General features: G+C 67.6%; 104 protein-coding genes and 1 pseudogene (1 of these 105 cut by a window edge). 57 read left to right on the top strand and 48 right to left on the bottom strand.

The window, feature by feature from the left end:
* Positions 1-523, bottom strand: partial view of an ABC transporter ATP-binding protein gene (locus tag ACTIEW_RS11290; RefSeq protein WP_439478000.1) — the 5' end (the start) only. 560 nt of this gene lie to the left of the window's left edge; only the first 523 of its 1,083 coding nucleotides appear in the window; its start codon is at positions 521-523; its stop codon lies off the left edge, out of view.
* Positions 524-652: 129 nt separating this feature from the next.
* On the bottom strand, positions 653-2,860 hold the full coding sequence (locus ACTIEW_RS11285) for a DEAD/DEAH box helicase (RefSeq protein WP_439477999.1): 2,208 nt from the start codon (positions 2,858-2,860) through the stop codon (positions 653-655).
* 195 nt (positions 2,861-3,055) lie between these two features.
* Here ACTIEW_RS11285 and ACTIEW_RS11280 point away from each other — a divergent pair, with 195 nt between their 5' ends.
* The 3 genes from ACTIEW_RS11280 to ACTIEW_RS11270 all read left to right on the top strand — a co-directional run bounded on the left by ACTIEW_RS11280 (position 3,056) and on the right by ACTIEW_RS11270 (position 5,810).
* Positions 3,056-3,418: a hypothetical protein gene (locus ACTIEW_RS11280; protein ID WP_439477998.1), complete on the top strand. Its 363-nt coding sequence runs from the start codon at positions 3,056-3,058 to the stop codon at positions 3,416-3,418.
* Positions 3,419-3,565: 147 nt separating this feature from the next.
* Positions 3,566-3,982 (top strand): hypothetical protein, encoded by a 417-nt coding sequence (locus ACTIEW_RS11275; RefSeq protein WP_439477997.1) that lies wholly within the window; start codon positions 3,566-3,568, stop codon positions 3,980-3,982.
* Between the two features lie 304 nt (positions 3,983-4,286).
* Entirely contained in the window at positions 4,287-5,810 is a 1,524-nt protein-coding gene (locus tag ACTIEW_RS11270) for a tyrosine-type recombinase/integrase (RefSeq protein ID WP_439477996.1), read from the top strand.
* Positions 5,811-5,867: 57 nt separating this feature from the next.
* Here the strand turns inward: ACTIEW_RS11270 and ACTIEW_RS11265 are convergent, their stop codons facing one another.
* The gene (locus ACTIEW_RS11265) at positions 5,868-6,989 is read right to left on the bottom strand and encodes an MFS transporter (protein ID WP_439478031.1); all 1,122 of its coding nucleotides are present in this window, start codon (positions 6,987-6,989) and stop codon (positions 5,868-5,870) included.
* A 147-nt stretch (positions 6,990-7,136) separates the two neighbouring features.
* Between ACTIEW_RS11265 and ACTIEW_RS11260 the strand changes: the two genes are divergently transcribed.
* Positions 7,137-7,550 carry a PilZ domain-containing protein gene (locus ACTIEW_RS11260; RefSeq protein ID WP_439477995.1) on the top strand — a complete coding sequence of 138 codons (414 nt, stop codon included), beginning with the start codon at positions 7,137-7,139 and terminating at the stop codon, positions 7,548-7,550.
* Between the two features lie 241 nt (positions 7,551-7,791).
* On the opposite strand, the gene ACTIEW_RS11255 is transcribed toward ACTIEW_RS11260, so the two are convergent.
* Positions 7,792-9,747, bottom strand: coding sequence for an FTR1 family protein (locus ACTIEW_RS11255; protein ID WP_439477994.1), 1,956 nt, complete (start codon positions 9,745-9,747; stop codon positions 7,792-7,794).
* Positions 9,748-9,978: 231 nt separating this feature from the next.
* On the opposite strand from ACTIEW_RS11255, the gene ACTIEW_RS11250 reads away from it, so the two are divergent.
* Together ACTIEW_RS11250 and ACTIEW_RS11245 are read left to right on the top strand one after the other, a co-directional pair.
* The gene (locus ACTIEW_RS11250) at positions 9,979-10,191 is read left to right on the top strand and encodes a hypothetical protein (protein ID WP_439477993.1); all 213 of its coding nucleotides are present in this window, start codon (positions 9,979-9,981) and stop codon (positions 10,189-10,191) included.
* Positions 10,192-10,260: 69 nt separating this feature from the next.
* Positions 10,261-10,455 carry a hypothetical protein gene (locus ACTIEW_RS11245; protein ID WP_439477992.1) on the top strand — a complete coding sequence of 65 codons (195 nt, stop codon included), beginning with the start codon at positions 10,261-10,263 and terminating at the stop codon, positions 10,453-10,455.
* Positions 10,456-10,844: 389 nt separating this feature from the next.
* Here the strand turns inward: ACTIEW_RS11245 and ACTIEW_RS11240 are convergent, their stop codons facing one another.
* Positions 10,845-11,891, bottom strand: a complete 1,047-nt coding sequence (locus ACTIEW_RS11240) for a PepSY-associated TM helix domain-containing protein (protein WP_439477991.1) — start codon at positions 11,889-11,891, stop codon at positions 10,845-10,847.
* Between the two features lie 4 nt (positions 11,892-11,895).
* Positions 11,896-14,028: a TonB-dependent receptor gene (locus ACTIEW_RS11235; protein WP_439477990.1), complete on the bottom strand. Its 2,133-nt coding sequence runs from the start codon at positions 14,026-14,028 to the stop codon at positions 11,896-11,898.
* A 201-nt stretch (positions 14,029-14,229) separates the two neighbouring features.
* Between ACTIEW_RS11235 and ACTIEW_RS11230 the strand changes: the two genes are divergently transcribed.
* The 7 genes from ACTIEW_RS11230 to ACTIEW_RS11200 all read left to right on the top strand — a co-directional run bounded on the left by ACTIEW_RS11230 (position 14,230) and on the right by ACTIEW_RS11200 (position 19,561).
* Positions 14,230-15,270: a hypothetical protein gene (locus tag ACTIEW_RS11230; RefSeq protein WP_439477989.1), complete on the top strand. Its 1,041-nt coding sequence runs from the start codon at positions 14,230-14,232 to the stop codon at positions 15,268-15,270.
* 24 nt (positions 15,271-15,294) lie between these two features.
* Positions 15,295-15,885, top strand: a complete 591-nt coding sequence (locus tag ACTIEW_RS11225) for a TetR/AcrR family transcriptional regulator (RefSeq protein ID WP_439477988.1) — start codon at positions 15,295-15,297, stop codon at positions 15,883-15,885.
* Positions 15,886-15,948: 63 nt separating this feature from the next.
* Positions 15,949-16,527 (top strand): carboxymuconolactone decarboxylase family protein, encoded by a 579-nt coding sequence (locus tag ACTIEW_RS11220; RefSeq protein ID WP_439477987.1) that lies wholly within the window; start codon positions 15,949-15,951, stop codon positions 16,525-16,527.
* Between the two features lie 94 nt (positions 16,528-16,621).
* A complete protein-coding gene (locus ACTIEW_RS11215) occupies positions 16,622-17,290 on the top strand; it encodes a haloacid dehalogenase type II (RefSeq protein ID WP_439477986.1) in 669 nt (222 codons plus the stop codon).
* Positions 17,291-17,424: 134 nt separating this feature from the next.
* The gene (locus tag ACTIEW_RS11210) at positions 17,425-17,895 is read left to right on the top strand and encodes a hypothetical protein (RefSeq protein WP_439477985.1); all 471 of its coding nucleotides are present in this window, start codon (positions 17,425-17,427) and stop codon (positions 17,893-17,895) included.
* A 33-nt stretch (positions 17,896-17,928) separates the two neighbouring features.
* Positions 17,929-18,804: an S-methyl-5'-thioadenosine phosphorylase gene (gene mtnP / locus ACTIEW_RS11205; RefSeq protein ID WP_439477984.1), complete on the top strand. Its 876-nt coding sequence runs from the start codon at positions 17,929-17,931 to the stop codon at positions 18,802-18,804.
* Between the two features lie 124 nt (positions 18,805-18,928).
* Positions 18,929-19,561, top strand: coding sequence for a response regulator (locus ACTIEW_RS11200; RefSeq protein ID WP_439477983.1), 633 nt, complete (start codon positions 18,929-18,931; stop codon positions 19,559-19,561).
* Between the two features lie 91 nt (positions 19,562-19,652).
* Here the strand turns inward: ACTIEW_RS11200 and ACTIEW_RS11195 are convergent, their stop codons facing one another.
* Both ACTIEW_RS11195 and ACTIEW_RS11190 read right to left on the bottom strand, forming a co-directional pair.
* Positions 19,653-20,246: a TIGR04282 family arsenosugar biosynthesis glycosyltransferase gene (locus ACTIEW_RS11195; protein WP_439477982.1), complete on the bottom strand. Its 594-nt coding sequence runs from the start codon at positions 20,244-20,246 to the stop codon at positions 19,653-19,655.
* Complete coding sequence (locus ACTIEW_RS11190; protein ID WP_439477981.1) at positions 20,236-21,006, bottom strand: TIGR04283 family arsenosugar biosynthesis glycosyltransferase; 771 nt, start codon at positions 21,004-21,006, stop codon at positions 20,236-20,238. Before ACTIEW_RS11190 ends, ACTIEW_RS11195 begins: the two co-directional genes overlap by 11 nt.
* 250 nt (positions 21,007-21,256) lie before the next feature.
* On the opposite strand from ACTIEW_RS11190, the gene ACTIEW_RS11185 reads away from it, so the two are divergent.
* From ACTIEW_RS11185 to ACTIEW_RS11125, 13 genes are all read left to right on the top strand, one after another.
* Positions 21,257-22,489 (top strand): ABC transporter substrate-binding protein, encoded by a 1,233-nt coding sequence (locus ACTIEW_RS11185; protein WP_439477980.1) that lies wholly within the window; start codon positions 21,257-21,259, stop codon positions 22,487-22,489.
* On the top strand, positions 22,486-24,171 hold the full coding sequence (locus tag ACTIEW_RS11180) for an ABC transporter permease (protein ID WP_439477979.1): 1,686 nt from the start codon (positions 22,486-22,488) through the stop codon (positions 24,169-24,171). Before ACTIEW_RS11185 ends, ACTIEW_RS11180 begins: the two co-directional genes overlap by 4 nt.
* Entirely contained in the window at positions 24,168-24,827 is a 660-nt protein-coding gene (locus ACTIEW_RS11175; RefSeq protein ID WP_439477978.1) for an ATP-binding cassette domain-containing protein, read from the top strand. Before ACTIEW_RS11180 ends, ACTIEW_RS11175 begins: the two co-directional genes overlap by 4 nt.
* Before the next feature lie 83 nt (positions 24,828-24,910).
* Positions 24,911-25,342: a hypothetical protein gene (locus ACTIEW_RS11170; protein WP_439477977.1), complete on the top strand. Its 432-nt coding sequence runs from the start codon at positions 24,911-24,913 to the stop codon at positions 25,340-25,342.
* Between the two features lie 76 nt (positions 25,343-25,418).
* Complete coding sequence (locus ACTIEW_RS11165; RefSeq protein ID WP_439477976.1) at positions 25,419-26,549, top strand: NAD(P)/FAD-dependent oxidoreductase; 1,131 nt, start codon at positions 25,419-25,421, stop codon at positions 26,547-26,549.
* A complete protein-coding gene (locus tag ACTIEW_RS11160) occupies positions 26,536-27,240 on the top strand; it encodes a flavodoxin family protein (RefSeq protein ID WP_439477975.1) in 705 nt (234 codons plus the stop codon). Before ACTIEW_RS11165 ends, ACTIEW_RS11160 begins: the two co-directional genes overlap by 14 nt.
* A gap of 2 nt (positions 27,241-27,242) precedes the next feature.
* Positions 27,243-28,523, top strand: a complete 1,281-nt coding sequence (locus ACTIEW_RS11155) for a bifunctional alpha/beta hydrolase/OsmC family protein (RefSeq protein ID WP_439477974.1) — start codon at positions 27,243-27,245, stop codon at positions 28,521-28,523.
* Positions 28,523-29,071, top strand: coding sequence for a carboxymuconolactone decarboxylase family protein (locus tag ACTIEW_RS11150; RefSeq protein ID WP_439477973.1), 549 nt, complete (start codon positions 28,523-28,525; stop codon positions 29,069-29,071). Before ACTIEW_RS11155 ends, ACTIEW_RS11150 begins: the two co-directional genes overlap by 1 nt.
* A 198-nt stretch (positions 29,072-29,269) precedes the next feature.
* Positions 29,270-29,536: a thioredoxin family protein gene (locus ACTIEW_RS11145; RefSeq protein WP_439477972.1), complete on the top strand. Its 267-nt coding sequence runs from the start codon at positions 29,270-29,272 to the stop codon at positions 29,534-29,536.
* A gap of 15 nt (positions 29,537-29,551) precedes the next feature.
* Positions 29,552-29,875 (top strand): four-helix bundle copper-binding protein, encoded by a 324-nt coding sequence (locus ACTIEW_RS11140; RefSeq protein WP_439477971.1) that lies wholly within the window; start codon positions 29,552-29,554, stop codon positions 29,873-29,875.
* Positions 29,876-29,941: 66 nt separating this feature from the next.
* A complete protein-coding gene (locus ACTIEW_RS11135; RefSeq protein WP_439477970.1) occupies positions 29,942-30,370 on the top strand; it encodes a heavy metal-responsive transcriptional regulator in 429 nt (142 codons plus the stop codon).
* On the top strand, positions 30,367-30,627 hold the full coding sequence (locus tag ACTIEW_RS11130; protein WP_439477969.1) for a glutaredoxin family protein: 261 nt from the start codon (positions 30,367-30,369) through the stop codon (positions 30,625-30,627). Before ACTIEW_RS11135 ends, ACTIEW_RS11130 begins: the two co-directional genes overlap by 4 nt.
* Positions 30,628-30,679: 52 nt before the next feature.
* Positions 30,680-31,357 (top strand): hypothetical protein, encoded by a 678-nt coding sequence (locus ACTIEW_RS11125; RefSeq protein ID WP_439477968.1) that lies wholly within the window; start codon positions 30,680-30,682, stop codon positions 31,355-31,357.
* A gap of 182 nt (positions 31,358-31,539) precedes the next feature.
* On the opposite strand, the gene ACTIEW_RS11120 is transcribed toward ACTIEW_RS11125, so the two are convergent.
* Positions 31,540-31,926 carry a MerR family transcriptional regulator gene (locus tag ACTIEW_RS11120; RefSeq protein ID WP_439477967.1) on the bottom strand — a complete coding sequence of 129 codons (387 nt, stop codon included), beginning with the start codon at positions 31,924-31,926 and terminating at the stop codon, positions 31,540-31,542.
* Positions 31,927-32,026: 100 nt separating this feature from the next.
* On the opposite strand from ACTIEW_RS11120, the gene ACTIEW_RS11115 reads away from it, so the two are divergent.
* The 5 genes from ACTIEW_RS11115 (at position 32,027) to ACTIEW_RS11095 (ending at position 35,952) form a co-directional block, all read left to right on the top strand.
* The gene (locus ACTIEW_RS11115) at positions 32,027-32,425 is read left to right on the top strand and encodes a mercuric transporter MerT family protein (RefSeq protein WP_439477966.1); all 399 of its coding nucleotides are present in this window, start codon (positions 32,027-32,029) and stop codon (positions 32,423-32,425) included.
* A gap of 9 nt (positions 32,426-32,434) precedes the next feature.
* Entirely contained in the window at positions 32,435-32,782 is a 348-nt protein-coding gene (locus ACTIEW_RS11110; RefSeq protein ID WP_439477965.1) for a heavy-metal-associated domain-containing protein, read from the top strand.
* Positions 32,779-33,015, top strand: a complete 237-nt coding sequence (merF, locus tag ACTIEW_RS11105) for a mercury resistance system transport protein MerF (RefSeq protein ID WP_439477964.1) — start codon at positions 32,779-32,781, stop codon at positions 33,013-33,015. The genes ACTIEW_RS11110 and merF overlap by 4 nt, the downstream gene beginning before the upstream one ends.
* A 3-nt stretch (positions 33,016-33,018) precedes the next feature.
* Positions 33,019-34,443: a mercury(II) reductase gene (gene merA, locus ACTIEW_RS11100; protein ID WP_439477963.1), complete on the top strand. Its 1,425-nt coding sequence runs from the start codon at positions 33,019-33,021 to the stop codon at positions 34,441-34,443.
* Between the two features lie 156 nt (positions 34,444-34,599).
* Entirely contained in the window at positions 34,600-35,952 is a 1,353-nt protein-coding gene (locus ACTIEW_RS11095; RefSeq protein WP_439477962.1) for a dihydrolipoyl dehydrogenase family protein, read from the top strand.
* Positions 35,953-35,999: 47 nt separating this feature from the next.
* Here ACTIEW_RS11095 and ACTIEW_RS11090 read toward each other — a convergent pair whose 3' ends face one another.
* The 8 genes from ACTIEW_RS11090 to ACTIEW_RS11055 form a co-directional block, all read right to left on the bottom strand.
* Entirely contained in the window at positions 36,000-37,883 is a 1,884-nt protein-coding gene (locus ACTIEW_RS11090; RefSeq protein ID WP_439477961.1) for a glycoside hydrolase family 15 protein, read from the bottom strand.
* The gene (locus ACTIEW_RS11085) at positions 37,880-38,881 is read right to left on the bottom strand and encodes an SDR family oxidoreductase (protein WP_439477960.1); all 1,002 of its coding nucleotides are present in this window, start codon (positions 38,879-38,881) and stop codon (positions 37,880-37,882) included. The genes ACTIEW_RS11090 and ACTIEW_RS11085 overlap by 4 nt, the downstream gene beginning before the upstream one ends.
* Positions 38,878-41,001: an amylo-alpha-1,6-glucosidase gene (locus tag ACTIEW_RS11080; RefSeq protein WP_439477959.1), complete on the bottom strand. Its 2,124-nt coding sequence runs from the start codon at positions 40,999-41,001 to the stop codon at positions 38,878-38,880. Before ACTIEW_RS11080 ends, ACTIEW_RS11085 begins: the two co-directional genes overlap by 4 nt.
* 375 nt (positions 41,002-41,376) lie before the next feature.
* A complete protein-coding gene (locus ACTIEW_RS11075; RefSeq protein WP_439477958.1) occupies positions 41,377-41,799 on the bottom strand; it encodes a DUF6640 family protein in 423 nt (140 codons plus the stop codon).
* A gap of 9 nt (positions 41,800-41,808) precedes the next feature.
* Positions 41,809-43,230, bottom strand: a complete 1,422-nt coding sequence (locus ACTIEW_RS11070) for a dihydrolipoyl dehydrogenase family protein (protein ID WP_439477957.1) — start codon at positions 43,228-43,230, stop codon at positions 41,809-41,811.
* Positions 43,227-43,943, bottom strand: coding sequence for a TVP38/TMEM64 family protein (locus ACTIEW_RS11065; protein ID WP_439477956.1), 717 nt, complete (start codon positions 43,941-43,943; stop codon positions 43,227-43,229). Before ACTIEW_RS11065 ends, ACTIEW_RS11070 begins: the two co-directional genes overlap by 4 nt.
* A gap of 4 nt (positions 43,944-43,947) precedes the next feature.
* Positions 43,948-44,766 (bottom strand): DUF547 domain-containing protein, encoded by an 819-nt coding sequence (locus ACTIEW_RS11060; protein ID WP_439477955.1) that lies wholly within the window; start codon positions 44,764-44,766, stop codon positions 43,948-43,950.
* Positions 44,766-47,159, bottom strand: coding sequence for a TonB-dependent receptor plug domain-containing protein (locus ACTIEW_RS11055; protein ID WP_439477954.1), 2,394 nt, complete (start codon positions 47,157-47,159; stop codon positions 44,766-44,768). The genes ACTIEW_RS11060 and ACTIEW_RS11055 overlap by 1 nt, the downstream gene beginning before the upstream one ends.
* A 142-nt stretch (positions 47,160-47,301) precedes the next feature.
* Between ACTIEW_RS11055 and ACTIEW_RS11050 the strand changes: the two genes are divergently transcribed.
* The 6 genes from ACTIEW_RS11050 to ACTIEW_RS11025 all read left to right on the top strand — a co-directional run bounded on the left by ACTIEW_RS11050 (position 47,302) and on the right by ACTIEW_RS11025 (position 53,372).
* On the top strand, positions 47,302-47,841 hold the full coding sequence (locus ACTIEW_RS11050) for a sigma-70 family RNA polymerase sigma factor (RefSeq protein WP_439477953.1): 540 nt from the start codon (positions 47,302-47,304) through the stop codon (positions 47,839-47,841).
* Complete coding sequence (locus tag ACTIEW_RS11045) at positions 47,831-48,472, top strand: NrsF family protein (protein ID WP_439477952.1); 642 nt, start codon at positions 47,831-47,833, stop codon at positions 48,470-48,472. Before ACTIEW_RS11050 ends, ACTIEW_RS11045 begins: the two co-directional genes overlap by 11 nt.
* Positions 48,473-48,533: 61 nt before the next feature.
* Positions 48,534-48,860, top strand: a complete 327-nt coding sequence (locus ACTIEW_RS11040; RefSeq protein WP_439477951.1) for a hypothetical protein — start codon at positions 48,534-48,536, stop codon at positions 48,858-48,860.
* On the top strand, positions 48,857-49,162 hold the full coding sequence (gene nrtS / locus ACTIEW_RS11035; protein WP_439477950.1) for a nitrate/nitrite transporter NrtS: 306 nt from the start codon (positions 48,857-48,859) through the stop codon (positions 49,160-49,162). The genes ACTIEW_RS11040 and nrtS overlap by 4 nt, the downstream gene beginning before the upstream one ends.
* Before the next feature lie 678 nt (positions 49,163-49,840).
* Positions 49,841-50,818 (top strand): MBL fold metallo-hydrolase, encoded by a 978-nt coding sequence (locus ACTIEW_RS11030; RefSeq protein WP_439477949.1) that lies wholly within the window; start codon positions 49,841-49,843, stop codon positions 50,816-50,818.
* 559 nt (positions 50,819-51,377) lie between these two features.
* Positions 51,378-53,372 carry an ATP-binding protein gene (locus tag ACTIEW_RS11025; protein WP_439477948.1) on the top strand — a complete coding sequence of 665 codons (1,995 nt, stop codon included), beginning with the start codon at positions 51,378-51,380 and terminating at the stop codon, positions 53,370-53,372.
* A gap of 43 nt (positions 53,373-53,415) precedes the next feature.
* Here the strand turns inward: ACTIEW_RS11025 and ACTIEW_RS11020 are convergent, their stop codons facing one another.
* Positions 53,416-54,543 carry an acyltransferase family protein gene (locus ACTIEW_RS11020; RefSeq protein WP_439477947.1) on the bottom strand — a complete coding sequence of 376 codons (1,128 nt, stop codon included), beginning with the start codon at positions 54,541-54,543 and terminating at the stop codon, positions 53,416-53,418.
* A gap of 80 nt (positions 54,544-54,623) precedes the next feature.
* On the bottom strand, positions 54,624-56,138 hold the full coding sequence (locus ACTIEW_RS11015; protein ID WP_439477946.1) for a lipase/acyltransferase domain-containing protein: 1,515 nt from the start codon (positions 56,136-56,138) through the stop codon (positions 54,624-54,626).
* A 175-nt stretch (positions 56,139-56,313) separates the two neighbouring features.
* On the opposite strand from ACTIEW_RS11015, the gene bufA2 reads away from it, so the two are divergent.
* The 3 genes from bufA2 to ACTIEW_RS11000 all read left to right on the top strand — a co-directional run bounded on the left by bufA2 (position 56,314) and on the right by ACTIEW_RS11000 (position 58,362).
* The gene (bufA2, locus tag ACTIEW_RS11010; protein ID WP_439477945.1) at positions 56,314-56,622 is read left to right on the top strand and encodes a BufA2 family periplasmic bufferin-type metallophore; all 309 of its coding nucleotides are present in this window, start codon (positions 56,314-56,316) and stop codon (positions 56,620-56,622) included.
* Between the two features lie 100 nt (positions 56,623-56,722).
* A complete protein-coding gene (gene bufB / locus ACTIEW_RS11005) occupies positions 56,723-57,598 on the top strand; it encodes an MNIO family bufferin maturase (RefSeq protein ID WP_439477944.1) in 876 nt (291 codons plus the stop codon).
* Positions 57,595-58,362 (top strand): HvfC/BufC family peptide modification chaperone, encoded by a 768-nt coding sequence (locus ACTIEW_RS11000; RefSeq protein ID WP_439477943.1) that lies wholly within the window; start codon positions 57,595-57,597, stop codon positions 58,360-58,362. Before bufB (ACTIEW_RS11005) ends, ACTIEW_RS11000 begins: the two co-directional genes overlap by 4 nt.
* 43 nt (positions 58,363-58,405) lie before the next feature.
* On the opposite strand, the gene ACTIEW_RS10995 is transcribed toward ACTIEW_RS11000, so the two are convergent.
* The 4 genes from ACTIEW_RS10995 to ACTIEW_RS10980 all read right to left on the bottom strand — a co-directional run bounded on the left by ACTIEW_RS10995 (position 58,406) and on the right by ACTIEW_RS10980 (position 60,862).
* Positions 58,406-58,804, bottom strand: a complete 399-nt coding sequence (locus ACTIEW_RS10995; protein ID WP_439478030.1) for a DoxX family protein — start codon at positions 58,802-58,804, stop codon at positions 58,406-58,408.
* Between the two features lie 79 nt (positions 58,805-58,883).
* Positions 58,884-59,672, bottom strand: a complete 789-nt coding sequence (locus tag ACTIEW_RS10990) for an HvfC/BufC N-terminal domain-containing protein (RefSeq protein WP_439477942.1) — start codon at positions 59,670-59,672, stop codon at positions 58,884-58,886.
* Positions 59,665-60,558, bottom strand: coding sequence for an MNIO family bufferin maturase (gene bufB / locus ACTIEW_RS10985; RefSeq protein WP_439477941.1), 894 nt, complete (start codon positions 60,556-60,558; stop codon positions 59,665-59,667). Before bufB (ACTIEW_RS10985) ends, ACTIEW_RS10990 begins: the two co-directional genes overlap by 8 nt.
* A 13-nt stretch (positions 60,559-60,571) precedes the next feature.
* A complete protein-coding gene (locus ACTIEW_RS10980) occupies positions 60,572-60,862 on the bottom strand; it encodes a BufA1 family periplasmic bufferin-type metallophore (RefSeq protein WP_439477940.1) in 291 nt (96 codons plus the stop codon).
* 220 nt (positions 60,863-61,082) lie between these two features.
* Here ACTIEW_RS10980 and ACTIEW_RS10975 point away from each other — a divergent pair, with 220 nt between their 5' ends.
* From ACTIEW_RS10975 to ACTIEW_RS10965, 3 genes are all read left to right on the top strand, one after another.
* Positions 61,083-61,691, top strand: coding sequence for a DUF1109 domain-containing protein (locus ACTIEW_RS10975; protein WP_439477939.1), 609 nt, complete (start codon positions 61,083-61,085; stop codon positions 61,689-61,691).
* A gap of 131 nt (positions 61,692-61,822) precedes the next feature.
* Entirely contained in the window at positions 61,823-62,590 is a 768-nt protein-coding gene (locus tag ACTIEW_RS10970; RefSeq protein WP_439477938.1) for a TlpA family protein disulfide reductase, read from the top strand.
* A gap of 54 nt (positions 62,591-62,644) precedes the next feature.
* Positions 62,645-63,166 (top strand): hypothetical protein, encoded by a 522-nt coding sequence (locus ACTIEW_RS10965; RefSeq protein ID WP_439477937.1) that lies wholly within the window; start codon positions 62,645-62,647, stop codon positions 63,164-63,166.
* 22 nt (positions 63,167-63,188) lie between these two features.
* Here the strand turns inward: ACTIEW_RS10965 and ACTIEW_RS10960 are convergent, their stop codons facing one another.
* Together ACTIEW_RS10960 and ACTIEW_RS10955 are read right to left on the bottom strand one after the other, a co-directional pair.
* Entirely contained in the window at positions 63,189-63,617 is a 429-nt protein-coding gene (locus ACTIEW_RS10960; RefSeq protein ID WP_439477936.1) for a MerR family transcriptional regulator, read from the bottom strand.
* 73 nt (positions 63,618-63,690) lie between these two features.
* Positions 63,691-64,098 carry a nuclease gene (locus ACTIEW_RS10955; protein WP_439477935.1) on the bottom strand — a complete coding sequence of 136 codons (408 nt, stop codon included), beginning with the start codon at positions 64,096-64,098 and terminating at the stop codon, positions 63,691-63,693.
* A gap of 102 nt (positions 64,099-64,200) precedes the next feature.
* Here ACTIEW_RS10955 and ACTIEW_RS10950 point away from each other — a divergent pair, with 102 nt between their 5' ends.
* From ACTIEW_RS10950 to ACTIEW_RS10935, 4 genes are read left to right on the top strand one after another with little or no spacing between them, the layout of a single operon-like run.
* Positions 64,201-64,776 (top strand): JAB domain-containing protein, encoded by a 576-nt coding sequence (locus ACTIEW_RS10950; RefSeq protein WP_439477934.1) that lies wholly within the window; start codon positions 64,201-64,203, stop codon positions 64,774-64,776.
* The gene (locus tag ACTIEW_RS10945) at positions 64,773-65,054 is read left to right on the top strand and encodes a hypothetical protein (RefSeq protein ID WP_439477933.1); all 282 of its coding nucleotides are present in this window, start codon (positions 64,773-64,775) and stop codon (positions 65,052-65,054) included. Before ACTIEW_RS10950 ends, ACTIEW_RS10945 begins: the two co-directional genes overlap by 4 nt.
* Positions 65,047-65,250: a hypothetical protein gene (locus ACTIEW_RS10940; RefSeq protein ID WP_439477932.1), complete on the top strand. Its 204-nt coding sequence runs from the start codon at positions 65,047-65,049 to the stop codon at positions 65,248-65,250. The genes ACTIEW_RS10945 and ACTIEW_RS10940 overlap by 8 nt, the downstream gene beginning before the upstream one ends.
* Positions 65,247-65,672, top strand: coding sequence for a helix-turn-helix transcriptional regulator (locus ACTIEW_RS10935; RefSeq protein WP_439477931.1), 426 nt, complete (start codon positions 65,247-65,249; stop codon positions 65,670-65,672). The genes ACTIEW_RS10940 and ACTIEW_RS10935 overlap by 4 nt, the downstream gene beginning before the upstream one ends.
* Positions 65,673-65,719: 47 nt before the next feature.
* Here the strand turns inward: ACTIEW_RS10935 and ACTIEW_RS10930 are convergent, their stop codons facing one another.
* Positions 65,720-67,213, bottom strand: a complete 1,494-nt coding sequence (locus tag ACTIEW_RS10930; RefSeq protein ID WP_439477930.1) for a Fic family protein — start codon at positions 67,211-67,213, stop codon at positions 65,720-65,722.
* A 511-nt stretch (positions 67,214-67,724) separates the two neighbouring features.
* Between ACTIEW_RS10930 and ACTIEW_RS10925 the strand changes: the two genes are divergently transcribed.
* Positions 67,725-68,687: an endonuclease/exonuclease/phosphatase family protein gene (locus ACTIEW_RS10925; protein ID WP_439477929.1), complete on the top strand. Its 963-nt coding sequence runs from the start codon at positions 67,725-67,727 to the stop codon at positions 68,685-68,687.
* A gap of 10 nt (positions 68,688-68,697) precedes the next feature.
* Here the strand turns inward: ACTIEW_RS10925 and ACTIEW_RS10920 are convergent, their stop codons facing one another.
* A complete protein-coding gene (locus ACTIEW_RS10920) occupies positions 68,698-69,930 on the bottom strand; it encodes an MFS transporter (RefSeq protein WP_439477928.1) in 1,233 nt (410 codons plus the stop codon).
* Positions 69,931-70,030: 100 nt separating this feature from the next.
* On the opposite strand from ACTIEW_RS10920, the gene ACTIEW_RS10915 reads away from it, so the two are divergent.
* From ACTIEW_RS10915 to ACTIEW_RS10885, 7 genes are all read left to right on the top strand, one after another.
* Positions 70,031-71,092 carry a LacI family DNA-binding transcriptional regulator gene (locus ACTIEW_RS10915; protein ID WP_439477927.1) on the top strand — a complete coding sequence of 354 codons (1,062 nt, stop codon included), beginning with the start codon at positions 70,031-70,033 and terminating at the stop codon, positions 71,090-71,092.
* A 334-nt stretch (positions 71,093-71,426) separates the two neighbouring features.
* On the top strand, positions 71,427-72,692 hold the full coding sequence (locus ACTIEW_RS10910; protein WP_439477926.1) for a glycoside hydrolase family 30 protein: 1,266 nt from the start codon (positions 71,427-71,429) through the stop codon (positions 72,690-72,692).
* 88 nt (positions 72,693-72,780) lie between these two features.
* A complete protein-coding gene (locus ACTIEW_RS10905) occupies positions 72,781-74,751 on the top strand; it encodes a glycoside hydrolase family 2 protein (protein ID WP_439477925.1) in 1,971 nt (656 codons plus the stop codon).
* The gene (locus ACTIEW_RS10900) at positions 74,741-76,294 is read left to right on the top strand and encodes an MFS transporter (RefSeq protein WP_439477924.1); all 1,554 of its coding nucleotides are present in this window, start codon (positions 74,741-74,743) and stop codon (positions 76,292-76,294) included. Before ACTIEW_RS10905 ends, ACTIEW_RS10900 begins: the two co-directional genes overlap by 11 nt.
* A gap of 176 nt (positions 76,295-76,470) precedes the next feature.
* Complete coding sequence (locus ACTIEW_RS10895; protein WP_439477923.1) at positions 76,471-79,338, top strand: TonB-dependent receptor; 2,868 nt, start codon at positions 76,471-76,473, stop codon at positions 79,336-79,338.
* Between the two features lie 126 nt (positions 79,339-79,464).
* Positions 79,465-81,453: a glycoside hydrolase family 3 protein gene (locus ACTIEW_RS10890; protein WP_439477922.1), complete on the top strand. Its 1,989-nt coding sequence runs from the start codon at positions 79,465-79,467 to the stop codon at positions 81,451-81,453.
* A gap of 6 nt (positions 81,454-81,459) precedes the next feature.
* Positions 81,460-82,962 (top strand): tryptophan halogenase family protein, encoded by a 1,503-nt coding sequence (locus tag ACTIEW_RS10885; RefSeq protein ID WP_439477921.1) that lies wholly within the window; start codon positions 81,460-81,462, stop codon positions 82,960-82,962.
* An 8-nt stretch (positions 82,963-82,970) separates the two neighbouring features.
* Here ACTIEW_RS10885 and ACTIEW_RS10880 read toward each other — a convergent pair whose 3' ends face one another.
* A complete protein-coding gene (locus tag ACTIEW_RS10880) occupies positions 82,971-83,987 on the bottom strand; it encodes a cupin-like domain-containing protein (protein ID WP_439477920.1) in 1,017 nt (338 codons plus the stop codon).
* A gap of 119 nt (positions 83,988-84,106) precedes the next feature.
* Between ACTIEW_RS10880 and ACTIEW_RS10875 the strand changes: the two genes are divergently transcribed.
* Positions 84,107-84,793 carry a DUF6445 family protein gene (locus ACTIEW_RS10875; RefSeq protein WP_439477919.1) on the top strand — a complete coding sequence of 229 codons (687 nt, stop codon included), beginning with the start codon at positions 84,107-84,109 and terminating at the stop codon, positions 84,791-84,793.
* Positions 84,794-85,078: 285 nt separating this feature from the next.
* On the opposite strand, the gene ACTIEW_RS10870 is transcribed toward ACTIEW_RS10875, so the two are convergent.
* Positions 85,079-86,341, bottom strand: coding sequence for a glutamate-5-semialdehyde dehydrogenase (locus ACTIEW_RS10870; RefSeq protein WP_439477918.1), 1,263 nt, complete (start codon positions 86,339-86,341; stop codon positions 85,079-85,081).
* Positions 86,338-87,501, bottom strand: coding sequence for a glutamate 5-kinase (proB, locus tag ACTIEW_RS10865; protein ID WP_439477917.1), 1,164 nt, complete (start codon positions 87,499-87,501; stop codon positions 86,338-86,340). The genes ACTIEW_RS10870 and proB overlap by 4 nt, the downstream gene beginning before the upstream one ends.
* A gap of 167 nt (positions 87,502-87,668) precedes the next feature.
* On the opposite strand from proB, the gene thrC reads away from it, so the two are divergent.
* Positions 87,669-89,054, top strand: a complete 1,386-nt coding sequence (gene thrC, locus ACTIEW_RS10860) for a threonine synthase (RefSeq protein ID WP_439477916.1) — start codon at positions 87,669-87,671, stop codon at positions 89,052-89,054.
* Between the two features lie 2 nt (positions 89,055-89,056).
* Here the strand turns inward: thrC and ACTIEW_RS10855 are convergent, their stop codons facing one another.
* The 18 genes and pseudogenes from ACTIEW_RS10855 to ACTIEW_RS10770 form a co-directional block, all read right to left on the bottom strand.
* Positions 89,057-90,004 (bottom strand): homoserine kinase, encoded by a 948-nt coding sequence (locus ACTIEW_RS10855; RefSeq protein WP_439477915.1) that lies wholly within the window; start codon positions 90,002-90,004, stop codon positions 89,057-89,059.
* Between the two features lies 1 nt (position 90,005).
* Positions 90,006-91,676 (bottom strand): amino acid kinase family protein, encoded by a 1,671-nt coding sequence (locus ACTIEW_RS10850; protein WP_439478029.1) that lies wholly within the window; start codon positions 91,674-91,676, stop codon positions 90,006-90,008.
* 185 nt (positions 91,677-91,861) lie between these two features.
* A complete protein-coding gene (locus ACTIEW_RS10845; RefSeq protein WP_439477914.1) occupies positions 91,862-91,993 on the bottom strand; it encodes a hypothetical protein in 132 nt (43 codons plus the stop codon).
* Positions 91,994-92,157: 164 nt separating this feature from the next.
* Positions 92,158-93,258, bottom strand: coding sequence for a 3-isopropylmalate dehydrogenase (gene leuB, locus ACTIEW_RS10840; protein WP_439477913.1), 1,101 nt, complete (start codon positions 93,256-93,258; stop codon positions 92,158-92,160).
* A complete protein-coding gene (gene leuD, locus ACTIEW_RS10835) occupies positions 93,258-93,848 on the bottom strand; it encodes a 3-isopropylmalate dehydratase small subunit (RefSeq protein ID WP_439477912.1) in 591 nt (196 codons plus the stop codon). Before leuD ends, leuB begins: the two co-directional genes overlap by 1 nt.
* On the bottom strand, positions 93,841-95,253 hold the full coding sequence (gene leuC, locus ACTIEW_RS10830; protein WP_439477911.1) for a 3-isopropylmalate dehydratase large subunit: 1,413 nt from the start codon (positions 95,251-95,253) through the stop codon (positions 93,841-93,843). The genes leuD and leuC overlap by 8 nt, the downstream gene beginning before the upstream one ends.
* Positions 95,246-96,214 (bottom strand): branched-chain amino acid transaminase, encoded by a 969-nt coding sequence (locus tag ACTIEW_RS10825; protein WP_439477910.1) that lies wholly within the window; start codon positions 96,212-96,214, stop codon positions 95,246-95,248. Before ACTIEW_RS10825 ends, leuC begins: the two co-directional genes overlap by 8 nt.
* Positions 96,198-97,427, bottom strand: a complete 1,230-nt coding sequence (locus ACTIEW_RS10820) for a 2-isopropylmalate synthase (protein ID WP_439477909.1) — start codon at positions 97,425-97,427, stop codon at positions 96,198-96,200. The genes ACTIEW_RS10825 and ACTIEW_RS10820 overlap by 17 nt, the downstream gene beginning before the upstream one ends.
* Positions 97,424-97,672 (bottom strand): ACT domain-containing protein, encoded by a 249-nt coding sequence (locus tag ACTIEW_RS10815; protein WP_439477908.1) that lies wholly within the window; start codon positions 97,670-97,672, stop codon positions 97,424-97,426. The genes ACTIEW_RS10820 and ACTIEW_RS10815 overlap by 4 nt, the downstream gene beginning before the upstream one ends.
* Before the next feature lies 1 nt (position 97,673).
* Complete coding sequence (gene ilvG, locus ACTIEW_RS10810) at positions 97,674-99,377, bottom strand: acetolactate synthase 2 catalytic subunit (RefSeq protein WP_439477907.1); 1,704 nt, start codon at positions 99,375-99,377, stop codon at positions 97,674-97,676.
* Positions 99,378-99,380: 3 nt separating this feature from the next.
* Positions 99,381-100,400: a ketol-acid reductoisomerase gene (ilvC, locus tag ACTIEW_RS10805; protein WP_439478028.1), complete on the bottom strand. Its 1,020-nt coding sequence runs from the start codon at positions 100,398-100,400 to the stop codon at positions 99,381-99,383.
* A gap of 7 nt (positions 100,401-100,407) precedes the next feature.
* A complete protein-coding gene (locus ACTIEW_RS10800) occupies positions 100,408-102,141 on the bottom strand; it encodes a dihydroxy-acid dehydratase (RefSeq protein ID WP_439477906.1) in 1,734 nt (577 codons plus the stop codon).
* Positions 102,142-102,240: 99 nt separating this feature from the next.
* The gene (locus tag ACTIEW_RS10795; RefSeq protein ID WP_439477905.1) at positions 102,241-102,456 is read right to left on the bottom strand and encodes a hypothetical protein; all 216 of its coding nucleotides are present in this window, start codon (positions 102,454-102,456) and stop codon (positions 102,241-102,243) included.
* 652 nt (positions 102,457-103,108) lie between these two features.
* On the bottom strand, positions 103,109-107,584 hold the full coding sequence (gltB, locus tag ACTIEW_RS10790; protein ID WP_439477904.1) for a glutamate synthase large subunit: 4,476 nt from the start codon (positions 107,582-107,584) through the stop codon (positions 103,109-103,111).
* Complete coding sequence (locus tag ACTIEW_RS10785; protein ID WP_439477903.1) at positions 107,581-109,026, bottom strand: NAD(P)-dependent oxidoreductase; 1,446 nt, start codon at positions 109,024-109,026, stop codon at positions 107,581-107,583. Before ACTIEW_RS10785 ends, gltB begins: the two co-directional genes overlap by 4 nt.
* 158 nt (positions 109,027-109,184) lie before the next feature.
* Positions 109,185-109,862 (bottom strand): TorF family putative porin, encoded by a 678-nt coding sequence (locus ACTIEW_RS10780; protein ID WP_439477902.1) that lies wholly within the window; start codon positions 109,860-109,862, stop codon positions 109,185-109,187.
* A 92-nt stretch (positions 109,863-109,954) separates the two neighbouring features.
* Positions 109,955-111,310 carry an ammonium transporter gene (locus ACTIEW_RS10775; RefSeq protein ID WP_439477901.1) on the bottom strand — a complete coding sequence of 452 codons (1,356 nt, stop codon included), beginning with the start codon at positions 111,308-111,310 and terminating at the stop codon, positions 109,955-109,957.
* Positions 111,311-111,841: 531 nt separating this feature from the next.
* Positions 111,842-112,027: pseudogene (locus ACTIEW_RS10770) on the bottom strand (IS110 family transposase); the annotation flags it as partial.
* Positions 112,028-112,243 lie beyond the last annotated feature (216 nt).

The following is a 112,243-nucleotide window of genomic DNA, read 5'->3' as shown; positions in this document are numbered from 1 at the left end:
CGTAGCGCATCCGCACCCGCAGGGCGGCGTCGAGGTTGGACAGGGGCTCGTCGAACAGGAAGACCTGCGGCTCCCGGACGATGGCCCGGCCAATGGCGACGCGTTGCCGCTGACCGCCGGACAGGGCCTTGGGCTTGCGGTCGAGAAGGTCGGTGATGTTCAGCGTCCCGGCCGCGCCGCGCACCCGCCGGTCGATCTCGGCCTTGTCGGCCCTGGCCAGCTTCAGGCCGAAGGCCATGTTCTCGTAGACGCTCATGTGCGGATAGAGGGCGTAGGACTGGAACACCATGGCGATGCCCCGGTCGGACGGGCCCAGGTCGTTGACGACCTTGCCGCCGATGGCGATGTCGCCGCCGGTCGCCTCTTCCAGACCCGCGATGGTGCGCAGCAGGGTGGACTTGCCGCAGCCCGACGGGCCGACGAAGACCACGAACTCGCCGTCGGCGATCTCCAGGTCGATGCCCTTCAGCACCTCGGTCGTCCCGAAGCTCTTGGTCACGCCGGTCAGCCGGACGTCCGCCATATGTTTCCTGCCCGCAGCTTCTTTGTTGGCCTACTGCGCGTCGCGCTGCTCGAGGCCGGGTTTTGCGGTCACCGTAAACGGTTACAGGAGCGGATCAATCCTCAGCGTGGAGAGCCGCGGGGGCAGGGCTCAACGGGGCGTCTTGCCCTTGTATGGCGCCCGGGGCGCCGCGGGCTTGCCGCGGGCGTCCTTCGCCGCCCACGGACGATCGCCGCCTTGCGGCTTCCCGTGGGGCTTGCCTTTCCACGCCTTGTCGCCGCCGGCGGCGGGCGCAGACTCGGCGTCGGAGCGCGGCGTCCACGGCGTCTTACCTTCGGCGGTGGGCTTCTTGACCCAGGGCTTCTTGCCCTCCGGCGTCGGATCGTTCGGCGTGCGCTTGACCCAGGGCTTCTTGCCCTCGGCGACGGGCGTGGCGGCGGCGTCGTCGCGTTTCACCCAGGGCTTCTTCTCGCCCTGCGGACGATCCTCGCGGGCCTTCCAGGCGGGCTTGTCGCCGGACTCCTCGCGCTTGACCCACGGTTTCTTGCCTTCAGCGGCAGGCGCGGCGTCGTCGCGCTTGACCCAGGGCTTCTTCGCGCCTTCGGGTCGGTCCTCGCGCGGTTTCCAGACCGGCTTGTCGCCGCCTTCCTCGCGGGCCTTCCACGGCTTCTTGTCGGGACGATCGCCCCCCGCGGGCTTCTTGTCCCAACGGCTGACCGGCTTCTCGGACGGGCCCGGCTTGATGGCCGGGTCGATCTTGACGCCATCCTCGAGGCCCAGAGCGATGGCGGCCTCGAACTTGGCCCGCATCTCCTGGGTGATCTCGAACTTGGTCTCGCGCTCGAAGATCTTGATCGAGCCGATGTCGCGCTTGGTCACATGGCCGAGGCGGCAGATCGTCGGCATCAGCCATTTCGGATCGGCGTTCTTGTCGCGGCCGATATTGATCCGGTACCAGGTCATGTCCCCACCGCGGGCGAAGTCCGTGTACGGAACGTCGGCCTGCCCTTTGTCGTTCTTGCCGGTCTCCTGCTGACGTTTCATCCGGTCGTCGTCATAGACGTCTTCCGGCGCGGGCAGCTTCTGCTGGTACAGACGGATCAGCGCGGCCGCGACCTGTTCCGGCGTGCTCTTCTCAAGCAACTGGCGGCCGAGGGCCAGCATGTCCTCGTCCTCGACGGCGGCGGTCAGGACCGGGTCGGCCAGCATGCGCTTGCGGTCGTTCTCCAGGATCATCTCCGCCGAGGGCGGGCCCGACCATTCAGCCTTGATCGAGGCCGACTGCAGCATAAGCTCGACCTTGCGGCGGCGCGTATAGCTGACCAGCAGGACCGAGACGCCCTTCTTGCCGGCGCGGCCCGTCCGACCCGAGCGGTGCAGCAGGCCGGCCTTGTTGACCGGGATCTCGGCGTGGATGACCAGACCGAGATCAGGCAGGTCCAGACCGCGCGCCGCAACGTCGGTGGCGACGCAGACGCGGGCGTGGCCGTCGCGCAGGGCCTGCAGGGCCTCCGAACGCTGGCTCTGCGTCAGTTCGCCGGACAGGCCGACGACCGAGAAGCCGCGCTCGCGCAGGCTCGAAGTCAGGTGTTTCACCCGCTCCCGCGTATTGGCGAAGACCAGTGCGCCCGGGGCCTCGAAGTATCGGAGGACATTGACCACCGCGAGCTCGACCTCGTTGGGTGCGACCCGGATGGCCTTGTATTCGATGTCGGCGTGCGAGGCGTTGCCGGCGACGGTGTCGATCCGCAGGGCGTCGCGTTGATAGGTCTTGGCCAGTTGCACGATGTCGCGCGCAAGCGTGGCCGAGAACATCAGGGTGCGGCGTTCGGCCGGGGCGGTCTCGAGGATGAAGGTCAGGTCCTCGTGGAAGCCCATGTCCAGCATCTCGTCGGCTTCATCCAGCACCACGGCCTTGAGCGTCGTCAGGTCCAGCGACCCGCGTTCGAGGTGGTCGCGCAGGCGGCCGGGCGTGCCGACGACCATGTGACAGCCGCGATTCAGCGCCTGGCGCTCGACCTTGGGGTCCATGCCGCCAACGCAGGAGACGATGCGCGCCCCGGTCTGGGCGTAGAGCCACTGCAATTCGTTGGAGACCTGCAGGGCCAATTCGCGGGTCGGGGCGATGACCAGGGCCACCGGCGCGCCGAACTCGGCGAATTTCTCCGCCTCGCCCAGCAGGGTGGGGGCGAGCGCCAGGCCGAAGGCGACGGTCTTGCCCGAACCGGTCTGGGCCGAGACCAGCAGATCGCGCCCCTGTTCGGCCTCCAGCACGGCGGATTGCACCGGCGTGGGCTCGGCATAGCCGCGTTCGGAAAGGGCGCGGTCAAGCGCGGGATGACTGGCGGGGAAGGGCATGGGGCGGTCCAATAGCACGAATCAGCGCGCGAACGGTCGGCGCGGAAGGCGGCGGACGGCGGCGTATGAGGGGAAATAACGGCGGAATGGTGAAAGGCGCTAAATTGAGGCCAGGCCCTTCACAGGACGATCGTCAGCTTTACCAATTGGAGAGCTGCGGGGCGGATACTGGACGGGTTCACACAGGCATTCCCCATGTTCGTGCTTCGCGCCGCCGGCTCAACCCTTCTGATCTACGCCCTGTTCAACGCCGCCTTCGGCCTGAACCGGCAGGAGCTGCCGTGGGTGATTTCGGCGGTCCTGCTGACGATTGGCGGGATTGCCCTGCTTGTGGCGCAACCATGGTCACGGATCGTGGTGCTGGCGTCCGCCGCCGCCGCAGCAGCGGTCGGCGCCATCAGCCAGTTCAGGACGGCCCAGGACGTCAACATCAGCCTGGAGTCCGCCACCGTGGCCTGGACCCTGTGGTCCGCCCTGTGGCTGGCGACCGCCTATATTGGTTCGAAATACCTGTCCGACAAAGGCGTGGTCGTGCAGGAACTGCAGGCCGAACCCTGATCGCCGACACGGTCGATTAAGGCTCTTGCTGTAAGACTTGGGGCTCATTCAATGCACCTGCGGGCCGTGTCCGGCCCCACTGGAAAATGTTGTGAGCTGCTTCTCCATCATTCCGAACCGGGCCATCTCCGCCCCGACGGTCACGCCATGACGGGGATCGAACGGTTCCTGCGCGCGTCGAGTTGGTCGATCGCGCTGAAATTTGCGTTCCTGGGCCCGGCGGTCTTCCTGCTGGCCGTGGGTGGAATAGACCTTATGGCGGTCAATCGCTCGCAGGACCGGCTGCAGACCATCGCCGACGGCGCCGCCGTGGCGGGCGCAGAGGCGCTGGATCCGGCTTCGGACGCAGCCGCCGCCCGAATGCGCGCAGCCGCCTTCGTCACCGCCGAGATGCTCCAGTGGCCGGACGCCCCGGCCTATGAGGCGAAATACGAGATTGTTGATCGGGCTGGACGGCGGGCGCTTCGGGTCGTGCTGCGCGGACACCGCCCGTCCTTCCTCGCCAATATGCTGCCGCCCGGCGGCTGGCATCTGGTCGGCGACGCCAACGCGACATCGGCCTGAGGGCTCACGTCGTTGCGCGGAGGGTGAGGCGGCCCCTGAACCGTCGGCGTCTGGCCTCCGACAGAAATGGTGGATGCGACAGGGATTGAACCTGTGACCCCCTCGGTGTGAAGGGCCTCAAAGCCATTTCAGGGCATTTCAGGACTGTGCATAAGTCGACAAATATTTGAAATGACGCATTTTAATTTTTCAGTGCTTTTCTTGCTTTTTCACAGAATTCTGCATCTGGCGCCCCACTAGCGCCCCAGGAAATGCTAGTTTGGGCGGCGTTTGATTTGCAGCGCAGGCGCGAGGAGAGCGCGTTGTGGCCCGCCTTCAGCTTAACACGGATCGTCAGGTCGCGGGCTTGAAGTCCGCTGACAAGGTCTACGAGATCGGCGTCGGCGGGAGCCGAGGACTGGGGGTTCGCGTCTTCCCTACCGGGCTGAGGCAGTTTGAATTCCGCTATGTCGCGGCGAACGGGACGAGGCGGCGTCTTTGCCTGGGCGCCTATCCCGATCTGTCTCTCGCCGAAGCCCGGTCGAAGGTCGCCGGATTACGGATCGCGGTCGTGGACGGCGGGGATCCCGTCGCGGAAAAGACCGCCGCCCGTGAACGGGCGCGAACCGGAGAAACCCTCGACGAACTCGCCGAGGCTTATTGGCAGGCGGCGACGGTGGGGCTCCACGGGGGACGCCGCCGGCCGAAGCGAGAGGTCACCCTCAGCAATGAACGTCAGATGTGGCGGAACCACATCCAGGCGCGTCTCGGGACGCGGCCGTTCACGGAAATCCGGCGTGCCGACATCAAGGTCTTCATGCGGACGCTGGTGACCGACGGCGGGTTGGCGGCCGCCAGCGTGGCGTCGATCGGCGCGGTGCTGCACGCCGTCCTGGGGTTCGCCGTGCTTGAAGAGCGGATTGAGGCCAATCCCGCGCTCGGGCTGGCCAGGCCGCTGGCGCTCACCTCGCGCGAGCGCATGTTCGACGACGCGGGCCTGGGGACGCTCTGGGACGCCGCGTCCCTAGCCTCCGTGCCTCGGGCGCCGGGTGAGAAGACAGCCGGAATTCATGCGCGCCTCGAGCCCGCCATGGGGCTGGCGATCCAGCTGTTGATGCTGACGCTGACCCGCCGCAACGAGGTCGCCGGCGCCCGGAAGACGGAGTTCGACCGGGCGGCGAAGATCTGGACCATTCCGTCGGAGCGGGCGAAGGCCAAACATCAGCACGTCGTGCCCCTGGGCGCCGACGCGCTTGAGGTGCTGGAGGTCGCCTGGGCCCTCGATCCCGGCAGCCCCTATCTCTTTCCATCCGCCCGATCGCCGGGTCAGCATCTGGACCCGCACGCCATCACCCGCGCGTTCGCCCGGACCTGCACGCGCCGGAAGCTGGCGGTCGGCTCACCCCATGATGTCAGGCGGTCCGGCGCGACCACGCTCACGGGGCGCTACGGCGTCAGCCGTTTCGTGGTCGGGTTGGTGCTCGGGCATACGCCAAACGAAGGCGCGGCAGTCACCAGCGTCTATGACCGGCACACCTATGTCCCGGAGAAGCGGGCGGCGCTGGAACTGTGGGCGAACCATCTCATCCGACCCGGCCTCGAAATCGCGGAGCCAAGGGCGCTTCCGGACCCTGCGGCCGGTACGCATGTGGATGAGGCCAAGGCCCGCGCGTTTGCCCTGTGCCAGAAGGGAGAGTTGCACGAGGCGGTACTCTCGATCTGCATGGACCTCTCCCGTCATCCGGCCACCGTCAGCTCGCATCTGGCCATCCTGGGCAAGGTCGGCCTTGAACGCGCGGCGGCGGGATCACGCGATCAGGTGGCGGACTGGATTGGCGGGTTCCGATAGGTCTTCGGAGGCATGCCGATTAAGCCGAGGGCGGGCGACTAACGGCCAAGAAGCCGCTCAGAGGGCCTCCCTCTCGCCGCCTGGACGGCGCGATGCCATGAGCACAAGCCCCGCCGTCGCCAGCAGGGCGAACACGGCGCCGGCGAGGAACGTCGCCTCCGGTCCCATCCGGGACCACAGCAAGCCGGCGACGACGCTGGCCGCCAGCAAGGTCACGCCGCTGGCGAGATTGAACAGACCAAAGGCAGTTCCACGCATATTCGGCGGGGCCGTATCCACGACCAAAGCCGCCAACAATCCCTGGGTCAGGCCCATGTGCAGGCCCCACAGGGCGACCCCGATCAGAACGCCCGGAATAGTCGCCACAAAGGCGAGGACCACGTCGGCGGCGATCAGAACCGCGAGGCCCAGGATGAGTAGCCAGCGTCGACCAATCCGGTCCGACAGGCTCCCGGCGGGCGCGGCCACGACCGAATAGACGACATTCATCACCACCATCACCACGGGCACTAGAGCGATGGCGAGCCCGACATCCTGCGCCCTCAACACCAGGAAGGCTTCGCTGAACCTCGCCATGGTGAACACCACGCCCAGGGCGACGACGGACCAGAACGCTCCGCCCATCGCCAGCACATCGATCCATCGGATCGGCGGTCGCGGATGACGCACGCCGTCGACGGGACGGGGCTCCTTGACCGCGAAGATGAGCACCGCGACCGCAAGCGCGGCTGGAACCACGGCCCAGGCGAACACCGCGCGGATGTTCCCCGCGAGAATGAACATGAGGGCCATCGCGATGAGCGGTCCGGCGAAGGCACCGATGGTGTCGAGCGATTGACGTAGACCGAAGGCCGCGCCGCGGATCTCGGGCGGCGCGATGTCGGCGACCAGGGCATCGCGGGGCGCGCCGCGAATGCCCTTGCCGACGCGGTCCGCGAACCGCGCCCCGAACACCTCGAACGGGGTCACCGCGATCGGAAAGATCGGCTTGGTCAGCGCGCCCAAGCCATAGCCCGCCACCGCCAGCCACTTGCGGTGGCCGAGTCGGTCGCTGAGCCAGCCGGAGAAGACCCTGGTGATCGACGCCGTGGCTTCGGCGATGCCTTCGAGCAGTCCAACGAGCGCAATGCTCGCACCCAGGCCGGTCACCAGAAAGACGGGCAGGAGGCTGTGAATCATCTCTGACGAGACATCCATGAACATGGAGACGAAGCCGATCGCCCAGATGCTTCGGGGCACCGCTCTCAGGCCGGTTTTGACGGACGCGGTCATGCCGTGGGTCATAGCCCGGATCGAGACGTCACGACGAGTAGCCGATCGGCGCTCATGGTTTCGAAAGCTCGCCTGGGCAAGTTGAGGCCCATGAGTACAGGATCGAAATCCGCGCAACCCGACGCCGACCGTCGTTCCATTCAACGAGAGCGGTGCGTTTTGCGCTGCCGGATTACTTACGGTCTGTGGAACGAAGTCGTGGACGCGATCATTCGCGACCTGCACGAGGACGGCGCGCGGATTCGCCTGAATTCCCGCGTCGTCGTGACGGGCCGGCTGCGCCTGGAAATCCAGCCGAGCGCCGCCGTGCATTTGGCGGATGTCGCCTGGCAGCACCGCGATGAAATCGGGGTCCGGTTGGTTGCCACGCTTGATGAGACGGTCGAGCGGCAGATCGAGGCCCTGCGGCGCGCCGGCGCACGGATGCGTCAATCAAGGTCTCCGGCGCCGAACGACGGCAGCTACTAGCCGCGACTATGGGCGTCGCGGAGTGGGTTCAGCCCAGATTTCAGGACCGGCCCGGTGAGATGACCGCTTGACGGCCAGTTCAAATGTCCCGGTCCGGTATGGGGATCAGGCCCGGTCGATGCGGTCGGCGGCAAGCCTTGGACGGTCATCAGCGGCACCACTCCGCCGCCGACCGCATCGTCCTGGCGCAGCTGGCCTGCCTTGTCCTGAACAACCACATGGACCCGCGCGCCCTTGTCGATCAGCGTCGTTGCCCGGACGAGCGCGGAGCCTGAGCCCGACCCTTCCGATTGGCCCCCCAGAAGCCAACGATTACGACCGTCAGCGCCAGCAGCTGGGCCACGAGACCCTCCCAGGTCGGGAAGAGGCCGAGGATTTCCACGCGGGGCAGGGCGGCCAGGGGATGGACGTCCATGACGCCCGCCTCCTGAAGCCCGGCCACGCCCTTGCCCGCCAGGATCACCGCCAGGGCCGCGATCAGCAGCGCGCTGTAGGCGAAGAACTGCGAGATCGGCAGGCGCTTGCTGAAGACGAGCAGGCCCCAGGCGACCAGGGCCAGGCAGACGATCGCCAGCGCGGCGCCGCCGAGCAGGGCGCCCTGGGTCCCCTGGCTCCACAGGGCGGCATAGAAGAGGATGGTCTCGAACACCTCGCGATAGACGACGATGAAGGCCAGCAGGAACAGGAACCAGGCCGACCGCTTCGACAGGGCCGCCGACAGCTTGTCGCGGATATAGGCCTGCCAAGCGCCGGCCTGGGCCTTGCCGTGCATCCACACCCCCACGGACAGGAGGACGGCGGCGGAGACGAGCGAACCGATGCCTTCGGTCAGTTCGCGGCTGGCCCCGCTGATGGCGATCAGCCAGGTCGCCGCCGCCCAGGTGGCGGCCCCCGCGACGAGGGCGGCGACCCAGCCGCCATGCACATAGGGAAGCACGTCCTGGCGCTCGGCCTTGCGCAGGAAGGCGATCATCGCGATCACGATCAGCAGCGCCTCCAGCCCCTCGCGCAGCAGGATGGTGAAGGCCCCGAGGAAGGTCGACAGGGCCGAGGCCTCGGAGGGCGCGAGCGCCCGGCCGGCCTCGTCGAACAGCCCGCTCAGGGCCGTGACCTGCCCCGCCACCTCGTCGGCCGGAGCCCGGCGACCCAGGCTGGCGCGAAGCTCGCCCATCGCGGCCTCGATCCGGGCCATCAGTTTGCCGTCGCGGGCCCGCAGCAGCGGCTCCACGGGTTCGAAGCCGTCGAGATAGGCCGAAAGCGCCAGTTCCTCGGCCTTGCCCGCGTCCCCCGCGCGATAGGCCGCCAGGCTCTCGGCGAGCCTGCGGCGGGCCAGGTCCAGGCCGTCCGTCCCCTGGGCCGCGAGAACCTCGGGATGCCGGCGCAGATAGGCGACCACCTCGCTCGCCCGAGGCTCGCCCAGTCGGGCCGCGAGCCCCGCAGGCGTGAGCTGGGTCAGGGCTTCGAGATCCGGCACGGCGGCGCGCAGCTCGGGATCGTCGCGCCAGGCGCGCTCGCCCGCGCCACCCGTTTCCTCGGGATAGGCGAAGCCCCCGACATAGAAGGCGAGCGCCCATCGATCTTCGGCCGACAGGTGGGCGAAGCTCGCCATGGCGGTGCCGTCCAGGCCCTGTCCGACCACCTGATAGAGACCGAACAGGCTGCGCTCGCGGGCGCGGTCCCGATCGGTGAAGGCGATCGCCGGCGGCTCAAGCCCGGCGGCGCCGGGGCCGTCGCCGCGGCCGGTGGCGCCGTGGCAGACGGCGCACTGTTCGGCATAGAGCGCCGCGCCGCGCGGCAGGTCCGGGATCGCCTGCGGCGCGAGCGGCGTCGGATAGGCGGCGAGAAGCTCATCGGCGAGGCGCCGCGCCTGTCGCGCGACCGTATCCGGCGTTTCACGCGCCTCGATCGCGGAGATCAGGGCGGACGACGCGGCGAGGAGCCGGGGCCGGGTCTCATGGGCCGGCAGGGCGACGATCCGGGTGCGCACCGAGGCCGAGAACTCCCGCATCTCGGCGTATTCCGCCTCGCTGATCACCCGGCCGTCGGAGACGGCGCCGGGGTAATCGACGGCGATGTAGTCCAGCAGCCGCCAGGCGGTCTCCGCCCCGGGCGTCGCCTCCTGGGCCGCGGCCCGCTGGGGTATCGCGACGCCCAGCAAAAGGACGAAGATGAGGAGAAGACGAAGCGCCGCTGGCATCGGGCATCCTGTTCGTGAGATTGGGTCTCAGTAGCAGCATGCATGCTCAAGCCGCTAGAGGATCAAGGGGCGCGAGGAAATATTGGAGGTCGGTCGGCCCCGCCTCCCGCCCGGGCCGGCCGGGCGGGCCAAAACGAACCGCCAAGTCTCAGGCTGGCCGGGGTGACAGCCTGCGATATACTCCCGGTCATCAGCGACGCCAGCAACGGGGCGTGCATCCGGGAGACAATGGTGACGGGCGAAATCGTCGAGCTGTTTGTGTTGAGGAGCGGAGATCGGTGGACCGTCATGTCCGAGGGAGTCGCGCGCGGAAATTTCGACTACCAGGTGGATGCCGAGGAGGCCGCCATCCGGCTTGCCCAAGGTGTGCGGGCCAAAGGACGTGCCAGTGATGTCATGTCCCCGGACCGTGGAAGCCAGATGCGCAAGGTCTGGCCGATCTAGGTCAGTCACGGCCAAGGGTTGCCCTGGCATCTGAAGGGGGAGCGTTCTCCCCCCGCCGACGATCATGCGATGGACGCCTATCACGGTGACGACCTGCAGTGCGTCACGGTGGGTTTCGATCAGTGGGACCAGTTTTGCCGCGAGGTCGGGCTGACACCGGCGCCCGACTATCCCGGCTCCTCCGATGTCGAGGTCAGCTATCGCGGCATGAGCATTCGGCCGGGAATGTCCCCGGATGAGATCGTCCTCGTCACCGACGAATAGCGCTCCGCGCCTCGCCAACGATAGATCCTGGTCGGTTAAAGGGTCCGCGCGCCTCTAGGGGGCGGGGGCGCTTGGGGATTCGGGCGGCGAACGGTTTGGACTTTCGGCTCCTGGATGAGCGCGACGAGATCGTACAGTCCGGCCCGTCGACGATGCCGTTTCGCTGCCCCCTCACTCGTCCTGCGTTCGGCGTCTGACGGAAAGCCCCGCCGTGACGTCTCACGGCGGGGCCCAGCAGAAACGGCTCGCAGTTGCTCGCGGACCGCACGAGGAACGCCGTGGGAGGCCCGCCGTTCCTTGACGTTTTAGATGTGCGCGGTCGTTCAGGGGCGGTCAGTGCGGGGGGGCCTGCGAGCGGCGAGGCGGCAGCGGCATGGGCCGCGTGCTGGTCAGCGGGTCGATGCTGACCGCCGCGACCGGCTCCGCGGCTTGGCGAGGAAGGCCCAGGCTCCGACTACGCCCAGCGCGGCCATGGCCAGGCCGCTGAGCGCCGTCACCCAGTCGTAGAGCCAGCCGCCGACCGAACTGGCGTGCAGCGGATAGAAGGCGTGGTAGGCGCGAATGCCGGTCGGCAGGGCGTGGGCGTCCGAGGTTGCGACCACCTGGCTGGTGGCCGGGTCTATGGTCGCCGTGGTGCGGCCGTTGGGATGCCACTCGCCCGGCTGCCTCAGCCGGATCGTGGCCGGCTTGCCCGGCGCGGCGGGACGGCTGGCCATACGCAGGGTCGCTTCGGGGAAACGGGCCTGCGCCGCCGTCAGGGCGCGGACCCAGTCGACATCGCCTGTCCCGACGACCGGCGTCAGCGGTTTGGGCGCGCCGCCCAAGAGGGCCTGGGTCGTGCCGTGAAAGACGATGGCCGCGCCGGTCAGGCTAAAGACGATCAGTGGAAGCGCGAAGATCAGGCCGAGGTTGCGGTGACTGCCGATCAGCTCGCGCCGGGCTCCGGAGCGAGGCCAGACCCGCCAGCCCGAGGCGCGCCAGGTGGGGATCCAGACGATCAGGCCGGTCAGGATCATCAGCACCAGGGCGAGGCCGGCGCCGCCGGCGACCAGCTTGCCGGTGTGGCCGGCCAGCAGTTCGTGGTGCAGGTCGAAGACCCAGGTCTCGGCCCGCGCCGCGCCCCGCCAGCGGTCGACCACGGCGCCGTCGGCGTCGGCGTAGCCGAAGCCCTCGTCGGCCAGATAGAGCCGGTGGGCCCCGACCGCCCCGCCCGGCAGGACCACCGAGGTCAGTCCGGGTTCGGCCGTCTCCAGCCGGTTCAGCGCCGCGCCCAGGCGGGAGGGATCGAGATCGACCTCCGCGCGGGCGGCGGGGACGGTGGCGCGGATCCAGTCGTCCTCGAACACCAGCAACGATCCGGTCAGGCCGAACACCACGGCCAGGACCGCGAGCGCGGTCCCGGCCCAGGCGTGCAGCGTGCGGAGCGCGCCCATCATGCGGTCAGAAGCTGCGCGTCAGCGTCAGGGTCGCTGTCCGCCCGCGCCCGGCGAAATAGCGCAGATTGTCGGTCGGTCCTTGGGTGTCCGAGAAGTAGGAGATGTACTGCTCGTCCAGCAGGTTCTGCACCCCCAGCCACACCGTGCCGGAACCGGCCTCGTAGCGGGCCACCACGTCCAGCACCGCATAGCCGTCGAAGCCGTTGGCGGTGGGTTCCCCGGCGAAATCGCGCTCGATAAAGGTCTGGGCCTGGAGGCGCAGGGCGAGGGGACCGGTCTCGTATTCGCCCCACAGCAGCAGGCGGTCGGGCGAGATGTTGGCCCCGTTCAGGTCGCGGTCCAGTTCGCCGTCGCCGTTGCTGTCGCTCCGGCCGTCCAGGGCGGCGTAGCTGCCGCCCACGGTGAAGGCGTCGGTGGCGCGCCACTGGCCCTTCAGCTCCAGGCCGTCGATCCGCGTGGCCTGACGCTGCACCTCGAAGATGCCCGAGGGCAGGCGGTTCAGCAGCGAGCCGCGCTCGGCCTCGGAGCGGAACACGGCGGCGGACAGTTCGAACCGGGCGCCCCTGTACTCGATCCCGACCTCGGTGTTGTCCGACACCACCGGCTCGACGTTCAGGAAGGTATCGACGTCCTGGTTGGGACGGTTGATGCCGCGCAGCACCCGGCCGACGTCGGGCATGGTGAAGCCCTGGGCGAACGAGGCGTAGGCCAGCAGGCCGGGCGCGACCTCGAAGGCGGCGCCGACATTGAACAGGGTCTCCTCGAAGCCGGGCTCGCCCCCCGTCACGGTCTGGGGTCCGTAGGCGTAGAGGGTCTGGAAGCCATCGACCTTCAGCCGGGCGGATTCATGCCGCACCCCGGCGGACAGGCTCAGGCGGTCGGCCAGCAGCGACTGGTTCAACTGCAGGAAGGGCGACAGGCTCTCGTAGGCGGTCTCCGGCACCCAGTTCCGTCCGGTCAGGATCAGTTCCTGATAGGTCTGGTCGCGCAGGCCGTCGAGGCCGAACAAAGCCTTCAGCCCCGTCACTCCGGGAACCTCGTCCTGCCAGTCGATCTTGAAGCCCAGCTTTTCGGAGTTGTTCGCCGACTGGTCGAACAGCGTCCCGACCGGGGCGATGCGGGGGTCCTGGAAGTCGGCGAAATTGCCGCCGCCGAAGACGCCCTGATAGTCGTGGGCGAAGACCTGGGCTCGGAACACGCCGCCGAACAGGTCGCGGTCGGTATAGCTGATCGCGGCTGAGGTCACCGCGTTCGACGGCTGATAGCCCAGCGCCGCGCCGCGCACGGCCGTCGTCGGCACGCCGAGCGCCCGGTTGCCCGCCACGGTGACATAGTCGCCGTCGCCCTCGAGATCGAAACGGTTGATCCAGCCTTCCAGCCGGCGCGCGCCGCCCAGGTCCCAGCCGGCCCGCGCGAACAGCGACAGGGCCTGCGAGTCCTGGATCTCCCCCTGGGCGCCGTCGAAGCCGATGCGGCGGCCGTCGGCGTCGTAATAGGCCCCGCGGGTCTCGAAGGCCGCGCCCAGGCTCAGGTCGAAAGCGCCGAAGTCGCGCCCGGCGATCGCGGCGATCTTGGCCCCGACGCCGTCGCCCTGCAGTTCGTCGTCGATGGTGACCTGGGCCATCATCCGCCCGGTCAGTCCTTCGCCCTCGGAGGGCTTGCGGGCGGTGACGTAGTTGACCACCCCGCCGGTGGCGCCGACGCCCTGGATGGCGTTGGAGCCGAAGATCACCTCGACCCGGTCGATGAAGAAGGGATCGATGGTGTAGCCGTCGCGGCTGTCGTCGCGCAGCGGCGTGGACTGCGGCACCCCGTCCACCAGATACAGCGGCGAGCGCCCGCGCAGGGTCTCGCCGAAGCCCGACAGCTTCTGCCGCGTCGGCGAGAACGACGGCACCAGGGCCGCCACCGTGTCGATGGCCGAGGCGGCCAGGGCCGTCTGCTGGACGATGGCCTCGGCGTTGATGATCTCCACCGTGGCGGCGATGGCGGAGCGCGGGGTCTCGATCCGCGAAGCGGTGACGACGACCTCGTCGAGGGTCGTGGCGTCCCGGGTCGCGGCTTCCTGCGCCTTGGCGGGAACAGCGGCCAGCAGCAGCGGCAGGAGCGCGACGGTGGTGAGGAGGCGAGGGGACATGGAGCACTTCAAAAGCGGGCGAATGTGAACGGCGGTCTGACCACAGGCCTTCTTGCGAGTCAATCTCATTATCATCTCAGATCGATCGTGGAGGGGGCGGCCTGCGGGTCGCTTCGCGCGGCCAGCGAGGCGCTCGCCGGTCGGGATCGACGGATGCCAAAACCGTAGGAATCGGCGCCTCCGCGGCGCGGCGTCACGCCGGTGCGGCGGGCTCGGCTCGCCAGCTTTCGAACCGGCGCCGAATCCAAGGGCGACGATGACCCGGCCGTTCCGGCCCCGAACCGCGACGCAATCGAGCCGGCGGCGGCCGACCACGCGGATCAGGCGCTCGCGGTCGGCCCGGCCGATGGAACTGTGCAGTTCGGCGGCATCGAAATCCGAAAGCCGCACTTCGATCCAGGCGGCGGGGTCGGTGGTGTTTCCCAGGCACAGGCTGTCGCCGTCGCCGACATAGCGCACGAGCCCCGCGAAGGGCTCACCGGCGCGTCCGGGCAGCCGTCCCTCGCACGGATCGGCCCTGCGGCGGCCGGGGCCAGCAAGAGCGCGGCGCTGATCAGAAGCCATTTCATCGGCCCAGGGTGGCTCGGCGCCTGGACGGGGACAAGCCCGGCGTGGAGGGAAAGGAAGGCCGGACGGCGGGCGCTCCGTGGTGGAGCGGAGAAGGAGACCGCCATGAGGCCGACCCCGACCCCGACCCTGATCCGGGCGCCGGCCCCCGAACCGCGCGGGCGCCGCCCCGCGTCGCCGACCCTCGTCCATGCGGCGCTGGACGATCAGACTTTGCTGGCCCTGATATTGGAGCGATTGGACCCGGAGACGGATCCTGCGCGGCTCGCCGCCGCCTTGCTCGAACGGTTCGGGAGCCTCGGCGGCGTCGCCGGCGCGGCTCCCGGCGAACTGGCCCAAGCGTCCAGCACCGGGCCCGCCCTCCGGGCCGAGCTGACGCTTCTGCGCGAGTTTGCGGTCCGTCTTGCGCGCGCCGAAGCCTGCCGCCGCCCGGTCATCACGTCCTGGACCGCGCTCGTGGCCTATGTTCGGGCGGCGCTCGCTCACGAGCCGCGCGAGCAGTTTCGGACTCTCTTCCTGGATCGGCGGAATATCCTGCTTCGGGCGCTCGATCCCTTAGGTGGGGCTATCGGCGAGTTCAGCCTTCTTTGTCATGCGCCTGGTGAGGTGCGCCGCGGTCGGCTTAAGGCATCGATACTCCCCGATCTTGAACGAGCGTTCCAAGAAGCTATATGACAACCACACAAAGACCGCTCAATCATGCCCTGGCAAAAATCTTTCGATCAGTCCGAGGTACTGGACCGTGCGATGCAGGCCTTCTGGGCGCATGGCTTTGAAGCCACCTCCATGCAGGACCTGGTGGATTGCACCGGCGTCCACAGGGGGAGCCTCTACGCCACCTTCGGCGACAAGCGGACCCTCTTCATCAGCGCGCTTCGGACCTATGACGCTCAGTTCCGCGGCGGCCTGCTGGTGGAGCTTGAAAGAGAGGCGGCCCCGCTTGAGGCGATCGAGCGCTTGTTGAGGGTGTTCGTCGATCGGCTCGGACAGCCCGGACTGGTCCCGGGATGTTTCTTGACCAACACCGCGCTCGAATTGGCGATGCATGACATCGAGATCGGGCGCATCGTGGCTCACGCCCAGGAACAGGTTCAGGCCTTTTTCGCCCGGATGATCGCCCGCGGCCAGGCCCGTGGCGAGATTTCCCAAAGCGTGAATTCCGCGCGGGCCGCCGCCGCACTTCTCGCCTCGCTCATCGGGTTGGCCGTCCTCGCCCGAAGCCGCCCGGATCCGGATCTGCTGAACGGCGTGATCGATCAGGCGATGGCGTCCGTACGAATCGAGTCCTGACTTCATTTACCCGGGTTTTGAACGATCGTTCCGATCAATCGGCCCCATCACCGAGGAGACGACATGACCGACACCTACAAGATGAAGACCCCGCTGGTAACGCTCGAGACCGCCGGCGACCAGGCCCGCGCGGCCCTGGAGGCAGCCAGGGCCCAGGTAGGCTTCGTCCCCAACATGTACGGAGCGATGGCCAATTCGCCCGGTCTGCTAGAGACCTATCTGTTCGGCTATGACCGGCTGCGCAAGGGGTCCGCGCTGACGCCGCCGGAACAGGAGGTGGTCTTCCTCACCATCAGCCGGGCCAACGGGTGTGACTACTGCATGGCCGCCCACAGCATGATCGGCGAGAAGATGTCCAAGGTGCCGGCCGATGTGCTCAAGGCAGTCAGGGTGGACGCGCCGATCGACGATGCAAGGCTGGCGGCGCTGAGCGTCTTCACCGAGGCGATGTTCGTCAGCCGCGGTCGTCCGTCCGACGCGGTGGTGGAGGCGTTCAAGACGGCGGGCTATGATGAGCGACACATGCTCGACGTCGTGCTGGCCCTGGCGGTCAAGACCCTGAGCAACTACGCCAACCACCTGTTCCACACGCCGGTGGACCCGGCCTTCGACGCCTGGCGCTGGACCGCTCCCGCCGCCTAGCCCCATGCTACGCACCCGGGGGCCCGGCCCGTCCGTGGCCCCCGAACAGCTCCGCCGGCGATCGCCGGTCATGTAATCCCACTCCGGATCGTCCATGCCCAGACCGCGCGCCGTCGCGCTCGACATCATCGAAACCACCTTTTCCCTGTCGTCCCTGGACGTTCGGTTTCTGGCCGTGGGAATGTCGCCCCGGGATCGGGATCTCTGGTTCGCCGAGACGCTGCGCGATACTTTCGCGCTGGCCGCGACCGGGGCCTATGCGCCGTTCAGCCAGGTCGCCGGTCAGGCGCTCAGGGCCCTTGGCGCGCGCCGGGGTCGGGCGTTGACGCCGAACGATATCGAGCATGTGCTCATGGGTTTCGCGATCCTGGAGCCGCATCCGGACGCGGCGACGGCGCTGCATCGGCTTGCCGATGAAGGGGTGCGCATCGTGGCGCTCACCAACGGCGCCGCGGCGGTCACCCGGACCCTTCTGCGGACAAGCGGCCTTGAACCTCTGATCGCGCGCGTCCTCTCGACCGACGAGGTCGGAGCGTTCAAACCCTGCGCCGAGGTTTACCGTCGAGCCGCCGACGCGCTCGACGTCCAGCCAGCCGCCATGGTTCTGATCGCGACCCATGGCTGGGACGTCCACGGCGCCAGGTCCGCAGGTCTGGCCTCCGGGTTCGTTCGGCGAGGCCAGCCCTATTCCAGCGCGTTTCTGGCTCCGGACGTGGAGGGCGAGAGTCTCGAGGCCGTCGTGGACGCGGTTCTGGGACTGTAGCGACCCCGTCGCGTCGCGCGCGCCCGGGCCTGTCCGTCCGGAACGCGAGGCGCGCGAGGCGTCTGTAACGACTTTGTCCGGGGCGCGAATAGCGTTCGTTCGGCGACAGGCCGAACGGTCTCTGGGAGGATGACATGAGCACGCACACACACGCCGAGGCGCCGCGCGGAGCCAATCTGAAAGCCGGGGCGCTGGCCGGTCTGATCGCCGGCGCCGCCTTTATGATGATGGAAATGGGCCTGGTGGCCATGACCGGTCAGAGCCCCTGGGGGCCGCCCCGGATGATCGCGGCCATCGTCATGGGTCCGGGGGTGTTGCCGCCGCCGGCGACCTTCGACCTGATGATCGTCATGGCCGCCATGGGCGTGCATTTCATGCTGTCGATCGTGATCGGCGGCGTCTTCGCCCTCGTTGCGCGACGGTTTGGTCTGCTGACGGCCCTGATGGCGGGCGCCGGGGTGGGCCTGGGCCTGTATGTGGTCAATTTCTACGGTTTCTCGGCGATCTTTCCGTGGTTCGCCATGGCGCGCAACGCGATCTCGATCATATCGCATATCGCCTTCGGCATGGTCCTGGGGCTGTCCTATCGCGTCCTGGCCAAGTAGGCCGATCGCGGACGGATGACCGGGAGAGGCGGCATGACGGATTGGGTGCTTGGCGTGATCGGCGGGTCAGGCCTTTATGAGATCGAAGGCCTGAACCACCGGAGAACGATCAGGGCGACATCGCCCTGGGGCCCACCGTCGGACGACCTTGTTACGGGAGAGTTGCACGGGGTTCGCCTCGTCTTTCTTCCCCGTCACGGGGTCGGACACCGGATTCCACCCGGCGCGGTCAACGCCCGCGCCAATATCGACGCCCTCAAGCGCGCCGGTTGCACCGACCTTCTTTCGGTCTCGGCCGTGGGGTCCCTGCGGGAAGACCTGGCGCCCGGCGCCTTTGTCGTGGCGGACCAGTTCATCGATCGCACCGTTTCACGACCGGCGACTTTCTTTGACGACGGCTTGGTCGCCCATGTCTCGATGGCGGACCCCGTGTGCTCGCGCCTGTCGTCGCTCGCGGCGACGGCGGCGAGGGCGGCCGGCGCCCCGACCGTGGAAGGCGGCGTCTATGTCGCGATCGAAGGACCGCAGTTCTCCACCCGCGCCGAAAGCGAACTCTATCGGTCCTGGGGGGCGTCGGTGATCGGCATGACCGCCATGCCCGAGGCGCGGCTCGCGCGCGAGGCCGAACTGCCGTACGCCAGCGTCTGTATGGTCACCGACTACGATTGCTGGCGGGCCCAGACGGCCCATGTCGAGGTCGCCGGCGTGCTGGCGATCCTCAAGAGCAACGCCGAGACCGCCCGAAGCCTGATCGGTCGGCTCGCGGCGGCATTGCCCAGGGACAGGCCCGCTTCGCCGATCGACACCGGTCTGGACCAGGCGGTCGTTACGGACCCGACGCTCTGGCCACCGGAGCAGGTTCGAAAACTCGCGGCGATCTGCCCCAGAAGGTTTGCCTCTCCGGCCTGATGACTTCAACACAGCCTTGGAGCGATCGCCGCACCGCCGTGAAGGGGACCAAAGCGGTGTCCTGGACCCCGGACGCGTCCCGCGCCGCCAGGACCACGGGGCCGATACGAGCAGGAGTAGAGTGGTGATCGACCTGACCGAGGAGGCGGACCCTGCGCCCTTCAAACCCTATGACACCAAAGATATCGCGCGCCTGTGCCATGCCTTCGATCCGCTGCTGATGGATCCCGATCTGCCGCTCGACGACGCCCGCCGTTCGGAGTTGGCTGCTTTCGCCCGGATTTTCGATCTGTCGTCCGATCGGCCGGCTGATCAGGTCTGGCGCGAGGTTCGCACCGTCCTGTGCGAGGATCTCTCGGCCGGGCCGGCGGCGCGTTCGCGTTCAACGGCCGGTCGCGGCCTGACGATCCTGCTGGTGGAGGACGATCACGATGTGGCCCGGGACCTGATGGACATCCTGGCGCAGGCCGGGCATCGCCTGATCGGACCCTTTCATGGCGCGGAGGCCGCCGAGGTGTCGGCGGCGCTGCACCAGCTCGACGTCGCCGTGGTCGACATCAACCTGTCCGGCCCCGCGTCCGGCGTCGATCTCGCCCGGGTCCTTGACGCGCGCTGGGGCGTACCCGTCATCTTCATGACCGGTGACGAAGCCGCCGCGCGGGTCCATGCCGAGCTCGCCCGGGCTGTGGTGATCAAGCCGTTCCAGGCGGCGGACCTGCTCGCCGCGCTCGACAGACTGGCGCGGTCCTCGCTCTAGCGGCGTGTCACCTCGTGCGCCCCGTCCATGGCCTGGCCGGCCCGGCTCGCCGCTATCCGCCCCTTGCGTTCTTGCACCGCGCCGACGCGGTTCAGCGGGACGCGAGATACCGTCGTAGGGACGGACCGTCATCGACATCCTCGCGCATCCGCAGAAGCGCCGTCGGCCGCCCGTTCATCGCTTGCAGGGTGTCGGCGAGGGTGTGCCCGGTCGACCATCGCACATCGGTGAACGGGAGATGCGCGCGGGTCCGGCGACGCAACCCGATCAGCCAGTAGCCGCCGTCCTGGGCCGGACCGAACACCGCGTCGTTCGAACCCAGGGCGGCGAAGGCCGCCGAAATATCCTCCCGGGTGACATCGGGGGTGTCCGCGCCCAGGATGACGACCGGGCCGGGGGGGAGGGCGCGCACGACCCGGGAGAGCTTCTCGCCGAGGTCTCCGGGACCTTGCGCGACGGCGCGCCAGGGACGGGTCCATTCCGTCGGTCGATCGGGCGAGGTGGCGATCCACAGGGTCCAGCGCGGATCGCGCCCGAGCGTCCGGAGCAACCGGGCGAGAGAAGACCGGGCGAAGCGCAACGCCTCCAGATCGCCTACGTCGCGCGCCAGTCGTCGCTTACCGACACCGAGAGCCGGCCGCCGGGCGAAGATCACCAGGTATTTGCCGGTGCGGTCAGCGGTCATAAAGGCGCGCGATCCTGTCCGCCGGCGTCCCGACCAGGAAGAGCGCCAGGCATCGAAGATTTAGCAGGCTCTGGCGAAGCCATCCCCGACGGCGCCAGCGCTCCGCCGACGTGACCGCGGACCCCGCCAGCAGGCAAAGGCGGCGTCGTCCCAGTCTGCGGACCAGATCGACGTCTTCCATCAAGGGCAGCGGGAAAAAACCACCGGCCGCGGCATAGAGGGAGCGATGGATCAGCAGGCCCTGATCGCCATAGGGCAGGGCGAGGGCCGCGACCCTCAGTTTCACCCCGAATTCCAGAAGCCGGGCCTGCCAAGCGGGGTCATCGAGGCGGAGGCGGAACACCGCCGCCCGGGCGGCCGCATCAGGGCGCGCCACATAGGCGGTCAGCGCCGACCAGGCCTGGGCGTCCAGACAGGTGTCAGCGTGAAGGAACAGGAGCCAGGGCGCCGTCGAGCGTCGGGCGCCGAGGGCGAGTTGGCGGCCGCGGCCGGGGGCGCTCTCGATCACGGTCGCCCCCGCACGGGCGGCGACGCCCACCGACCCGTCGGTGGAGCCGCCATCGGTCACGATCACCTCGGCGGCGTATCGCAGCCCCGCCAGCGTCGCCGGGAGCGTGCGCGCAGCGTTGAGGGTGGGGATGACAATGGCGATCCGATCCAGACCGTCGCCGGGACGCCGGGGATCATCCGCCGTCCCCCCCGCCAGAGCGTCAGGTCGCGCTGAGCCGGCGAAGGCGACGGGTCGTTCGATCAGGGTCATCCAGCCTCTGGTGTCATGGTCGCCCGCCTGCGTCGCCGGCCTCGACCGGGTAGGGGTTCGCGTCTATTCGCATCAGGTGCCTGAAGGTTTCATCAAGCAAGGCAGGCGGCGCGCCGGCGGATTGGCTTTCGCAGCGCAGATCGCGTCAGCGGCGCGCGGGAACTGTAACATCGATCGCGCGAGACCGAATATCGCCGACCGAACGACGCGATCCGGGGCCGGGGCTTCGATCGGGAAAGGAATGAGATCGTTGACGACTGGACTGACCCGGCGACAAGCCGCCCTTCTTCTGGCGGCCTCATCCCTCGCGGGCTGCGGGCGGCCGTCGCCGAACGATGCGCCGTCCGTCAGCGATTGGCCGGGTATCCTCGATCAGGCCCGCGGCCAGACCATGCACTGGTACGCTTGGGGCGGCGACGCCCGCATCAACGCCTATATCGCCTGGGTGGCGGAGCAGGTGGCGGAACGACACGACATCCGCCTGGTGCACGTCAAGGCCGCCGACACGGCCGGTCTGCTGAACCAGCTGGTCGCCGACAAGACCTCGGGGCGATCGCGGGACGGACGCACCGACCTGGTCTGGATCAATGGCGAGAATTTCGCCGCCGCGCGCAGGGCGGGCCTGCTGTTCGGGCCGTTCGCGGACGCCCTGCCGAACTGGACGCTTGTCGATACGGTCGGCAAGCCCGCCACGGTGCGCGACTTCATGCTCGACACCGAGGGATTCGAGGCCCCCTGGGGTCTGGCGCAACTGACCTTCTTCCATGACGCCGCACGCCTTCCCGCCCCGCCGCGAACCCTGACGGAGCTGTTGGCCTGGACACGGGCGAATCCGGGACGGTTCACCTACCCGGCTCCGCCCGATTTCGTCGGCTCGACGTTCCTCAAACAGGCCCTGCACGACCTGATGGCGGATGCCGCGCTCCTGGCGCGTCCGCTGGAACAAGCATCCTTCGACGCCGTGACCGCGCCGCTCTGGCGCTATCTCGACGCCCTGCATCCCTGGGCGTGGCGTCGCGGAAGGAGTTACCCGCAGGACGCGCCGACTTTCATGCGGCTGATGGAGGACCAGGAGATCGACCTCGCCTTCGGTTTCAATCCGGCCGAGGCGGCCAGCGCCGTCATCGCCGGGCGATTGCCGGCCAGCGCGCGGGCCTACACCCTTCGCGGCGGCACGATCCAGAACAGCCATTTTGTCGCCATCCCCTTCAATGCGCCCTCGCGGGCGGCGGCCCTGGTGACCGCGGATTTCCTCCTCTCGCCCGGGGCCCAGGCCCGCAAGGCCGACCCGTCCGTGTGGGGGGACGCCACGGTTCTGGCCGTCGATCGGTTGGAGCCGCACGCGCGCGCCGCCTTTACAGGAAACCGACGTCATCATCCGTCGCTTCCCTCGGCTGAGGACCTGGCGCGCAACCTGGCGGAGCCCCACGGATCCTGGCAAAGGCCGCTCGAAGACGGCTGGAGACGACGGTACGGGGCATGAGGCGAAGCGCCTTCGACCTGGCCTGGCCGACGACCCTGACGGTTCTACTGGCGCCGATCGCGCTCGGGCTCATCGGCGCCCTGGCGCCGTCGTTGGGCTTTCACCCGGTGTTCGGGCTTCATCGCCTCTCGCTGGATCCCTGGCGACGGCTGTTCGAGGATCCCGCGACGCTGGGCGCGATCCGCCTCTCGCTGACGACGGGGCTGGGCGCGACGGCGGCGGCGGCGGCCATCGCCTTCGGGCTCTCCGCCGGCCTTCATCACCATCCGGCGGCTCGCCGCCTGCGCCTTGTCCTGGCCCCGGCCCTGGCCCTGCCGCATGCGAGTTTCGCGATCGGCCTGGCCTTTCTGGCCGCCCCCAGCGGCTGGTTGGCGCGGCTCCTGTCGCCCGGACTGACCGGTTGGATCCAGCCGCCCGACCTGCTGATCATCAACGATCCCTACGGCCTGGCCCTGGCGATCGCCCTGACCCTGAAGGAAACGCTGTTCCTGCTCCTGATGATCGTCGCGGCCATCGGCCAGACCGGGGCCGGGTCGGCCCTGCGAACGGCGCGGTCCCTGGGGTACGGTCCCGTTCGAGCCTGGCTTCTGGTGGTTCTGCCGCGCGTCTATCCCCAGGTCCGCCTGCCGATCTACGCCGTGCTGGCGACCGCCCTGTCGGTCGTGGACATGGCCCTGATTCTCGGGCCTTCCACGCCGCCGCCGCTGGCGCCGCTGATCCTGTCGTGGGCGACCTCGTTCGAGATCGACGATCAGCTCAAGGCGGCGGCGGGCGCGGTGCTGCAGCTAGCCCTTGTGCTGGCCGCTATCGGGCTGTGGCGTCTGGGTGAAAGGATTGTCTCGATCCTGAGCCGGGACTGGCGGGTCTGTGGTCGACGCGCCGGCCTCGCTGAGGGGGTGGCGGCGACTGTCGGCGGTGTCGGCGGCGTCCTCGCCCTTGCGGTGTCGATGTTCGGCGCGCTGGGACTTCTGATCTGGTCGTTCAGCGCCCGCTGGGTCTGGCCGGACGCCTTGCCGCAGGCCTGGAGCCTTGAACCCTGGCGGACGGTGCTGGAGCCCCTGACGGCTCTCGTTGGACGGACACTGGTGATCGCCGTCGTCGCGACCCTGGCTGCGGTGGGGCTGGCGATAGCCTGTCTTGAGGCCGAGGATGGTCGCCAGCGGCGTGCCGGCGCGGCCGGATTCATCTATTTGCCGCTGCTCCTGCCGCAGATCGGCTTCCTGTTCGGGGTTCAGGTCCTGTGGAGCGCGATGCGCATCGACGGCGGCCTTTTCGCCGTGACCTGGACCCACCTGCTGTTCGTCCTGCCCTATGTCTATCTGGCGCTCGCCGATCCGTTCCGGGCGCTCGATCCCAGATTGACGCGAACGGCGCGAACCCTCGGCCATTCCCGGCTTGCAACGCTGATCCGCGTCAAGACGCCGCTTCTGGTCGGGCCTTTGCTGATCGCCGCCGCGATCGGCTTCGCGGTCAGCGTCGGCCAGTATCTGCCGACGATTCTGGCGGGCGCCGGGCGGGTCGAGACCGTGACCACCGAGGCGGTGGCGCTGGCGTCGGGCGGCGACCGGCGCCAGACCGGCGTCATGGCCTTCACCCAGGCGCTCCTTCCGTTCGTCGCCCTGGCCCTCGCCCTGGGCGGTGCGGCCCTGGCCGGGCGTAACCGAAAGGGGCTGCGCACATGACAGAATCGACCGGGACCGGCCTGGTGGTGACCGCCACCCTGTCCCTGGGACAGCGCACCCTGATCAAGGTCGGGCCTCTCAGCATTGGCCCTGGCGAGATCGTGACGATCACGGGGCCCAGCGGCGTCGGAAAATCGAGCCTGATCGCCTACATCGCCGGGACGCTCGACGCGGCGTTCACGGCTGTGGGGGCGGTGACGCTCAACGGTCGACGGCTGGAAGGGCTGCCGATCGAGCGGCGGCGGATCGGCGTGCTCTATCAGGATGATCTTCTGTTCGCCCACATGTCGGTGGCCGAGAACCTGGCGTTCGCGATCCCGGCCGGAGGATCACGCGCCACGCGCAGGCGCCGGGTCGAGGCGGCCCTCGAGGAGGCCGATCTGGCCGGTTATGGACCGCGGGATCCTGCGACCCTGTCCGGCGGCCAGGGCGCCCGGATCGCCCTGATGCGGGCGCTGCTCGCCGAGCCCGAAGCCCTGCTGCTGGACGAACCCTTTTCCCGGCTGGACCCGACACTGCGCGGCCGCATCCGCGCCTTCACCTTCGAGACCCTGCGTCGTCGCGGGCTGCCGGCCCTGCTGGTGACCCACGACGCCGAGGATGCGACCAAACGCGTGGTTCACCTGGACCTCCCCTGCGAGCTTCCCACCGACTGAACCGCCGGGTTTCAGATGTAACCTTCCGGCGAAGAAACCGAATAGGTGGCCTGCGCGAGGTCGCGCCGTCACAGGAAGAACGCATGGTCGCTCCGGTTCGACACCTCGCTCTGGCCCTCCTCTTGCTCAGGCTCGGCGTCGGCCTGGTCATGGCGATGTGGACGATCGACAAGATCGTCAATCCCGATCACGCGAGCGCGGTCTTCTCCAACTTCTACGGGTTTGACGCCCAGGGCCCGGCCATCCTTATGGCGGTCGGCCTCGCTCAGGGGGTGGTTGTCATCGCCTTTCTGGTCGGCGCGATGCGCACCCTGTCCTACGGCGCGATCCTGGCCATGCACGCCATCTCCACACTGGCCTCGTGGCGGCAGTATCTGGACGCCTTCGAAAACCTGCTGTTCTTCGCCGCCTGGCCCATGTTGGCGGCCTGCGTCGCCCTGTTCCTGCTTCGCCGTCACGACACGCTGCTGACACTCGATGCCTGGCTCGGTCGATCGCCCCCCGGCGGATCGTGAGGCGAGGCGCCGCCTGGCTCCGGCGACCGCAGCTCGACGGCCCGGTGCGGCGATGACGCGCGCCCCGGAACGCCGCGTGGCGGTCCTCGTCGGCGCGGGACACGCTCACCTGCATGTGGTGCGTCAGTCGGCTCAACTGCGGGACGCCGGTGTCGATCCGGTGCTGATCGCACCCCGGTGGTTCCACTACTCCGGCCTGGCCACCGGCGTCCTCTCTGGCGCGCTGCAGCCAGAGGCGGCGAAGATCGATGTCGAGGTCCTCGCGCGGGAGTGTGGCGTCGCCTACAGGCCCGGCCGGGTGGTCGGAATCGATCGATCGGACCGTCGTCTGGTTCTGGACACCGGCGAACGTCTGACGTTCGACGCCGTCTCCTTCAACATCGGCAGCGAAGTCGCGGGCTCCGGGAATGCGCAGCCGGCCGTAATGCTCTGGCCCGTGAAACCGCTGACGGAATTGTTCGAGCTGCGTCGGGCGCTGGAAGCGGCGGCGCGAACGACCGACGCGGCGCCGACCGTGGTCGTCGCGGGCGGCGGTCAGTCGGGCTTCGAGGTCGCGGCGGCGGTGACGGGCCTGATGGAGCGACTTCGCCTGCGTCCCCGCGTGTTTCTGGTGGTCGCGGGTGCGCCGGCCTGGGGGCCGTCCAGAGCGCGCGACAGATTGCTCCAGGTTCTGACCGGGCGCGGCGTGACGATCGTCGGCGGCGCCGTGATCGACCATGACCCGGGGCATTGCTGTCTGGCCGACGGCCAACGTCTGCCGTGCGATCATCTGGTCTGGGCCGCCGGCCTGCGTCCGCCCGCCTTGATCGGAGCCCTTGGACTGCCTGTCGCGGACGATGGTCGATTGCGCCTTCATCCCACGCTCGCGTCGATTGCGGACGACGCCATTTTCGGCGCGGGCGACTGTGCGGTCGTGGATGTAGCGCCCCGACCGGGCGCGGGCGTTTTCGGCGTGCGGGCCGCGCCGATCCTGCTGCACAATCTCGCGGCGCTCGGCGACGGCCGTCCTTTGCGCGTCTTCCGGCCCCAGCGAAGCTGGTTATCGATCATGGATCTCGGCGACGGGCGCGGACTGGCCATGCGCGGGCGCTTCTGGTGGCTGGGGCGATCCGCGCTCCAGCTGAAGCGTTACCTCGATCTCGGTTTCATCCGGCGCATGCGCGCGCGCCTGCCTCAGCCAAAGGACGCCGCCCATGACCGCCTATGACGATCTCACCGCCCTGTTCATCAACACCAGCCTGAAGCGATCGAGCGAGACATCGCACACACAGACCCTGATGGACGTCGCCATCGCCATCATGAAGAAGCAGGGGGTGAAGACCTCGACCCTCTGGGCGGCGGACCTCGACATTCCGCCCGGCGTCCAGCCCGACATGACCGAACACGGCTGGAGCACCGACGGCTGGCCTGCGGTTCAGAAACAGGTGATGGCCGCCGACATCCTGGTCATCGGCACGCCGATCTGGCTGGGCGACAAGTCCTCGATCTGCACCCGGGTGATCGAGCGGCTGTACGGCTATTCGGGCAAGCTGAACGACAAGGGCCAGTGGGCTTACTATGGCCGGGTGGGCGGATGCATCGTCACCGGCAATGAGGATGGCGTCAAACACTGCGCCATGAACATCCTCTATTCCCTGCAGCATCTGGGCTATGTGATCCCGCCGCAGGCGGACGCCGGCTGGATCGGCGAGGCGGGTCCGGGACCTTCATACGGCGACGACGGCAAGGTCGGTCTCGACAACGACTTCACCCAGCGCAACACGACCTTCATGGCCTGGAACCTGATGCACATGGCGCGCATGCTGAAGGACGCCGGCGGCATACCGGCCCATGGCAACCAGAAGCGCGACTGGGACAACGGCGAGCGCTTCGACCATCCGAACCCGGAGTATCGCTGATCATGACGGCCGTGGACTTCGACTTCACCAACGCCGCCGGGCGCAGGCTGACGGGCGTGCTGGAAACCGGCCCGGCGCCGGTGCGGGCCTGGGCCGTGTTCGCCCACTGCTTCACCTGCGACAAGACCTCGCTGGCGGCGACGCGGGTCAGCCGCGCCCTGGCGGACCACGGCATCGGCGTGTTGCGCTTCGACTTCACCGGGCTCGGCGAGAGCCAGGGCGAATTCGGGCGGGGGCTGTCGGGCGACGTGCAGGACGTGGTCTGCGCCGCCCGGGCCATGGAGGCGGCGGGCCGGACGCCGCGCCTGCTGATCGGGCACAGCTTCGGCGGGGCCGCGGTGCTGGCGGCGGCCGGGGCGCTGGAAGCGGTCGCGGCGGTGGCCGTGATCGGGACGCCGTTCGACGCCGAACATGTGCTGGCCCATGTCGGCCCGGCGCTTGAAGGCGTGGCGCCGGGCCGGCGGGTGCCGGTGTCGATCGCCGGTCGGGAATTCGAGCTCGGCGCGGACTTCGTCGCGGACATCCGCTCGCACAACCAGCGGGACCGGATCGCGGGCCTGAAGCGCGCCCTGCTGATCCTGCACTCGCCCGTCGATGAGATCGTCTCGATCGACAATGCGTCGGGCATTTTCCAGGCGGCGCGCCATCCCAAGAGCTTCGTCTCGCTCGACGACGCCAACCACCTGCTGACCCGGAAGGCCGATGCGGACTATGCGGCGGGTGTGATCGCCGCCTGGGCCGCCCGATATGTCGGCGACCTCGCCGACCAGGGTGAGGTCTCGCCTCCGCTTCAGGGCCTCCGTGTCGAGGAGACCGGCGGCGGCAAGTTCCAGGTCCGGGTCACGACCGCGTCGGGCGGGTTCCTCGCCGACGAGCCGGCCAGCGTCGGCGGCCTGGGTTCGGGGCCGACGCCCTACGACCTGCTCGGCGCCGGCCTCGGAGCCTGTACGGCGATGACCTGTCGCCTCTATGCCGACCGCAAGGGATGGCCGCTGGAACGGGTCGTCGTCGAGGTCGGCCATGTCGCCAAGACCGCGTCGGCACCCGATCATTTCACGCGCTATATCGGGTTCGGGCGAGGGCTAGACGACGAGCAACAGGCCCGCCTTCTGGAGATCGCCGACCGTTGTCCGGTGCATCGCACCTTGACCGAGAGCGCCACGGTCTCGACAGAAACCCTGCCGGAGAGGCGTCCAGACGACGGCCCGCCCGACAGCCCGGCAGATCACCTGCAACGCATGCAGGACACATGCAACGAACTCGACCGCACCGGAGCCGACTGATGAGCTTTTTTCACTCCCTCGGGCCCGATGCGGCCGTCCGCAACGCCATGACCCTGAACCCGGAGGCGTCGCGCTTGTTGATCGCCTTCCATACGGCGGTTCTACGGGGACCGTCACCGCTGTCGCCGGGCGAGCGGGAGTTGATCGCGGCGTTCGTGTCCGGCCTCAACGCCTGTAACTATTGCCACGGCGTCCATGCCGCGACGGCCAAGGCCTTCGGCATCGACGAGGCGCTGCTGACCCGCCTCGTGGAAGACGAATCCTGCGCCGCGGCCGAGCCCCGCTTTCAGCCGCTGCTCCGCTTTTTGCGCAAACTCACCCTGACGCCGTCGCGCATGGTCCGGGCCGACGCCGAGGCGGTTTTCGCCGCCGGATGGGATGAGCGCGGCTTCCACGACGCCATCACCACCGCGGCCCTGTTCAACTTCATGAACCGCTATGTCGAGGGCCATGGCCTGGTGCTGGATGACAGCGATCTCGCCGCGCGCGGCGAGGGCCTGGCGCGGGACGGCTATGCCCCGCTGGAGGCCTGGCTGCCGAAGGGCTGATCGGCAGCGCAATGGCAAGAGGTTGGGCTGGTTACGGCCTGATCCTCGTCCGATCCTGACGGCAGGAGGTTCGCTGGGGCGCTGGTCCGGCTCGGGTAACGTCAATGTGAGCTTGACCCTGGAGCGCCCTTCAAGGGTTAGCGTCGGTCTTGCACACCGGTTTTGCCTCATGTTGGGCGCCGGTTGAGGAGAACGGTCATGCCGAAGAAGCGTAGTGTCGAGGTTTTCAGCGCAGGCTGCGAGATCTGCGAGGAGGCCCTGAAACTGGTCCGGGAGATCGCCTGCGATTCCTGCGAGGTCGTCGTGCGCGATGTCAGGGATCTACAAATCGCCGCCCAGGCGAAGGCCCTCGGCGTCAGGTCGGTTCCGGCGGTGGTCGTTGACGGGCGGCTTGCCGATTGCTGCGCCGGTCGCGGCCTCGAGGAGGGCGCGCTGCGCGGCGCTGGCGTCGGGCGGGCCCTGTGATCGGAGGATCGAGCGATGAATGAACGCGACTCGAGATGCATCCAAGCGTGCCTTGATTGTTTGGCCGCCTGTGAAGCCTGCATCAACGCCTGCATCGGTCGACCCGAGATGGCGGCGTGCCTGCGGCTGTGTCTGGATTGCGCGGACGCGTGCCAGGCCTGCGCCCGCGCCATGGCGCGCGGCTCGGCGTTCTCCGCCCGCCTGTGCGACCTTTGCGCCGAAATCTGCGAAACGTGCCGGGCGGAATGCGCGAAGTTCGACGACGCTGCGTGCCGGGCCTGCGCCGCGGCCTGCGACCGATGCGTCCGCGAGTGCCGCGGCGTCGCCGACGCGGCCTGAAGGGGCGCAGTCGTCGGCGCGCCGGCCGGGCCGTCGTTTTTAGTTGAGGGGCGTTGGAGGCCAGCCATGTTCACGATCGGAAAGCTTGCAAAAGCAGGGCGGGTCAGCGCCGACACGTTGCGGTACTATGAGCGTGAAGGCCTGATCGGGCCGACGGAGCGGACGGCGAGCGGTTATCGCGTTTACGAACCGGTTGCGATCACCCGGGTTCGCTTCATCCGGCACGCACAGGCCTGCGGCTTCACGCTGCTGGAAATCCGCGAGCTGCTGGCCTTGCGTGTGCGCACGTCCGCCTGCTGCGCGGACGTGCGGAGCCAGGCGATCGAAAAGAAGCTGCAGCTGGAGCAGAAGATCCGCACGCTGGAGGCGATGTCCAGGGCGCTGGACGGGCTCGTCGCGGATTGTTCGAGAGAGGCGGCGCCCATCGCCGCCTGTCCGATCCTCGCGGCTTTTGAAGCGGCGGTCGGGCCGGCGCGGCCGGGGGGTCGCCCATGAGGATCGAAGTCTTCCATGTGCCGGGCTGCGTCCAATGCGGCCGCGCTATGGAACCGCTGAAGGCGGCGGCCCGCGCTTCGGTCGCGGGCGTCTCGTGGCGTGAGATCAGCATTCTGGACGAACTGGACCGAGCCGTCGATCTCGGCGTCCTGACGTTGCCGGCGATCGCCATAGACGGCGAACTGGCGTTTGCGGCCCTGCCGACGCCGGAGGAGCTCGCGCGAGAGCTCGCGCGGCGCATGGCGGACCCGGCATGAGGCGCATGGGCGATGGCGTTTCGAAACCGGGCTACGGTGTGGAAACTTCCCTATGACGCCGGAATTTTCGTTCTCGGCGCTTGTCGTGCTTCCAATCGCCCTCGGACTGTTCGGCTTCGTCGAACCATGCTCGTTGGGTTCGACGCTGATCTTCGTCAAGCATATGGAAGGCAAGGGCAGCTCGACAAAGCTGTTCCACACGCTGACCTTCGCCCTCATCCGTGCGGTGTTCATCGGGCTGCTGGGTCTGGGCGCCGTGCTGGCAGGCGCAGCTTTCTTCGGATTCCAACGCGCGGCGTGGCTCCTGCTCGGTGTCGCTTACCTGGTGCTCGGGTTCCTGTATATCTCAGGGAAGGCGGGCGCGGTCATGATCTCAATCGGCCCGCGCTTGACACGCCTTTCAGGCGCCCGGGGGGCAGCGGGCCTTGGCTTGCTGTTCGGTCTCAACATCCCGGCCTGCGCGGCGCCGCTCGTCTTCGTCCTGCTGGGCATGGCGGCGGCTGGAGGCGCTTCAGGGGCGACTCTCGCGCACGGTTTTATATCCCTGGCGTTGTTCGGGCTGGCGCTATCACTACCCCTGATTGTGGCGGTGTTCTTCGCCCCGGCCCGACGGGCGCTCGACTGGCTCGCCGGGATTTCGCGGCGGCTTCCATTCTGGACCGGCGTTCTCATGGTCACGCTCGGGGGGTGGTCGATCTGGATGGCCTTCACATCGAGACTGACCGCATAAGCGCGACCAGCCCGCTTCGGTCTTCGTCGGGCGTCTGTCTTGCCATCCGCCTTCCCCTTGATCCGCTCAAGCGGGTCGGGTGCAAGGATTGCGCGTCCTCGGGATTGGTTCCATTGCGCAGCGGCCGGGAGCCGCCGTCCGTCGCGATCGGTCTGGCCGGTATTCTCCGCGCGACGTCCAGCTCAACGCGCTAAGGCTTCGAGAACAGGACAGATCGGCGCCTGGTCGCCCGAGCACTGCGCCGCTGTCGCGGACAGGACCCGCTCGATCCGGCGCAGGTCGGAGATCTTGGCCCGCACATCCGCCAGGTGACGTTCCGTTCTGGCCTTGACCTCGGCGCAGGTCTGGTCGCCACCATCGGTCAAGGTCAGGAGGCCGCGGACTTCCTCGATGCTGAACCCCAGGGCGCGGCCGCGAAGAATGAAACGCAGCCGGCCGAGATGGGCGTCGTCGTAGACCCGATAGTTGTTGGCGCTGCGCGGGGGCTCCCGCAGAAGACCGATCTTCTCATAGTACCGAACCGTCTCCAGATTGCAGCCCGTCCGGGCCGCCAATTGTCCGCGGTTCATGCACTCGGCCCCTGTCCGGATTCTCGCAAAAATAACTCTTGAGCCTGTAGTGGCTACAGGGGCTACCGTTCTGCCATGGTGCTTGCCAGGACACAATCACATGGCTGAAATCGATGCAGGGCCGGGCGACGACGGCGTTGCTAATGAGGCGACAGCGCGCGATCAGGGCTGGTTCGCCGCGGGCGGTATCGTCGGCGCCATTCTGGCCTCGGCCTGCTGCATCGTGCCCCTGCTGCTGGTGACGCTCGGCGTCTCCGGCGCCTGGATAGGCAATCTGACGGCGCTGGAGCCCTTCAAACCCTATGTCGCGGTCGTGACCCTGGCCTTGATCGGACTGGGTTTCTGGAGGGTCTATTTCCAGCGCCGGCCCGCCTGCGAGGACGGATCCTATTGCGCTCGACCTCAGTCCTCGCGGATCACCAGGGCGGCCCTGTGGATCGGCGCCGCCGTCGTTCTTCTGGCCCTGTCCATCGACTGGTGGGCCCCTCTTTTTTACTAGGAGACCAAAATGAAACGCACGATCATGATCAGCGCCGCCGTGCTCGGGCTGGGCGTGACCGGCCTCGCCGCGGCGGGGCTCCTCTTTCCATCGCCGGCGCCGGCCGCGACGGGACAGGCCGCCGTGGTCGCGGAACGCCGGGCGACCTTCGCCATCCAGAACATGACCTGCGCCCTGTGTCCCGTCACGGTGCGGCGCGCGATGGAAGGCGTCGAAGGGGTCAAATCCGTTTCCGTGGACTTCGACGCCAAGACGGCCGCCGTCGTCTTTGATCCGTCGAAGACCAACGTGACGGCGATCGCCGCCGCCTCGACCAACGCCGGCTACCCCGCACGCGCGATCCCTGGCGGGTCATGACGGATCGAAAGCTGCTCGGCGTCGGACTGGCGGGCGCGGCCATCGCCGCCCTCTGTTGCTTCACGCCGGTTCTTCTGGTGCTGGCCGGACTGGTCGGCCTGTCGGCCCTGGTCGGCTATCTGGACTACGCCCTGATCGCGGCTCTCGCCTTTTTCATTGGCCTCGCCGTCTACGCCCTTATGCGACGTCGCCCCCCCGCCCGGCGCGGGCGCCGAAACACCGAACCGGACTGACCCATGTCGAACCATCGAACCGCGCCGGACAAAGGGGCCTACGACATCGCTGTCATCGGCGCCGGATCCGCCGGATTTTCCGCGGCGATCACGGCGGCTGAACAGGGCGCTCGCGTCGCTCTGATCGGACAGGGCCTGATCGGCGGCACCTGCGTCAACGTCGGGTGCGTGCCTTCCAAGACCATGATCCGCGCCGCCGAAGCCATGCATGGGGCGCAGGCGGCGGACCGCTTTCCCGGCCTGGCCGGTCAGGCCCGCATCACAGATTGGCGTCAGCTGGTCGCGGCCAAGGATGATCTGGTCGCTACCCTGCGACAGAAGAAATACATCGACCTGCTGCCCGAATACGATCGCCTGACCTATATCGAAGGCGTGGCCCGCCTCGCCGCGACCGGCGTATCCGTGAACGGCGAGGCCCTGGCAACCAGCAAGGTCATCATCGCGACCGGCGCGTCGCCGGCGGCGCCCGATATCGTCGGCCTGGCGGATGTGCCCTGGCTGACGAGCACCACCGCGCTCGAACTGGCTGAGCAGCCGCGTTCTCTGCTGGTGGTCGGCGGCGGCTATATCGGCTGCGAGCTGGCCCAGATGTTCGCCCGCACCGGAACGGCGGTCACCCTCGTCACGCGCTCGCGACTGATCCCCGAGGCCGAGCCCGAAATTGCTGAAGCACTCACCCGCTACCTGTCGGACGAAGGCGTCATCGTTCGAACCGGCCTGGCCTACGGCGGCATCGCGCGGCGCGACGACGGGATCGCCCAGACCATCCGCACCGACGCGGGGACGGAAACCCTGGTCGCCGACCAGGTTCTGATCACGACGGGCCGCACCCCCAATACCTCGGGGCTCGGCCTGGAGGCGGCCGGGATCGGCCGGACAGTCAACGGCGGCGTCGTGGTCGACGACCGGATGCGCACGGCCAGGCCCGGCGTCTATGCGGCCGGAGACGTCACCGGACGGGATCAGTTCGTCTATATGGCGGCCTATGGGGCCAGGCTCGCCGCGCTGAACGCCCTGAACGGCGACGAGCTGGTTTACGACAATTCGACCATGCCGTGGGTGGTGTTCACCGACCCCCAGGTGGCGGGCGTGGGATTGAGCGAGGCCGCCGCGAAAGCCAGGGGCTTCGACGTCCGGACGTCGATCGCACCGCTCGACCAGGTTCCGCGCGCGTTGGCCGCGAGGGACACCCGAGGCCTGATCAAATTGGTCGCGGACAGGAAGACGGACCGACTCCTCGGGGCGCAGATCCTCGCGCCCGAGGGCGGCGACAGTATCCAGACCATGGCGCTGGCGCTCAGGTTCCGCATGACCGTCCGGGATCTCGCCGCCACGATCTTCCCCTATCTGACCACGGTCGAAGGTCTCAAACTGGCGGCCCAGGGCTTCGACAAGGACGTGACCAAGCTTTCGTGCTGCGCCGGTTGAACGCCCGACTGACAAACCATTGCGGCGTCGGTGCGTTTGAGCTCCAGCGGATCAAGGGCGACGCATCATTTTCCCCGCGCCCTTCCGGGCGCCGGAGACGCGGCGGCGTGCGACCGGTTCGTGGCCGGCGTGCGGCTGACCGAAGGAGAGGCTCGTATGTCCCGTTCGTTTGATCTCGTCGTCCTGGGGGCGGGCATGGCGGCGGTCGCCGCCGCCGGTAAATGCGCTTCGGCCGGCTGGTCCGTCGCCATCGTGGACGAACTGCCCTACGGCGGGACCTGCGCCCTGAGGGGGTGTGATCCCAAGAAGATCCTGCGCCGCGGCGCCGAGATTGTCGACGCCGCCCGCCTGCTGCAGGGGCGGGGGATCGAGGAGGGGGGGCTGAGCATCAACTGGGCGGACCTGGTCGCCTTCAAACACGAGTTCACGGACAGGATTCCGGGGCGGATCGAGAAAGGTCTGACCGACAAGGGCGTCACGACCCTTCATGGATCGGCGCGGTTCGTCGCTCCCAACGCGGTCGAGGTAGGCGGGGAGCGGATTGAGGGGCGCTATATCCTGATCGCGACCGGCGCCAGGCCGCGTCCGATCGATGTCCCCGGCGGCGCCTGCCTCGTCGACAGCACGGAGTTCATGGAGCTCGATGCGTTGCCCCCGCGCATCCTGTTCGTGGGCGCCGGCTTCATCTCATTCGAATTCGCCCACCTCGCCGCCCGCGCGGGCAGCCAGGTCACCATCATCGACCGGGGGAGCAGACCCCTGGACCCGTTCGATCCGGACCTCGTGGACAGGCTGGTCGACCACAGCGCCGCCCTGGGGATCGGCATCCATCTCCACACGGAGCTCAAATCGATCGACAAGACGCCGGAAGGCTATGTCGTGGCGGGCGTGACCGAGGGCAAGGAGCGCCGGTGGAGCGCCGACCTGGTCGTTCACGGCGCGGGACGCGTGGCGGCGATCGATGACCTGGACCTTCAGGCGGCCGGCGTGGAACGCGGGGGAAGGGGCGTCTGCGTCAACGAGCATCTGCAGAGCGTTTCAAACCCCGCAGTCTACGCCGCCGGGGACGCGGCCGAAACGGCAGGTCCGCCGCTCACGCCGGTGGCGGTGTTCGAAGGCAAGGTCGCGGCCTCCAACATGCTCAAGGGCAACCACGCCGTTCCAGACTACCGAAGCGTGCCCAGCGTCGTCTTCACGATCCCGGAGCTGGCCCGGGTCGGCATGTTGGAAACCGAAGCCCGGGCGACCGGCCGTGACGTGCGCGTGACCTTCACCGATACCAGCGGCTGGTATTCCAACCTGCGGGTCGGGGCGACCTGCGCCGCGGCCAAGGTTCTCGTCGACGGCCAAACCGATGAAATCCTCGGCGCTCACCTGCTGGGGCCAGAGTACGCCGAACTGATCAACTTTTTCGGACTGGCGATCAAGCTGAGGCTGACGGCCGCCGATTTGAGATCCATGACCGCGGCCTATCCGACCGTCGGCTCCGATCTCGGGTCATTGTTCTGACAGAGGGCTGCGGAGCCCGCTCCCCGACGAGTCCAGCAGGGTGACGGTCAGAGTCTGCCCCCGTGTCCGGGGCGCATGCGGCCTTCATCCCGGACCGCCGCGCCCGCCATCAATGTGAGCGGGCCCCCGGGCCGGACTTTGGAAATTTCGAGCGCCGCGCGGACCAGCTCCGCATGGGAAAACAGCAGGGGCGTGTTGCCGAGGAACCGGTCGGTCCGGCCATCCATCTCTTCGGCGAGCAGGGCGGTGGGCGTCCGCCGCAGGATCCGGTCGACCAGGGCTTCGGCCTTGCCGCCTTCGCCGGCCGCGGCCCAGGCCGACGCCAGCCAGAAGCAGCAGGGAAGAAAGGCGCCCTCGAAATCGCCGAGCTTCTCCTCCGACGGCTTCGGCAACTCGGAGGGATCGAACCGATGGAGCAGCCCGCCGACCATCAGATGGCGGGTGAGGGCCTCGATGTTGGCCAGCACGCGAGGATGCCGGGCCGGCAGGAAGCCCATGAGGGAGATCAGAAGGCTCGATGAGTCCAGGGCTTCGGAGTCGTAGCGCTGGCGGAAGGCCTGCCGGGCCTCGGACCATCCAAGCGTCATCACCTCCCGGTGGATATCGGCCATCGCGGCGCGCCAGGCATCGAGATCGCGGGCCTCGCCGCGGCGCTCCGCGATCTTGATCGCCCTGTCGAGGACAACCCAGCTCATCACCTTGCCGACGACATAGTGGCGCGCCTCCGAGAGCTCCCAGATGCCGTTGGACGGCTCACGCCAGTGCGCCGCCGTATGATCGGCGAGGCGGGCCAGCAGGTCTGTATAGCCCGCCTTCCAGCGCCCGCCCTCGCGCAGATAGATGTCCGCGCAGTCGGCGAGATAGCCGAGGCTGTCGATCTGGCTCTGTCTGGCGGCGTGGTTGCCGATCCGGACGGGCAGTGATCCGCAATAGCCTTCCAGACTCCGCCGCTCGGACTGATCGGCGTTCAGGCCGCCGTCGATCCGGTAGAGCACCTGCAACGGCGCCTCGTCGCCGCCGTCGAGGCCGCAAAGCCAGTCCATATAGCGTTCCGCGGTGTCCAGGTCCCCGAGCAGGGCCAGCACGGCCAGGCTCAGCGACACGTCCCGGACCCAGGCGTATCGGTAGTCGTAGTTGCGCTCGCCGCCCAGTCGCTCCGGCAGCGAGGTCGTGGGCGCCGCCACCAGGGCGCCGGTCGGCGCATAGCTGAGCAGATGCATGGTCAGGGCCGCGCGCTTCACCGCCGACGCATAGGCGCCGGAATAGATCAGCCGGCGGCCATGCTCGCGCCAGTAGGCCGCCGTTCCGTCGTGGGCGGCGTGCGCCCGCTGAGGGCTCCATTCAGCAGGATTGACGCCGAGACCTGCCACCATCCAGGCCTCGTCGCCCGCCTGCATCTCCAGAGCGGCGGCGAGATCGGGGGCGCCGCCCTGCATCCCGAAGCTCGCCCAGACGCCCGCCTGGCCCGCTGAGGTTTCCCAATTCCAGCCACCGGGGACGCTCCGCGTCGGCGTCGCGGGACCGAAATCGTCGCGAGGGCCGAACCGGGCCGCGACCGCGAACCGCCCCTTTCGGCAGCGCATCCTTCGAAGGAGGGTCCGCCAGTGGCTGTCGCCGCTCGACCGAACAGTCTGCGGGTCGCCCATGAAGTCCGTGAGCTCCAGGTCTCCGCCGCCCGTCCGCCACCGGGTCGTGAGCAGCGCCGTCTCCGGGACGTAGGCCTGCTCTCCGGCGAGCGTGGCGTCGGCCGGACCGAAGCGCCAGGAGCCGCCCCTGTCCCGATCCAGCAAGGCCCCGAACGCCGGCGGCGAGTCGAAGTTCGGCAGGCACATCCACTGGATCGACCCATGGCGATCGACCAGTGCGGCCGTGCGGCGATCTCCCACCACGCCGAGATCCTCGACAGGCGGATACGGCGAGCGAGTTGTCACGCGCGTCCCGGTCGACCCAGACCCGCCAGACCCGCCAGACCGACCAGCACCAGGGCGGCGGCCACGCCCAACCGCGCCGTCTCCGGATCGAGCATCATCGCGCGGGGTCTGGCCTCCTCGCCAAATCTCCCGCGCGCGCCGACGTCACCTGCCACCGGCGCGCCGAGATTGTCCGAGCGGCCCGTGTCTTCGTCCACCGTGTCGATCTGCCCCTCCCAAGCGGTTCGCGCGAGAATGCGGTCGAGCAAAGCCGGCGCAAGCATCTGCCCGACTATGGCCAGGATGGCGCTGCCGCCGACCCAGAGCTCGCGCGGGCGCGACCGGACGGCTCGCTGAACGGCGTCCGCGGCGACATCCGGGTCGAAGACGGCGCCGACAGGCCTGTATTTGTGCTGGAAGGTGTTTCGCGCCCAGTCGAATTGGGGCGTGTTCATGCCGGGCAACTGGACCATCGACATGTGGATGCCGGACCCCTCGTGCCGAAGCTCGGTGCGAAGCGAGTCCGTGAACCCCCGGACCGCGAACTTGGCGGCGCAATAGGCCGCCTGCAACGGAATGGCTCGGTAGGCCAGGGCCGAACCGACCTGGACGATCATGCCGCGATCGGCCGGCCGCATCGCCTCCAGCGCCGCCAGGGAGCCGTGCACATAGCCCAGATAGGTGACCTCGGTGACCCGCCGAAACTCTTCCGGCGTCACCCGGCTGATCGGCCCGACGACCGTGACCATGGCTGCGTTGACCCAGACGTCGATCTGTCCCCATTCGGCGAGGATGGCGTCACGCGCCCGGAACACCGCGGCGGCGTCGGCCATGTCCGCCGCCTGGACCATAGCCGGGCCCCCGAAAGCCTCGATCTCGCGCCGCGTGGCCTCGAGGCGGCCCTCATCGCGGGCGATCAGCCCAACGCGCCATCCTTCCGCGCCGAAGCGTCGGGCTATGGCGCGTCCCGCGCCGGCGGATCCGCCGGTGACGACAATGACGGGGGACGGTTTGGTCATGGTCCGGGGCTCCGGATACGAGCGTTACGAACAACTCCGGGCGGAGAGGCCCCGTCTTCGGTCGCTTGGGAGGGCGCCGACCCGAAGGTGAGGTCTCGGGCTTGCGCATCGGACCCGTACTGGGTCAGGGCGACGCGGCTCACGCCAGGCGGAAGGATCGGTGGCGCCTCGGCCAGATCGGATCGGGACCGCTGACCGGCGAGGCCGAGAAATGCCGCCACCATACCGGGCAGGGCGCCCGCCGACCACGCCTGCAGCGGCTCGGCGAACGGACAGCGGGCCGGGAAGAGATCGGCTTCGCGGCGGAAGCCGACATAGAACTCCGGCAGGCGCCACAGACTGAAATGGCCCGCCGCGTCCAGGATGTCCGAGAACAGCGCGGAGGCTTCCGTCCGCAGGCCGTAGGCGAGCAGGCCCTCGACCAGAAGCGCGTTGTCGAACGGCCAGACGGACCCGAGGTGATAGTGAAGCGGATTATAGCTGATGGCGGCGTCGGAAAGGGTCCGTACGCCCCATCCGCTGGACATGTCCGCCCGCAGCAGCCGATCGGCCGTCCGGCGCGCCCTGGTCGGGTCGGCGATGCCGGCCCACAGCGCGTGTCCGGCGTTCGAGGCGATGCTGCGCACCTGAACGCCGTCCTTCTCCAGCGCCAGGCAGAAGCAGCCCTCGTCCTCCATCCAGAAATCGTCATTGAACCGCTCGCGGAGGGCTTGCGCCTCGGTCCGGAGCCGGGACGCCGTTGCGGCGTCGCCGCCGTTCTCAAGGACCGCGGCGAGTTCGGTCTTGGCCAAGTAGACGTAGGCCTGCACCTCGCACAGGGAGACCGGACCCGTCGCCAGCCTGCCGTCCGGGTGAACGATGGCGGTTCCGGAATCCTTCCAGCCCTGGTTGACGAGACCATCGTCATTGACGTCGTCGTAGCTGAGATAGCCCCGGGGATCGGCGGCCATTCGGCCATCGATCCAGCCGAGCGCCGCCTCGATTTCATCGCTGAGCCCCGTTACCAGATCCAGGCTTGCGGTTACGGCCGCATGGCGGGCCGCCAGAACAATGAACAGCGGCGTGGCGTCGATCGAGAAATAGCTCGGCCGATGCGGAATCTCATGCAGCCGGGCCATTTCGCCGACGCGCAGCTCGTGCGGTATCTTGCCGGGCTCCTCGAAGGTTTTGGCGTCGTACGCTCGCCCCTGACCGCCCGCCAGTTGTCGCGCGACGCCTTCCGCCGGCGCGGGGTCGTAGGCGATGAGCTGCAGGGCGGCGATGATGCTGTCCCGCGCGAAGGGAGCCGCGAACCAGGGCAGGCCTCCGGCGATGAAATCGTGGTCGAGCCGGGTGTTCAGTAATCGCAGATCCCGAAACGACGCCGCCATCGCCGCGTCCAGCCGACCGTCGTCGCTCGCGAACGCGATGGGCCGGGAGGCATGAGCGGCGGAAGACTCCGACCTGGAGGGCGGCCCGTCCTCCGCGACGCGGAAATCGACGCGGATGTTCGCGATGGCCTGTTGCGACAGGCAGAGATCGTAGATGGCGACGGCGGGATCGGATCCCTCCACCCCAAGCCGCGTCGGCGGAGGTGAGAATGAGACCTCGAGACGCCGCTCCACGCCGTCGGCGCCGTGATAGGCGAAGTCGAGCCGGCCGGCGCCGACCGTTCGATCGACCCGCCCGCGTGCGCCGGGCGCCGCGCCGCGTTGCTGGAACAGATCTTCGAACGCGGCGTCGAATGTCAGGGCCAGCCTTACATTGACCTCGCCGGCGGCGAAGCTTCGCACCTGCAGGCTGTCCGTCAGGGCGCGCGAGGCGTTGTCGAGTTTGCGGCGCAGGTCGATATGGAGGGCCTGCAGCGGGAGGGGCGGCGCGTCGCCCCCGACGATCTCATAGTTTGACAGTTGTATGGCAGCCTCGTCGCCCGCGGCGGAACTCGCCATCAGGGTCATGGGGGCGTGGCCGCCGATCGTCAGCTGATAGCGGCTGAGATATCGGGTGTCGTGAAAATACAGGCCGGACCCATCCTCGCCGTCGCCGGACACCGTCCCATCAGGCGCGGCGGCGAGGAAGATCTCGCCGGCCTTGATCAGGACCGGCTGAACGACCTCGGTCATGAACAGATGGTTGGACACCAGGGCTCCTCCGGCTCTCCACTCTTCGTCAGGCGCGGCTCACCCCTGCGATACGGTCATCTCGATCTGTACGCGAGCTTCATTCGATCGGGGGCGGGTTTGGTTACGGCCCGGCTGCAGCGCTCGCCTTGCGGCAACGAAGACGATACCGGATGGGATCGGCCCCTCGGGACCTGCGAAACGCGGACCCCTGGCTCTCGCCAGGGTCGGCTGAGAGTCATTCTTCAGCCGCGCTCATCACGAATTGCGCCGGTCGCAGATGGATCGGGCTTCCGTCGACAGCCTCCACTGCTTGAGTTCCCACGCAACTGCTCCGGGTGAGTGGCCTCGACATGGCGGAAGTTCAGATCGGGATCAAAATTTGCCCCCCGTCTGTCAGGATCGGGCGCCGAAGGCGGAGCCGCAGCGGAGGCCTCGGTCCATGAGGATCGCCAGGGAAAACAGCAATGCCGCCGCGGCCGGAACGATGACGGCGACGTGAATTCCAAGGACTGCGCCGTTCGGGCCGCCCGGATAGGCCAGGGCCCCGCCGTAGGACGGGGCGAGCGCATGGGCGACCAGGGCGCCGCCGATCATGCACAGTCCGAGAACGCCAGCCAGTTGCACCGCTCCGCGCCGCCAGACGAGCCACAGGCCAACCAGGGCGACGCCGGCGTTGGTCGTCAGCTGCCAGACCTCATGTAGCCGCGCGTGCGGCGGCCAGTCGGGATTGAACACATGGGTGTCGCGGATCTCCAGCACCGGCAGCAGCACCAGAAGCACAAGGAGTCCGAGGGTGGTCAGGATTCGATTGATCATGGGCGGGTCTCAGGCGAAGCGTTTGAGGATCGAGACAAGGGCGCGAGTGCGGCTCGAGAACAGGGCCGGCGTATACCACTGCCCGGCCAGTCGCTTGTTGATTTCGCCACGGGTGGGGTAGGGCGCGATCATGCCGGTCAGCTGGCTGAGCTTCAGCCCAGCCGACATCACCAGCGACCAGAGGTGGATGTGGTCCCCGGCATGGCGGCCGACCAGGGTCACGCCCAGCACCTTGCCCTTTCGGGTCGTGATCAGCTTGCCGAAGCCCCGGGTGTCGTCCTCGGCGACCGCCCGGTCGTTGTCCTTGAACGGGAACATCTCGACCCGGAGATCGTCGCCGTGAACTTCCCGGGCCTCGGCCTCGCCCAGACCGATCGAAGCCAGTTCCGGATCGGCATAGGTGACACGCGGGACCTGCAGGGCGTCCGCGTTGATAGACAGGCCGAAGACGGCGCGGCGCACCACCAGGGCCGCATGGGCGCCGGCGAGATGGGTGAACTGCCCGCGCCCGGCCGCGTCGCCGACAGCGAAGACGCGAGGATTGCTGCTGCGCAGGGACCGGTCTGTGATGATGCCGTCACGATCCGTGCTGACGCCCGCCCTGTCGAGATCGAGCCCATCGAGCGAGGGCCGACGTCCCACCGCCACCAGCAGGTGAGAGCCCGAGATCATGATCTCCTCCTTCCGGTGCTGGAGAACCAGCGTCGGCCCGGCCTCGACCCGCACCGCCTTGTAGCCGGCGAGGATCTCGACACCGTCCCGCTGCAGCTGGTCGACGACGACCTCGGTCGCCGCCGGGTCCTCACGACCGAGCAGGGTTCCTGAATCGACGATGACCACTTCGGAGCCCAGGCGGCGGAAGGCCTGGCCCAGTTCGACGCCGATCGGTCCGCCGCCGAGGACGATCAGTCGTGCGGGGCGCTCGGTGAGGTCGAAGATCGATTCATTGGTGAGGTAGGGGACGTCCTCCAGCCCATCGATCGGAGGGATCACGGCGCGCGAACCCGTGGCGACGACGATCTTGCGTGCCCTGACTCTCACGCTGTGGCTGGCTACCGTGCGACCATCCTCGAACCGGGCCGCCTCACGCACGACCTTTACCCCGAAGCCTTCGAAGCGGGGCTGGCTGTCGTTGGGGGCGATTTCGGCGATCGCCGCCTGGACGTGGCGCATCACCTTTGCGAAGTCGACAGACACGGGGCCAGCGGCGACGCCCAGACGCTCGGCGTGCCGGGCTTCGTGCGCGGCGCCGGCCGCCGCGATCAGGGCCTTGGAAGGCACACAGCCGTAGTTGAGACAGTCCCCGCCCATCTCGCCCTTCTCGAACAGCACGACCTTGAGGCCAAGCTGTGCCGCACCCGCGGCGACGGACAGCCCTCCGGAACCGGCCCCGATGACGACCAGGTCGGCCTTGGTGATCTTGATCGTCAAAGGGGTTTTCCGGACTTGGCCCGCAGGCGTTGGAACACGGTGGTGGCGAGAGACAGCAAGCCGAGGGCGAGCAACGGCAAAAGGATGTAGGGATCGAAGATGATGCCCAGGTCCGGCGTCTCCCCCCGCGCGATCAGGGCGTCGATGCCCGCGCCGACGCTGCTGTAGACGAAGGTGGCCGGCATGATCCCGAAAAGGGTCGCCAGGGCATAGGCCCTGAGCGGAGCGTTCGCGAGGGCGGCGGCCACATTGACCAGCCAGAAAGGGGCTACGGGGATCAGCCGCAGGGTCAGGATATAGCCGAAGGCGCCGTCCCGAACGCCGTCGATCACCTTCTTGAGCGTTCCGTTGTTCGCCTCGGCCTTTGCTCTGAGGGCGTGGCCCAGCGAGGTCTGCACGACATAGAAGACGGCGATGGACCCGAGGGTCGCCCCGATCACGGTCGCCGTGCCTCCGACCCACGTTCCAAACAGATAGCCGCCCGCCAGGGTCAGGATGACGGCTCCGGGAAAGCTGACCGCCGTCGCAGCCGCATAGACAAGCATGAAGGCGAGCAGGGCCAGCGGTAGATTGGCCTCGATGTAGCCTCTCAGGGTCGCCTCGTGGGTCTGAAGGGCGTCGAGACTCAGGTATCCGGGGGCACCGCTGGCGAAGACGGCGATCACGGCGATGACCAGGAGGGCGAGGAGCCCGTGCCGTTTGAGGAAGTTCATATTCCTAGCTCGCCGGGGTCGCGTTGAGCGACCAGTCGTAGACGCTGCGGTCAATACGGGTCGCGGCCTGGAGCCGGGCCCTGAGCGGCGCTGCGGCGTACCGCGCCAGGTGGGCGATGACGCGGGCATCGGATCCCCCGAAATCGTCCGCGTACCACTCATAGATCGATGAGACGACGAGGGCGTCCCCGTCGAAACGCACGCCCCGGGCATGGTTCACATAAGCGCGCGCGGCGGCGTCGAGCGCGGGACCCAGGGTGGCGCCGCGGAAGGCGCGAAGCGGCAGGTTGGGGCAGCTGTAGGACGCGCAGTTGACCGCGTAGTGCACCCGGGGCTCGGTCCAGCCTTTGCGCAGGATGTTGTGCTCGATGTCATCCAGCGAGAGGTCCACCCCGGCGACCGTCGCCGACTTGCGTTTCCACGGTCCGGCGATGAGGCCAGAGCGGATGTCGCGGATCGATCGCACAGGCCAGGCGTCCAGCACGATGTCGATGGTCACCGCGTTGTAGAGATTGGCCCAGAAGGCGAACTGCTCCGGCCGCGTCAGGCTCAACGGGTTCATCCCCGAGAGGGCGGCGACGTAGGCTTTCAGGGCGGCGCGGTCGCCGGCGGACGCCCTCCAGCCCGCGTAGTCGACCCGCACCACGCCGTCGCGGGAGTTGCGGGCGCGCCGCGAGAGCAGGACGTCGAAGGGACTGTGGTCCGCCGTTCCGCTGCCCGCGCGATTGGCGGCGAATCCGGAAACGCTCTGGGCGAGGACCGGGGACGCCAGGAGAGTGATCGCGCCGCCGACGAGAAGGCCGCGTTTTGAGAATTCTCGCATCAGAACCTCGCCGTCAGTCGGGTGTAGAGATACCGGCCGTTGATCCCCACAGGGGAGAGAATGTCGTAGGGCAGGTTGCCGAAATAGTTGATGTCGGCGCTCGACCGGTCCGGGTAGTTGTCGAGGGCGTTCGAGACCCCGGCGGTAAGCGTCAGCGCCGAGGTCAGGTCGACAGATCCCTCAAGGTCGAGGCTGGTTTCCTCTCCATATTCCTGACGCGGTTCGAACCCGCCGCCGAAATTGAACACACGGACCGTCGAGCCGTACCCATTCAGACGGCCGAGCAGACGATAGCGCTCCGTGCTCCACTCTGCGGACACAAGCGCCTTCCAATTCGGGGCGGCCTCCTCGAGGGTGTTGATCTCCTCGACCCCGATCAGCCGGAACGTCGGATCCAGAGCCGTCAGGGCCGCGGGCGTGTCCGTGAAGCCGACGATGTCGGTCCGGGCGTAGCTGTAGGCGGCTCCGAGAGTCAGCTGGCCGTCGGCGAGCGGGAACCGCCACTGGGCCACGGCGTCGAAGCCGTCCGTCTCGGTGTCCACCGCATTGGTGAAGAAGCGCACGGACTGCAGGCCGGCGCCGCTCGGCTGGGCCTGGACGAAGGCTTCGAGCGCCGGCCCGAAGAAGCGGTCGGACAGGGTGATGCGGTCGTCGACCTCGATGCGGAAGGCGTCCAGGGAAAACGTCAGGCCAGGCAGCGGCTCGGCGGTCAGTCCGGCCGACAGGTTGAAGGCGCGCTCCTCGCGGAGGTCCTCAGCCCCCAAGGCCCGGGCGATGGGATCCGAAACGGGCAGGGTCCGGGTGCTGGCGAGCGTTCCACCGGCCCCGAAATTGACCGTCCGGTCGGTGAAGGCGATCTGTCCCAGAAAGGGCGCGCGCACGCTGTTGGACACGGCGCCGCGCAGGCGAATGTCGGGCGTGACGGCATAGGAGCCGGCCAGCTTGCCGGTCAGGGTCTCCCCGAAGTCGCTGTAGGTCTCGGCCCGAACGGCGGCCTCGACCAGCAGGCGGTCGGTCGGCCGCAGGCCGATCTCGAGATAGGCGCCCCCGACATCGCGCGAGGCGGATCGCTCATCCTCCGGGCTGAGGCCCGGCGCGCCCTGGGCGCCGATCGCCAGCGGCAGGCCGCCGGCGGCGTAGGAGGCCGTCTCGCCGGCGCGGGTCTCGTAGTTTTCGGTGCGGTATTCGAGACCGGTGGCGAGGCTGGCGTCGATACCGCCAAGACGGATCGTGCGCGTCAGATCCAGGTTCGCGCTGGTCTGGTCGAAGACATAGGTTCCGGATCGGAATTGGCGCGGCGAGGCGGCGCCCAGCGAGGCGTTCAGACTGTTGCGGACGCCATAGGTGAACTCGTTGCGGCCATAGGTCAGACTGAAGTCCGCCGCCCAGGGTCCGATCGGCGTGCGCCAGCCCGTCGTAAGGCCGAGGTCGTCGTCTTCGCCCGTCGTGATCGGCAGGAAGCCGTTGGGGTAAAGGGCGGTCAGATTGTCGGCGCCGTCCGGGTATCGGAAGAAGGTCGCGCCTTCGCTATCGCTCTGGCCAACCGTGCCGAAGCCATAGAGTTCGCCGCCGGCGAGCGGGATCGCGGCATTGATCCAGAGATTGACGGCCTCGACCGCGGGATCGCCCTCAGCATAGTTGCGCCCGCCCGCCAAGGCGAGGTTGGCCGGGGTGGGGGCAATGAAGAAGGGAATCTGGTCGAAACCGGCGCGGTTGGTCGCATTGCGATCGCGATAGTCGACGCCGCCCCGGAGGAAGCCGCCGTCGCCCAGCGCCATGCCGCCGGACGCTGACAAGGTGAAGGTCTCGCCATCCGTCAGCGTCTGGTCGATCGGATCGACCTCGGTGCGATGGAATCCGTAGCTCGTGGAAAACTCGAGGCCCGAAGGACGCTCATCGAGGATGACATTGATGACGCCGGCGATGGCGTCCGACCCGTAGACCGCCCCTGCGCCGTCGCGAAGGACCTCGACCCGTGCCACGGCGCCCAGGGGAATGGTGTTCAGATCGACCGCGGCCGTGCCGCGGCCGATCTTGGTCTCGGTGTTCACGATGGCGGAGGGATGCCGGCGGCGACCGTTGACGAGCACCAGGGTCTGGTCGGGACTGAGACCGCGCAGCTGGCCCGCGCGAATATGGTCCGAGGTGCCCGAGTTCGATTGCCGGGGAAAGTTGAACGAGGGGGCCAAGACGCTGATCGCCTGACCGAGCTCGTCGCCGACGGCTCCGGTGGAGACAAGGTCCTCGCGGCTCAGCACGTCGATCGGCGCGGGAGATTCGGTCGCGGTCCGCGAAGGCAGTCGCGACCCGGTCACGACGATTTCCGAAAGATGGGCGGCGGGATCCCCGGGCTCCTGGGCCTGGGCCAGGGCGAGGACGGCGAGTGACAACATGAGGTATCCTGGTCTAGATCATGGCGGCTGAGCCGCTGGGTCTGACCTATTCGCTTGGCGGCGGCGTAGGTTACGCTCGGAGCCTCTCCGGGTTGGGCGGGGCGCTGTAACGATCTGATCAACCGACCGAATAGGGGGCTGTGTGAAGACGTTTGAAGCACGGCTGAAGCCGCTCATGATCGCGGGCCTCGACGGAGAGGCCCAAGCCTGGCGCGCGTTTCTTCAACTGCTGCGGCCGGCCCTTCACGCCTATTTCAACCGTCGCCAGTTCCAGGGCGACGCCGATGTCGAGGATCTGGTGCAAGACGCGCTTCTGGCCATCCATGCGAAGAGAGAAACCTGGCGGCGCGCCGATCCGGTGACGTCCTGGTGCTTCACGATCGCGCGCTACAAGTTGATCGATCACCTGCGAAAATCCGGGCGGGCCAAACTCGTGCCCCTGGTGGATGATCACGTGCTGCTCAACGACGGCGTCGAGGACGGCGCGGTCCGTCAGGATCTGGCGAAACTACTCGAGGCGACGCCGCCTCGGCAGCGCAGATTGATCGAGGATGTAAAACTTTCGGGATACAGCCTCGCCGAGGCTGGCGAGCGGCTCGGCATGACCGAAGGCGCCGCCAAGGTCAGCCTGCATCGCGCCATGAAGACTCTGATGAAGCGGGTGGCCGACCGTGAACACTGACGACCTCATCGAGGCTCTCGCGGGCGATGTCCGGCGTATCCCGGCCGGCCGGGCCGCGTGGCGTGTGGTCTGCTGCTCTGGCATGGGACTTCTCGCCACGGTCTCGGTCGTCTGGCTGACACTCGGAATTCGAGACGATCTGGCCGCCGTGGCGGATGACGCCGCATTTCTGATGAGACAGGTCTACACCCTGTCTATCGCCGGCTTCGCCGCCCTGCTTCTGCTGCGCCTCGGCCAACCGGGGGCGCCGGTGCGCGTTCCGATCCTGGGATTGGTCGCGACCCTTGCGATGATCCTGATCGCGGTCGTCCTGGAGCAGTCCGCACTGTCCGGCTCTTCGCATGTCGAGGCCTGGCTGGGCCAGTCCTGGCGCTCTTGCACACTCCGGGTCGGGGCCATCAGCCTGGCGGCGGGACCTTTCCTCTTCTTCGCGGCGCGACGCCTGGCGCCCGGCAGGCCGACGATGGCGGGCTTCGCCGCGGGCCTGGTGGCGGGGGCTGTCGCGGCCAGCGCCTACGGTCTCTACTGCCCCGAGGGGACGGCTTCCTTCATGGCCACCTGGTATACGCTCGGGATGCTGGCGGCCGGCATCATCGGCGCGGCCGCCGGACGGTTTCTTCTACGTTGGTGACATCGCACGCTGATTCTCGCGGGCGGCTGCGGCGCGCGGGCTCCGACGAAAGGCCTGAGTAATGCGGCATATCCGGATATGCCATGTCCCGAGCGGTGACCTGATCGCAGAAGGGCCTGTCGGCCTTGGCGGCATCACGCCGTTCGAAGGAAACTACTACATCAGCCGGAAATGTCTGCGGACGACAGGCTTTCGTCCAAACTGGATCCCGGGCCTGTGCCTGTACAAATTCCTTTACGTCTGGCTCGACTTCACCGCGTCTGACGGGTCGAAAACGCCAAGTCTGGGCTGGTTCTACTGGCTGCCCAACCCATTGTTCTTCTTCATCGCCTTCCGGGTCGCTGTTCCTCAGTCCTCGCGCGATCTGGCCGTGGAGGCGTTGGTATGACCCTTCCGGATGAAAGCGGGTCGGTGCTCGGCCCAAACGCCGTCGCCGGCGAAGCATCGCGGCCGAAGGGCTCGCCCGGCTTTCTGGATCATGCCCGGTCGCCGGCCGTGGTGAGGACAGCCGTCCGCGTTGTCCTCGTGGTGGGAACGATCCTGACGCTGATCAATCAGGGCGACGCCCTGTTCGGCCCCGGGCGTGTCAGCCTGTTCAAGGCCGCGCTGACCTATGCCATCCCCTATCTGGTCAGCACCCACGGAGCAGTGACGGCGCGGATGCGTCTTATTGTACCACTCCAGATCTAGAAACCTTGACGGCCCGGAGCCATCGCTTCGACTGCCCACCCGGTGGCGCGAACCGATGTACCTGACTGTGATGTAACCTTGCGAGGCGATCCAAGAACTCTGTTGTGATCCGGCGTCTATCCGGGTGTGAACGCGGCCGAAGGCGCGGCCGACGGCGTTGCTTGATCGCGGTCGTACTTTCACCTCTCCAAGCCGCTGGAGTTGCCGCGTACGGCGGTCCTTGAGGACGTGGCGGACCGTCGGACGACCGAACGCGCCGCTTGAATTTGAGGGCCTACGGCGGGTCGCATCGGTCCCGGATACCCGGTCATGGAGATCGCATGGCTGGCCTAGTTGCTGCGGTCGAACACGAGCGCGAGCGAAGCCGCCAGCGTGGCGGTGCTGGCAGTCTGGAAGGTCTCCGATGAGGGCTTGATGTCCGCGAGGCAGGATGGATCCGATCAGTTTCAAGCGCCATCGCTTTCCGGCGGTCGTTATCGTGCAGGCGGTGCGCTGGTATTTCCGGTTCACGCTCAGCATTCGTGACGACGAGGAGCTGATGGCCGAGCGCGGGATTGAGATCAGCAGTCAGGTGATCCGGTGCTGGGTGATCAGGTTCGGGCCGCGCTCTGAAGGCCGAAGGACTCAACTTGTCAGTGTCGAGCAGTTAACTTCATCTGGGGCAAACAGGAGTTATCCATGGCGGGGCGTTCACAGATTTGGCACAGGATTTTGGGTCTGGCCGCCCTGGCGACCGCAGGCGTTGCGGCTGACGCGGCTGCGTCCGAACCGACGCCCGCAGCCACGGGCGCGGCCATCTGCCGCGCTGCCGAAGTTGGCCTGCAGGTGCTTGGCTCGGGCGGGCCGATTGCCGAAGGCTCGCGCGCCGGGACCAGCTATGCGGTATGGATCGATGGGCGCGCGCAGCTGCTGGTCGACGCTGGGCCCGGTAGCTTCATCCGCTTTGGCGAGGCTGGTCTCAAAGTCAGCGATCTCAAGGCCATAGCGCTTAGCCATTTCCACGGCGATCACAGCGCGGGGCTGGCTGGGATTCTCAATTCGGGCAGCTTCGAGGCCTCGCAGGAACCTCTGGTGCTCATCGGCCCCGCCGCCGCCGCCCCTTTCCCCGGCGCGGCAGGCTTTATTACTGCGCAGTTCGGCGGTGAGAATGGCGCCTGGAGCTATCTCGGGGGCTATCTAACCGGCGCCGATGGCCGCCGCGTGCTGGACATTCGCGAGATTGATGCGGGCGACCCTGTGCGTGCCCCGACCTGGCGCATCGCGCTGGGCGACGCATTGTCCGTGACCGCGATTCCGGTCGATCATGGCTTGATCCCGACGTTGGCCTTCAGGATCGAGGCCAAGGGCCGCACGATCGTGCTGGCGGCCGATCAGAGCGACATGTCGACCGGCTTCGACCGCGAAACCGCCGGCCTGGAGCCCGACCTGTTGGTGGCGCATCACGTCATTCCCGAAGGCGAAGGTCAGCCGATTGGCCTCCATCGCCCGCCGCACGGAATCGGGGCCATGGCCGCGAACATCGCGCCGCGCCAGCTGGTGCTGTCGCACAATATGAAGCGCTCGATTGATCGGCTGGAGGAAGGGCTGGCGCAGATCGCCGGGCGCTGGCCGGGGACAGTGACCGTCGCCGAAGACGGCCAGTGTTTCGTGCTTTAAGACGGTTCCTGATCAACATAGATCTCAAACCGCAAACTATCCCGAGCGACACCCAAGTATTGTTTTTCGGTTTGGGTCAGCGTGAACGGAAAACGTGCTACGAAAAACTGACTCTGTGTTGTGCATTCGCGGCGGCAAAGAACACGTCGAGGCTATGCTCAACCGCTGCCCCAAGCACCGATTTAGCAGTTGCGACAGGCGAGATTGCACAGGGTCCCGGTATTGAACCCTCGGGTTCGCAGCCCCGTCAGCGTCACCCTGGCCCGCCGTTTCCCGGCGCAGGTTGGCTCGGGGTCGGTGTATTTGGCGCGGAGCGTCATCGTGCGAGTGTCGTCACCGTGCGGGTCGAACACAAGGGATCATAGCGCCTCGCTTTGGCCCTGCTGCGCGCCTGCGTCGGATTGTGCGGTTCGCAATCTGACGAGCCGGACCCGCGGGGCCGTCAGCTTCGCTGTAACGAAAGAAGCGATTTTACGAATTCCCCGCCAGCCCGTGCTTCCGGGTGGCCTGCGCCATGTGCGTGCGACGATGCGGAGCATTGTCGAAGTCGGGGAATACCGTGATCGACGACATCAAAATTTCCCGGAAGATCGCCGCGGTGGTGATCGGGCTCGGGCTGATTTGTATCGGGCTCGCCAGTTATGCCGGGCTGGTCTTGACCCGCACGAGCGCCCAGTACGCCGTGCTCACCGACCACAAGGGTCCAGCCCTGGTGGCCTTGGCGCGCGCGGAGCGGGCCAACTATGAAATGGCTTATGCGACGGCGATGGTGATTGTCTATCCGGGCGCATCAGAACCGGGGCGCGTGTGGGCGCGGAAGGTGACGGCGTCCTACGCGGATGGACAGGCCCATCTCCGACGGGCTCACATCGAGTTTCCGGAGCGCCAGGTCGCCATTGCCGACCTTGAGGCGCGCCTGACCACCAACAGGATCAACCTGGATGCGGCGGTCGAGCTGGCCCTGTTCAATCGCCTCGAGGAGGCGAGCGCGGCCCTTACAGAGGCGGATCCGGGACTGATCGCATTTGGCGACCTGACGCGTGGACTGATCGATGTCGGCGTAAGCGAGCATCGGGCCGAGTCGATGACCTTGGCGAGGGTCGCTTTCGATACCCGGCTCCTGCTTCTGATCGCCAGCATTGCGGGCGTGGGAATGGCGGTCGGCGGCGCGCTGTGGATGACGGCGGAAGCGATCACCGGCCCGCTCGGCCGACTGCGCGACGCCATGCAGGCGCTGGCCGCCGGCGACAACGAGGTCGCGGTCGAGGGCCAGCAGCGCGGTGACGAAATCGGCGCCATGTCAAGAGCCGTTCAGGTGTTCAAGGAGAACGCCGTGCGGCTGCTCGCTTCGGAGCGGACGGGGCTTGAACAGGATGCCGCGCGCCTCAGGGCCGAGGCGGCGAACGCCGCGCAGCGACAGTTTCTCGCCCATATGACCCATGAGCTGAGAACGCCGCTCAACGGGGTGCTGGGAATGGCCTACCTCATGGAGCTGGGTCAGCTCGAACCGGACCAGCGCGCGCGACTGGATACCATCCAGGCATCCGGACGGGACCTGCTGCACGTCATCAACAACATCCTCGACATCTCCAAGATCGAGGCTGGAAAGCTCGACCTTGAACTGGAGACGTTCGACTGCAAAATGCTGTGCGAACAATCTCTAGGGGCGTTCAAGGAAATCGCTGAGCGCAAGGGGCTGGGCTTCCGGGTCGAGGTCGCGCCCTCGGCCGCGGGGCTTCGTCGCGGTGACCCGCAACGCGTGCGCCAGATCCTCGCCAACTATGTCTCCAACGCCCTGAAGTTCACCGGCGAAGGCGAAATACTGATCACAATGGAAGGCCGCGAGATCGACGGGCGCGAGGGCGTCCACCTCAGGGTCGAGGACACGGGCGTCGGTATTGCTTCCAACAAGCTTGACCTGCTGTTCGAGAGCTTCTCCCAGGTGGACGCCTCCACCACTCGCGCCTTCGACGGAACGGGCCTGGGGCTGGCGATCTCCCGGGAACTCGCAACCCTGATGGGAGGACGGGTATGGGTGGAGAGCGAGCCGGGGCGCGGGTCGATCTTCCACGCCTGGCTGGTCTTGCCGGAGTGTGAGGCCGACGGAGCGTCGCTCGCGTCCGAGCAAGGGGCGCCTGAAGCCTCGTCGGACTTCCGCGCCCTGAAAGTTCTCGCGGCCGAAGACAATCCCACCAACCAGAAGGTGCTGGCCGCGATCCTCGCCGCCTTTGGCTTGGACCATCACATAGCGGCCAACGGCCGTGATGCGGTCGCCGCCTGGAGGGAGGGCTCCTACGACCTCATTCTGATGGATATACAGATGCCGCTGATGGACGGACTCGAAGCGACACGGGCAATCCGCGAAGCCGAAGCCGAGCAGGGACTCGCGCCGGTCCCGATCTATGCGCTGACCGCCAACGCGTTCGTCCATCAGGTCGAAGCCTACAAGGCCGTTGGCATGGACGGGCACCTCTCCAAGCCGCTGGAGTTGCCGCGTCTCACGGCGGTCCTTGAGGAAGTGGCGGACCGTCGGACGACCGAACGCGCCGCCTGAATTTGACGGCCCACGGCGGGTCGCATCGGTCCCGGATATCCGGTCAGAGCGCCGGCGGCGGGTCTTTCGGCAGACTTCGTCCCGGACCGCCGGTCGACAGGCGGGCCGTGAACCAGGCTTGCGAAGGGCGGTCGAACATCTGGCGAAACACGACGGCGCCGGCGACGGCCGCGCCGAGACCCAGCGTCCAGACGGCCCAACGTGCCGTGTCGGTCCATTGCGATTGGCCCGCTGCATCGAAGGCGGCGAACCAGATGATGCGGACCAGCTCATTGGTGAGGAAGATCGAGAACGAGGCCAAGGCGAGCGACTCGACCAGTTTGACCGGCCGGACGACCGGCATGGCTCCCGCGGCGAAAATTATGGCGCAGGTCAACGCCAGCGAAGGGATGGCGAAATCGCCGAACGCCTGCAGCGCGACAAGGAGCACCACACTGGCGATCCCTAATCCGACGCCCAGCCGTGGCCGCACCGGCACGCGCGCGGCGAAGCCGGCCATGGCGACGCCGAGGATGAACAGGGGCAGGGCGCGAAGGAAGCCGTAGCCCAGAGGCATGCGGTAGACCGGATAGCCGAGAACCGCGTGGGTCGCGGCGTTCGCGGCCAGCGCCAGAACGGCCGCGCCGATCAGGAGCCCCCAAGGCGGGAGACGATGCGCTACGCGAAGGAGGCCGGGCAGGAGGAGATAGCAGCCGAGCAAGGCCGACAGCGTCCAGGTGGGCGCGTTCCATCCGTGCCCGCCGGGAATGCCATAGGCCTGGACCAGAAAGAACTGGGCAGGAAAAGCGGACCAGTCGAACCAGTAAGGATTGCTGGGGGCCATCCCTATGGCCGCGGTTCCCAGAACGAGGACCGCGAAGGCGATCATGACCACCAGATGGGCGGGAACGACGCGCAGGAAGCGTTGCCGGACATAGAGGCCGGCCGAGGTGCGGCCGTCGATGAGGCGTCGATAATAGATGCGGCCGAGCACATAGCCGGAGTCGATGATGAAGAAATTGGTCAGAAGATAACCGCGGTCGAACACGGGGTGAAACTGATCCAGCGGGATCGGCGCCGCGCCGCGGAAATGGTGGAGCACGATCATCAGGGCCACCGCAATCCGGAGGCCGTCGAGCCACCCGCCGCGCGCGATGGGCGTCACGGTCGAAGCCGGCTTCGGGTCTTGCATGCTCGATGTTCCGGTCTGGTTGTCGGGGGGTATGGATCTGTCGGCCTGTCGATCGGCGTCGGGGCATTGGAGCGACTGTCCTACAGGGCCGTGGTTGCGCCCGCCGACTCTCGGGGCTCTTCCAGCAGCCAGTAGAGAACGTTGTCCTTGAACACCGATGAGCGCGTCAGCCGGATGTGTTCGCCGGAAAGCAGGAGGGTGGACCGAAATCTCAAAGGAGATTGGACCTCGGGGCTCCAGTTGTCGTCTGTCCGAGTGTCGAACAAAGCGTTCGCCCGCGTTACCGTCCCGTCTCCAGGCAATGTGAGCGTCCGCACCAGCCGGCCTTCAGGGCCGATGGCGTAGGCGGCGTCAGTGGCGAGCGAATCGCCGACCACGAGGAAGGCTTCAAGCCCCGGCGGCGTCGCCGCGGGCGCGTCCAGCGCCGCGTGAAATCGTCGGGCCCGCTTCAGCAGGACCGCCTGCCGCTGCATCGCTATTCGGGCTCGGGCTTCGGGATCCATCTCGTCGGGCAGGATAGCCGCGATCACCGGTCCCTGGCCGGGGTCCGAAAGACCCCAGCGATGGCTTTGCCACAAATCGGGATCGTACAGGTCGCTGATGGGCTGACGCGCGGCGCCGCCGGTGAACAGGGCCGGCGCCGGTCCGTGCGGGAGCAGCTGGTAGGCTGACGGATAGGTGCCGAGTATGGCCGGTGCATAGAACGGCAGCACGGGGCGTCCAAGGTCCTGGCCTTCGACCAGGTATTTGAGGCTCAGCGCGCTGCCCGCGTTGGGGGGCGCGACCAGTATGGCGCGACCGACATAGCTCGCGCCGGACCAGTCCAGACTGGGCGCCGGGCCGTCCTCGACAAGCGGCTGGTCGCCGTAACGCAGAAAATAACGGAACAGCAGGGCGCCCATCGAATGGGTCACGACGTCGAAGCGGATCGTCGAGGGGTCCCGCTCGACGCCGAACCTGAGCCGGTACTGTTCGGCCAGATAGACGCGACGATCATCCATGAATCGCTTCAGTTCGCCGGCGTTCTCCGCATTGTCCCGGCGCCAGTCATAGGGAAACTGGAAACAGGTGAAGTGGTCGTCGCCATAATCGATGCCGCCGAGGCCCAGGGCGGGATCGCGGTAACCGCCCGCGCCCAGGGTGGCGAGAATCTGGGCGTACTGCTGCATCTCGATCGGGATACCCGCCAGGCGCACGACGACCCGGTCAAGCACGCCGTCCGGCATCACGTGGTCAGCGGCCGGACGTTCGCCGATGAAGCCCTGGAGCGGCAGGGCGATCTTGCGGATGTCGGCGGCGTTGCCGGGTTGGGCGGCGCTGCGGTCGAAGGCGCCCCAGATCGTCTGGCGCGTCGACATGTCGACCAGGCGACTGCCGAGGATTCCCGGGATCACTATAATTGGATTACGATCCGGGCCGTGCGAGCCGGCGGCGCGATTGTAGACGATCCTGAGGTCCGGCCCGCCGGTTTCCGGCAGGAGGGCGCAACCGCCCAGCGCGACACCCGCAAACCCGGCCGACAGCAGGGCGCGTCGTGAAGGCGCGTCCGGCCCGGCCGGATTGCCCTTTCCGGGTCGGCGAGAGCTTGGTGTCATGGCGGGCCCCGGACCGAGATCGCTTTATTGCCGCGCGCGAAAGTGCGCCGCTCCTATTCGACGGCGCGACCGAACGGTTACAGCCTAGCTCGCTGAGCTTCGCTGTAACCTCCTCTGGTCCGGCGCGAATAGGAGATCGCCGACACGGCAGAACTCCAGGATCAGGAAACACCCCATGAAGATCACCCGAACGGGCGGCGCCCTTGCTTCCGCAGCCGCCTTGCTGGCCGTCAGCGCCTTCGCCGGCGCAGCTTTCGCCGGCGACCCGCCGGCCGGCAGTCGCGGCCTGGCCGTCGCGGCCGCGGACACCGTCCACTGCTACGGCGTCAACACCTGCCAGGGCACCGCGGACTGTGCGACGACCGCGCACGAGTGCAAGGGCCAGAACAGCTGCCGCGGGCAGGGCTTCAAGGCGATGACCGCCAAGGAATGTCTGACCGCCGACGGAACCATCGCCGATCTGGAGCCTGCCCCTCAGGCCTGATCGACCGGCGACTGGTCGGCCGGCGCCCTCGAGCCCCCTCTCGCCCCTCCCAGGGAGGGGCGTCGGCCGCATCGCCCTCTTTCGGGACAAGGACATCGCCGTGATTGAATCCGCGACCCAGACTTCGCCGGAACGGCGGCTCAGAGGCTTCGGGCTCGGGCTTAGACCCCAGCATTATCCCGCCATCCTGGAGACCTGGCCCGACCTCGACTTTCTGGAGATCATCTCCGAGAATTTCATGGTCCGGGGCGGTCGTCCGCTGAAGATGCTCGACGCCCTGCGCGAACGCTACGTCATGGTCATGCATGGCGTATCTATGTCGATCGGATCCGCCGATGGTCTCGATCGATCCTATCTGGAAAGGCTCAAGGCCTTGGCCGACCGGGTTCAGCCCGCCTGGGTCTCGGATCATTTGTGCTGGACGGGTGTCCACGGCGCCAACACCCATGACCTGCTCCCTCTGCCCTATACCGAGGAGGCCCTGCTGGTCTGCTGCGCCAATATCCGGCTGGCCCAGAGCGTACTGGAGCGGCCGCTGGTTCTGGAGAACCCATCCAGCTATCTCGGCTTCGTCGACTCCGAAATGACCGAATGGGCCTTCCTGTCCGAGCTCTGCGCGCGCACCGGCTGCGCCCTGCTGCTCGACGTCAACAATGTCCATGTGAGCAGCGTGAACCATGGGTACGACCCGTACGCCTTCCTTGAAGGCTTGCCCGTCGACCGTGTCTGGCAGATCCATCTGGCCGGCCATTCGCGCAATGGCGACCTGTTGATCGACACCCATGACGAGCCTGTATCGGATCCGGTATGGGATCTTTATGGAGCCGCCTGTCGGCGATTTGGGCCGGTCGCGACCATGATCGAGCGCGATGACAACATCCCGCCGCTTGGCGAGCTTCTGGCCGAGTTGGACGTCGCCCGCCATGTAGCGGCCGGGGCAAAGGTCGGCGCCCTTGAAGGCTGGCGGGCGGCGTGAGACTTCTCGAGGTCCAGCGCGCCTTTCAATCCCTCGTTCTGCAGGGCGATACGGCCGCTATCGAAACAGCCGTGTTCTCAAAGGACCAAGTTGACGCCCGGCGTCGTCTTGGCGTCTACAGCCATGCCTACAGGGCCACGATGACGGGCCTGCTCAGCGAGGTCTTCGACAAGACCTGGGCCTATCTCGGGGACGAGCGTTTCGAGGCTGAGGTCGCCACCTACGTCGCGGCGCACAGGTCGACGAGCTTCAGCCTGGATGACTATGGGTCCGACTTTCCCGGCCAGTTGGAGCAGCGCCTGCCCGATGAGCCGGACGTCTTCGAACTGGCCTGGCTGGACTGGTCGATGCGTCGCGCCTTTGATGGGCCCGACGCCGAGCCGGTGGCGGCCGCGCAGCTCGCGGCGCTTTCGCCCGACGATTGGGACCGGGCTAGGCTGGGCCTCCACCCGACGCTGGTTCAACGCGAGGTCGTCAGCAACGTCGGCGCCCTTTGGGCCAGCCTGGACGCGGGCGCTCCGGTCCTGCCGCCGCCGCTGACCGGTCCGATGTCGCTGAGGGTATGGCGAAAGGGGCTGCAACCTCATTTCCGGATGATCCCCCCACAGGAAGGGGCGGCGTTGCAGGCCATCGCCACGGGGCAGACGTTCGCCGCCCTGTGTGAGGATCTGGGCCGCGACGGCTCGCAGGACGCCCCCGTACGCGCGGGGCGTCTGCTGGCCGTCTGGCTCGAGGACGGACTGATCGTTGATGTAGCATTCTGACGGCGGCCGACTGGATGGCCGGCCGCCGCCCGAACCGCGGATTTCAGGGGATCTTCAGCAGCCGATCGAGACTGGCCGAACCCGCCCCGTAGCGGATCAGGTAGAGCAGCAGGGCCGCCCAAACGAGGTGCGTGGACCAGGCGCCTGGATAGACGAAGATCTGAATGACCAGCGTCATCCCCAGCAGGGCCAGGGCTGAAAACCGGGTCATCAGACCGAGTACGAGCAGGATTGGAAAGAGGTGCTCGGACCAGGTCGCGAGGTGGGCGGCGATGTCGCTCGGGATGAAGGGGAGTTTGTACTCCTCGGCGAACAGGTAGTAGGCGCTGTCGCTGACCGTCAGCACACCTTCGACCTTGGTGCGACCGGAGAGGAAGAAGACCGCCGCCACGCCCGCGCGTGCCGTCAGGCCGACAAGCCAGGTCGGAACCAGGGCCTCCATCAGATTGACGGTCCGGTCGATCAGGGCCAGCGGGCCCGCTCTTCGGAGGGGCCGGCTAGCCGCGCTCGAAGGCGAGGTATCAGTCATGGGATTGGGACTCCGTTTGAAGGGGTGAAAGGGCGCCTGTGCTCAGAAGCGCGGCGAACATGGCGGCCAGGTTCAGCCCGGGTTCGGCGGAGAACGCGTCCTGAGCGGCCCGGCCGAAGGTCCGGCCCCGCTGGCAGGCGTGCAGAAACGACCACTCCGCCCGCGAAAGTCTGCGCCAGGTTACGACATGCTCGAGCCGGAAGATCAGGAGGCCCTCCGGGCGCGCCTCCCAGATTGCTTCCCGGGCGTCCAAGGTCTCGGCGCGGTTGGCGATCCAGATCGACGGCACGGTCCAGTCAAACCAGAACAGCCGGGCTGAGGGGTGAAGTCCGGAGCGACTGGCGAACAGGCGCGCAGGGGCGGTCTCCGTCGCGACCCGGCCGGACAGGGTGGCCCCATCCGGCGCCCGATGGGCTTGGCTCCAAGCCTGGTCAAGACGCGCAACCGGCGCCAGGTAGGGAAGGTCGAGCGCCGGCGGGAAGGTCTCAAGCCACGCCGGGAAATCGACCCCGAACAGATCCAGCACCGGGGACGACGGGGGCGCGACACCGGCGAAGATCAGACCGGCCTGTCTGAACCAGTCCGGTCCGACGAGCCGCTCGATCGTGGGGTAGAGGCCTGCCAGCGCATCGACCCGGGCCTTGGCGACGGTGTTGCGATAGACATCCAGCCCGCCATGATCGCTGGCGTCGGCGTCGAGCCATGGGCTCAGGGCGTGCTCGTCTCCCGCCAGCGACGCGTTGAAGGCGGCCTCGAAGCCGTCGCTGCGGGACTCATCCATGCGCCTGGTTCCGTTCCAGGGTCAGCAGGGCGACCGCCCGACCGCGTTCCGCCATCAGCGTTTCGAAAGAGGGCAGGTTGCCGTCCCGCTCGATCAACGTTGGGCGCGGCCCGATGCGGCCAAGGGTGTGTCCGTACAGGTCCCAGACGGCCTCCGCGATCGGTGCGTCGTGGGTATCGATCAGCAGGGCCGGGCCCAGACGTTCATCGACCGCGTGGCCGGCCAGGTGGATTTCGCCGATCGCCTGCGCCGGCAGGGCGTCGATGTAGGCGAAGGCGTCGCCGCCCAGATTGTTGGCGGTGACATGGACATTGTTCACGTCGAGCAGGAGGCCGCAGCCGGTCGCGGTGACCAGATCGGCCAAGAACTCCGCCTCGGACGTCTCATGGCCCTTGAGCGCGAGATACAGCGACGGATTTTCGATCAGGATGGAACGGCCGAGGGCGTCCTGGGTGCGCGATATGTTGTCCGCGATCCGCGCCAGCCGCTGCCGGGTTCGGGGGAACGGCAGCAAATCGGGATGATAGACGCCGCCGTGGAGGGACCAGGCCAGATGCTCCGAAACCAGGAAGGGCTCGTAGCGCTCGATCAGCGCCCTGAGCCGGGCGAGATGTTCCGCATCGGGCGAGGCGTCGCCCGCCAGCGAAAGGCCGACCCCGTGCAGGGAAAGCGGCTTTTCATGGCGGATGGCCTCAAGCCAGGCGAGCCGGGGGCCGCCCGACACCATGTAGTTTTCGGCATGAACCTCAAACCAGAGTCCGGTCGCCGAGCACGCCAGAGCGTCCTCATAGTGCTGGGCCTTGAGCCCCAGCCCGACCGTGGGTTCGCCACCGCGCGAAGGCGGGTACGAGCGTGATCGGGTTTCGGCGACCGGCAGGGAGGTCATGCGTGGCCTGGAGTCAGCGCGACACGGGCGTGAGCGAGCCGTTGCCAGCGGACGTGCGGATCGACGCGCAGGTGCCGGTCGGGACCAGCTTCCAGGCGTTGCCCTGATAGTCGCGCGTGGACGTTCCGGCGCAGGTCGTGCCGGGACCGGCGGCGCAATCGTTCTTGCCGGCCAGGGCGACGCCGTAGCATTTCTCCATGGCCGGAGCTGCGGCGCGGCCGGTGCTCTGGGCATGGGCGAGGCCGGCGCCGGCGACGAGGGCCAGGGCGGTGGCGCCGGCGATGGTCATGTGAGTGCGGGTCATTGGGGGCTTCCTAGGGGTTGCTGTCCGATCAGCCGGACACCCCTTCATTCGTGTTCCCGACAATACGGTTACAGTCCCGGTTCCAGGGGCCCCGCCGACCTCGGCCCGGGGGGGATTCTGTAACCATCGGGACGGCGCTTCGAATGTCGCCCCAGTGCAGTTTTCTCCGGGAGTCCCCGTCATCGCCCGCAAGACCGAAGATCTCATAGACATCCTTGTGATGGATCTCCGTCCCTGTTCAGCGCGGGGTCTGGACCGCCGCCTGGCGCTCGGCGCGGGCTTCGCCGGGCTGGCCGCGACGGTCGGCGTAGTCATCGGGCTGGAGGCCCGGCCTGATCTCACCGCGGCTGTGGTGGGGACGACCTTCTGGTGCAAGGCGGCCTACACATCGCTACTCGCCATATGCGGAGCCTGGCTCCTCACGAGGCTTGGCCGACCCGGCCAGTCTGCTCAGGGGCCGACGCGGCTGTTGGTCGCCGTCCTTTTGATTGCGGGCGTGGCGGCCACCGGAGAGTTGCTCGGCGCGCCGCCGCATGCGCGATTGGGGCTGTTGATGGGCGGGTCAGCTAGCGTCTGCCCGGGGTACATATTCGCCCTGGCCGGCTTGGGGGCGCTCGCCTTGATTTCGTCAGCCCGCCGCTATGCGCCGACCCGTCCCGGACTTGCCGGCGCCGCCTTTGGACTGATGTTGGGCGGCATCGCCGCGACGGCCTATGGTTTGCACTGCCCGGAGTGGAGCGCGGCTTTCGTCGTGGTCTGGTACTCGCTCGGTATCGCATTGGCGAGCCTGGTGGGCTGGGCCTTGGGACCGCGATTGTTCTGGAGCTGAGGCGTTCGCCAGAGGGGAGCCTGCGCACAGATTTGGCCGGTCGGCGCCACGAGTGTGCAGTCGAGTACTGAACGAACGTTCCAAACTATGTATGTGGTCGTCTAAGGAGCGCGCTCCGGTGCGCGGAAATCATGGAAGCTACCGGACATGTCAGCAGGAAGCTCGGCTCCCCACTCGCCGAGGGGCAGCGCTATCGCTACGATCACCCACGCCTGTTTCCGGATGTGATCAACGACATGGTCATGGGCGATGACGATCTCGGACCAGGGGACCGTCTGCATCAGCCGGCGCTCACCCTGCTGGATGGGATCCGCATCGACAGCTGGCGTTCCGCAGATGCTCGCCCCACGCTCATCATTTTCGGATCCCGGACCTGTCCGGTCACCATCAGCGCCGCACCGGGGCTGGTGCGACTACATGAGAGCTTCGGAGAGCACGTCCGGTTCGTGCTGGTCTATGTTCGCGAGGCGCACCCTGGCGGCTCCATTCCGCAGCCCCGGACCATCGAACAGAAGCAACGCCACGCCGCGGCGCTCAAGGTCGAGCTTGGATTGCCGTTCGAGGTCGCTGTCGATGACATCGACGGCGGACTTCATCGCAAACTGGGCGCGCGTCCCAACAGCGCCTACATCGTTGATGCCGACGGCGTCATCCTGTTCCGCGCCCAATGGGCCAATGTCGGCGAGCCGCTGAATCGAGCGCTCGCGGCGCTGGCTGAAGGCCGGGCGATCCAACGACCCGAAGCGACCTCGACGATGACGTCGCAGCCAGGAGCATTACGGCAGTTGGGATCGACTCATTGTTTGAGCGGTCGCCTGATCGGCGCGTTTGGAGACAGAAGCGGCCTTCCGAACGGGGCGAGCAATGTACTGACCTGCCAAGCGCCGAGGACGACATGAGGCGGATCCTGAACGAAGCTCTTCAAACTTTAAAAGCTTTGGGATCAGATGACGATGCGTAGAACCGACCCGGCGAAGCGTGTAACCGGTCTATCCGGCATTCTCCGCCAGGTGCTCGACCTGCCGGAACTCAACTTTGCGGTATTCGCCTTCCTGCTTAACTTCCCATGGGAGTTTCTGCAGATACCCTTGTATTTCGGGACGGCCGAAGCGCCCCATTGGGACGCGACCAAGGTCTGCGCTTTCGCTACACTCGGCGATGCCGTCATCATGGTCGTCGCCTTTTGGATGGCTGCGGTCGCGGCGCGCTCGCGCTACTGGTTCTTGAAGCCGCGCCAGTGGCCGATCACAGTCTTCTTACTGGCGGGTATTGCCATAACGATCGTGCTCGAACGTTTGGCCACAGGTCCGCTCGACCGCTGGCAGTATGCCGCCGCCATGCCGGTCGTGCCGTTTCTGGGCGTCGGATTGACGCCTCTTCTGCAATGGTTGGTGCTTCCCCCCATATGCTTGTGGTTCGTGGGCCGCCAAATTCCTAGCGCGCAGTCCAGCATCGCTAGGGCAATCACTGGTTAGCGATCGGGCAGACTATGCAGCGTCAGCGCAGTCCTCGAATCTGCGCTGCCGTGCCTACCTCGGAATCGAACAGAGCCTCCAGGATCGGGCAATCCGGCGTGGCGCCGTCCGCGCAGCGAGCGACCATCTCGACCAGCACCTTTTCCATCTTCCGCAAGGCGGCCAGCTTGGCCCGGACATCGCCCAAATGGGCGGCGACGACCACGCGCGCCTCCGCGCAAGTAAGATCGCGCCGCTCGGCCGGTTCGAGCAGATCCCTTATTTCGTTCAGGGTGAACCCGAGGTCCCGGGCCCGGCGCACGAAATTGAGCCGCAGCAGATGGCCGCGGCCATAGAGGCGGTGTCCGCCCTCGCTGCGAGCCGGGGCAGGCATCAAGCCGATCTTCTCGTAATAGTGCACGGTCCAGCTTCGTTGTCCTCCTGAGAGGAGACACACGATGAAGCGCCGCATAGTCCTGCTATTCGGCCTTGCTGTTCGGCATTGCTGCTGGCCCGGAAGCCCCGGCCGGACGGTCGAACACGCCCTAATGCCCGCCTTCAAGGCCACCGGCTGCGCGGAGGAGGTCGCCGACCCGACGTCCGTTCAGCCGGCATGAAGCGATGACCCTGTCATAGACGATGACCCGCCCGTTCCGGCCCGGAACCACGACGCAATCGATCCGGCGGCGGCCGACCACGCGAAACAGGCGCTCGCGGTCGGCCCGGCCGGTGGGGCTTTGTAGTTCCGCGGCGTCGAAATCCGAAAGCCGCACTTCGATCCAGGCGGCGGGGTCCGCAGTGTTTCCCAGGCACAAGCTGTCGCCGTCGCCGACGTAGCGCACCATACCCGCGAAGGCCTCGCCGGCGCGCTCGGGCAGCCGTCCCTCGCACGGATCGGCCTGCGCGACCGCCGGAAGCAGCAAGAGTCCGGCGCTGATCAGAAGCCATTTCATCGGCCCAGGGTGGCGCGGCGCCGGGCCGGGGACAAGCTTGGCGGGAGAGAAAGGAAGGCCGGACGGCGGGCGCTCCGTGGTGGAGCGGAGAAGGAGACCGCCATGAGGCCGACCCCGACCCCGACCCTGATCCGGGCGCCGGCCCCCGAACCGCGCGGGCGCCGCCCCGCGTCGCCGACCCTCGTCCATGCGGCGCTGGACGATCAGACTTTGCTGGCCCTGATATTGGAGCGATTGGACCCGGAGACGGATCCTGCGCGGCTCGCCGCCGCCTTGCTCGAACGGTTCGGGAGCCTCGGCGGCGTCGCCGGCGCGGCTCCCGGCGAACTGGCCCAAGCGTCCAGCACCGGGCCCGCCCTCCGGGCCGAGCTGACGCTTCTGCGCGAGTTTGCGGTCCGTCTTGCGCGCGCCGAAGCCTGCCGCCGCCCGGTCATCACGTCCTGGACCGCGCTGGTCGCCTATGTGCGGGCGGCGCTCGCTCATGAGCCGCGCGAGCAGTTTCGGACCCTCTTTCTGGATCGGCGGAATATCCTGCTCCGGGATGAAATGACCGCGGACGGAACCGTGGATCACGCCCCCGTCTATGTGGCCACCGTGGTCGATTGCTACCTGGCGCTGACGGCGGGCCAGGGCGTGACCCATTCCCGCCAGTGTCGTCCATGCGGGGCGGGACGATGATCGAGCCGATGGAGACCGGGCCCGAGGCCCCGTCGGCGGGCGAAGAGGATCTGCTGACGCGGGCCGAGGCTTCCGCGTTTCTGGCTCCGTTCGGCATCCGGATGAAGCCCGCCACCCTGGCGCGGCTGTGGTCGGCCGGCAGGAACGGGCCCCCCTGCCGCCACATCCGGTCCAAGCCCTACTATCCGCAGGGCTTGCTGCGGGCCTGGGCGATGTCGCAGATGTCCGAAGTCCGCACCGCCGCGCCGCCGGCGGCGAGAAGCAGGCGTCATGGCTGAGTACCCGATCAGCGGTGTCGCGCCGCCTGTGCCGACGGTCGCCGGTCTGCTGGCGGACCCGTCCGCCAGCTTCGCGGTCAAGGCCGTGGCGAGACGATGGGCGGCGCGCGATTGCGTTGACGCCGCGATCGACGCCCGCGTGCTTTTCGAGGTCTTCGAGGGCGCGGCGGATCGCATGATTGGAGGTGCGTCATGACCTTCGAACCCGAGGGCGAACCCGTGGAGACGGGCGGGCCGCAAGACCGGCTGCTTCCCTGGGGCCGGGTCCGGGACGTCACTGGCCTCAGTCGTTCGACGGCGTGGCGGCTGCAGCAGGTTGGTGATTTTCCGGAACCGGTGCGCATCTCGCCCAACCGGGTCGGCTGGTGGGAGAGTGAACTCACGGCCTGGAAGGCGAGCCGGACCGTCCGCGGGCTTCCGCACCCCAGGCCGTTGGCCCGGCCCCGGGAGCCGAAGCTGATCCAGACCGCGCGATCGCCGCGCCCCCAGACGGCTCGGCAGACGCCGGTCCCGACGGCTACGGCCGTACAGGAGCCATCGAACGCTGCTGCAGCGGCGACCCGGCCCCGACGGCGGAAACAGCAGACGTCGGCGGATCAGATCGATTTTGGGTTCTAGCGTCGGACGGGCCAGGGTGACCCAGCCCGCAGGAATGCGCTGCTGGGCTAGAACGTCTCGGGGAGACGCAGCCTGATGCCGCGTTCGTCGGCCTCAGCCGGATCCATGAAGGCGTTGCAGCCTTCCAGCACCCTCTGCGTCGTGCCGAGATCGGCCCAGGGGATGGCCGCCACCCATTTCTGCGCGAAATCCAGGCTTCGGATCAGGGTGTTCGGATTATCGCTGTTCGAGAGCACCTTCAGTCCCGTCAGGTAGTTGCTGCGGAAGATGGTCGGGATGATGACGCGCTCTTCGCCGGCGGCGACGAGTTCGGCGTTCATCATGATACGGCCGATACGGCCGTTGCCGTCGGTGAAGGGGTGAACTTCTGACACGAGGAACATCATGTAGATCGCCCGGGCGAAGGGCGTTTCCAGGCTGTGATAAAGCTCAAGCCCGCGCGTCAGCGTACCTTCGACGTGGGCCGGGTCGACGAAGGTCGTCTGGCCGGCCCGATTGACCTCCTGCTTGAACGCGCCCGGGTTCTTGTCGGGCCGTGCGGCCATGAGAGCGGCATGCCGGCGTTTCAGGAGATCGAAGAACTCCGGGGCGTCCCGGGGCGTCTTCGCCATTTCGACGGGATCCGAAACCAGCCTCCAGGTGCCGAGGACGTCATGCGCGTCCGAAGGACGATCACGGGGGATGACGTTCCGAAACACGATGTCAGCGGCCTCGCTGACCTCAAACTCCGTGCCTTCGATGAAGTTGGAGAAATAGGCCTCGAAGAAAACCAGGCTCGATCGGCCTTCCGGGGAGCGTTCGGCGGCGGAGCGGATGACGGGCGCCGTTGCTCTCAGCTCCCGATGCAGGCGTTCAAAGCGGGCGAGCCGTTCGGGATCGAAGGGGAAGCCGGAGCGCCGCGCCTGGGCCTGGTCCGTGACCAGGGGCTCGTCGCGCGTGCCGAGAAGGGCTCCAATCAATCTCTCCAGGGACTCGCATTCCGCCTCCCGCCCTATCATGGGCGCTATCCGGCGCGCCTCGTCTCTGAGCCTGTTGGCTGCTTCATCGCCGCCGCGGCGAATGAGGGTGTCGAGATGGGTCTCGATCTCGCCTCGCGTCAGGGTGCGTGTCACATCCCCGCCGCGTCGGCGGGACGGGGCCATGTTGTCGAGGTAGGCCCGGGCGGTGGAGGAGAGGAAGAGATTGCCCACGAACGGCAGGTCCGTGGGCTGGGGGGGCGCGCCGCGGCGGGTTCGGATCGTCACCCCCGGCAGTTCGATATCGCGCTTGCGATCGGAGACCACGAAGACCGAGCCGTCGGCCGCCGGCTTGTTCTCGATCGCGGTTCGGTCAGCGATCAGCGCGCCTGGAATGTAGGCGCCAACGAGTGTCCAGAGATGGCGACCGACGATTTGCTCGGGCGGATCCACCAGATTGCGGGTATAGAGCTTGGATCCGAGCTGCCGGAGCTCACCCTGGCTGACCGCGCGTGACACGGCCGTCGCCGTTTCGCTGGTCGAGACGAAGACTTCCGGGAAGGCTTTCATCGGGGATTTGGGCATTAAGCGGCTCCTTGGCCCCCTGTTTAGCAAGAAAATGGGGTTTAGGCGCAGAATTTTGAAAGTTTTTGGGGCTTAAGGATGACGTTATCTGAATTTCGGTCGTTGCGGGATCGCCGGCCCGGGTGAGGGTGATTTCGCAGCGCCTGTTCTTGGGCGCAGCACTAATTCAAGGTTTCATTCGACTACGATGTCGATGCGCCGGCGTCTCGCTGTACGGGGGCGTCAACAACGTCCTTGATAATGATCCCCCGACCCTTGGCAGCTCACAGCAGCAGGCGAACACCTACCCCTCGACTTATGACGCGCTGGGGCCGGAGTTTTTCCTGGGAGCGCGCGTGCGGTTCTGACCTGCCTTCCGCCGGAGCTGAAGATGAGCGGCGAGACCCCCGGGCCTTCACAATGAACGAGGGCCGGCGGTGGGCAGGCGGGGAGCCCCGCCGCTTGCATGGCCGCTGACGGTTTCGTCTCCGCGCGGACTCCTGTAGTCGGTACCAGGGAGATAGCGGTCGGGATGCGGAACGAGATGGATGAGCGCAAGATCATTGTCGCCATCTTGCGCGGGTTGGCGGTGACGCTCTGCCTGCTGGGCGCGTCGCCCGCTGTTGCGCAGACCGGGGACACGGCCCTGCGCGTGATGACCTTCAATGTGCGCCTGCCCGTCCCCCAGGACGGCGACAATGCATGGGAAAGGCGACAGGCCGTATTCATAGAGACCATCGCGGACGCGCAACCCGACATCATCGGCATGCAGGAGCTGTACCAGCGCCAGGCCGACCATGTGATCGAACATCTTCCCGACTACGCCTGGTTCGGCATCGACCGGCGCGGCGGTCACGGTGATGAACATGTGGGAATCTTCTATCGGCGCGACCGATTTACCCTTCTCGATTCCGGCGACTTCTGGCTCTCGGAGACTCCCGAAGTCGCGGGCAGCATCACTTGGGGAAATCTGTTCCCGCGGCATGTGAGCTGGGGACTGTTTGAGGACAGGGCGGCCGGTCGGCGCTTCCATGTGTTGAACACCCACTTTCCCTACCGGGCGGAAGACGGGGAGGCGCGGCTGAACGCGGCCCGGCTCATCGCGGCCTGGATCGCCCGACTTCCCGCGGACGCCCCCGTGGTGCTGGTCGGTGATTTCAATGTGACGCCGGATGGTCCGGTTCATGCGCTGCTCTCCGGGGGGCTCGCCGATGTCCGAACCGCGGCGCCGGCGATCCGCGGCCCGGACGGCACATTCCACAATTTCACCGGCACGGCTGATCGTCGGATCGACTGGATACTGGTGCGCGGTTTTCGGCCCCAAAGCGCCCGCACCGTCACGACCCACCGGGACGGCCGGTACCCGTCCGACCATTTTCCCGTGCTCGCGGACCTGGTGTTTGGTCCTGCCCCGACGGCACGCGCGCACCAGGACGCTCCCCGCCCAGGAAGCCCAAGGTCGCTGGAAGACTCGCCGGGTTGCCGACAGCCATGAACTGACCCGACTAAGGAACCCTGCGCATCAACATCAGGATCGCGGATGCGAGAAGGGCGGCGCCGCTGGCTGCGGCGAAGACTGACGACAGGGAGAAGCCGACGCTCAGAAGCGCGACGGCGCAGGCCGGCGCCAGACCTTGGGGCAGGGCGACGGCCATATTCATGACGCCGAGATCCCGGCCGGACTTTTGCGGATCAGGCAGAATCTGTGCGGTCATGGCCGCGACCGCCGTAGCGTGCAGACCATGGCCAACTCCGAACAGCAGTTGGGCGATCAGGGGGCCAGGCCACGTCGGCCAGCTTACGAAGAGCGCCAGCGCAACCGCCATGCCGGCGCCGCCCGCGAATACGAAGGCGCGCCTGCGTCGCAGGCGATCGGACAGGACACCGCCCGCGAAGCCGCTTGCCGCGGCCGCCAGGGTTGAGGCGATCAGCAGCGCGCCGAACACCTGGGTGACGGACCAGCCCTCCGGCGCCGACCTCGCCGGCTGCGCCTGCAGAAAGAAGAACAGGTAGAGTGTGTTGATCGCCACCGCGCTTTCGAGCAGCAGGCGCGCGCTGAACGCCAGTCTGAACGTACGATTCTTCAGGGCGACGAACGAGAGGCGAAACGGCTCCCGGACCCGGTGCGGAATGCGTGGTTCCCTCAAGGTGAGAGCGAAGGGCAGCACCAGAACCGCCGCCGCCGCGATCACGACGGCGAACTGGGCGGGGGGGGAGCCGGCTAGCCGGCTGACCACCAGCGCCGTGAACAGGTTGGCGACTGGCAGGGCGACCCCCGTCCAGGCGCAGACCAGCCCTTTCTGGTCGTTCGGCACCATGTCCGGCACCAAGGCCATCAACGGCGCATACAAGGCATTGACCGCAAGCTGGAAGGACACCACACCGATCGCCAGTTGAAACGGGTCGCGCGCCGAGCCGATCAAGGCGAGCGCGAGCGCCGTGGCGGCAAATCCCGCCAGAATCCACGGACGCCGCCGGCCCAGGCGACTTTTCGTGCTATCGCTGAGGGCGCCGAACAGCAGATTGGCCCCCGCGGCGGTCAGGCCTCCGAGCATGGCGGCCTGGCCCAGAAGCAGGGCCTTGTCGGCGCCGCCGATCTGTTCGGCCTTTTCAGGAAGCAGCAGGGTCAGCAGCGGAATGAAGCAGATGAAGGCGCCGGCCTGCGCGGCCCCGTAGCCCAGAACAAAGCCGGGGGAGCGTCGCGTCGTCATGGGGTCTTCGGCGACGGAGTCGATCATGGCGGCATATGACGTCAACAGAGCGGCGGCGTCGATCTATTGAAAGAAGCGGCGCGCACGGCCATCGTCTCGCGCGACCCTTGTCGGAGTGATCTGCGCCGTGACGCTGAAGAAGCCTACGATCGACGATGTAGCAGCCCTTGCCGGTGTCGCGCGCACGACCGTGTCCCGTGTTTTGAATGGCGGTCCCAACGTCCGCGACGAGGTGCGTCAGCGGGTTCTCAAAGCGGTCGAAGTGCTAAACTTTCGGGTGAATCCCCAGGCGCGCTCCCTGGCGGGGGGCGGTACCCGCATGCTGGCGCTTGTCTTCGCGTCGGACCTGGATACGGAACCGAACTCCTTTTACGCCTCGGCCTTGGAACTCGGCGCCCTTCGCGGCTGTCTGGCCTTGGGCTATCAGCTGCTGACACGCCATGTGGCGCAGCAAAGTCCGGATCGTCGACGGCTGGTTCTCGATCTGATCGCCTCGCACAAATGTCAGGGCATGATCCTCACGCCGCCCTTCGCGGACGATGTGACGCTCATCGAAGACGTTCGACGGCTAGGGAGCCATGTGGTGACGATCTCGCCGGGCGGCTCGGGACGGGACGTCGCGGATGGCGTCGGCATCGACGACGAGGCCGGCGGCTACGACATCGCTCGCCATCTGTTGAACCTGGGTCATCGGCGTTTCGCCTTCATGAGCGGGATAGAGGGGCACCTTTCAGCCGCTCGACGGCGAGACGGCCTCAGTCGCGCGCTTTTGGAGCGGGGCCTGGATCCTGACAGCGTCGAAATTTTGCGGGGTGACTTCACTTTTCGATCCGGCGGCGTCCTGACGGCGCAACTTCTGGACGGCGCATCGCCTCCGACGGCCTTGATCTGCGCGAATGACGACATGGCCGCCGGCGCTCTGTCGATCTCCCACGGTCGGGGTGTGGACGTGCCTGGCGCTCTGTCGATCACCGGTTTCGACGATACGCCGGTGTCAGCGATCGTCTGGCCGCCGCTGACAACGGTGCATCAACCTCTGAAGGACATGGCCCATGACGCCGTGGTTGCGCTGGTCGAACGGTTGAACGGGTCCGCCGGGGGCTGGCGATTCCAGACCCTGCCTCACGCAGTGGTCCAACGCGAGTCCACCGGACGCCCGGCGCCGAAGCGCGCTACGGCGATCGCTTGACAAGGTCCGTTCGTCACAGCCTATTGGAAGCGCTTCCATCGGAGAGTGGCTTGTCATTGTTGGAACCGGGGAAGGCGATCGGCTTCATCAAGCGAAAGGCGTGAGCGTGTTGCCTGAAACTCATCGAAACATCATGGGAATGAGGCGACTGGCCGCTTTGGCGGCGCCGCTTGTGATGCTGGCTGTTTCGGCCTGCGCCACGGCCAGAGACCCGCAAGAGTTCGCGGCCCGGGCGTGGGTCACCTCCGGCGACCGCAGTCAGATGTTGAGCGAACAGACCCCAATGCGATTCACGACGGAGGGGTCTCCAGACCGTCCGGTTATCGCCGTGGACGTGACTCAACGTTTTCAGCGCATGGTCGGCTTCGGCGCGGCGATCACCGATGCTTCCGCCTGGCTGATCCAGACCAGGATGTCGGCGACCCAGCGCGACGCCCTCATGCGAGAGGTGTTCGGCCGGGACGACCAGGGCCTCGGCTTCAGCTTCGCCCGCGTCACCATCGGAGCCTCGGACTTCTCGCTGGATCATTACAGTCTGGCGGACGTTGCCGATCCGAGCCTGCGAGGCTTCTCGACCCGAAGGATGGAGGAGTTCGTATTCCCGACTGTCCGGCAGGCCCTGGCCGTGAACCCCGATCTCGCGATCATGGCCACGCCCTGGAGCGCGCCGGGCTGGATGAAGACCACCGGCTCGATGATCCAGGGCGAGTTGAAGCCGGAGTTCTATGCGACCTACGCCGACTATCTGCGGCGCTACATCTTGGCGGCGGCGGCCCACGGCGTACCGACCGACTACCTCAGCATCCAGAACGAGCCAGACTTCGAACCGGACAGCTATCCCGGCATGCGTTGGGGTCCGGACGGGCGCGCGATCTTCATCGGCGGCCACCTCGGTCCGCTTCTCCGGGCCGAGGGGATTGAAACGAAGATCCTGGATTGGGACCACAATTGGGATCAGCCGGAGCAACCGCTGACGGTCCTTTCAGATCCCGATGCGCGGGCGTTCGTGGCCGGCGTGGCTTGGCACTGCTACGCCGGCGACGTCGCCGCCCAGGACCGGGTTCATGAAGCCCATCCCGACATGGCGGTCTTCTTTACCGAGTGCTCCGGCGGCGAGTGGGCGTCCGATTTTTCCGACAGCTTTTCCTGGATGATGAAGAATCTCATCATCGGATCGACGAACGGGTGGGCGAGTGGCGTGCTGATGTGGAACCTGGTGCTGGACGAGAATCACGGACCGCGCGCCGGCGGTTGCGGCGACTGTCGCGGCGTCGTGACGATCGACAGCCGCACCGGAGCCGTACAGCGGAACCAGGAATACTATGCTTTCGGCCACGCCAGTCGCTTCGTGCTGCCTGGAGCGGAAAGGGTCGGTTTGACCCTGCCGACCGGCCTGCGGGGCGTCGCCTTCCGCAATCCGGACGGCGAGCGCGTTCTGATTGTCCTGAACGAGGGCCCGGCTCCCGTCTCCTTCCGCATTCAGGACGGTCCATGGCAAACGGCCGCCGATCTGCCGCCGAAGTCGGCCGCGACCTATGTCTGGCGTTCGCAGAGCGACGCTGTCGCTGACTATGCGGTCCCAGCGGCGCGCCCGGTATAATGCCGGCAGGTCTTTCCTTTCCGGATGAGCCGGCCTTCCAGGAGGAGCAGGTGGGGGCCGGACCGGGGCGCCTAGGAAGAGGCGGGTCATGACCTTCGATCCCACCCGGCGCGGATGCATCGGCCTTGGTCTGGCGTCGGCCAGCCTGTTGCCCTCGCTGGCGGCCGCCCGACCGGCTCCCGACGCCGCCGCGCCGCGCGGCGCCGCAGCGTCGGTGATCCTGGTCAACGCAGCCGCGCGTCACGGCGTCAAACTGTCCGGAGTCTGGCGCTATTCGATCGACCCCTATCGCGACGGCTCCGAGGGCTTTCATGGCGCCAGGGCGGGAAAGGGGCACCGCCGGTATGACGATGTGGACGTCGAGACCGAGATGCGGAAGGACCCCTCCGCCCTCTATGAATACGACATGGCCCAATCCCCGACGGCGGACCTGCCGGGGGCCTGGATGGGACACGACCCCCAGCTGCGCCACTACCAGGGACTGATGTGGTACCGGCGCGACTTCGAGACGCGCCGCGCGGGTTCGCGCCGCGCGCATCTGTACATCGGGGCCGCCGACTACCGCACTGCCGTCTATCTCAACGGCGTTCACGCCGGCGACCACGAGGGCGGCCACACGCCATTCGCTTTCGATGTCACCGCTCTGCTCCGGGACGGTTTGAACAATGTGACGCTGGGTGTGGACTCGGTTCGCTCGACCGCGAGCGTTCCGCCCCCCGTCACTGACTGGGAGACCTATGGCGGCGTCACGCGGGACATTACCCTGATCGATACGCCCGCCACCTTCATCGACGACGCCTGGGTGCGGCTCTCACCCAACGGCCGGATCGTTGCGACCATCGTCCTGAACGGCCCCGATCGCGCCGGGAAGGCCGTTCGGGTTCGCATCGGCGACCCCGGCCTGACGCTGGAGGGGCGGACCGACCCGAGCGGCGAATGGACCGGATCGGGCCCGGCGCCCCGCGGCCTGGCGCTGTGGTCGCCGGAGACGCCGATCCTGCATGACGTCGACTTCGAGACCGACGGCGACCGGTTGAGCGACCGCGTCGGCTTCCGCACCATCGCCGTGAGCGGCGAGGACATTCTGCTGAACGGTCGCCCGGTCTTCCTGCGCGGCATCTGTCTGCACGAGGAGGAGTTCGGCCCCGATCCCGCCCGCATCATCACGCCCGAAGCGGCGCGGGCCCTGCTGAGCGAGGCCAAGACGGGCCTGAACTGCAACTTCGTCAGACTGGCCCACTATCCCCATTCGGAAATCATGACCCGGATGGCGGATGAACTCGGCCTTCTGGTCTGGAGCGAGGTTCCGGTCTACTGGCGCGTCGATTTCGCCAACGCCGGGACCCTGGCTACGGCGCGGGCGATGCTGGCGGACAACATCCGGAGAGATCGCAACCGGGCGTCGATCATCCTCTGGAGCGTCGGCAACGAGACCCCCGTCGGCGATGCCCGCAACGCCTTTCTGACGACCCTTGCCCGCGACGTTCGGGCTCTCGACGACAGTCGGCTCGTGACCGCCGCCCTGCTCACCGAACGCGACCGACGCAACGGCGTGACAGAGATCCGGATCAGCGACCCGCTGGTCGCCGAGCTCGATGTGATGGCCGTCAACACCTACAACGGCTGGTATTCGGACGACCCGCTGGACGCGCTCCCCGCCATGCGTTGGCGCTCAGACTTCGCCAAGCCTCTGATTTTTTCGGAATTCGGTGCGGATGCTTCGGCAGGATTCCGCGATCCGGTGCGGTTGCGCAAGTTTTCCGAGGAGTTCCAGGCCGAATACTATCGCCAGACGCTGGCCATGGCTGAGACAATCCCGTTTCTGCGTGGCCTGTCGCCCTGGATACTCAAGGACTTCCGGTCGCCACGCCGCCAGCATCCGGTCTTTCAGAAAGGCTGGAACCGCAAGGGGCTGGTCACAGAGACCGGACGCCGCAAACAGGCCTTCGCGGTCCTGGCCGACCACTACGCCCGTTTGGACGCTCTTGCACCGGCGGCTCCTGGCGACCTGGGTTTTCGCGAGCCGACCACTGGCGAGGCCGCCCTTCATGGTGGCTGAAATCTTTGGTGATCGTCGCCACGCCTGGGCCTTCTGGCTCGGCTGCCTGCTGGTGACGGCCGGCGTGCTGCTGCATCTGCCGATGTACTGGATGGGACGGAACATGGGGTTCCATCTGGCCGGGATGCCGATGGACGCCGGCATGATGTGGGGTATGGTCATGATCATCGGTGGCGTGGGCCTGGCGGCGTTCGGCCTGCTGCCGCGCGTCCTGGCCGACCCTGGGCCTGTCGGCGTCATCGCCCCGCCGGAGGATGCGCCGCTGACCGCGGCGCACTGGCTGATGTGCGGCCTGCTGGCGCTGGCGCTGGTCATCGACATCATGAAACCGGCCAGCCTCGGTTTCGTCGTCCCTGGCATGCGCGACGAATACGGGCTGTCCAAGTCCGTCGTGGCGCTATTGCCGTTCGCGGCCCTGAGCGGGACCGTGGTCGGATCCTTCGTCTGGGGCTGGCTAGCCGATCTCTACGGCCGGCGGGCGTCGATCCTGCTGTCCTCGGTGATGTTTGTCGGCACCTCGATCTGCGGCGCCATGCCGGACTTCTGGTGGAACGTGGGCATGTGTTTCCTGATGGGCGCGGCGGCCGGCGGCATGCTGCCTGTGGCCTACGCTCTGCTGGCCGAGATCATGCCGACGAAGCACCGCGGCTGGGCCTTGGTGCTGGTCGGCGGCATCGGCGCGGTGGGCGGCTATTTCGCCGCCAGTTCCCTGTCCGCCTGGCTCCAGCCCGACTGGGGTTGGCGGATCATGTGGTTTCTGAACCTGCCGACTGGCCTCATGCTGATCGCCTTGAGCCCGTTCCTGCCGGAGTCGGCGCGGTTCCTTATCCACGTCGGGCGCGGGGACGAAGCGCGGGCGATGCTGGCCCGATTCGGTTCAGTTCTGCGGGCCGTCGTCGTCTCACCGGAGGTTTCTCCGCCGCAGGAAAGCCATTCCCACCTGCCGCCGGTGGATCGCCGCTACCTCGGGGTCACTATCGCCCTGACACTGGCGGCCCTGGCTTGGGGGCTGGTCAATTTTGGCGTCCTGCTGTGGCTGCCCGGCGCCCTGGTGGCCGAAGGCGTCAGCGTCCAGGCGGCTTCCGGCCTGATCGCCAGATCGGCGTTGATCGCGGCGCCGACGGTGCTGATCTCGGTGTGGCTCTACAGCGCCTGGAGCACCCGCGGCGCGCTGGCCCTGATGCTGGGCCTGACGGCGCTCGGCCTGTTCGGCCTGCTGCTGCGCGGCCTGGGCGTGGAGGCCTTGCACAATCCGGTGGCGCCCCTGGCCCTCCTGATCGTCGGTTCCAGCGGCGTGATCTCGATTCTGCTGCCCTATACGGCCGAGAATTTTCCGTTGCACATCCGCGGGCGCGCCACGGGCTGGATCGCCGGGTGCAGCAAGCTGGGCGGATTGCTGGCCCAGGGGCTCAGCGTCCTTGCCGCCGCTCCGCCGCTGGCCATAGCCGCCGCGATCGTCGGCATGCTTTCCCTCGGGGCGCTGGGGCTGGTGGTGGTCCTGGGCCGGGAAACCCGTGGGCGCGACCTCAGGGACCTTGAGTGAGGGCGCCCTGAACACCGTGTGGGGCGGTTCCAAGAATTAGGTTGCGTGCGCCTTAAGGATAGGCTAGCCATTGGAAGCGCTTCCAATCCATTGTCGCGAGACGGATTGCGGAGCCGAACAATAGAGATCGCGCGGCGCAGGGGCGCCGACGCGTGATCAAACAGGGGAGGCTATTCATGCGCACCGACTTCGTGGGCGATCGTCGCTCGACATTCACGTCTTCGAGACAACTCTTTCTGACGGTCTCCGCCCTGGCGCTTGCCGTCGCGGCCCCGACAGTCACGCTGGCGCAGGTCGCGGATCCAGCGTCGCCTCCCCCGAGCGCCCAGGACGCCGCCGAGCTCGACGAGGTGGTCGTCACGGGTCTCCGGCGCGGCCTGGCGGATTCCATAGCCATCAAGCGGAATGAGACGTCGATCGTCGAAGCCGTATCGGCCGAGGACATCGGCAAGCTTCCGGACGTGTCCATCGCCGAGTCGATCGCGCGCCTTCCCGGCCTCGCGGCCCAGCGGGTCAACGGTCGCGCCCAGGTGATTTCGATTCGCGGCCTGGCTCCCGACTTCACCACCACCCTGCTCAACGGCCGCCAGCAGGCCAGCTCCGGCGACAACCGCGCCGTCGAGTTCGACCAGTATCCGTCCGAGCTGCTGTCAGGCGTGGTCATCTACAAGACCCCCGACGCCGAGATTTCGGGCATGGGCCTGTCGGGAACGGCGGACCTGCGCACAGTCCGCCCGCTCGATTTCGGATCGCGGGCTCTCGCGCTGAACCTCCGGGGCGAACTGACCCAGGGTGATCAGCTCAACGACGACGTCCGCAACTACGGCGGTCGAGCCAGCCTCAGCTACATTGATCAGTTCGCGGATGGCACAATGGGGATCGCGCTCGGCTTTGCGCATCTGGATTCCCCGTCGCAGAACCAGCACTACAAGGCCTATGGCTATGAAAGGTTCGGCTTTGCCGTCACGCCCGACAGCGCAGACAGTGCGCTGATTCTCAACGGCCAGGAGCTGTTCGCCACCTCGCGCCTCAACCAGCGCGACGCCTTCATCGGCATTCTGGAATGGAGGCCGAACGAGAATATCCATTCGACGCTCGACCTCTATTATTCGCGGTTCGACCAAGAGGAGACAACACGCGGGGCCCAATGGTTCTCGAACGGCTGGGCTGACGGCGCAACCTTCACCAATGTCCAGACCGAGGCGCGCGGCGGTTCGACCCTGGCGACCAGCGGCACGCTCAACCGCGGTGTTCCCATCATTCGGAACGACTACAACACTCGCACTGACGAACTCTTCTCAGTGGGCCTGAACAACGAATTCCGTCTCGACGATCGCACCCGTGTCGATGCCGATCTCTCGTATTCGACCAACAATCGACGCGAGCAGATCCTGGAGACCTACGCCGGTTACGGCCGCGGCGTGGGTGGGGTCAGGGGCTCCACGCCCAATGTGGGCCGCACCTACGACACGATCGACTTCCGACTGTCTGACGATGGTTATCCCACCTATACCGAAGGCCTGAATTACGCGGACGCCGCGCAGGTCTCGCTCGGTGATCGCGCCCCTTGGGGCGGTTGGGGCCACGACGGCGCGATCCGCTTCCCTGATGTCGAGGAGAGCATCTACGCCATCGACCTCAGCGCGGCGCGGGAGTTTGATGGCATCTTCCGTGAGGTGAGCGCGGGCGTTAATTTCACCGGCCGCGACAAATCCAAGCGGGTTGATGATTTCGACCTGTTCCTCAAGAACGGACGGCAGCAGGTTCTCGTCGATCCGCGCTATCTGGAAAGTCCAACCTCCCTGGATTATGCGGGATTTGGCAGCGTGCTCAGCGTCGATCTCACGCGAGCGCTCAACGTCTATTACGACCGGTCGCCAATCCTCGACGCCAACTTCTTCGACAAGAACTGGGACATTTCCGAGGAAGTCGCCACCTTCTTCGCAAAGGCTGACTTCGAGACCGGGAGGCTCCGCGGCAACTTCGGTGTCCAGGTCGTACAACAGTCCCAGGAATCGACGGGAGTCATCATCAATCGCCCGGTCCCGGGGGGGCCGATCGTGCCCATAAGCATCACTGCCGGCGACGACTACACTGACGTCTTGCCCAGCATGAACCTCATATACGACCTGGGCGGTGGACACCGGGTGCGCTTCGCGGCGTCAAAAACCATGGCCCGGCCGCGCATGGACGAGATGCGCGCCAACGTGACGCCCGGATTTAACGCCAACGTCTGTACCGGGCAGCCCTGCGCGCCCGGCCAGACGGTCAATCCCTGGTCGGCATCAGGCGGCAATCCTCACCTGGAGCCGTGGCGCGCCACGGCGTTCGATATCGCCTACGAATGGTATGTGAACTCGACCAGCTATTTCTCGATTGCGGCCTTCTACAAGGATCTGGATACCTACATCTACCGCCAGACCGGGACCTTTGATTTCTCGGGCATCCCCCTGCCGGCTTCAGCCTCGTCGATACCGCCTGGTGTGATCATCAGTTCGATTGGCCAGATGACGCTGCCGGCGAACGGAAACGGGGGCACGATTCAGGGTCTCGAACTCAGCGGAGCCTTCAACTTCGGCACTGTGTGGGAGCCGCTGGATGGACTGGGTATGATCGGCAGCATCTCGTTGACCGACTCCGATCTGAACCCCAGCGCGACCGGCCAGCAGGTGCGGATTCCCGGCCTGTCAGGCACGGTCTATAATATCACGGGCTACTATGAGCGCGGTGGCTTTCAGGCCCGCATCAGCAAGCGGTTCCGGGAAGCGTTCAAGGGCGAGGTGGTGCAACTGTTCGCTACGCGCGGCTTCACCGAAATCCTCGACGACGAACAGGTGGACGCCCAGATCGGCTATACCTTCCAGTCGGGACCGATGGAGGGGCTGGGGGTGTTGTTCCAGGTCAACAACCTGACCGATTCGCCCTACCGGACCCGCCTCGGCCTTGACGCCGGCGGCACGCACACGGCGGACGGCTCCTTCCTGCCGGAGACCTACGAGGAATACGGCCGTCAGTTCCTGTTCGGCATAAACTACCGGTTCTAGCGCCAGGGTCAGGCCGGAGCCCTGTTCAGGCTCCGGCCACGGCCATCCATCGCGGACGCGCCAGCCCCTTTCCCGTCGCGCTTCGACTTCGCCGCAGCGATTTTTGCGCAGGCTCCGAGTAACCGCATGACCCGCCTCTCTCTCAAGTTCTGCCTTCCGTTGCTGCTTCTGGCCGGGTGCGGCCTGCATCCTGTCGCCTTGGGATCATCGGCGCCGGCTTCGGTCGTTCCGGTTTCGGACTGGCCGGTTCACCGATCGCCCACGGCAGTCGATGTCGCGATGGAACGGCGCATCGCCGAAATCGTGGCGGGCATGACGCTTGAACAGAAGGTCGGGCAGATCACCCAACCCGAGATCCGCTACATTACCCCTGAGGAAGTTCGACAATACTACATCGGCTCCGTTCTCAACGGCGGCGGCAGCTGGCCGGATATGGACAAGGCCGCGACAGTCCAGGAATGGGCCGCCCTCTCCAATCGCTACTATCTGGCGTCGGTATCGACCGACATGCCGACCCAGATTCCGGTCATCTGGGGAACCGACGCGGTCCACGGTCACAACAACGTCGCCGGCGCCACGCTGTTTCCGCACAATATCGGTCTTGGCGCGGCCCATGATCCCGCGCTGGTGGAGCGCATCGGTCGGGCGACGGCCCGTCAAGCCCGCGCCACCGGCATCACCTGGGTATTTGCCCCGACCCTCGCGGTTGGCGAGAATCGTCGTTGGGGGCGGACCTATGAAAGCTATTCAAGCGATCCGGCAATCGTTGGGCAGTACGCCGACGCCATGGTTCGAGGACTCCAGGGCGGCCTGGACGGCGAAGGCGATGTGGTAGCGACCGCCAAGCATTTCATGGGCGACGGGGGCACCTTCAACGGCATCGACCAGGGCGAGACCCGGGCCACGCGCGAGGAGATGATCACGCGACACGGCGCCGGCTACTACGCCGCGCTCGACGCCGGGGTGCAGACGGTGATGGCGTCCTACAATAGCTGGAACGACGTCCAGGCGGGCGAGGATTACGGCAAGATGCACGGCAGTCGGGAGCTGCTGATCGATGTCCTCAGAGGCCGGCTCGGCTTCGACGGCTTCGTCGTTTCGGACTGGAACGGCATCGACCAGGTGCCCGGTTGCACCAAGGACCACTGCGCGGCGGCGATCAACGCCGGCATCGACATGGTCATGGTCCCGGAAGATTGGAGGGCCTTCATCACCAACACCGTGTCCGATGTTCGCGAGGGCCGCATCCCGATGGCTCGTCTCGACGAGGCCGTCACACGGATCCTGCGGGTGAAGATGCGCTCGGGCCTGTTCGAGAGGGCTCCGTCGGAGAGTACGTATAATGGTCGCGCCGACGCCGTGCAGGCGAGCGCGCTGGCGCGCGAGGCCGTGCGCAAATCGGTGGTCCTGCTCAAGAATGACGGCGGCGTCCTGCCGCTCGCGCGCGACCGCAAGATCCTCGTCGTGGGCGCCAGCGCCGACAGCCTGTCGAACCAGACCGGCGGCTGGTCGCTGACCTGGCAGGGGACCGAAAACACCAATGCCGACTTCCGCGGCGGGACGACCCTGCTCGGCGCGCTCCGCCGGGTGCTCGGCGCGGACAACGTCGTCTATTCCATCGACGGCGTCGGCGTCGATGTGTCGGGTTTCGACGCCGTGATCGCCGTTCTCGGCGAGACGCCCTACGCGGAATACAATGGCGATGTTCGTCACCCGGCCCCGGTTCAGCACAGCCTTGCCTATCCGGCGGATCTCACGACCCTCCGGACCGTCTCGGGCCGGGGTGTGCCGGTGGTTACCGTGCTCTACTCGGGGCGCCCCGCCTACGCCAACGACCTGATCAACCTCTCGGACGCCTTCGTCGCCGGTTTCCTTCCCGGCACGGAGGGCGATGGGCTGGTGGATGTCCTGCTGGGCGGCGAGTATGACTTTACTGGCCGGCTGTCTTTCGCCTGGCCAGGCTCGGCGTGCAGCACCGGCGAAGGCCCCGGGGATATTGTCCAGTTCGCGCGTGGTTACGGGTTAAGCTATGCCAAAGCGGTGACGGTCGGGCGGCTTCCCACACCGATTACGCCTGCGACCTGCGAGGCGCAGGAGCCGTACGCAAGGGAATAGGGACGAATGCAGCAGATCAGCAGAATCCTGATTGTCGGCGGCGGATCGGCCGGATGGATGACCGCGGCGCTCCTCTCCCAGCTGTTCAAGGGCCTCTACGAGATCACGGTCGTCGAATCGCAGGATATCGGCACGATCGGCGTCGGCGAGGCGACGATCCCCGCGATCAAGAAATTCAACGAACTGCTCGGCCTGGATGAGAACGAATTCCTGCAGCGCACACAGGGCAGCTTCAAGCTCGGTATTCAGTTCAATGACTGGCTGCGTCCCGGGTCCAGCTACGTTCATGGTTTCGGCGTGATCGGCCGGGACCTCGAATGGCTGCGTTGCCACCAGTACTGGCTCAAGGCGCATGGCCAGGGCCGCGCCACCGATTTCGCCAACTATTCGATCAACACGGCCGCTGCGCTCGAGAACCGATTCATGCGCGCGGATCCCGGAATGGCTGAGTCCCCGATCGGCCAGATCGCCCACGCCTTCCATTTCGACGCCAGTCTCTACGCCAAATTCCTGAGCGGCTACGCCCAGGACCGCAAGGTACGGCGGCGCGAGGGCAAGGTCGTCGATGTCACCCTCCGGGGTGCTGACGGCTTCATCGAATCGGTGACGATGGACGACGGGGAAGTGATCGCGGCGGATTTTTTCGTCGACTGTTCGGGCTTCCGCGGACTGCTGATCGAGCAGGCGATGAAGACCGGCTATGAAGACTGGACTCATTGGCTGCCCTGTGACCGTGCGATCGCCGTGCCCTGTGAGCGGTCCGCGGATTTCACGCCCTATACGCGGTCCACGGCGCGACCGGCCGGCTGGCAGTGGCGTATCCCGCTGCAACACCGCACCGGCAACGGCCATGTCTATTCAAGCCGGTACATGGATGACGACACGGCCGAACGTATCCTGCTCGACAATCTCGATGGCGCGCAGCGGGCGGACCCCCTGCGAATCCGATTTGTGACCGGCAAGCGCAAGAAGATCTGGAACCGCAACTGCGTGGCGATCGGCCTGGCGAGTGGCTTTCTCGAACCTCTGGAATCCACAAGCCTGCACCTCATCCAGTCAGCCATCATCCGGATGGTGCGGCTGTTGCCCGACGCCGGCTTCGCGCAAGTTGGAATCGACGAGTTCAACCGTCAGACGGATTTTGAGTACGAGCGTATCCGCGACTTCATCATCCTTCACTACAAGGCCACGGAACGGGACGACACGCCCTTCTGGCGGTACTGCCGCGACATGGACGTGCCCGCCAATCTCCAGCGCAAGATCGATCTGTTCGCCGCGAATGGCCGCATTTTCCGTGAAGACGAGGAACTGTTCGCCGAAGAGAGTTGGATTCAGGTGTTCCTGGGCCAGGGGATCACCCCGCGCGGCTACGACCCGCTCGTCGACATCAAGAGCGACGCGCAGAACGCGGAGTTTCTGGACAATATCGAGTCGGTGATCGGCAAGTGCGTGAAGGTGATGCCGACCCACGCCGACTATGTCGCCAAGACCTGTCCGGCGCCGGAGTGATGCGCCGCTCAGCGCTGCGGCTCGGCCTGCTGCAGCTTGGCGATGAGCGCACGCCGCATTTGCGCGATCTCCGGCGGCGCGGATACGCCCAGGATCCCGCGTGCATGCGGTGGCAGGTGCCCGGCGGGATCGCCGCCGCTCAGGAAGACATAGTGGTCGAACATCGCCCGCCACGCCCGCCGCTGGTCCGGCGGCAGGTTCCGAAGCGTAATCATGCCGTGCATGAGCACGTCCCAGGCGGATCCGACGTCGGCGCGAGCGGGATCCCACCAATAGTTCACCAGGACATTGACCACGTCGAGCGCCTCGACGTGGTGATACCACTGGTAGGGGATGTAGATCGCGTCGCCGGGTTCGAGCTCGGCGGTCAGGGCGGCATCCAGCGCTCCGGCGAAACGCGGAAAGCGGTCGAGGTCGGGGTTGGTCAGATGGACCATGCTGACCTGGGTGCCCGCGGGCGTGATATGAAACGGGCCCATGTACAGGTTGCCGACCTGATCGGGCGGGAAGAGGGTGAAGCGCCGCCGACCCGCGCCGACACAGGCGACATTTTCGGACGGGTCATGATGGATCGCGACCTTGGCGGCGTTGCCGATCCACAGCCGGGGAATGACCGAGGACGGCAGGATCGCGAGGCTGTTGGCGCCGGCGAACTCCGGCAGATGCTCCGGCGCGGCCAACCCCTGGACCGCGATCGCATCCGGGCGGGATTTTCCGGATTCGACGATCAGAGCGTCGAGAAAATCCGCGAGCGGCGAGCTCGATCGCCGGAAATTCGGCGCGCGTATGTCGTCACCGTAGTGGAGCCTCCCCTCGGCTTCAGGCGCGGCGCGGACATGCGGGACCGGCGTTCCGATCGCCATGGCCCGCAAATAGTCGACGCAGGCGACATCGCCTTGTCGTGCGGCCCGAACCAGCGGCCAGTCAGCCACGAGGCCTTTCATGACCGCGGGCGCGGCAGCGGCGCGGATGTCATCACGAAAGATCGCTGGCGTGACGTCGCGCCAGACCTTGATGGGTTGCATGATTTGATGACCGATCGGATCGGGCCAGGTCGCGGCAGCCAGGGGGTGCGCGGCGTCGGCGGACAGGCGGCGAGCCTTCCTCTCCGGGCTGCGGTTGTCAACGCCGGGGACTGACGCTGATGCCCGGAACCGGCCCTCCGCTGATCCGCGTCGAACACATAGGCGACGAGGGCGAGCCGGTGGTCGTCGTCGAGCGCTTCTCGCCGCATCCGGATCGGCTGGTGGCGGAGGCCGCGTCCATCCCCTTCAAGGTGATGGGCGAATTCTATCCCGGCGTTCGGGCGCGGGCGCCCCGCCTCTATCTTGAAGAACTGGCGCCCATACTCGCGCCGGTCGTGCGTGAGGTCTTCGGCTATCGCGAGCGGCTGACGTTCGACCGCGGACTCTATTCGATGGTCACGACGCCGCCCGGTCGATTGTCGCTCGCGCAGCGCATCCCGCATATCGACGGCGTGGAGGAGGGGATGATAGCTATCCTTCACTACCTGTCGCCTGAGGACAGGGGCGGCACGGGCTTCTACCGGCACATTTCAACCGGCTTCGAGACGGTCGATGCGACGCGGCACGGGCCCTATCTGGAGGCGCTACAGGCGGACTTCGCGCGCCACGGCGAACCGGCCGCAGGTTATATTGAAGGCGACACCGCGATTTTTTCCCGGATCGCGTATTTCGCTCCGACCTACAATCGCGCGCTCATCTACCGCAGCAGCCTGCTGCATTGCGCCTCGGTCGCCGGCGACGCGGCCTTGCCCGCAGATGTGCGCGCGGGGCGACTGACCGTCGCCACTTTTCTATCGGCCCGGTGAACGCTGAGGCCGCGGCACGGCGACCGGGAAATTGAAGACTGCGAACAGACAATACCTTGGATCGAACTGTGCAAACGCGTGGGAATGACGGCCTACAGATAACCGCACCACCCAGAACGTCACTTCAATCCAAATTCACCCTGGCAGTGCAAGGGCCGTCCACAGATGACAACACCTCAATTTCCGCTGCACCTTCAGTTATCGGGATGTGGAGAAACGCCTGGCGGCGGCTTCCATTTGGGCGGCTGACGGGCGGGCGTTCCTGATTCAAGGGATTTGATACGTTCAAGGGCGAACCGCGCCAGTCGCGCGGACCAGGTATTTGTAGGTGGTCAGCTGGGCCGCGCCCACGGGACCCCGGGCGTGCAGACGCCCGGTGGCGATCCCGATCTCGCCGCCAAATCCGAACTGGCCGCCATCCGCGAACTGGGTGGAGGCGTTATGCATGACGATGGCGCTATCGACGCGGTCGAGGAATTCGGCGGCGGCGGCCGGATCCTCCGTAACAATGGCGTCGGTGTGACCCGAGCCGTGCCGGGCGATATGCGCCAGGGCCTCAGCCATTCCGTCCACCACACGGACGGCCAGGATCGGCGCCAGGTATTCAGTGGTCCAGTCGGCTTCGACGACGGGCGTCGCCTCGGGCACGATGGCGCACGTCCGGGCGTCGCCACGCAGGGCGCAGCCGGCGGCCAGCAGGTCGTCGGCGACGGGCCGCAAGAGGGTATCCGCCACCGAGGCGTCGACCAGCAGGGTCTCGGTCGCGCCGCAGACCGTGACCTGGCGCATCTTGGCGTTCAGTACGATTCTTCGAGCTTTTTCCGGATCGGCGGCGGCGTGGAGGTAGGTGTGGCACAGCCCTTCCAGATGCCCCAGAACGGGGGCCCTGGCCTCACTCTGGACCCGCTGCACCAAGCTGCGGCCGCCACGCGGGACGATGAGGTCGATGGCGCCGCTCAGGCCGGTCAGGAGGGCGCCCACCGCGGCGCGGTCGGGGGTGCTGACCAACTGGACCAGGTCGCCCGGCAGGCCCGCCCCGGTCAGTCCCTCCACGAGGGCGGCGTGGATCGCCGTGGCGCTGGCCAGGGCGGCTGACCCGGACCGGAGGATCAGTGCGTTGCCGGAGCGGACGCACAGGGCCGCGGCGTCAGCGGTGACATTGGGCCGGCTCTCGTAGATGACCGCCAGCACGCCGATGGAAACCCGGACACGGGCGATGTCGAGGCCGCTTGGAGGCGTCCAGCGCTCGTCCTCGCCGCCCACGGGATCGGTCTGGCAGGCGATCTCCCGCACGGCGGCGGCCATCGCCGCGATCCGGCCGGGGGTCAGCGCCAATCGATCGAGCATGGCGTCGGCCGTCGCGTCGTGACGCGCGCGGGCCACATCGTCCGCGTTGGCCGCGAGAATGGCGTCGCCGCCGCGCTCCAGAGCGTCCGCCATGGCGTAGAGGGCGGCGGTGCGCGTGGCGGCAGGCGTCATGCGCGCGGCGTCGAAAGCCGCGCGAGCACGGTCGCCCATCGCCTGCATAACGCGGTCGACCATTGTCATGACGTCAGCACCAGATCATCGCGATGGATCGCAACGCCAGGACCCTTCCAACCGAGTAGCGCCTCGAACTCACGGCTGTTACGGCCCTGGATCCGGCGACAGTCAGAGGCGGCGTAGGCGACCAGGCCGACGCCGAGAAGTCCCGACGGACCGACAACCCGAACGCAGTCGCCAGCGTCGAAACCGCCTTGCACGTCGGAAACGCCCGAGGCCAGCAGGCTTTTGCCCCCGGCGAGCGCGGCGGCGGCGCCGTTGTCCACGACCAGTACGCCGGCGGGCTCCAGGCTCCCGGCGATCCACTGTTTGTAGGCGGTCATCGGGGTGCCGGAGGCGGCGATGAGGGTGGCCCTTGCTCCCCGCTCCAGAGCCATCAAGGGCGCATGAGCCGCGCCGGACAGGATCAGGGTCGAACAGCCGGCCGAGCGGGCGATGCGGGCGGCCATCAATTTCGTGACCATGCCGCCGGAGCCGACGCCTGTCCGAACATTTGGGCCCTCGGCCGCCGCAAGGGCTTCCGGGGTCAGGTCAGCGAGAAACGGGATGTGGATCGCGCCCGGGTCGCGCCGTGGGTCCGCGGAGTAGAGCCCGTCGATGTCTGACAGCAGCACTAACAGGTCGGCTCGGGCGAGTTGTGCGGTGCGGGCGGCGAGCCTGTCGTTGTCACCGTAGCGGATTTCCTCGGTCGCCACGGTGTCATTTTCGTTGACGACGGGCACGACGCCGAGGGCCAGAAGAGCCTCGACCGTGGCGCGGGCGTTCAGCCAGCGCCGCCGGCGCTCGGTGTCCTCGCGGGTCAAAAGCACCTGGGCGGCGACGAGGCCGTGAGCCGCCAGCGCGGTGGACCATGCCTGCATCAGCATCGATTGCCCGACGGCGGCGGCGGCCTGCTTTTCGTCCAGCCGGACGCCGGCGGAGAGACCGAGGCGACGACGACCCAAGGCCACGGCGCCGGAGGAAACGACGATGACCGCTTTGCCCGCCGCCCGCAGCCGGGCGACGTCTCCGGCCATGGCGGCAAGCCAGGATGAATCGACGTCCCCGCTGGCGGAATCGACGAGCAGCGACGATCCGATTTTCAACACGACCCGGCGCGCGGCGCCGAAGGCATGGCCCGCGTCCTGAACGCTGCCGTCCGGCATGGATGTGACGCTGGGGAGCATGCCGCCAGCATGGCGTTCTCGCTGGGCGATGCCAAGGCGTGCTGCGCGCTGTCAGGATGATTCTGCGATTGCTGCATGCTGACGGCTTCACGTCGCTGGTAGCTGTTGCATCGTCGTGGGGGAGGCGGTCAAATGTCGATGGCCGCGCACGGCCGGATGGAACACTGATGGCCGCCTCGACATTGCCCGCCTACATCAGCACGCGGGGGTCTTCGCCGGATGTGGATTTCGTCGGCGCGCTACTGGCGGGAGTGGCTCCGGATGGCGGACTGTACGTTCCCGGGTACTGGCCGGATTTGCCCGAGACGCCGGAGCCTTCCGAAGGCGCCGCCGGCCTGGCGAGCGCCATCCTGGCTTCGTTCGTCGGCGACACCCTGGAGGCGGGGGCGGTGGGTCGGGCGACGGCGCGTCTGAAGGACCAGTTCAGCCACCCGGAGACGACGCCGCTCGTGGAACTGGAGCCCGGCCTGTTCGTGCTCGAGCTGTTCCACGGCCCCACGGCGGCGTTCAAGGACTACGCCATGCAGATGGTGGCCGTCCTGGCCGAGGCCGCACTGGCCGGCCGGGGCGAACGGCTGTTGCTGGTGACCGCGACCAGCGGGGATACAGGCGCGGCCGCGGTCCGGGCCTTTGGCGGCATGGACAGGATCGATCTGGTGGTTCTGCATCCGCTGGGGCGGGTGTCGCCGGTGCAGCGGCTGCAGATGACCACGACGGGCGCGCCCAATGTGCTGAACCTGGCGGTGCGAGGCGATTTCGACGATTGCCAGCGGCTGGTGAAGGGGTTGCTGGCGCACCGCGCCCTGACGGCCGGCCGGCGGGTGAGTTCGGTCAACTCCATCAACTGGGCGCGGTTGGCGGGCCAGATTCCCTACTATGTCGGAGCCGCCGGCGCGCTGGGGAGCGCGGCGTCGAAGGCGACCTATGTCGTGCCGACCGGCAATTTCGGGGATGCCTTCGCCGGCTGGGCGGCGCGGCGGATGGGCCTGCCGATGGGCGGTCTGGTGGCGGCGACGAACCAGAACGACGCACTGGTCCGGGCGCTGAAGACCGGCGTCTATGAACGCACCCAGGCCACGCCGACCGCCAGCGTCAGCATGGACGTGCAGGCGCCGTCCAATTTCGAACGGCTGGTGTTCGAGGCCTCGGGCCGGGACAGCGCCCTGACGCGTGGCCTGTTCGAGGATTTCGCCCGCGATGGTCGCGTGACCCTGCCCCCCGATCTGCTGACGGCCTTGCGGCGCGAGGTGTCGGCGGTGTCGGTGAGCGAGGCGGAAACGGCGGAGGAAATCGCGCGGACCTATGCCGGGACGGGACGCGTGATTTGCCCGCACACGGCGGTGGCGCTGCACGCCGCGCGCCGGCTGGACCGGTCGGCGGGTCCGGTGGTCGCCCTGTCGACCGCACACCCGGCCAAATTTCCGGAGGCGGTCCGGGCGGCCCTGGGTTTCGCGCCGGAACGACCGCCACAACTGGACGGCCTGGAAGGCCGGACCGAGGTGTTCGAGACCGTGGATCCGACCCTCGCGGCCGTACTGGCCGCCATCGGCTGAACTCAGGCGGCCAAGGCCCGCCCGGCCCACCAGTCCAGACGACGCAGGAAGGGGGCCGGGTCCTTGGGAGTCACCAGGGCCGCGGGGTCATGGAACAGGCGGTCGTGCAGGCGCGTCAGGGTGAAGCGCACGGCCGCGACGGCGCCGAGCCCGGGCAGGGCGGCGCGTTCCGCGGGCGAGAGCGGCCGGACCGATTCATATCCGGACTGGAAGGCCGCGATGGCGCCGGGCAGGGCGGCTCCTTCGGCGTCGAACCCCCAGGCGGAGAGGGCGATGGCCAGGTCATAAGCGAGGACGTCGGTACAGGCGAAATAGAAGTCGATCAGACCGCTGGGGGCGTCGCCCTCGAACAGAATGTTGTCGGGAAAATAGTCGGCGTGGATCGGGCCGACCGGCAGGGTGACGGCGGGACCGGAGGCGCGCTCGTCAACCCAGGGGGCCATGCGGCGGAGCAGGCGTTGATCGTCGGAGGACGCGCGCGACTGGCAGCGGTCGAACAGGGCGCGGCGGGCGTCGGACCCCACCGGATTGGGACAGGTCACGGGAAAACCGGCGCCGGCAATATGCAGGCGGGCGAGCAGGGCTCCGGCGGCGGCCTGATCCGCCAGCGACGGCGTCCGTTTCCACGCACCCGGGAGCCATTCGAGGATGGCGGCGGGGCGATCGTTGAGACGGCCGACCACCTCGCCCGACGAGTCCCGCAACGGCCGGGCGCACGGCAGTCCGGCGCCGGCGGCATGGGCGGTCAGACCCAGGCAGAAGGGCAGGGCGGCCTCGTCGGTGCGGCCCTCGAACAGGGTCAGGACGAAGCGGCCCTGGTCGGTGTCCAGCCGGTAGTTGGTGTTCTCGACCCCCTCCGCGATCGGCGTCAGCGCACGAACCGGGCCGAGGCCGAAGCGTCTAATGAAGGGCTCGGCGTCGGCTTCCTCGACCGGGGTGAAGACGGCCATGTCAGCCGGCCTGACGGGCGAGGCGACGGGCTGCCAGGTCAGACAGGTCCGCCAGCAAGCTCTCGGCCGTGGCCCAGCGGCCGGCGCCACGGCCCCGGCAACGGACGACGGATCCATCGGCGGAGATCACCTTCAAGGCGTTGCCCTCTCCCTTCAGTGCGGCGAACAAGGGGTCGATCGGCCCAGCCATCAGTCGAACCTCGGCGATCAGCCGGCCGTTGTCCATATGGCAGCGACACAGCTGCCGCGCGCCGGTCGGCTGAGGGCTGGCGGCAGACAGGACATCGCGCGGGATGTCGGCCTCATCCGGCATCAGCCCGAAGGCTTCGAAGGCGAGCAGGCGCACCTTGGCGGCGGCGTCATGCCCTTCGAGGTCGGAAGACGGATCCTCCTCGGCGAAGCCGGCCGCCCGGGCTTCGGCCAGCGCGACCTCGAACGGGGCCCCGGCGTCCAGCCGCTCAAGCATGAAATTGACCGTGCCGTTCAACACGGCCTCGAAGGCGATGACCGGCGCTTCCGCTCGGGCCGCGCGCAGGGTTTCGACCATGGGGACGCCGCCGCCGATGGAGGCGGACCAAAGCAGTTTCGCGTCGTGCGCTTCTGCCAGGGCGAGCAGACCGGCCGGGTCGCGGCTGACAGCCTGTTTGTTGGCGCTGGCCACATCGACGCCCCGCTGGAGGGCGGCGCGGATCAGGGCGTGACCGGCCTCGGCCTCGGACAGGGCCTCCAGCAGGATGTCAGGTCGCCGGTCCAGCAGGGCGCGGGCGTCAGCCACCAGAAGCGGGGCGAGCGCGTCGGCGGAAACGCCCGGAACGTCCCGGGACCTGGCGGGATCGCGCACCAGTACGCCGACGACCTCGAACCTTCGATCGGAAAGCAGGCGGGCGAGGGCGCCGCCGCCGACCACGCCGCAACCCGCGACGGCGACCTTCAGCCGTCCGGAGGCCTGGACAGGGCGGGGCGGAGCGCCGTCGGGGCCGATAACTGTGCGGTGGCCGTCGGCGTGGTTGCGAACCTCGACCCGCAGGCGGCGGGCTTCGGCCAGATCCAGGGCGTCCGGCTGGACTAGACCACCGCCCAGCGCTTTTGCCTCGGCCCAACTGGCGCGATCGTAGCGCCGGGCATCGGGATCGACGTTGGGGTCGCGGTCATAGAGTCCGTCGACATCCTTCACCAGCTGGACATGGTCCAGCCCGAGCTCGGCGGCGAGGAACAGGGCCGTGAGATCGGACCCGCCGCGCCCCAGCAGGACAACCCGGCCGTCGGGGGACATGGCGCCGAACCCGGGGACGACCACGACCTCGTGCTGGTCCAGCGCCAGGTCCAGGGCGTTGCGGTCCATGGCGTTGGGGCGGGCATGTTCGGCAGGCCCTTCGGCCACGATGCCGAGCGCGCGCACGGACAGGGTTGTCGCGCTCAGGCCGACGCGGTCGCAGGCCAGGGCGGCGAGCGCCGCCGCCCGCTCCTCGCCCTGCACGACATAGGCGGGCAGCAAGGGATTGTCGTGCGCGAGGCCAAGGGCCCGAGCCTCGCTCAGCAGACGATCGGTCTCGCCGGCAAAGGCGGAGACGACGGCGACCACCCGGCGGCCCCGTCGGACCTCGGCATAGATATCGGAGGCGACCGCCGGGGCGTCCGCGGGACCGGACAGGACCGAACTGCCGAATTTCATCACCACGACAGGTCGATCGGGGGGAGCGGCTCGAGCGACGGAAAGAGGTTCGGAGCGAAGGAGAGCGAGGCCGGGCATGTTGGTGACTTTCGGGGCGATGCAGGAAATGGGAGGGCGGAAATGAAAAACCCCGCCCGGGGGTCCGGGCGGGGTTGGGTTGTTGCGATCCTGAGTTTCGGTGCGCGCTAACCTGTCCCCGCCATGGGCGTGGTGATGGTGATGATGGTCATGGTCGTACCGAGGCCGCCGGCGCACAGGGCGACGCCGCCGCGCGAGGCGGTCGGACGGGCGGCGAAGGCGGCGGCGGAACGGCTCAAGTGACCAGGCTCGCGTTGAAGTTCGTCAGGCAGGCTGCGGGAGGGCGGGTGATCGCGTCAAGTCGTCCAGCAAGGAAATTGCCGAAGAAGCAGACATTTTGCGAACCTGGGCGACTGCACCCAACAAAGTGCGGCCTGAACGACACGGATTTTCTCATCATGGTTCAGGCCCAGTGCATCTGAATGCGGTGTGCGGCGGCCCAGTGGATGGCCCGCAGTCCGTCGATCACCGCGGCGGCCGCAGCTCGGGTTCCCAGCGATCCTCCCAGGTCCTGGGTCACGGCGCCGGCCGACAGCACAGCGGCCACGGCGGCCTCGATCGACGCGGCCTCGTCCTCCAGCCCCAGGCTGTGGCGCAGCATCAGGGCGGCGGACAGGATGGTCCCGACCGGATTGGCCTTGTCCTGACCGGCAATGTCGGGGGCCGAGCCGTGGATGGGTTCGAACAGACCCGGGCCGCTCTCGCCCAGCGAGGCCGACGGCAGCAGGCCGATCGATCCGCCCAGCACGGAGATTTCGTCCGACAGGATGTCGCCGAACATGTTCTCGGTCAGGATGACGTCATAGTCGCGCGGCTTGCGGATCAGATGCATGGCCATGGAGTCGACCAGTGCATGTTCCAGTTCGATGCGCGGGAATTCCTCGGCATGGATGCGGGTGACGACTTCGCGCCACAGGCGGCTGGTCTCCATGACATTGGCCTTGTCGACCGAGGTGACCTTGCCGCGCCGTTGCTGGGCGGTCCGGAAGGCGGCGCGGGCGATGCGCTCGATCTCGGGCGTGGTGTAGACGCATAGGTCGGTCGCACGGTCGGCGGTGCGGGTCTTCTCCCCGAAATAGATGCCGCCCGTCAGCTCGCGGAACACGATCAGGTCGACGCCCTCCACGATCTCGCGCTTCAGCGGCGAACGGTGCGCCAGCACGGGGGAAACCTGCAGAGGACGCAGGTTGGCGAACAGTCCCATGGCCTTGCGCAGACCCAGCAGACCTTCCTCGGGCCGGCGCTTGCCGCCATCCCATTTGGGGCCCCCGACCGCGCCCAGCAGGACGGCGTCGGCGGCGAGACAGGCCTCGACCGTCTCGGCCGGCAGCGGGTCGCCGGTCGCGTCGATGGCCGCCCCGCCGATCAGATGTTCGTGGAAGCGGAACTTGTGTTCAAAGAAGTCGCCGATGACGGTCAACACCGCCTGGGCGGCGTCAGTGACCTCGGGGCCGACGCCGTCGCCGGGCAGGATGACGATGTCAAAGGTGCGGGGAGCAGGCATCAGGCGGGTTCCATTTCATGGGCGGCTTCATAAGCCGCGATGTCGGGCAGACGGGCTTGCAGCCAGCCGAGGGTGTCGACGCCGTCCAGAAGGCAGCGACGGGCAAACCGCTCGACCGTGAAGGGCGTGGGCGCGGCGTTGCCGCGACGGATTTCCCCGGCGTCGAGGTCGATGGTCACGGGCTGGTCGGGAAAGGCGGCAAGGTCATCCCAGACAGCCTGGTCGACCTCGATGGGCAGCAGGCCGGTCTTGAGGGCGTTGGAGGTGAATATGTCGGCGATGGAGGTCGCGATCACCGCCCTGAAGCCGTAGTCGACCAGGGCCCAGGGTGCGTGCTCGCGCGACGAACCGCAGGCGAAATTGGGACCCGCCAGCAGGATGCGGCGTTCGCTCGGGTCGATGCGATTCAGCACCGCCTCGGGTTTGGGAGAGCCATCGGCCTCATAGCGCCAGTCATGGAAGACGGCCTTGCCCAGCCCCTCGCGCGAGGTGGTGGTCAGGAAGCGCGCCGGAATGATCTGGTCGGTGTCGATGTTGGCCTGGCTGAGCACCACGCATTGCGAGGTCAGGACCTGCAAGGGTTCAGGCATCGATGGCCTCCTTCAGATAGACGCGCGGGTCTGTCAGGACGCCGGAGACGGCGCTGGCGGCGGCGGTGGCGGGACTGGCCAGGATGGTCCGCGCGCCCTTGCCCTGCCGGCCCTCGAAATTGCGGTTCGAGGTCGAGACGGCGAGTTGGCCGGATCCCACGAAATCGCCGTTCATTGCGATGCACATGGAGCAGCCGGGCAGGCGCCATTCGGCCCCGGCGTCGATGAAGACGCGGTCCAGGCCTTCTGCCTCGGCGTCGCGGCGCACGGCCTCCGATCCCGGAACCACCAGCATGCGGACGCCGGGACTGACCTTGCGTCCGCGCAGCACCTCAGCGGCCGCGCGCAGGTCCGGCAGCCGCCCGTTGGTGCAGGACCCGATGAAGACGACATCGACCCGGTGGCCGGTGGTCGGTTCGCCCGATGTGAAGCCCATATAGGCCAGGGCGCGTTCCCCCGAGGCGTCGCGAGGCTGCGGTACGCGTGCGCCGACGGGCGAGCCGGCGTCGGGCGTGGTGCCCCAGGTCGCCATCGGCTGAATCGCTGTCCCGTCCATTTCGAGCTCGCTGTCGAACACCGCTCCTGGATCACTCTTGAGGGTCAACCAGTCGGTCGCGGCCCGCCCGAACGCCTCGCCGGACGGCGCGTGACGCCGGCCCTGCAGCCAGGCGACGGTCACTGGATCGGGCGCGATCATGCCGGCCCGCGCGCCCGCCTCGATCGACATGTTGCAGACCGTCATCCGGCCTTCCATGTCGAGCGACCGGATGGCCTCTCCGGCGTATTCGATCACATGGCCCGTGCCGCCGCCGAATCCGAGGCGGGCGATGATGGCCAGGGCCACGTCCTTACCGGAGACGCCGTGCTGCAGGCGGCCGGTCACCGTCACCCGCATGGACCTGGGCTTGCGCTGCAGCAGGCACTGGGTCGCCAGCACATGGCCGACCTCGGAGGTTCCGATGCCGAAGGCCAGCGCTCCAAAGGCGCCATGGGTCGCCGTATGGCTGTCGCCGCAGACGACGGTCATGCCCGGACGGGTCAGTCCCAGCTCCGGCCCCATGACATGGACGACGCCGCGGTCTTCGCTGTCCCAGCCGGCCAACCGGATGCCGTGCCGCGCGCAATTGGCCTCCAGCCGCTCGACCTGGGAGCGCGCGGCCGGGGTCACATAGGGACGTTCGCCCGCGGCGTCGGCGGGTAGGGTCGGGGTGGAGTGGTCGAGGGTGGCGAAGGTGCGGTCGGGGCGGCGCACGGGCAGGCCGCGCGCCTCAATCTCGCTGAAGGCCTGCGGGCTGGTGACCTCATGCACCAGATGCAGGTCAACGTAGAGCACGGCCGGGGCGTCGAGGGTCTCCAGCGTGACGACATGCCGGTTCCAGACCTTGTCGAACAGGGTCTCAGGCATGCTCGACCTCCCGGGTAGAGACGGCCGGCGCCGGCGCGGCGATGGATTCCAGCCAGCCGAAACGGTCCGGCGTCGAGCCGTCGAACAGGCCGCGGAAGGCGCCGTTGACCGCCTTGGTGACCGGGCCGGGACCGGCGCAGCGGGTCGCGATGCCGTCGACCGATCGAACCGGCGTGATCTCGGCAGCCGTGCCGGTCATGAATATCTCATCGGCCACATACAGGGCTTCACGCGGCAGCACCTGTTCGCGGGTCTCGTAGCCCAGCCCCCGCGCCAGCTTCAGCACGCTGTCGCGCGTGATCCCCATCAGGATCGAGGCCGCCGCGGGCGGGGTGACGATCTCGCCGTCCTTGACGATGAACAGGTTCTCGCCGGCGCCTTCGGACAGGCGGCCGTCGGTGCCAAGGGCTATGCCTTCGCCGAAGCCGCCGACCCGGGCCTCGCGCCCGATCAGATAGGAGGACAGATAGTTTCCGCCCGCCTTGGCGCCCGAGGGCACGGTGTTGGGGGCGATGCGCGACCATGAGGCGACGCAGGCGTCGACGCCCTTCTCCAGCGCCTCCTCGCCCAGATAGGCTCCCCACGGGAAGGCCGCGATGGCGACGTCGATATTCATGTCGCCGGGCCGCGGCGTCACCCCCATTCCGCACTCGCCGAGGAAGGCGATGGGGCGGATATAGGCGCTGCACAGCCCGGTCGCGCGGACCGTCGCCTTGCAGGCCTCGACCAGTTCCTCCTCGGTCCAGGGCAGCTGGAAATGATACATGCGGGCGCTGTCGAACAGCCGCCGGACATGGTCGGTCAGGCGGAAGCCGCGCGGCCCGTCCGGGGTGTCATAGACGCGAATGCCCTCGAACACCGAGGTGCCGTAGTGGAGCGCGTGGCTCATCACATGGATTTTCGCATCGGCCCAGGGCGTCAGTTCGCCATTGATCCAGATATGTTCAGCCAGCGGTCGCATAAGCATACTCCTGTCGTGGGGTGGCGGCCGGGCGCGAGGCCTCGATGATCGCCAGCAGTTCTTGGTCGCTGATCTCGCCGACCTCGTCGGCGCGGGTCTTGAAGCCGGCGAAGGCGGTGGCCAGGTGCAGGCCGCTGATGGGCTGGCCCAGGGTCTCGGCGCGTTTGGCCACGGCGTGACGGCCCGAGTGCTTGCCCAGCACGAACCATGTGCCCTCGAAGCCCACGTCCTGGGGGCGCATGATCTCGTAGGTCGAGGGATCGGCCATCATGCCGTGCTGGTGGATGCCCGCCTCGTGAGCAAAGGCGTTCAGTCCGACGATGGCCTTGTTGCGGACCACCGGCGTGTGGGTGATCTCACTCAGCAGACGGCTGGCGCGGACCAGATGGGTGGCGTCCACGCCGGTGTGCAGGCCGTAGCGGTCCGAGCGGGTGCGGATGGCCATGACGATCTCCTCGAGGGAGGCGTTGCCGGCCCGTTCGCCGATGCCGTTGATCGCGCCCTCGACCTGTCGCGCCCCGGCCTCGACCGCCGACAGGCTGTTGGCGACGGCCATGCCCAGGTCGTCATGGCAATGGGCCGAGAAGACGACATCCGGGAACCGGACGCGGACGGTTGAGATCAGGTTGCGGAAAATGTCGCCGATCTCGCCCGGCGTGGAATAGCCGACGGTGTCGGGGATGTTCAGCGTCGTGGCGCCGGCCGCGGCGGCGACCTCGCAAATCTCGGCCAGGAACTCCGGCTCGGTGCGGATGGCGTCCTCGGGGCTGAATTCCACATCGTCGAACCGGGTACGGGCATAGGCGACCGAGCGCTCGGCGGCCGCCAGCACCTCGGCCTTGCTCATCTTCAGCTTCGCCGAGCGGTGGATCGGGCTGGAGCCCAGGAAGATGTGGCAGCGGCGTTCCTCCGTGCCGCGCAGGGCGCGGTAGGCGGCGTCGATGTCGGCTTCGGTCGCGCGGGCCAGCGAACAGAACACGGGCCCCTCGACTTCGCCGACCACCCGGCGCACCGCCTCCTCGTCGCCCGGCGAGGCGGCGGCGAAGCCGGCCTCGACCACATCGACCTTCAGCACGGCCAGCAGGCGGGCCATGCGGACCTTGTCGTCCGGCGACATGGAGAAGCCCGGCGCCTGTTCGCCGTCCCTCAGGGTGGTGTCGAAGACGATGACCCGGTTCGGATCCGCCGCGACGGCGCTGGCGATCCGGTTCATACCACCCTCTCTGGATGGGGCGCGTAGCGGGTGACGCCGAACAGCTTGTCGATCTGGCGGCCCAGGGTTTCGGTGCAGCGCGCGGCGTCGCGCCCGCGCACCGCCATCTCGACCCGGCGTCCCGGGCCATCATCGATCAGGGACAGGCCGTCGATATGAAAGCCACGGCGCTCGACAAGCCCGATGAGGCGCTGGAGCGAACCGTCGGCGCGGTCAATGTGCAGGTGCAGGGTATTGGCGGTCATGTCAGGCGCCTTCCATCATTTCGGCGTTGTTCTTTCCGGGCGGGACCAGCGGCCACACATTCTCCCGGGGATCGATGATCACATGCGCGAGGCAGGGGCCGTCGGCGGCCAGCAGGCGGGCGATCCCCGCCGTGACCTCCTCGCGCCGGCTAATTCGGAAGGCTTCGATTCCGAAGGCCTCGGCCACCTTCACGAAGTCCGGATTGTCCGACAGGTCGACCTCGGAATAGTTCTGATTGAAGAACAGCTCCTGCCACTGGCGGACCAGGCCCAGCGAACTGTTGTCCAGCAGCAGGATTTTCACGCCGACGCCGTAGCGGCGCAGCGTCGCCAGTTCCTGGACGTTCATCATGAAGCCGCCGTCACCGGCGACGACGACCACGGTCGCATCCGGATCAGCCAGTTTGGCGCCGATCCCCGCTGGCAGACCGAAGCCCATGGCCCCCAGCCCGCCGGAGGTCAGATGGGCTTCGGGTCGTGCGAAGCGGCAGTGCTGGGCCGCCCACATCTGGTGCTGGCCGACGTCGCAGGCCGCGACGAAGTCGTCGCCGGCCGCCTCCGAGATCGCCTTCAGCAGGGCCGGGGCGTAGACGCCCTCGCCCGGGGCGTCATAGCGGAAGGCCGTCCGCGCGGCGCGCGCGGCGCAGCGCATCATCCACGGATCGATCCGCAGCGGCGCGCCGGCCAGATGCGCGGTCAGGGCCTCGATCCCGGCGGGCAGCTCGCCGGCCACCGCGATCTGCGTCTGGCGCAGCTTGCCGATCTCGGACGCGTCGATGTCGAAATGCACGACGCGGGCATGGGGCGCGAACTCGGCCAGCTTGCCGGTGGCGCGGTCGTCGAACCGGGCGCCGAAGACGATCAGCAGGTCCGTCTCCTGCACCGCCTCATTGGCCGCGCGCGTGCCGTGCATGCCCAGCATGCCCAGGGCGCCGGGGGCGTCCGTGGCGATCGAGCCCAGGGCGTTGAGGGTCGAGACCGACGGGATGCCGGTCGTCTCGGCGAAGGCGCGCAGCTGGTCGACGGCGCCGCCGATCTTCACCCCGCCGCCGACATAAATCAGCGGCCGCTCCGCCTGGCGGATCGCTTCAGCGGCGCGGGCGATCGCATCGTGGTCAACCGGAATGACGGCGTTGGGATAGTGGAAGCCGAAGTCTTGGGTCGTCTGGCCGACCTGGACATCCTTGGGCAGGTCGATCAGGACCGGCCCGGGGCGTCCCGAGGCGGCGATATGGAAGGCCTCCTCCACGGCGGCCGGCACGTCCGCCGGATCGCGGACCAGAATGCTGTGCTTCACGATCGGCAGGGTGACGCCCAGGATATCGATCTCCTGGAAGGCGTCGGTGCCCATGACGGCCTGGGCGACATTGCCGGTGATGCAGACGATCGGGACGGAATCCATCATCGCATTGGCGATGCCGGTGATCAGGTTGGTGGCGCCCGGCCCCGAGGTGGCCAGACAGACCCCAACCCTGCCGCTGCGCCTGGCGTAGGCGTCGGCGGCGAAGGCGGCGGCCTGTTCGTGACGCACCAGGATGTGACGCAGTGATGATCCGGTCAGGGCGTCATAGACCGGCATGATGGCGCCGCCGGGATAGCCGAACACCACCTCCACCCCCAGCCGCTCCAGGGTGGAGACGAGCAGCCGTGCGCCCGATCGGGGCGCGGGTTCGGCGGCTGGCTTGAAGGCGGCGGCGGAGGTCATGGGTCAGGCGGCTTCCGCGGTGGCCGGGCCTTGAGGCGCGTGCAGCCAGGCCATGCGTTCGCGCAGCTTCGCCCCGGTCTTTTCGATCGGCTGTTCGCTGTCGGCCTGGACCCAGGCGTCGTAGCGGGGCTTGCCGGCCTCGTTCTCGGCGATCCATTCGCTGGCGAACTGACCCGACTGGATCTCGTCCAGGATGGTCTTCATCCGGGCGCGGGTTTCGTCGGTGATGATGCGCGGACCGGACTTGACCGAGCCCCATTTCGCCGTTTCCGAGATGAACTCGTTCATCCGGGTGATGCCGCCCTCGTAGAACAGGTCCACGATCAGCTTCAGCTCGTGCATACATTCGAAATAGGCGATCTCGGGCTGGTAGCCGGCCTCTACCAGGGTGTTGAAGCCCGACATGACCAGCTCCTTGGCCCCGCCGCACAGGACCGCCTGCTCGCCGAACAGGTCGGTCTCGGTCTCCTCGCGGAAGGTGGTCTCCAGCAGGCCGCCGGTCGCGCCGCCGTTGCCCTTGGCGTAGCCCATGGCGCGGTCACGGGCCTTGCCGGTGGCGTCCTGCTCGATGGCGAACAGGGAGGGGACGCCGCGGCCGCGCTGGTATTCGCGGCGGACCAGATCGCCCGGTCCCTTCGGCGCGACCAGGATGACGTCCATGTCGGCGCGCGGGGTGATCCGGCCGTAGATGATCGAAAAACCGTGGGCGAACAGGATGGCCGCGCCGGGCTTGGCGTTCGGCTCGATGATGTCGCGATAGACCTCGGCCTGGGCCATGTCGGGCGTCAGGATGGCGATGATGTCGGCATCGCGAACGGCGTCGGCGGGCTCGGCGGTCGGAACGCCGTCGGCGGTGGCGTTCCTCCAGCCCTTGCCGCCGTGGCGCACGCCGGCGACCACGTCATGGCCCGAGTCCTTCAGGTTCTGCGCGTGCGCGCGACCCTGGGACCCATAGCCGATGATGGCGATGCGTTGGCCGGCGATGGCCCCCGGTCGAATATCGTCATTGGTGTAGATGGTGATGGCCATGTCAGGCGTCCTCGTGAGCTTTGATGTCGGCGCGGATTTGGGCCGGCGGCGGGTTGGGAATGGTGACGGCGCCCTGGGACGCCGAGGCGACCGAGGCGCGGTATTTGGCGAAGACGCCGTGCGCCGGGCTGGCTTGTTTCGGGACGAAGCCCGCGCGCCGCGCCGTCAGGTCGGCGTCGACGTCGATGCTGCGGGCGGTCACGTCGATGGTGATGCGGTCGTCGTCGCGGATCAGGGCGATGGGGCCGCCGGCCGCCGCTTCCGGCGAGACATGGCCGGCCACAAAGCCATAGCTGGCGCCCGAGAAGCGGCCGTCGGTGATCAGGGCCACGTCGTTGATGCCCCGTCCCTTCAGCGCCGCCGTGACCTGCAGCATCTCGCGCATGCCGGGGCCGCCCTTCGGCCCCTCGTAGCGGATGACGATGACGTCGCCCTCGCCGACCGAGCCATCCTGCACGGCGTGGAAGGCGTCTTCCTCGCAGTCAAAGACGCAGGCGGGCCCCTCGAAGCGGTCGACCTTGTGGCCGGTCAGCTTGATGACGGCGCCGTCCGGCGCGATGGCCCCGTACAGAACGGCGTAGGAGCCGCGCGCCGTCACCGGTGCGTCGACCGTGGCCACCACCTGCTGGCCCGGCGTCTCGTCCGCCTCGGCGGCCTCCGCGAACAGGCTGCGGCCGCTGACCGTCGGCGCGTTGACGATCTTGCCGGCAGCCGCCAGCCGTTGGGCGACCAGCCGCGTGCCGCCGGCCGCGAACAGATGCGACGCCAGGAACCGTCCGCCCGGCTTCAGGTCGCAGATGACGGGGGTCTCGACACAGGCCTGGTGGCAGTCCTCGACGCCGAAGGCGACGCCGGCCTCGGCCGCGATGGCGGTCAGGTGCATCACAGCATTGGTCGATCCGCCGGAGGCGGAGACAGCGGCGGCGGCGTTCTTCAGGCTGGCGCGGGTGATGTATTTGCGGGCCGTTTCGCCGGCGAAGACCCGCTCGACGATCAGGCGACCGCAACGCTCGCCCTCGGCCGCCTTGCCCGGATCGACGGCGGGCACGTCGTTGGCGCCCATCGGCGACAGGCCCATGATCGTCAGGGCCATGGCCATGGTGTTAGCCGTGAACTGGCCGCCGCAGGCTCCGGCGCCGGGGCAAACAGCGCTCTCGACCGCCTTCAGCCCGGCGTCGTCCAGGGCCCCGGCGGCGTGGGCCCCGATGGCCTCGAAGATGTCCTGGACCGAGACCTCGCGGGCGCCGATCCGGCCCGGCAGGATGGTGCCGCCGTAGTAGACCAGTCCGGGGATATCCATGCGCGCCAGGGCCATGGCCGCCGCCGGGATGGTCTTGTCGCAGCCGACGATGCAGATGACGCCGTCCAGCTGATGTCCCTCGACCGCCAGTTCGATCGAGTCGGCGACGACCTCGCGGCTGATCAGCGAGGCCTTCATCCCCGCCGTGCCCATGGAGATGCCATCGGTGACGACGATGGTGTTGAAGTCGACCGGCCAGCCGCCCGCCGCCCGGATCCCCGCGCGCACATCGTCCGCCAGCCGGTCCAGATGCATGTTGCAGGGGGTCACCGACGACCAGGTGTTGACCACCGCGATCATCGGCTTGTCGAAGTCGGCGTCCTGCATACCGGCCGCGCGCAGATAGCTGCGGGCCGCGGCGCGGTTGGGGCCGGCCGTGACGGCGCGGCTGCGTGCATTCGGCGGTCGATCGTCTGAGGTGAAATCTTGCGTCATTGGCGAAGTCGGTTCCGGAGAGTTCCGGACCGCGCGCAACAAAAAACCCGCTTCCTTTCGGGAGCGGGTGGCTGCGAGCGATCCTGATTTTGCGTTAGGTCAGGTTGCGTGCATCCACACCGCTCCGGGGAGCAGCACAATCGATACAGCGAGAATAAGGGTGCTGAGGGCAAATCGGGCGTCTGACGCGCGCACCGTCGCAGTCGCCATCACGGCGGCGACGGTGTCAGCAATGTTGGCGCGGTTGGCCACGTAGAAGCTCCAGTTCGGTCGAAGGATACCCATAGTTTGCTGCGGCGCAAGATGTTTTTGCAACAATATTGCGCAGCACGGAGAGAATTGGCTTCCGAACGCAAGGATTGCCCTGGGCGAAGTGCGACAGGACTTCCGGCGAATGCATCGCCGGCCGTAAATCCGGGGAGCGCCAGTCCGCTCAGGCGGACTCCTCGCTCGTGCTGTCAGGATAACACTAATTTGTCTTCACTAGGGGCGGCCTAAACCGCTGATGGGGATGAAGTTTCGTGAAGCCGATCTTGTTAAAGCGCCACCGCTTTCCGCCGGATTTCATCCGCCGCGCGATCCGGCTCTATTGACGCTTCAGCCAGAGTTTTCGTGGCGTCGAGGAGCTGATGGCGCAGCGGGGCATTGACGTTAGTTACGAGACGATCTGCTGCTGGACGATCAAGTTCGAACTGCTGATCGCGAGGCGGCTGAAGCACCGCAGCCGGCTCCGTCGCCGCGGGCATATGGAGAGATGGTCTGCAAGAGTGGTGGATGTAGATCGGTCTCCAAATCGGGGACCCCATCAACTCTGGCCAAATGGCTGATCTAAAGGGGGTTCCAGCCGTAGGCGGTAGAAGATCGGCAACGTGCGGGAACATACCCCAAGCGGATTTTTATTCATTCATACCCGTCAGTTAACGAAATGGCAGGGGGTTGCGTTTTGGACGCCGATCCACAGTCGAGATTACCGCGGAGCCAGATTTGCAACCACGGTGCCCTCAAACTGCCTTTCGAGCCGCGGCAGGACATGGCGGAATCGGGCGACGCAATCAGGCCAGGTTTCGAGGAGGCGCTGCGCATTCGGCGAACAGGTCTCCACAGCATGGCGTGCGATTAGGGCCCGCAAACGGATCGCCGCCATGCCGATGACCGGGCCGCCCACCACCGAGTCCGCATTGAAGCGGAGAGGCGCGGTCCCGTGGGGGTCGTGGATGAACGCCTCTCCGCCGGACATGCCGGCGCCGAAATTCCACCCGGTCGCGCCGAGGATCACCACTGTCCCGCCGGTCATATATTCGCAGCCATGCGCCCCGCAGCCCTCGACCACTGCGGTTGCCCCGGAGTTTCTGACCGCAAACCGCTCACCTGCCGCGCCCGCCGCGAACAGGGCGCCGGAGGTGGCGCCGTACAGGCAGGTGTTTCCGATCAGGGCCTCGCCGACCGCCCACGAGGTCGGCCGCACGATGACCTCGGCGCCCGACAGCCCCTTGCCCACATAGTCATTGGCCTCGCCGTCTAGCTCGATGCGCAGGCCGGTCATGCCCCAGGCCGCCAGCGACTGGCCCGCCGCCCCGCGCAATTTCAGAGTCAAATGGCTGGCGGGCAGGTTTGAACCGTAGCGCCGCACGATGTGCGAAGAGATGCGTGCGCCGATGGCCCGTTGGGTATTGGTCACGGCATAGGTCAGGGACATCTTCTCCCGGCGGTCGAGGAAGCGCGCCGCGTCCTCGATGATGCGGGCGTCTAGGGTGTCGGGCACGGCGTTGTAGGGCGCTTCGGCGCAACGCACCTCGCCCTCCCCGACCCGCACCAGCAGAGGGTTGAGGTCGAGGTCGTCCAGATCGGCGTCGCCCCGCGACACCTGACGCAGCAGATCGGTCCGCCCGACCGCCTCGTGCAGCGACCGCAGGCCCAGCGAGGCCAGCACCTCGCGCGTCTCTTCGGCGATGAAGCTGAACAGATTGACCACCTTGTCGGGCGTGCCCGTGAACATGGCGCGCAGCCGCTCGTCCTGGACGCAGACCCCGACCGGACAGGTGTTGGAATGGCACTGGCGCACCATCAGACAGCCGACGGCGATCAGGCTGGCCGTGCCGATGCCGAACTCCTCGGCCCCCAGCATGGCGGCGATGACGATGTCCCGCCCGGTGCGCAGTCCGCCGTCCGTGCGCAGCCGCACCCGACCGCGCAGACCGTTGAGACTCAGCACCTGATGCGCCTCGGACAGCCCCAGTTCCCACGGCATGCCGGCGTGTTTGATCGACCCCAGCGCCGAGGCCCCGGTGCCGCCGTTGTGCCCGGCGATCAGGATGACGTCGGCCTTGGCCTTGGCCACCCCCGCCGCCACCGCGCCGATGCCCGACTGGGACACCAGTTTGACCGTCACCCGCGCGTCCGGATTGACCTGTTTCAGGTCGTAGATCAGCTGGGCCAAGTCCTCGATCGAATAGACGTCATGGTGCGGCGGCGGGCTGATCAGCCCCACGCCCGGCGTCGAATGGCGCATCCGGGCGATGAATTCGGTGACCTTGAAACCGGGGAGCTGGCCGCCCTCGCCCGGCTTGGCGCCCTGGGCCACCTTGATCTCGATCTCGCGGCACTGGTTCAGATATTCGGCGGTGACGCCGAACCGGCCCGAGGCGATCTGCTTGACCGCGCTGTTGGCGTTGTCGCCGTTCGGGCGCGGCGTATAGCGCGCCGGATCCTCGCCGCCCTCGCCGGAGACCGAGCGGGCCCCGATCCGGTTCATGGCGATGTTGAGCGTCTCATGGGCCTCGGGCGACAGGGCGCCGAGAGACATGCCGGGGGTGACGAAGCGCCGGCGGATGTCGTTGACGCTCTCGACCTCGTCCACGGCGACGGGAACGGCCTCGCGGAAATCCAGCAGGTCGCGCAGGGCGGTCGACGGCAGTTCCCGCACCCGGCGGCTGTAGGCCTTGAACCGCCCGTAGTCGCCGCGCGTGGTCGCATCCTGCAGCCGGTGAATCAGTTCGGCGTCCCAGCCGTGGGTCTCCTCGCCCGCCCGGATACGGTGCGAGCCGCCGATGCGCAGCGACGGGCGCCAGGCCTCGAATCCCCGTGCCGTCTTGCGAACAACCTGGGCCTCGATCCCCGCCAGGCCGATGCCTGAGATGCGCGAGGTCATGCCGGGGAAGAACTCCGCCACCAGCGCCCGCGACAGCCCCAGAGCCTCGAACTCGCAGGCCCCGCGATAGGCCGAGATGACGGAAATGCCCTTCTTGGCCAGAATCTTCATCAGCCCGGCCTCAACCGCCGCCTTGTGGTTCAGGCAGGCCTCACGCAGCGTCAGACCCGGATAGCGCCCACCCTCCAGACGTTCGAGAAAGGTCTCCTGCGCCAGCCAGCCGTTGACCGCCGTGGCGCCCACCCCGACCAGCACCGCAAAGGCGTGGGCGTCGATGGCCTCGGCCGCGCGCACGACGAGCGAGCAGAAGGTGCGCAAGCCTTCGTCCACCAGCCGGCCATGCACGGCGGCGGTCGCCAAGATCATCGGGATCAGCGGCCGGTTCTCTCCCATCCGTTCATCGGTCAGGACGATCAGGCCCGCTCCGCCGCGCGCCGCCGCCACCGCCTCGTCCCGGATGCGGTCCAGCGCCCCCTTCAGCCCGCCCTCTCCAGCGGGGAAGGTGCAGTCGATGATTGTGGTGGCGCCCGCGCCCACCACGTCCAGCATCCGCTCGTACATGCCGGTCGTCAGCACCGGGCTGTCCAGCACGAAGACCTGGGTCTGGGTCTCGTCCTGGGCGAGGATGTTGCCGAGGTTCTTGAACCGCGTCCGCAGACTCATCGCTCCGGATTCGCGCAGCGGGTCGATCGGCGGATTGGTCACCTGGGCGAAGGCCTGACGGAAATAATGGGCGAAGGGCCGGTCCTGATGCGACAGCACCGCCGGTGGCGCATCGTCGCCCATCGAGGCCACCGCCTCCTTGCCCTCGCCGGCCATGGGATCCAGCAGGGTGTCGATGTCTTCCTGGGTCCAGCCGACCACGGCCTGGAAACGCGTCAGGGCCTCGCCCGCCAGCCGCCGCGGCTCCGGTCCGGGGCCGATGCGTGGCTCCAGCTCGACCATGTTCGACAGCCACTGGCGATACGGCAGCGCCGCCGCCAGCCGGTCGACCGTCTGGGTCTCGTCGTAGAGGACGCCCGCCTCCAGATCGACGGAGATCATCCGCCCGCCGCCGATGTGCAGCCGGCGCTTGATCCGCTCGTCGGCGACGCCGGTCATCCCTACCTCGGAGCCACAGATCAGCAGGCCGTCGACCGTTTCGGCGACCCGCAGCGGGCGCAGGCCGTTGCGGTCCTTGCCCGCCACCACCCACCGGCCATCGGTGGCGCAGACGGCGGCCGGTCCGTCCCACGGCTCCATCACGGCGTTGCAGTAGGCGTAGAGGGCGCGGTGGTCGTCCGAGACCACGCCCTCGATCGGCGCCTCCGGCATCAGCAGGGCCTTGACCATCGGCGCCGGGCGTCCGGCGCGAACCAGTACTTCGAAGACATTATCCAGCGCCGCGGAATCCGAACCTCCGGCCTGGATCACCGGCTTGACCGTGGCGTCATCGGCGCCGAAGGCCTCGGCCGTCATGCGGATCTCATGACTGCGCATCCAGCTGGCGTTGCCGCGCAGGGTGTTGATCTCGCCGTTGTGGGCCAGCATCCGGAATGGCTGGGCCAGCCGCCATTCGGGGAAGGTGTTGGTCGAATAGCGCTGGTGGAACAGGGCCACATTGGCCTCGACCCGCGGGTCGGTGAGGTCCGGATAGAAGTCGGCCAGCGCCTGGGCCAACATCATCCCCTTGTAGATGACCGACCGCGCCGACAGGGAGCAGATGTAGAATTGCTGCAGGCCCGAGGCCGTCGCCCGTGCCTCGATCCGGCGGCGCAGCAGATACAGCGCCCGCTCCAGTTCCTCGCCGTCCAGACCGTCGGGCGCGCTGAGCATGATCTGTTCGATCTCGGGCCGGGTCGCGGCGGCGCGCTGGCCCAGCACCGGCACATGGGTCGGCACCTGACGCCAGCCGTAGAGCCAGAAGCCCGCTGCCATCACCTCACGCTCGACGATGGTGCGGGCCCGCTCCTGCGCCGCCAAGTCGACCCGCGGCAGGAAAATCATCCCGACGGCGATGGGGCCGGGCCGCGGTTCGTGCCCGGCGTCGCGCACCTGGGCCTCGAAGAAGGCGCGCGGCAGGCCGATCAACAAGCCGGCGCCGTCGCCTGACTTGCCGTCCGCGTCGACCGCGCCCCGGTGCCAGATGGCCTTCAGCGCCTTCAGGGCCAGGTCGATGACCTCGCGGCGCGGCTTGCCGTCGATGGCGGCGACCAGCCCCACGCCGCAGGCGTCACGCTCGGACGCCGGATCATAAGCGTGGCCGTCTATCAACCGCTGTCGGTTGGCCTGATACTGTTCCGGATCGAAGCTCATGCCGCCGCCCTCTGACGGCTGGACAGCCAGGCGTCGATCTCGGCCGCCGCGTCCTGCCCGTCCCTGACCGCCCAGACCACCAGCGAGGCGCCGCGCACGATGTCCCCGGCGGCGAACACGCCTTCCAGCGTCGTCGCCTTGGTGTGCCCGGCCGTGCGGATGGTCCGCCAGTCCGTCAAGGCCAGGTCGGGCTCGGCGAACAGGCCCGGCATGTCCTCGGGCTCGAAGCCCAGGGCCTCGATCACCAGATCGGCGGCCAGGTCGAACTCCCCGCCCGGAACCGGCGCGACACTCCAGCGACCGTCGGCGGACTGGGCGGCCAGGGCCATCCGCTGGCCCCGCACCCCGGTCACCCGGTCGGCCCCGCCCAGAACGGCGCGCGGCGCGGCCAGCCATTCGAACACCACGCCTTCCTCCTCGGCATTGGAGACCTCGCGCGCGCTGCCCGGCATGTTTTCGCGGTCGCGCCGATACAGGCAGGTCACCGAAGCCGCGCCCTGACGCACCGCTGTGCGCACGCAGTCCATGGCCGTGTCGCCGCCGCCGATCACCACCACCCGCTTGCCCGCCGCGTCCAGGGCGCCGCTGTCGAAAGCTGGGACCGCATCGCCCAACCCCTTGCGGTTCGAGGCGACCAGATAGTCGAGGGCCGCGATCACCCCGGTCGAGCCGCAGCCCGGCGCCGTCAGCCGCCGCGCCTGATAGACCCCGGTCGCCACCAGCACGGCGTCATGCGCCGCCCGCACCTCCGCGAACGTGAGGTCGCTCGCGCCAGAGCCCCCGATGTCGACGCCTAGCCGAAAGGCCACGCCGCCCTCGGCCAGCCGGTCGAGCCGCCGCTGAACGACAGGCTTCTCCAGCTTGAACCCCGGAATGCCATACATCAGCAGGCCGCCCGCGCGGTCGTGCCGGTCATAGACGGTCACGGCATAGCCGGCCGACCGCAGCCGATCCGCAGCCGCCATCCCCGCCGGCCCTGCACCGACGACGCCCACCGACTGGCCCCGCTCCACGCGCGGGCGGACCGGTTCGACCCAGCCGTTCTCGAAAGCCATGTCGCCCAGCCAGCGCTCGACCGAGCCGATGGTCACCGTCTCCCAGCCCGACTGCTCGAGGGTGCAGGCCCCCTCGCACAACCGGTCCTGCGGACAGATACGGCCGCAGATTTCGGGCATGGTGGACGTCGCCTCGGACTGACGCCAGGCCTCCGCGGCGCGACCCTCGGCGGCGAGGCGCAGCCAGTCAGGGATGTTGTTCTGCAGGGGGCAGCCGGTCTGGCAGAAGGGCACGCCGCACTGTGCGCAACGGCTGGACTGGGCCTTCCCGGCCACAGGGCTGAAGTCGGCGTAGATTTCCGCAAAATCGCGCACGCGTTCGGTCACCGGCGTCCTGGCCGGTCCGGTCCTCGGCGTGACCACGAATGTCTGGTTCAGCGACGCCACTTCGATCCTTTCGCTATCGCACAGGGCTTAAGGTCGATCGGGCAATCGGGCAACTTCCGTGCAGGTTGTGCGCATCTTGCCTCTCATGACGCAAAAACAAACCAGCCAGACGCACATGATTGCAACGTCCGACCGATTCGCCTTGTGCAGTGCAAATATCAGAACAGGAATTTGAGCGCGCCCACCACGCGATCATCGGATAGCGGGCCGACTACGTCTGTGTCGTGATAACGGACATCGATCGCGACATGGTCGGTGAAGGCATAGGCGATCCCGGCGTTCCAGGTGGCGTAGTCGGCGTTGACGTCCAGCGACTGGTGGCCGACGGCCCCCGACACGGTCCATTGCGGCGCCGGCGAAAAGGCGGCGCTGGCCTCGACATAGACAGCTTCTTCATCGGCCCCGAAAAAGTCGGGCGACCAGTAGGCAGCGGCTCCCAGGGTCACCGGTCCGATGGCGCGCGAGACGGCGGCCTTGAACTCGGCGTAGTCATAGTCCGCTCCGGCCGGCGCGGAGACGTACAGATAGCCGACCACGCCGACGTCAACGGCAAAGCCCGCGGCCTCGGTCCGATAGCCGCCGTAGATGTCGACCTCGGCGTCGGTGTCATCGCCGAATTCGACGTTCGAGGCCCAGGCCCCGGCGTAGAAACTGCCGACGGTCAGATCGACGCCGCCGAAGATGGCGGGGTCTTCAGCAGTCTGGCTGTAGCCGCGGAAGACATAGTCGGTGGTCACGCCGAGGTTCCAGGCGATCTCGGGCGTTTCCTGGGCCGAGGCGGCCCCGGCGGTCAGAAGCGTAGCCACGGCGGCCGCGCAGGCAAGAGCGGTTCTCATCAACGTATCCCCTTGTTTTTAATGGCTTGCGAGACTCACGCATACTGGTGGCGGCGCGGAGGGGAAGCTCCGCACCGCCGGCGACGGGACGGTCAGACGCCTTCCATCACCTCGCCGTGCAGGTGTCCGTCCAGGCCCTCTTGCTCCTGTTCGGCGGTCACCCGCAGGCCGGTCGTGAACTTGCAGACGACCAGGATCAGGAAGGTCACGACGGCGCTCCAGCCGATGGTGACGCCCAGACCCCAGGCCTGTTTGGCGAGGGTCGCGCCCTCGGCCACGCCGTTGACCGCGGCCGAGGCGAAGACCCCGGTCAACAGCGCGCCGAGGATGCCGCCGGCGCCGTGGATGCCGAAGGCGTCGAGGCTGTCGTCATAACGCAGCAGCTTCTTGATCCAGACCGAGGCCGCGTAGCAGACCGGACCCGAGGCCAGGCCGATGATCACCGCCCCCTTGGGATCGACCAGCCCGGCCGCTGGCGTGATGGCGACCAGACCGGCGATCAGTCCGGACAGCACGCCGATCAACGACGGCTTCCGCTTCTCCATGACCTCGACGATCTTCCAGGTGAGGGAGCCGGCCATGGCGGCCAGGATGGTGTTCAGGATAGCGACCGAGGCGATTGCGTCTGCGGTCCAGGCCGAGCCGGCGTTGAAGCCGATCCAGCCGACCAGCAGCAGCGAGGCGCCGATCATGGTCAGCACCGGATTGTGGGCGACCATGCTATCCTTGCCGTAGCCCTTCCGGGCGCCGAGGAAGATCGCGCAAACCAGACCGGCCACGCCCGCATTGACATGCACGACGGCGCCGCCAGCGAAGTCCAGCACACCCGCGGAGCCCAGAAAGCCGCCGCCCCAGACCCAGTGACAGATCGGAGCATAGACCAGCAGCGTCCACAGGCCAGTGAACAGCAGCAGGCCGGAATATTTAATCCGCTCGGCGAACGCCCCCGCGATCAGCGCCGGCGTGATGATGGCGAAGGTCAGCTGGTAGGCGATCCAGAGGTACTCCGGCAGGCCCGGCGCCAGGCTGTGCGCCGTCGTCGGCGTGACCCCGTTCAGGAACAGAGCCTGAAACGACCCGATGTAGCTCTGCACCTCATCGCCCGAATAGCCGCCGACGGGCTGGCCGACGCCGAACGACAGGCCATAGCCGGCTATAAACCACGCCAGGGTGACCACGGAAGCCACGCCCAGCGACTGGGTGATGGTGGCGATGACGTTCTTGCGGCGGACCATGCCGCCGTAAAATAAAGCCAGCCCCGGCAAGGTCATCAGCAGGACCAAGGCGGTTGATGTCAGAATCCAGCCGGTCGCCGCCCCGTCGAGGGCCAGCGGCGCCTGGTGCGCCAGGAGCGCCGGCGTCGCCGCTGCGGCTGCCGAAGCCGTGCCGGCTACCCCTCCAAGAAGAAGAACAGGGGCTCCCGCGAGCCCGATACGAAGTCGTGTCATTTGATCCCCCAGGACAACATTACGCATTTGCGAAATGTTTACCGCAACTGCGAAGCGCGCAAGGGAGTTTGGAAAAAAGATAGAAAAAACTTGCGGGAACGGAAAGATTGGCAGCAATCCCCACAAATGATCACCTCAGACGAACGGTTTTCGCCGAAAAACGTCCACAGTAGGTTGTTCGCAATTGCAGCAATCCGAACGGGGCCGCGCCGCGTGGGACCCCCTCAGAGGGGCTTATGCGCATTTCTGCGGTCGCCGATGGGACCTCTCCGGACGGTGCTGTCCTCTGTGGATGACCCCTGCGCTGCAAGTGTGAATTTGGTTTGATATCGGGATATGTCGGGGTGCGGTCATCCGTCCGGCCTGTTGGCGCGGCACTGATGTCCGCTGGCCCTGATGGAGTCCGCTAGCCAGGTCCCTGTCAGTCCATCGAGCTCAAGGCTCCGACAGCACCTCGGGTTGTCCTGGCCTGCGCCGCGTTCAGATCGTCATCATCATCCCTGTGCACCCTCACAGTTCGGAGCGGCGACGCTGGGCCCAGAAATGCGCGGTGGCACAGGCTTCCATGCCGACGAGGCATGCCGGGATCGACTGGAAGAACTTGATCACCTCGGCGTGGCGCAGCTTCTTCGTGACGGTCACCCGGCCAGTGGCGTCGACGCCGTGGACCTGAAACACAGACTTGGCGAGATCAATCCCGATCGTGGTAGCGTTCATGGTGGTTGGCTCCTCGTAGGTGGGCGCTTCAATCAACGGCCACCCTATGGCGCTCAGACGCCGGACACAGGGGCCATCCACCCCATCAAACTAATGACAACTTGTCTTCATCAGGCAGGGCCCCAGCGCCGACGTTGGGTCCGTCCGCTGACCGTCAGGCGCCTAGAGCGGGACTCGTTCACACGGAACCGTATCCGGAGTTGACGAGGTAGTTGG

It is taken from the genome of Brevundimonas sp., from assembly GCF_051860745.1.
Lineage (GTDB): Bacteria > Pseudomonadota > Alphaproteobacteria > Caulobacterales > Caulobacteraceae > Brevundimonas.
Note: the sequence above shows the minus strand (reverse complement) of the source record. Positions and strands in the feature narration are given on the sequence as shown.

Excerpts from the sequence above, each read along its gene's own strand:
- ACTIEW_RS11285 (WP_439477999.1), bottom strand. The coding sequence starts at position 2,860 with ATGCCCTTCCCCGCCAGTCATCCCGCGCTTGACCGCGCCCTTTCCGAA.
- ACTIEW_RS11280 (WP_439477998.1), top strand. The coding sequence starts at position 3,056 with ATGTTCGTGCTTCGCGCCGCCGGCTCAACCCTTCTGATCTACGCCCTG.
- ACTIEW_RS11275 (WP_439477997.1), top strand. The coding sequence starts at position 3,566 with ATGACGGGGATCGAACGGTTCCTGCGCGCGTCGAGTTGGTCGATCGCG.
- ACTIEW_RS11265 (WP_439478031.1), bottom strand. The coding sequence starts at position 6,989 with ATGATTCACAGCCTCCTGCCCGTCTTTCTGGTGACCGGCCTGGGTGCG.
- ACTIEW_RS11260 (WP_439477995.1), top strand. The coding sequence starts at position 7,137 with ATGGTTTCGAAAGCTCGCCTGGGCAAGTTGAGGCCCATGAGTACAGGA.
- ACTIEW_RS11255 (WP_439477994.1), bottom strand. The coding sequence starts at position 9,747 with ATGCCAGCGGCGCTTCGTCTTCTCCTCATCTTCGTCCTTTTGCTGGGC.
- ACTIEW_RS11245 (WP_439477992.1), top strand. The coding sequence starts at position 10,261 with ATGGACGCCTATCACGGTGACGACCTGCAGTGCGTCACGGTGGGTTTC.
- ACTIEW_RS11240 (WP_439477991.1), bottom strand. The coding sequence starts at position 11,891 with ATGATGGGCGCGCTCCGCACGCTGCACGCCTGGGCCGGGACCGCGCTC.
- ACTIEW_RS11235 (WP_439477990.1), bottom strand. The coding sequence starts at position 14,028 with ATGTCCCCTCGCCTCCTCACCACCGTCGCGCTCCTGCCGCTGCTGCTG.
- ACTIEW_RS11225 (WP_439477988.1), top strand. The coding sequence starts at position 15,295 with ATGCCCTGGCAAAAATCTTTCGATCAGTCCGAGGTACTGGACCGTGCG.
- ACTIEW_RS11220 (WP_439477987.1), top strand. The coding sequence starts at position 15,949 with ATGACCGACACCTACAAGATGAAGACCCCGCTGGTAACGCTCGAGACC.
- ACTIEW_RS11215 (WP_439477986.1), top strand. The coding sequence starts at position 16,622 with ATGCCCAGACCGCGCGCCGTCGCGCTCGACATCATCGAAACCACCTTT.
- ACTIEW_RS11210 (WP_439477985.1), top strand. The coding sequence starts at position 17,425 with ATGAGCACGCACACACACGCCGAGGCGCCGCGCGGAGCCAATCTGAAA.
- mtnP (WP_439477984.1), top strand. The coding sequence starts at position 17,929 with ATGACGGATTGGGTGCTTGGCGTGATCGGCGGGTCAGGCCTTTATGAG.
- ACTIEW_RS11195 (WP_439477982.1), bottom strand. The coding sequence starts at position 20,246 with ATGACCGCTGACCGCACCGGCAAATACCTGGTGATCTTCGCCCGGCGG.
- ACTIEW_RS11190 (WP_439477981.1), bottom strand. The coding sequence starts at position 21,006 with ATGACCCTGATCGAACGACCCGTCGCCTTCGCCGGCTCAGCGCGACCT.
- ACTIEW_RS11180 (WP_439477979.1), top strand. The coding sequence starts at position 22,486 with ATGAGGCGAAGCGCCTTCGACCTGGCCTGGCCGACGACCCTGACGGTT.
- ACTIEW_RS11175 (WP_439477978.1), top strand. The coding sequence starts at position 24,168 with ATGACAGAATCGACCGGGACCGGCCTGGTGGTGACCGCCACCCTGTCC.
- ACTIEW_RS11170 (WP_439477977.1), top strand. The coding sequence starts at position 24,911 with ATGGTCGCTCCGGTTCGACACCTCGCTCTGGCCCTCCTCTTGCTCAGG.
- ACTIEW_RS11160 (WP_439477975.1), top strand. The coding sequence starts at position 26,536 with ATGACCGCCTATGACGATCTCACCGCCCTGTTCATCAACACCAGCCTG.
- ACTIEW_RS11155 (WP_439477974.1), top strand. The coding sequence starts at position 27,243 with ATGACGGCCGTGGACTTCGACTTCACCAACGCCGCCGGGCGCAGGCTG.
- ACTIEW_RS11150 (WP_439477973.1), top strand. The coding sequence starts at position 28,523 with ATGAGCTTTTTTCACTCCCTCGGGCCCGATGCGGCCGTCCGCAACGCC.
- ACTIEW_RS11145 (WP_439477972.1), top strand. The coding sequence starts at position 29,270 with ATGCCGAAGAAGCGTAGTGTCGAGGTTTTCAGCGCAGGCTGCGAGATC.
- ACTIEW_RS11140 (WP_439477971.1), top strand. The coding sequence starts at position 29,552 with ATGAATGAACGCGACTCGAGATGCATCCAAGCGTGCCTTGATTGTTTG.
- ACTIEW_RS11135 (WP_439477970.1), top strand. The coding sequence starts at position 29,942 with ATGTTCACGATCGGAAAGCTTGCAAAAGCAGGGCGGGTCAGCGCCGAC.
- ACTIEW_RS11130 (WP_439477969.1), top strand. The coding sequence starts at position 30,367 with ATGAGGATCGAAGTCTTCCATGTGCCGGGCTGCGTCCAATGCGGCCGC.
- ACTIEW_RS11125 (WP_439477968.1), top strand. The coding sequence starts at position 30,680 with ATGACGCCGGAATTTTCGTTCTCGGCGCTTGTCGTGCTTCCAATCGCC.
- ACTIEW_RS11120 (WP_439477967.1), bottom strand. The coding sequence starts at position 31,926 with ATGAACCGCGGACAATTGGCGGCCCGGACGGGCTGCAATCTGGAGACG.
- ACTIEW_RS11115 (WP_439477966.1), top strand. The coding sequence starts at position 32,027 with ATGGCTGAAATCGATGCAGGGCCGGGCGACGACGGCGTTGCTAATGAG.
- ACTIEW_RS11110 (WP_439477965.1), top strand. The coding sequence starts at position 32,435 with ATGAAACGCACGATCATGATCAGCGCCGCCGTGCTCGGGCTGGGCGTG.
- merF (WP_439477964.1), top strand. The coding sequence starts at position 32,779 with ATGACGGATCGAAAGCTGCTCGGCGTCGGACTGGCGGGCGCGGCCATC.
- merA (WP_439477963.1), top strand. The coding sequence starts at position 33,019 with ATGTCGAACCATCGAACCGCGCCGGACAAAGGGGCCTACGACATCGCT.
- ACTIEW_RS11095 (WP_439477962.1), top strand. The coding sequence starts at position 34,600 with ATGTCCCGTTCGTTTGATCTCGTCGTCCTGGGGGCGGGCATGGCGGCG.
- ACTIEW_RS11085 (WP_439477960.1), bottom strand. The coding sequence starts at position 38,881 with ATGACCAAACCGTCCCCCGTCATTGTCGTCACCGGCGGATCCGCCGGC.
- ACTIEW_RS11075 (WP_439477958.1), bottom strand. The coding sequence starts at position 41,799 with ATGATCAATCGAATCCTGACCACCCTCGGACTCCTTGTGCTTCTGGTG.
- ACTIEW_RS11065 (WP_439477956.1), bottom strand. The coding sequence starts at position 43,943 with ATGAACTTCCTCAAACGGCACGGGCTCCTCGCCCTCCTGGTCATCGCC.
- ACTIEW_RS11060 (WP_439477955.1), bottom strand. The coding sequence starts at position 44,766 with ATGCGAGAATTCTCAAAACGCGGCCTTCTCGTCGGCGGCGCGATCACT.
- ACTIEW_RS11055 (WP_439477954.1), bottom strand. The coding sequence starts at position 47,159 with ATGTTGTCACTCGCCGTCCTCGCCCTGGCCCAGGCCCAGGAGCCCGGG.
- ACTIEW_RS11040 (WP_439477951.1), top strand. The coding sequence starts at position 48,534 with ATGCGGCATATCCGGATATGCCATGTCCCGAGCGGTGACCTGATCGCA.
- nrtS (WP_439477950.1), top strand. The coding sequence starts at position 48,857 with ATGACCCTTCCGGATGAAAGCGGGTCGGTGCTCGGCCCAAACGCCGTC.
- ACTIEW_RS11030 (WP_439477949.1), top strand. The coding sequence starts at position 49,841 with ATGGCGGGGCGTTCACAGATTTGGCACAGGATTTTGGGTCTGGCCGCC.
- ACTIEW_RS11020 (WP_439477947.1), bottom strand. The coding sequence starts at position 54,543 with ATGCAAGACCCGAAGCCGGCTTCGACCGTGACGCCCATCGCGCGCGGC.
- ACTIEW_RS11015 (WP_439477946.1), bottom strand. The coding sequence starts at position 56,138 with ATGACACCAAGCTCTCGCCGACCCGGAAAGGGCAATCCGGCCGGGCCG.
- bufA2 (WP_439477945.1), top strand. The coding sequence starts at position 56,314 with ATGAAGATCACCCGAACGGGCGGCGCCCTTGCTTCCGCAGCCGCCTTG.
- ACTIEW_RS10995 (WP_439478030.1), bottom strand. The coding sequence starts at position 58,804 with ATGGAGGCCCTGGTTCCGACCTGGCTTGTCGGCCTGACGGCACGCGCG.
- ACTIEW_RS10990 (WP_439477942.1), bottom strand. The coding sequence starts at position 59,672 with ATGGATGAGTCCCGCAGCGACGGCTTCGAGGCCGCCTTCAACGCGTCG.
- bufB (WP_439477941.1), bottom strand. The coding sequence starts at position 60,558 with ATGACCTCCCTGCCGGTCGCCGAAACCCGATCACGCTCGTACCCGCCT.
- ACTIEW_RS10980 (WP_439477940.1), bottom strand. The coding sequence starts at position 60,862 with ATGACCCGCACTCACATGACCATCGCCGGCGCCACCGCCCTGGCCCTC.
- ACTIEW_RS10975 (WP_439477939.1), top strand. The coding sequence starts at position 61,083 with ATGGATCTCCGTCCCTGTTCAGCGCGGGGTCTGGACCGCCGCCTGGCG.
- ACTIEW_RS10970 (WP_439477938.1), top strand. The coding sequence starts at position 61,823 with ATGGAAGCTACCGGACATGTCAGCAGGAAGCTCGGCTCCCCACTCGCC.
- ACTIEW_RS10965 (WP_439477937.1), top strand. The coding sequence starts at position 62,645 with ATGCGTAGAACCGACCCGGCGAAGCGTGTAACCGGTCTATCCGGCATT.
- ACTIEW_RS10960 (WP_439477936.1), bottom strand. The coding sequence starts at position 63,617 with ATGCGGCGCTTCATCGTGTGTCTCCTCTCAGGAGGACAACGAAGCTGG.
- ACTIEW_RS10955 (WP_439477935.1), bottom strand. The coding sequence starts at position 64,098 with ATGAAATGGCTTCTGATCAGCGCCGGACTCTTGCTGCTTCCGGCGGTC.
- ACTIEW_RS10950 (WP_439477934.1), top strand. The coding sequence starts at position 64,201 with ATGAGGCCGACCCCGACCCCGACCCTGATCCGGGCGCCGGCCCCCGAA.
- ACTIEW_RS10945 (WP_439477933.1), top strand. The coding sequence starts at position 64,773 with ATGATCGAGCCGATGGAGACCGGGCCCGAGGCCCCGTCGGCGGGCGAA.
- ACTIEW_RS10940 (WP_439477932.1), top strand. The coding sequence starts at position 65,047 with ATGGCTGAGTACCCGATCAGCGGTGTCGCGCCGCCTGTGCCGACGGTC.
- ACTIEW_RS10935 (WP_439477931.1), top strand. The coding sequence starts at position 65,247 with ATGACCTTCGAACCCGAGGGCGAACCCGTGGAGACGGGCGGGCCGCAA.
- ACTIEW_RS10930 (WP_439477930.1), bottom strand. The coding sequence starts at position 67,213 with ATGCCCAAATCCCCGATGAAAGCCTTCCCGGAAGTCTTCGTCTCGACC.
- ACTIEW_RS10925 (WP_439477929.1), top strand. The coding sequence starts at position 67,725 with ATGCGGAACGAGATGGATGAGCGCAAGATCATTGTCGCCATCTTGCGC.
- ACTIEW_RS10920 (WP_439477928.1), bottom strand. The coding sequence starts at position 69,930 with ATGATCGACTCCGTCGCCGAAGACCCCATGACGACGCGACGCTCCCCC.
- ACTIEW_RS10905 (WP_439477925.1), top strand. The coding sequence starts at position 72,781 with ATGACCTTCGATCCCACCCGGCGCGGATGCATCGGCCTTGGTCTGGCG.
- ACTIEW_RS10900 (WP_439477924.1), top strand. The coding sequence starts at position 74,741 with ATGGTGGCTGAAATCTTTGGTGATCGTCGCCACGCCTGGGCCTTCTGG.
- ACTIEW_RS10895 (WP_439477923.1), top strand. The coding sequence starts at position 76,471 with ATGCGCACCGACTTCGTGGGCGATCGTCGCTCGACATTCACGTCTTCG.
- ACTIEW_RS10890 (WP_439477922.1), top strand. The coding sequence starts at position 79,465 with ATGACCCGCCTCTCTCTCAAGTTCTGCCTTCCGTTGCTGCTTCTGGCC.
- ACTIEW_RS10885 (WP_439477921.1), top strand. The coding sequence starts at position 81,460 with ATGCAGCAGATCAGCAGAATCCTGATTGTCGGCGGCGGATCGGCCGGA.
- ACTIEW_RS10880 (WP_439477920.1), bottom strand. The coding sequence starts at position 83,987 with ATGCAACCCATCAAGGTCTGGCGCGACGTCACGCCAGCGATCTTTCGT.
- ACTIEW_RS10875 (WP_439477919.1), top strand. The coding sequence starts at position 84,107 with ATGCCCGGAACCGGCCCTCCGCTGATCCGCGTCGAACACATAGGCGAC.
- ACTIEW_RS10870 (WP_439477918.1), bottom strand. The coding sequence starts at position 86,341 with ATGACAATGGTCGACCGCGTTATGCAGGCGATGGGCGACCGTGCTCGC.
- proB (WP_439477917.1), bottom strand. The coding sequence starts at position 87,501 with ATGCTCCCCAGCGTCACATCCATGCCGGACGGCAGCGTTCAGGACGCG.
- thrC (WP_439477916.1), top strand. The coding sequence starts at position 87,669 with ATGGCCGCCTCGACATTGCCCGCCTACATCAGCACGCGGGGGTCTTCG.
- ACTIEW_RS10855 (WP_439477915.1), bottom strand. The coding sequence starts at position 90,004 with ATGGCCGTCTTCACCCCGGTCGAGGAAGCCGACGCCGAGCCCTTCATT.
- ACTIEW_RS10850 (WP_439478029.1), bottom strand. The coding sequence starts at position 91,676 with ATGAAATTCGGCAGTTCGGTCCTGTCCGGTCCCGCGGACGCCCCGGCG.
- leuB (WP_439477913.1), bottom strand. The coding sequence starts at position 93,258 with ATGCCTGCTCCCCGCACCTTTGACATCGTCATCCTGCCCGGCGACGGC.
- leuD (WP_439477912.1), bottom strand. The coding sequence starts at position 93,848 with ATGCCTGAACCCTTGCAGGTCCTGACCTCGCAATGCGTGGTGCTCAGC.
- leuC (WP_439477911.1), bottom strand. The coding sequence starts at position 95,253 with ATGCCTGAGACCCTGTTCGACAAGGTCTGGAACCGGCATGTCGTCACG.
- ACTIEW_RS10825 (WP_439477910.1), bottom strand. The coding sequence starts at position 96,214 with ATGCGACCGCTGGCTGAACATATCTGGATCAATGGCGAACTGACGCCC.
- ACTIEW_RS10820 (WP_439477909.1), bottom strand. The coding sequence starts at position 97,427 with ATGAACCGGATCGCCAGCGCCGTCGCGGCGGATCCGAACCGGGTCATC.
- ACTIEW_RS10815 (WP_439477908.1), bottom strand. The coding sequence starts at position 97,672 with ATGACCGCCAATACCCTGCACCTGCACATTGACCGCGCCGACGGTTCG.
- ilvG (WP_439477907.1), bottom strand. The coding sequence starts at position 99,377 with ATGACCTCCGCCGCCGCCTTCAAGCCAGCCGCCGAACCCGCGCCCCGA.
- ACTIEW_RS10800 (WP_439477906.1), bottom strand. The coding sequence starts at position 102,141 with ATGACGCAAGATTTCACCTCAGACGATCGACCGCCGAATGCACGCAGC.
- gltB (WP_439477904.1), bottom strand. The coding sequence starts at position 107,584 with ATGAGCTTCGATCCGGAACAGTATCAGGCCAACCGACAGCGGTTGATA.
- ACTIEW_RS10780 (WP_439477902.1), bottom strand. The coding sequence starts at position 109,862 with ATGAGAACCGCTCTTGCCTGCGCGGCCGCCGTGGCTACGCTTCTGACC.
- ACTIEW_RS10775 (WP_439477901.1), bottom strand. The coding sequence starts at position 111,310 with ATGACACGACTTCGTATCGGGCTCGCGGGAGCCCCTGTTCTTCTTCTT.